At 70.8% G+C, this 111346-nt stretch carries 117 protein-coding genes and 4 tRNA genes (2 of these 121 only partly in view); 72 read left to right on the top strand and 49 right to left on the bottom strand.

Annotation, left to right across the window (positions count from 1 at the left end; translation table 11 throughout):
* The 5 genes in view from MWM08_RS20940 to MWM08_RS20920 are tightly spaced (at most 10 nt apart) and all read left to right on the top strand, a layout consistent with a single transcriptional unit that may run on beyond the window.
* Nucleotides 1–143 carry the 3' portion of an ABC transporter permease gene (locus MWM08_RS20940; RefSeq protein ID WP_244408447.1) on the top strand. Its footprint begins 700 nt before the window's first position, so only the last 143 of its 843 coding nucleotides appear in the window; its start codon lies off the left edge, out of view; the stop codon is at nt 141–143.
* Nucleotides 140–1096 (top strand): ABC transporter ATP-binding protein, encoded by a 957-nt coding sequence (locus MWM08_RS20935; protein WP_244408446.1) that lies wholly within the window; start codon nt 140–142, stop codon nt 1094–1096. The genes MWM08_RS20940 and MWM08_RS20935 overlap by 4 nt, the downstream gene beginning before the upstream one ends.
* On the top strand, nt 1089–2081 hold the full coding sequence (locus MWM08_RS20930) for an oligopeptide/dipeptide ABC transporter ATP-binding protein (protein ID WP_244408445.1): 993 nt from the start codon (nt 1089–1091) through the stop codon (nt 2079–2081). The genes MWM08_RS20935 and MWM08_RS20930 overlap by 8 nt, the downstream gene beginning before the upstream one ends.
* A 10-nt stretch (nt 2082–2091) precedes the next feature.
* On the top strand, nt 2092–3852 hold the full coding sequence (locus MWM08_RS20925; RefSeq protein ID WP_244408444.1) for a hydantoinase B/oxoprolinase family protein: 1761 nt from the start codon (nt 2092–2094) through the stop codon (nt 3850–3852).
* Complete coding sequence (locus MWM08_RS20920; protein WP_244408443.1) at nt 3839–5884, top strand: hydantoinase/oxoprolinase family protein; 2046 nt, start codon at nt 3839–3841, stop codon at nt 5882–5884. Before MWM08_RS20925 ends, MWM08_RS20920 begins: the two co-directional genes overlap by 14 nt.
* Nucleotides 5885–5899: 15 nt before the next feature.
* On the opposite strand, the gene MWM08_RS20915 is transcribed toward MWM08_RS20920, so the two are convergent.
* Nucleotides 5900–6181, bottom strand: coding sequence for a helix-turn-helix domain-containing protein (locus MWM08_RS20915; protein ID WP_244408442.1), 282 nt, complete (start codon nt 6179–6181; stop codon nt 5900–5902).
* Nucleotides 6182–6403: 222 nt separating this feature from the next.
* On the opposite strand from MWM08_RS20915, the gene MWM08_RS20910 reads away from it, so the two are divergent.
* The 7 genes from MWM08_RS20910 to mnhG are packed head-to-tail and all read left to right on the top strand — an operon-like array spanning nt 6404 to nt 12889.
* Nucleotides 6404–6868: a PTS sugar transporter subunit IIA gene (locus tag MWM08_RS20910; RefSeq protein ID WP_244408441.1), complete on the top strand. Its 465-nt coding sequence runs from the start codon at nt 6404–6406 to the stop codon at nt 6866–6868.
* Between the two features lie 47 nt (nt 6869–6915).
* Nucleotides 6916–9819, top strand: coding sequence for a monovalent cation/H+ antiporter subunit A (locus MWM08_RS20905; protein WP_244408440.1), 2904 nt, complete (start codon nt 6916–6918; stop codon nt 9817–9819).
* On the top strand, nt 9819–10163 hold the full coding sequence (locus MWM08_RS20900; RefSeq protein WP_244408439.1) for a Na+/H+ antiporter subunit C: 345 nt from the start codon (nt 9819–9821) through the stop codon (nt 10161–10163). Before MWM08_RS20905 ends, MWM08_RS20900 begins: the two co-directional genes overlap by 1 nt.
* On the top strand, nt 10160–11755 hold the full coding sequence (locus MWM08_RS20895) for a monovalent cation/H+ antiporter subunit D (protein ID WP_244408438.1): 1596 nt from the start codon (nt 10160–10162) through the stop codon (nt 11753–11755). The genes MWM08_RS20900 and MWM08_RS20895 overlap by 4 nt, the downstream gene beginning before the upstream one ends.
* Nucleotides 11752–12243, top strand: coding sequence for a Na+/H+ antiporter subunit E (locus tag MWM08_RS20890; RefSeq protein ID WP_244408437.1), 492 nt, complete (start codon nt 11752–11754; stop codon nt 12241–12243). Before MWM08_RS20895 ends, MWM08_RS20890 begins: the two co-directional genes overlap by 4 nt.
* The gene (locus MWM08_RS20885; RefSeq protein ID WP_244408436.1) at nt 12240–12521 is read left to right on the top strand and encodes a K+/H+ antiporter subunit F; all 282 of its coding nucleotides are present in this window, start codon (nt 12240–12242) and stop codon (nt 12519–12521) included. The genes MWM08_RS20890 and MWM08_RS20885 overlap by 4 nt, the downstream gene beginning before the upstream one ends.
* Nucleotides 12518–12889 carry a monovalent cation/H(+) antiporter subunit G gene (mnhG, locus tag MWM08_RS20880; protein WP_244408435.1) on the top strand — a complete coding sequence of 124 codons (372 nt, stop codon included), beginning with the start codon at nt 12518–12520 and terminating at the stop codon, nt 12887–12889. Before MWM08_RS20885 ends, mnhG begins: the two co-directional genes overlap by 4 nt.
* Here mnhG and MWM08_RS20875 read toward each other — a convergent pair.
* From MWM08_RS20875 to MWM08_RS20810, 14 genes are all read right to left on the bottom strand, one after another.
* Nucleotides 12864–13391 carry a GNAT family N-acetyltransferase gene (locus MWM08_RS20875; protein WP_244408434.1) on the bottom strand — a complete coding sequence of 176 codons (528 nt, stop codon included), beginning with the start codon at nt 13389–13391 and terminating at the stop codon, nt 12864–12866. The genes mnhG and MWM08_RS20875 overlap by 26 nt on opposite strands.
* 53 nt (nt 13392–13444) lie before the next feature.
* The gene (locus tag MWM08_RS20870; protein ID WP_244408433.1) at nt 13445–14860 is read right to left on the bottom strand and encodes an aldehyde dehydrogenase family protein; all 1416 of its coding nucleotides are present in this window, start codon (nt 14858–14860) and stop codon (nt 13445–13447) included.
* A 52-nt stretch (nt 14861–14912) separates the two neighbouring features.
* A complete protein-coding gene (locus MWM08_RS20865) occupies nt 14913–16172 on the bottom strand; it encodes a hydroxysqualene dehydroxylase (protein WP_244408432.1) in 1260 nt (419 codons plus the stop codon).
* 26 nt (nt 16173–16198) lie between these two features.
* The gene (locus MWM08_RS20860) at nt 16199–17842 is read right to left on the bottom strand and encodes a squalene/phytoene synthase family protein (protein WP_244408431.1); all 1644 of its coding nucleotides are present in this window, start codon (nt 17840–17842) and stop codon (nt 16199–16201) included.
* Nucleotides 17839–18942 carry a glycosyltransferase family 2 protein gene (locus MWM08_RS20855; RefSeq protein WP_279323214.1) on the bottom strand — a complete coding sequence of 368 codons (1104 nt, stop codon included), beginning with the start codon at nt 18940–18942 and terminating at the stop codon, nt 17839–17841. Before MWM08_RS20855 ends, MWM08_RS20860 begins: the two co-directional genes overlap by 4 nt.
* The gene (locus MWM08_RS20850; RefSeq protein ID WP_244408430.1) at nt 18939–19718 is read right to left on the bottom strand and encodes a lysophospholipid acyltransferase family protein; all 780 of its coding nucleotides are present in this window, start codon (nt 19716–19718) and stop codon (nt 18939–18941) included. The genes MWM08_RS20855 and MWM08_RS20850 overlap by 4 nt, the downstream gene beginning before the upstream one ends.
* Nucleotides 19719–19753: 35 nt before the next feature.
* Nucleotides 19754–21334, bottom strand: a complete 1581-nt coding sequence (locus MWM08_RS20845) for a phytoene desaturase family protein (protein WP_244408429.1) — start codon at nt 21332–21334, stop codon at nt 19754–19756.
* A 16-nt stretch (nt 21335–21350) separates the two neighbouring features.
* Nucleotides 21351–22931: a phytoene desaturase family protein gene (gene crtI / locus MWM08_RS20840; protein WP_244408428.1), complete on the bottom strand. Its 1581-nt coding sequence runs from the start codon at nt 22929–22931 to the stop codon at nt 21351–21353.
* 60 nt (nt 22932–22991) lie between these two features.
* Nucleotides 22992–24593: an acyl-CoA dehydrogenase family protein gene (locus MWM08_RS20835; RefSeq protein WP_244408427.1), complete on the bottom strand. Its 1602-nt coding sequence runs from the start codon at nt 24591–24593 to the stop codon at nt 22992–22994.
* A complete protein-coding gene (locus MWM08_RS20830) occupies nt 24590–25753 on the bottom strand; it encodes an FAD-dependent oxidoreductase (protein ID WP_244408426.1) in 1164 nt (387 codons plus the stop codon). Before MWM08_RS20830 ends, MWM08_RS20835 begins: the two co-directional genes overlap by 4 nt.
* A 9-nt stretch (nt 25754–25762) precedes the next feature.
* Nucleotides 25763–26620, bottom strand: coding sequence for an aldose epimerase family protein (locus tag MWM08_RS20825; protein WP_244408425.1), 858 nt, complete (start codon nt 26618–26620; stop codon nt 25763–25765).
* Nucleotides 26621–26730: 110 nt separating this feature from the next.
* Nucleotides 26731–27468: a sulfite exporter TauE/SafE family protein gene (locus tag MWM08_RS20820; protein WP_244408424.1), complete on the bottom strand. Its 738-nt coding sequence runs from the start codon at nt 27466–27468 to the stop codon at nt 26731–26733.
* 64 nt (nt 27469–27532) lie between these two features.
* Nucleotides 27533–28504 (bottom strand): Bug family tripartite tricarboxylate transporter substrate binding protein, encoded by a 972-nt coding sequence (locus tag MWM08_RS20815; RefSeq protein WP_244408422.1) that lies wholly within the window; start codon nt 28502–28504, stop codon nt 27533–27535.
* Between the two features lie 70 nt (nt 28505–28574).
* Nucleotides 28575–29195, bottom strand: a complete 621-nt coding sequence (locus MWM08_RS20810) for a glutathione S-transferase family protein (RefSeq protein ID WP_244408421.1) — start codon at nt 29193–29195, stop codon at nt 28575–28577.
* 50 nt (nt 29196–29245) lie between these two features.
* On the opposite strand from MWM08_RS20810, the gene MWM08_RS20805 reads away from it, so the two are divergent.
* Nucleotides 29246–30373, top strand: a complete 1128-nt coding sequence (locus MWM08_RS20805) for a M14 family metallopeptidase (protein ID WP_244408420.1) — start codon at nt 29246–29248, stop codon at nt 30371–30373.
* 36 nt (nt 30374–30409) lie between these two features.
* Here the strand turns inward: MWM08_RS20805 and MWM08_RS20800 are convergent, their stop codons facing one another.
* From MWM08_RS20800 to MWM08_RS20735, 14 genes are all read right to left on the bottom strand, one after another.
* A complete protein-coding gene (locus tag MWM08_RS20800; RefSeq protein ID WP_244408418.1) occupies nt 30410–31144 on the bottom strand; it encodes a maleate cis-trans isomerase family protein in 735 nt (244 codons plus the stop codon).
* A gap of 156 nt (nt 31145–31300) precedes the next feature.
* Nucleotides 31301–32947 carry a hypothetical protein gene (locus MWM08_RS20795; protein WP_244408417.1) on the bottom strand — a complete coding sequence of 549 codons (1647 nt, stop codon included), beginning with the start codon at nt 32945–32947 and terminating at the stop codon, nt 31301–31303.
* Entirely contained in the window at nt 32944–34302 is a 1359-nt protein-coding gene (locus tag MWM08_RS20790; protein WP_244408416.1) for a hypothetical protein, read from the bottom strand. Before MWM08_RS20790 ends, MWM08_RS20795 begins: the two co-directional genes overlap by 4 nt.
* On the bottom strand, nt 34302–34670 hold the full coding sequence (locus MWM08_RS20785; RefSeq protein WP_244408415.1) for a VOC family protein: 369 nt from the start codon (nt 34668–34670) through the stop codon (nt 34302–34304). Before MWM08_RS20785 ends, MWM08_RS20790 begins: the two co-directional genes overlap by 1 nt.
* Nucleotides 34667–35170, bottom strand: coding sequence for a molybdenum cofactor biosynthesis protein MoaE (locus MWM08_RS20780; protein ID WP_244408414.1), 504 nt, complete (start codon nt 35168–35170; stop codon nt 34667–34669). The genes MWM08_RS20785 and MWM08_RS20780 overlap by 4 nt, the downstream gene beginning before the upstream one ends.
* 1 nt (nt 35171) lies before the next feature.
* Entirely contained in the window at nt 35172–35423 is a 252-nt protein-coding gene (moaD, locus tag MWM08_RS20775) for a molybdopterin converting factor subunit 1 (protein ID WP_244408413.1), read from the bottom strand.
* Between the two features lie 5 nt (nt 35424–35428).
* Nucleotides 35429–36022 (bottom strand): hypothetical protein, encoded by a 594-nt coding sequence (locus tag MWM08_RS20770; RefSeq protein WP_244408412.1) that lies wholly within the window; start codon nt 36020–36022, stop codon nt 35429–35431.
* Nucleotides 36023–36086: 64 nt separating this feature from the next.
* The gene (gene pgsA, locus MWM08_RS20765) at nt 36087–36710 is read right to left on the bottom strand and encodes a CDP-diacylglycerol--glycerol-3-phosphate 3-phosphatidyltransferase (RefSeq protein WP_244408410.1); all 624 of its coding nucleotides are present in this window, start codon (nt 36708–36710) and stop codon (nt 36087–36089) included.
* A gap of 13 nt (nt 36711–36723) precedes the next feature.
* Nucleotides 36724–38664: an excinuclease ABC subunit UvrC gene (gene uvrC / locus MWM08_RS20760; protein ID WP_244408409.1), complete on the bottom strand. Its 1941-nt coding sequence runs from the start codon at nt 38662–38664 to the stop codon at nt 36724–36726.
* A gap of 275 nt (nt 38665–38939) precedes the next feature.
* Nucleotides 38940–39332, bottom strand: a complete 393-nt coding sequence (locus tag MWM08_RS20755) for a dihydroneopterin aldolase (RefSeq protein WP_244408408.1) — start codon at nt 39330–39332, stop codon at nt 38940–38942.
* The gene (locus MWM08_RS20750; protein WP_244408407.1) at nt 39329–40108 is read right to left on the bottom strand and encodes an SDR family oxidoreductase; all 780 of its coding nucleotides are present in this window, start codon (nt 40106–40108) and stop codon (nt 39329–39331) included. The genes MWM08_RS20755 and MWM08_RS20750 overlap by 4 nt, the downstream gene beginning before the upstream one ends.
* 46 nt (nt 40109–40154) lie before the next feature.
* The gene (locus MWM08_RS20745; protein ID WP_244408406.1) at nt 40155–40946 is read right to left on the bottom strand and encodes an ABC transporter ATP-binding protein; all 792 of its coding nucleotides are present in this window, start codon (nt 40944–40946) and stop codon (nt 40155–40157) included.
* Complete coding sequence (locus MWM08_RS20740) at nt 40943–41716, bottom strand: ABC transporter permease (RefSeq protein WP_244408404.1); 774 nt, start codon at nt 41714–41716, stop codon at nt 40943–40945. The genes MWM08_RS20745 and MWM08_RS20740 overlap by 4 nt, the downstream gene beginning before the upstream one ends.
* Nucleotides 41717–41747: 31 nt before the next feature.
* Nucleotides 41748–42698 carry an ABC transporter substrate-binding protein gene (locus MWM08_RS20735; RefSeq protein WP_244408403.1) on the bottom strand — a complete coding sequence of 317 codons (951 nt, stop codon included), beginning with the start codon at nt 42696–42698 and terminating at the stop codon, nt 41748–41750.
* A 588-nt stretch (nt 42699–43286) separates the two neighbouring features.
* Here MWM08_RS20735 and MWM08_RS20730 point away from each other — a divergent pair.
* Entirely contained in the window at nt 43287–43514 is a 228-nt protein-coding gene (locus tag MWM08_RS20730) for a hypothetical protein (RefSeq protein ID WP_244408402.1), read from the top strand.
* A gap of 21 nt (nt 43515–43535) precedes the next feature.
* Here MWM08_RS20730 and MWM08_RS20725 read toward each other — a convergent pair whose 3' ends face one another.
* Nucleotides 43536–44738 (bottom strand): energy transducer TonB, encoded by a 1203-nt coding sequence (locus tag MWM08_RS20725; RefSeq protein WP_244408401.1) that lies wholly within the window; start codon nt 44736–44738, stop codon nt 43536–43538.
* A 176-nt stretch (nt 44739–44914) separates the two neighbouring features.
* Here MWM08_RS20725 and MWM08_RS20720 point away from each other — a divergent pair.
* Nucleotides 44915–44989 (top strand) — tRNA-Thr (locus tag MWM08_RS20720).
* Between the two features lie 125 nt (nt 44990–45114).
* Here MWM08_RS20720 and MWM08_RS20715 read toward each other — a convergent pair.
* Nucleotides 45115–45471 (bottom strand): DUF4087 domain-containing protein, encoded by a 357-nt coding sequence (locus tag MWM08_RS20715; protein ID WP_244408400.1) that lies wholly within the window; start codon nt 45469–45471, stop codon nt 45115–45117.
* A 149-nt stretch (nt 45472–45620) separates the two neighbouring features.
* Here MWM08_RS20715 and MWM08_RS20710 point away from each other — a divergent pair, with 149 nt between their 5' ends.
* The 7 genes from MWM08_RS20710 to MWM08_RS20680 all read left to right on the top strand — a co-directional run bounded on the left by MWM08_RS20710 (nt 45621) and on the right by MWM08_RS20680 (nt 53379).
* Nucleotides 45621–46505: an alpha/beta hydrolase family protein gene (locus MWM08_RS20710; RefSeq protein ID WP_244408398.1), complete on the top strand. Its 885-nt coding sequence runs from the start codon at nt 45621–45623 to the stop codon at nt 46503–46505.
* A gap of 153 nt (nt 46506–46658) precedes the next feature.
* A complete protein-coding gene (locus MWM08_RS20705; RefSeq protein ID WP_244408397.1) occupies nt 46659–48455 on the top strand; it encodes a type VI secretion system Vgr family protein in 1797 nt (598 codons plus the stop codon).
* Nucleotides 48452–49018: a DUF6931 family protein gene (locus MWM08_RS20700; protein WP_244408396.1), complete on the top strand. Its 567-nt coding sequence runs from the start codon at nt 48452–48454 to the stop codon at nt 49016–49018. The genes MWM08_RS20705 and MWM08_RS20700 overlap by 4 nt, the downstream gene beginning before the upstream one ends.
* Nucleotides 49019–49034: 16 nt before the next feature.
* The gene (locus MWM08_RS20695; RefSeq protein ID WP_244408395.1) at nt 49035–49325 is read left to right on the top strand and encodes a PAAR domain-containing protein; all 291 of its coding nucleotides are present in this window, start codon (nt 49035–49037) and stop codon (nt 49323–49325) included.
* A 48-nt stretch (nt 49326–49373) separates the two neighbouring features.
* Entirely contained in the window at nt 49374–50810 is a 1437-nt protein-coding gene (locus tag MWM08_RS20690) for a class I adenylate-forming enzyme family protein (protein ID WP_244408394.1), read from the top strand.
* Nucleotides 50811–50851: 41 nt separating this feature from the next.
* Nucleotides 50852–53038, top strand: coding sequence for an excinuclease ABC subunit UvrB (uvrB, locus tag MWM08_RS20685; protein ID WP_279323213.1), 2187 nt, complete (start codon nt 50852–50854; stop codon nt 53036–53038).
* A gap of 104 nt (nt 53039–53142) precedes the next feature.
* Nucleotides 53143–53379, top strand: coding sequence for a hypothetical protein (locus MWM08_RS20680; RefSeq protein WP_244408393.1), 237 nt, complete (start codon nt 53143–53145; stop codon nt 53377–53379).
* Nucleotides 53380–53481: 102 nt separating this feature from the next.
* Here the strand turns inward: MWM08_RS20680 and MWM08_RS20675 are convergent, their stop codons facing one another.
* Both MWM08_RS20675 and MWM08_RS20670 read right to left on the bottom strand, forming a co-directional pair.
* Complete coding sequence (locus MWM08_RS20675; protein ID WP_244408392.1) at nt 53482–54381, bottom strand: class I SAM-dependent methyltransferase; 900 nt, start codon at nt 54379–54381, stop codon at nt 53482–53484.
* Nucleotides 54382–54523: 142 nt separating this feature from the next.
* Nucleotides 54524–55297: a 2-keto-4-pentenoate hydratase gene (locus MWM08_RS20670; RefSeq protein WP_244408391.1), complete on the bottom strand. Its 774-nt coding sequence runs from the start codon at nt 55295–55297 to the stop codon at nt 54524–54526.
* Nucleotides 55298–55469: 172 nt separating this feature from the next.
* On the opposite strand from MWM08_RS20670, the gene MWM08_RS20665 reads away from it, so the two are divergent.
* The gene (locus MWM08_RS20665; RefSeq protein WP_244408390.1) at nt 55470–56876 is read left to right on the top strand and encodes a class II fumarate hydratase; all 1407 of its coding nucleotides are present in this window, start codon (nt 55470–55472) and stop codon (nt 56874–56876) included.
* A 2-nt stretch (nt 56877–56878) separates the two neighbouring features.
* Nucleotides 56879–57670: an MIP/aquaporin family protein gene (locus MWM08_RS20660; protein WP_244408389.1), complete on the top strand. Its 792-nt coding sequence runs from the start codon at nt 56879–56881 to the stop codon at nt 57668–57670.
* Between the two features lie 240 nt (nt 57671–57910).
* Here the strand turns inward: MWM08_RS20660 and rlmB are convergent, their stop codons facing one another.
* On the bottom strand, nt 57911–58669 hold the full coding sequence (rlmB, locus tag MWM08_RS20655) for a 23S rRNA (guanosine(2251)-2'-O)-methyltransferase RlmB (protein ID WP_423816056.1): 759 nt from the start codon (nt 58667–58669) through the stop codon (nt 57911–57913).
* A gap of 673 nt (nt 58670–59342) precedes the next feature.
* On the opposite strand from rlmB, the gene MWM08_RS20650 reads away from it, so the two are divergent.
* From MWM08_RS20650 to tuf (MWM08_RS20635), 4 genes are all read left to right on the top strand, one after another.
* A complete protein-coding gene (locus tag MWM08_RS20650) occupies nt 59343–61439 on the top strand; it encodes a catalase (RefSeq protein ID WP_244408387.1) in 2097 nt (698 codons plus the stop codon).
* Between the two features lie 112 nt (nt 61440–61551).
* A tRNA-Tyr gene (locus tag MWM08_RS20645) sits at nt 61552–61634 on the top strand.
* Nucleotides 61635–61699: 65 nt separating this feature from the next.
* A tRNA-Gly gene (locus tag MWM08_RS20640) sits at nt 61700–61773 on the top strand.
* Between the two features lie 115 nt (nt 61774–61888).
* Entirely contained in the window at nt 61889–63076 is a 1188-nt protein-coding gene (tuf, locus tag MWM08_RS20635) for an elongation factor Tu (protein ID WP_244408372.1), read from the top strand.
* Nucleotides 63077–63137: 61 nt separating this feature from the next.
* Here tuf (MWM08_RS20635) and MWM08_RS20630 read toward each other — a convergent pair whose 3' ends face one another.
* Complete coding sequence (locus MWM08_RS20630; RefSeq protein WP_244408386.1) at nt 63138–64184, bottom strand: YihY/virulence factor BrkB family protein; 1047 nt, start codon at nt 64182–64184, stop codon at nt 63138–63140.
* A 129-nt stretch (nt 64185–64313) separates the two neighbouring features.
* Between MWM08_RS20630 and MWM08_RS20625 the strand changes: the two genes are divergently transcribed.
* The 3 genes from MWM08_RS20625 (at nt 64314) to nusG (ending at nt 65356) form a co-directional block, all read left to right on the top strand.
* Nucleotides 64314–64390 (top strand) — tRNA-Trp (locus MWM08_RS20625).
* A 78-nt stretch (nt 64391–64468) separates the two neighbouring features.
* Nucleotides 64469–64663, top strand: coding sequence for a preprotein translocase subunit SecE (secE, locus tag MWM08_RS20620; RefSeq protein ID WP_244408385.1), 195 nt, complete (start codon nt 64469–64471; stop codon nt 64661–64663).
* 156 nt (nt 64664–64819) lie between these two features.
* Entirely contained in the window at nt 64820–65356 is a 537-nt protein-coding gene (gene nusG / locus MWM08_RS20615) for a transcription termination/antitermination protein NusG (RefSeq protein ID WP_198373271.1), read from the top strand.
* Nucleotides 65357–65402: 46 nt separating this feature from the next.
* Here the strand turns inward: nusG and MWM08_RS20610 are convergent, their stop codons facing one another.
* The 3 genes from MWM08_RS20610 to MWM08_RS20600 all read right to left on the bottom strand — a co-directional run bounded on the left by MWM08_RS20610 (nt 65403) and on the right by MWM08_RS20600 (nt 68268).
* Nucleotides 65403–65624 carry a hypothetical protein gene (locus MWM08_RS20610; RefSeq protein WP_244408384.1) on the bottom strand — a complete coding sequence of 74 codons (222 nt, stop codon included), beginning with the start codon at nt 65622–65624 and terminating at the stop codon, nt 65403–65405.
* Between the two features lie 68 nt (nt 65625–65692).
* A complete protein-coding gene (locus tag MWM08_RS20605; RefSeq protein WP_244408383.1) occupies nt 65693–67294 on the bottom strand; it encodes a peroxidase family protein in 1602 nt (533 codons plus the stop codon).
* Between the two features lie 125 nt (nt 67295–67419).
* Nucleotides 67420–68268: a protein-methionine-sulfoxide reductase heme-binding subunit MsrQ gene (locus tag MWM08_RS20600; protein ID WP_244408382.1), complete on the bottom strand. Its 849-nt coding sequence runs from the start codon at nt 68266–68268 to the stop codon at nt 67420–67422.
* Nucleotides 68269–68508: 240 nt separating this feature from the next.
* Here MWM08_RS20600 and rplK point away from each other — a divergent pair, with 240 nt between their 5' ends.
* From rplK to rplQ, 37 genes are all read left to right on the top strand, one after another.
* Nucleotides 68509–68943, top strand: coding sequence for a 50S ribosomal protein L11 (rplK, locus tag MWM08_RS20595; protein ID WP_244408381.1), 435 nt, complete (start codon nt 68509–68511; stop codon nt 68941–68943).
* A gap of 4 nt (nt 68944–68947) precedes the next feature.
* On the top strand, nt 68948–69649 hold the full coding sequence (gene rplA, locus MWM08_RS20590; protein ID WP_244408380.1) for a 50S ribosomal protein L1: 702 nt from the start codon (nt 68948–68950) through the stop codon (nt 69647–69649).
* 328 nt (nt 69650–69977) lie between these two features.
* Nucleotides 69978–70502, top strand: coding sequence for a 50S ribosomal protein L10 (rplJ, locus tag MWM08_RS20585; RefSeq protein ID WP_244408379.1), 525 nt, complete (start codon nt 69978–69980; stop codon nt 70500–70502).
* A gap of 87 nt (nt 70503–70589) precedes the next feature.
* The gene (gene rplL / locus MWM08_RS20580; RefSeq protein WP_244408378.1) at nt 70590–70967 is read left to right on the top strand and encodes a 50S ribosomal protein L7/L12; all 378 of its coding nucleotides are present in this window, start codon (nt 70590–70592) and stop codon (nt 70965–70967) included.
* Nucleotides 70968–71148: 181 nt separating this feature from the next.
* Complete coding sequence (rpoB, locus tag MWM08_RS20575; RefSeq protein WP_244408377.1) at nt 71149–75336, top strand: DNA-directed RNA polymerase subunit beta; 4188 nt, start codon at nt 71149–71151, stop codon at nt 75334–75336.
* An 82-nt stretch (nt 75337–75418) separates the two neighbouring features.
* Nucleotides 75419–79591 carry a DNA-directed RNA polymerase subunit beta' gene (gene rpoC / locus MWM08_RS20570; protein WP_244408376.1) on the top strand — a complete coding sequence of 1391 codons (4173 nt, stop codon included), beginning with the start codon at nt 75419–75421 and terminating at the stop codon, nt 79589–79591.
* A gap of 74 nt (nt 79592–79665) precedes the next feature.
* Nucleotides 79666–79959 (top strand): hypothetical protein, encoded by a 294-nt coding sequence (locus MWM08_RS20565; RefSeq protein WP_244408375.1) that lies wholly within the window; start codon nt 79666–79668, stop codon nt 79957–79959.
* 262 nt (nt 79960–80221) lie between these two features.
* Nucleotides 80222–80593, top strand: a complete 372-nt coding sequence (gene rpsL / locus MWM08_RS20560) for a 30S ribosomal protein S12 (protein ID WP_244408374.1) — start codon at nt 80222–80224, stop codon at nt 80591–80593.
* Nucleotides 80594–80604: 11 nt separating this feature from the next.
* Complete coding sequence (gene rpsG / locus MWM08_RS20555; protein WP_244408373.1) at nt 80605–81081, top strand: 30S ribosomal protein S7; 477 nt, start codon at nt 80605–80607, stop codon at nt 81079–81081.
* Nucleotides 81082–81108: 27 nt separating this feature from the next.
* A complete protein-coding gene (tuf, locus tag MWM08_RS20550; RefSeq protein WP_244408372.1) occupies nt 81109–82296 on the top strand; it encodes an elongation factor Tu in 1188 nt (395 codons plus the stop codon).
* 25 nt (nt 82297–82321) lie between these two features.
* A complete protein-coding gene (rpsJ, locus tag MWM08_RS20545) occupies nt 82322–82630 on the top strand; it encodes a 30S ribosomal protein S10 (protein ID WP_137127378.1) in 309 nt (102 codons plus the stop codon).
* A 20-nt stretch (nt 82631–82650) separates the two neighbouring features.
* Nucleotides 82651–83337 (top strand): 50S ribosomal protein L3, encoded by a 687-nt coding sequence (rplC, locus tag MWM08_RS20540; protein WP_244408371.1) that lies wholly within the window; start codon nt 82651–82653, stop codon nt 83335–83337.
* Between the two features lie 11 nt (nt 83338–83348).
* A complete protein-coding gene (gene rplD / locus MWM08_RS20535) occupies nt 83349–83969 on the top strand; it encodes a 50S ribosomal protein L4 (protein WP_244408370.1) in 621 nt (206 codons plus the stop codon).
* A 29-nt stretch (nt 83970–83998) separates the two neighbouring features.
* A complete protein-coding gene (locus tag MWM08_RS20530; protein WP_244459998.1) occupies nt 83999–84295 on the top strand; it encodes a 50S ribosomal protein L23 in 297 nt (98 codons plus the stop codon).
* 3 nt (nt 84296–84298) lie between these two features.
* Entirely contained in the window at nt 84299–85135 is an 837-nt protein-coding gene (rplB, locus tag MWM08_RS20525) for a 50S ribosomal protein L2 (protein WP_244408369.1), read from the top strand.
* Between the two features lie 5 nt (nt 85136–85140).
* Complete coding sequence (rpsS, locus tag MWM08_RS20520) at nt 85141–85419, top strand: 30S ribosomal protein S19 (RefSeq protein ID WP_198370885.1); 279 nt, start codon at nt 85141–85143, stop codon at nt 85417–85419.
* A 1-nt stretch (nt 85420) separates the two neighbouring features.
* Nucleotides 85421–85822, top strand: a complete 402-nt coding sequence (rplV, locus tag MWM08_RS20515; RefSeq protein ID WP_244408368.1) for a 50S ribosomal protein L22 — start codon at nt 85421–85423, stop codon at nt 85820–85822.
* Nucleotide 85823: 1 nt separating this feature from the next.
* Nucleotides 85824–86501: a 30S ribosomal protein S3 gene (gene rpsC, locus MWM08_RS20510; protein ID WP_244408367.1), complete on the top strand. Its 678-nt coding sequence runs from the start codon at nt 85824–85826 to the stop codon at nt 86499–86501.
* Between the two features lie 12 nt (nt 86502–86513).
* On the top strand, nt 86514–86933 hold the full coding sequence (rplP, locus tag MWM08_RS20505; protein ID WP_230167485.1) for a 50S ribosomal protein L16: 420 nt from the start codon (nt 86514–86516) through the stop codon (nt 86931–86933).
* Nucleotide 86934: 1 nt separating this feature from the next.
* Nucleotides 86935–87150, top strand: coding sequence for a 50S ribosomal protein L29 (gene rpmC / locus MWM08_RS20500; RefSeq protein ID WP_255751362.1), 216 nt, complete (start codon nt 86935–86937; stop codon nt 87148–87150).
* Nucleotides 87151–87166: 16 nt separating this feature from the next.
* Nucleotides 87167–87445, top strand: a complete 279-nt coding sequence (gene rpsQ, locus MWM08_RS20495; RefSeq protein WP_244408366.1) for a 30S ribosomal protein S17 — start codon at nt 87167–87169, stop codon at nt 87443–87445.
* Between the two features lie 3 nt (nt 87446–87448).
* Nucleotides 87449–87817, top strand: coding sequence for a 50S ribosomal protein L14 (rplN, locus tag MWM08_RS20490; RefSeq protein WP_211860717.1), 369 nt, complete (start codon nt 87449–87451; stop codon nt 87815–87817).
* On the top strand, nt 87817–88137 hold the full coding sequence (gene rplX, locus MWM08_RS20485) for a 50S ribosomal protein L24 (protein ID WP_244408365.1): 321 nt from the start codon (nt 87817–87819) through the stop codon (nt 88135–88137). Before rplN ends, rplX begins: the two co-directional genes overlap by 1 nt.
* The gene (gene rplE, locus MWM08_RS20480) at nt 88134–88694 is read left to right on the top strand and encodes a 50S ribosomal protein L5 (protein ID WP_244408364.1); all 561 of its coding nucleotides are present in this window, start codon (nt 88134–88136) and stop codon (nt 88692–88694) included. The genes rplX and rplE overlap by 4 nt, the downstream gene beginning before the upstream one ends.
* 51 nt (nt 88695–88745) lie before the next feature.
* Nucleotides 88746–89051: a 30S ribosomal protein S14 gene (gene rpsN / locus MWM08_RS20475; RefSeq protein ID WP_244408363.1), complete on the top strand. Its 306-nt coding sequence runs from the start codon at nt 88746–88748 to the stop codon at nt 89049–89051.
* Nucleotides 89052–89064: 13 nt separating this feature from the next.
* Nucleotides 89065–89463: a 30S ribosomal protein S8 gene (rpsH, locus tag MWM08_RS20470; RefSeq protein ID WP_244408362.1), complete on the top strand. Its 399-nt coding sequence runs from the start codon at nt 89065–89067 to the stop codon at nt 89461–89463.
* 16 nt (nt 89464–89479) lie between these two features.
* Nucleotides 89480–90013: a 50S ribosomal protein L6 gene (gene rplF / locus MWM08_RS20465; protein WP_244408361.1), complete on the top strand. Its 534-nt coding sequence runs from the start codon at nt 89480–89482 to the stop codon at nt 90011–90013.
* Entirely contained in the window at nt 90013–90375 is a 363-nt protein-coding gene (gene rplR, locus MWM08_RS20460) for a 50S ribosomal protein L18 (RefSeq protein ID WP_244408360.1), read from the top strand. The genes rplF and rplR overlap by 1 nt, the downstream gene beginning before the upstream one ends.
* A 13-nt stretch (nt 90376–90388) precedes the next feature.
* Nucleotides 90389–91018: a 30S ribosomal protein S5 gene (rpsE, locus tag MWM08_RS20455; RefSeq protein ID WP_244408359.1), complete on the top strand. Its 630-nt coding sequence runs from the start codon at nt 90389–90391 to the stop codon at nt 91016–91018.
* Nucleotides 91011–91199, top strand: a complete 189-nt coding sequence (gene rpmD, locus MWM08_RS20450) for a 50S ribosomal protein L30 (RefSeq protein ID WP_244408358.1) — start codon at nt 91011–91013, stop codon at nt 91197–91199. Before rpsE ends, rpmD begins: the two co-directional genes overlap by 8 nt.
* A gap of 49 nt (nt 91200–91248) precedes the next feature.
* Nucleotides 91249–91737 carry a 50S ribosomal protein L15 gene (gene rplO, locus MWM08_RS20445; protein ID WP_244408357.1) on the top strand — a complete coding sequence of 163 codons (489 nt, stop codon included), beginning with the start codon at nt 91249–91251 and terminating at the stop codon, nt 91735–91737.
* Nucleotides 91738–91925: 188 nt separating this feature from the next.
* A complete protein-coding gene (secY, locus tag MWM08_RS20440) occupies nt 91926–93284 on the top strand; it encodes a preprotein translocase subunit SecY (protein WP_244408356.1) in 1359 nt (452 codons plus the stop codon).
* Nucleotides 93285–93405: 121 nt separating this feature from the next.
* Entirely contained in the window at nt 93406–94059 is a 654-nt protein-coding gene (locus MWM08_RS20435; RefSeq protein WP_244408355.1) for an adenylate kinase, read from the top strand.
* Between the two features lie 148 nt (nt 94060–94207).
* Nucleotides 94208–94585 (top strand): 30S ribosomal protein S13, encoded by a 378-nt coding sequence (rpsM, locus tag MWM08_RS20430; protein WP_244408354.1) that lies wholly within the window; start codon nt 94208–94210, stop codon nt 94583–94585.
* Between the two features lies 1 nt (nt 94586).
* The gene (gene rpsK, locus MWM08_RS20425) at nt 94587–94991 is read left to right on the top strand and encodes a 30S ribosomal protein S11 (RefSeq protein ID WP_244408353.1); all 405 of its coding nucleotides are present in this window, start codon (nt 94587–94589) and stop codon (nt 94989–94991) included.
* A gap of 93 nt (nt 94992–95084) precedes the next feature.
* Nucleotides 95085–96101 carry a DNA-directed RNA polymerase subunit alpha gene (locus MWM08_RS20420; protein WP_244459997.1) on the top strand — a complete coding sequence of 339 codons (1017 nt, stop codon included), beginning with the start codon at nt 95085–95087 and terminating at the stop codon, nt 96099–96101.
* A 29-nt stretch (nt 96102–96130) separates the two neighbouring features.
* Entirely contained in the window at nt 96131–96556 is a 426-nt protein-coding gene (gene rplQ / locus MWM08_RS20415; RefSeq protein ID WP_244408352.1) for a 50S ribosomal protein L17, read from the top strand.
* A 216-nt stretch (nt 96557–96772) separates the two neighbouring features.
* Here rplQ and MWM08_RS20410 read toward each other — a convergent pair whose 3' ends face one another.
* From MWM08_RS20410 to MWM08_RS20375, 8 genes are all read right to left on the bottom strand, one after another.
* Entirely contained in the window at nt 96773–98020 is a 1248-nt protein-coding gene (locus tag MWM08_RS20410) for a sensor domain-containing phosphodiesterase (RefSeq protein ID WP_244408351.1), read from the bottom strand.
* Nucleotides 98021–98235: 215 nt separating this feature from the next.
* Nucleotides 98236–98670 (bottom strand): hypothetical protein, encoded by a 435-nt coding sequence (locus tag MWM08_RS20405; protein WP_244408350.1) that lies wholly within the window; start codon nt 98668–98670, stop codon nt 98236–98238.
* A gap of 14 nt (nt 98671–98684) precedes the next feature.
* Nucleotides 98685–99377, bottom strand: a complete 693-nt coding sequence (locus tag MWM08_RS20400) for a hypothetical protein (RefSeq protein ID WP_244408349.1) — start codon at nt 99375–99377, stop codon at nt 98685–98687.
* Nucleotides 99377–100336: a Bug family tripartite tricarboxylate transporter substrate binding protein gene (locus tag MWM08_RS20395; RefSeq protein WP_244408348.1), complete on the bottom strand. Its 960-nt coding sequence runs from the start codon at nt 100334–100336 to the stop codon at nt 99377–99379. Before MWM08_RS20395 ends, MWM08_RS20400 begins: the two co-directional genes overlap by 1 nt.
* A 205-nt stretch (nt 100337–100541) precedes the next feature.
* Entirely contained in the window at nt 100542–100808 is a 267-nt protein-coding gene (locus tag MWM08_RS20390; protein ID WP_244408347.1) for an acylphosphatase, read from the bottom strand.
* On the bottom strand, nt 100805–101512 hold the full coding sequence (locus MWM08_RS20385; RefSeq protein WP_244408346.1) for an ATP12 family protein: 708 nt from the start codon (nt 101510–101512) through the stop codon (nt 100805–100807). Before MWM08_RS20385 ends, MWM08_RS20390 begins: the two co-directional genes overlap by 4 nt.
* Nucleotides 101513–101840: 328 nt before the next feature.
* Nucleotides 101841–104357 (bottom strand): AsmA family protein, encoded by a 2517-nt coding sequence (locus MWM08_RS20380; protein WP_244408345.1) that lies wholly within the window; start codon nt 104355–104357, stop codon nt 101841–101843.
* A 5-nt stretch (nt 104358–104362) separates the two neighbouring features.
* On the bottom strand, nt 104363–105337 hold the full coding sequence (locus tag MWM08_RS20375; RefSeq protein WP_244408344.1) for an RluA family pseudouridine synthase: 975 nt from the start codon (nt 105335–105337) through the stop codon (nt 104363–104365).
* A 242-nt stretch (nt 105338–105579) separates the two neighbouring features.
* Between MWM08_RS20375 and MWM08_RS20370 the strand changes: the two genes are divergently transcribed.
* Complete coding sequence (locus MWM08_RS20370; RefSeq protein ID WP_244408343.1) at nt 105580–106686, top strand: 4-oxalomesaconate tautomerase; 1107 nt, start codon at nt 105580–105582, stop codon at nt 106684–106686.
* A 12-nt stretch (nt 106687–106698) separates the two neighbouring features.
* Here MWM08_RS20370 and MWM08_RS20365 read toward each other — a convergent pair whose 3' ends face one another.
* Nucleotides 106699–107043 carry a fluoride efflux transporter FluC gene (locus MWM08_RS20365; protein ID WP_244408342.1) on the bottom strand — a complete coding sequence of 115 codons (345 nt, stop codon included), beginning with the start codon at nt 107041–107043 and terminating at the stop codon, nt 106699–106701.
* Between the two features lie 108 nt (nt 107044–107151).
* On the opposite strand from MWM08_RS20365, the gene MWM08_RS20360 reads away from it, so the two are divergent.
* The 3 genes from MWM08_RS20360 to MWM08_RS20350 all read left to right on the top strand — a co-directional run bounded on the left by MWM08_RS20360 (nt 107152) and on the right by MWM08_RS20350 (nt 109345).
* The gene (locus MWM08_RS20360) at nt 107152–107811 is read left to right on the top strand and encodes a YopT-type cysteine protease domain-containing protein (protein WP_244408341.1); all 660 of its coding nucleotides are present in this window, start codon (nt 107152–107154) and stop codon (nt 107809–107811) included.
* Nucleotides 107812–108192: 381 nt separating this feature from the next.
* Complete coding sequence (locus tag MWM08_RS20355; RefSeq protein ID WP_244408340.1) at nt 108193–108858, top strand: hypothetical protein; 666 nt, start codon at nt 108193–108195, stop codon at nt 108856–108858.
* Nucleotides 108859–109033: 175 nt separating this feature from the next.
* Nucleotides 109034–109345: a hypothetical protein gene (locus MWM08_RS20350; protein ID WP_244408339.1), complete on the top strand. Its 312-nt coding sequence runs from the start codon at nt 109034–109036 to the stop codon at nt 109343–109345.
* Nucleotides 109346–109396: 51 nt separating this feature from the next.
* On the opposite strand, the gene MWM08_RS20345 is transcribed toward MWM08_RS20350, so the two are convergent.
* Nucleotides 109397–109993, bottom strand: a complete 597-nt coding sequence (locus MWM08_RS20345; RefSeq protein ID WP_244408338.1) for a hypothetical protein — start codon at nt 109991–109993, stop codon at nt 109397–109399.
* A 226-nt stretch (nt 109994–110219) separates the two neighbouring features.
* On the bottom strand, nt 110220–111346 hold the 3' portion of the coding sequence (locus MWM08_RS20340) for a replication-associated recombination protein A (RefSeq protein WP_244408337.1). It continues 211 nt past the right edge of the window; the window shows 1127 of its 1338 coding nt (coding positions 212–1338); its start codon lies off the right edge, out of view; it ends in the stop codon at nt 110220–110222.

Below are 111346 nucleotides of genomic sequence, written 5' to 3'. Positions count from 1 at the left end.
AGGCACGGCAGCACCTGCCGGAAGCCTGGTGGTTCCCGACCTTCCCGGGCATGGCGATCCTGCTGCTGGTGCTGGGCTTCAACCTGCTCGGCGACGGGCTGCGCGACGCCGCCGATCCGCGCCTGCGGCGGTCACGCCGGTGAGCATACCCGTCCTGCAAGTCGAGGGCCTGGCCGTGCACCTCCGCGGGGAAGGCGGCGTCGCGCGTATCCTGGACGACGTCTCGCTGACCGTCCCGCGCGGCGGCACCGTTGGCGTGGTGGGCGAGAGCGGCTGCGGCAAGTCCACGCTGGTGCGCGCCATCCTCGGCATCCTGCCGCAGGGTGCCGAGACACCCACCGGTGCCATCCTGTTCGAAGGCCGCGACATCCTGACCGACCGCGCCGAATCCGCGCGCGGGCGGATCGGCTTCGTGCCGCAGGACCCGTACCTCTCACTCAACCCGGTGTTCCGCGCCGGCGACCAGATCCTCGAGATCATGCGCCGCCACGCGAAGGGTTCGCGCCGCGACCATCGCGACCGCCTGGTCGAGTTGTTCCGCGCCGTGCAACTGCCCGACCCGGAGGCGGCGCTGCGCAAGTACCCGCACCAGTTCTCCGGTGGCCAGCGTCAGCGGCTGCTGATCGCCGCGGCCCTCGCCTGCGATCCCGCGCTGGTGGTCGCCGACGAACCCACCACCGCGCTGGACGTCACAACCCAGCGGGAGATCCTGGGACTGCTGCGTGGCCTGGTGGCGGAGCGCGGCCTGTCGCTGCTGTTCGTCACGCATGATTTCGGCGTGCTGGCGTCCGTCTGCACGGACGTCACGGTGCTCTATGCCGGGCGCGTGGCGGAAGCGGGGCCGACGCGCGCGGTGCTCGATGCGCCCTGCCATCCCTACACGCGCATGCTGCTCGCCTGCCATCCCGATCGTGCGACCGACCTCGCCGGCATTCCCGGTACCGTCCCCGCCGCGACGGCGCAGCCGACGGGCTGCCGCTTCCATCCACGCTGCCCCATCGTGCATTCCGGCTGCGCCGTGGAAGCACCGCCGATGGTCGCACTCGGGGCGAACCGCGCGGTCGCCTGCCCTTGGCACGAGACCGCCCTTGCCTGAGATCCTGGGTGCCACCGGCCTGGTCGTGGAGCTCGGCGCCCGGCGCGGGCTGCTGCGGCACCGTGCCGGCATGCGCGCCGTGGATGGCGTCGATCTCTCGATCGCGCAGGGCGAGACCTTCGGCATCGTCGGTGAAAGCGGCTGCGGCAAGACCACGCTGGCGCGCGCGCTGCTCGGCCTGCAGCGTGAATCCTCGGGCGAGATCCGTCTCGAAGGCCGCACCGTCTCCGGCCTCGAACCACGCGCGGCGCGACGCGTGCGGGATGCGGTGCAGTATGTCCACCAGGACCCCGGCGCGGCGCTCGACCCCTGGTGGCGCGTCGGCGCGACGCTGGCCGAGGGGCTCGCCATCCATGGCGTCACCGACCGCGCCGAACAACGCGCGCGCATCGCCGAGACGCTCGCTGCCGTCGGCCTCGATGCGGCGATGACGGACCGCTACCCGCACGAACTCTCCGGCGGTCAGCAGCGGCGCATCGGGCTCGCGCGCATCCTGCTGCTGCGGCCCAAGGTGGTGATCCTGGATGAGCCCACGGCGGGGCTCGACCTGTCGGTGCAGGCGGCGGTACTGCGCCTGCTGCGCGACCTGCGCGCGCGCTTCGGGCTGACCTACGTGTTCATCTCGCACGACCTCTCGGTGGTACGGCGCGTCTGCGACCGTGTCGCGGTGATGTATCTCGGCCGCGTGGTGGAACACGGCAGCGCCGCGACGATCTTCGCCGAACCGCGCCATCCCTACACGCGCGCCCTGATCGCCGCCGCGCCGCACCTCGACGGGCGCGAGAGCGGGCCCTCCCTGCCCGGCGACCCGCCCAGCCTGCGCGCCATTCCGCCAGGCTGCCGCTTCCACCCGCGCTGCGCCGCAGCGGCCGAGACCTGCACCCGCCGCGAACCCGTGCTGGAGGAGGCCGGCCTGGCGCACGCCGTCGCCTGCCTGCGCTGGCGCGACCTCGCCCCCGAGACCCCCGGCCGCGACGCCGCATGAAGGCCCGCCGATGACACGCTGCGACCCCGTCACCCTCGAGATCATCCGCGGCGCCGCGCGCGCCGCGCAGGCGGAGATGGAGGCGCTGCTCGAACGCACCGCCATGTCCGCCTTCATTCGCGAGAAGAAGGATTTCTACACCGCGTTGTTCGACGCCGAAGGTGCCATGGCCGTGGGCAGCGACCTGCCCATCTTCGGCGACATCGTGGGCCCGGTCGCCGAACACTTCCCGATCGCGACGATGCGCGAGGGCGACCTGTACTGGTACAATGACTGCTACGGCAGCCGCGGCGCGGTTTCGCATTCCAACGACCAGGTCTTCCTCGCCCCCGCCTTCCACGAAGGCACGCGCATCGGCTTCGTGATGGGTTGGGCGCACTTCTCCGACATCGGCGGGCTGCGGCCCGGGTCGATCAGCCCCGACGCCACCGACCACTTCCAGGAAGGCATCATCATCCCGCCCGTGCGCCTGATGCGCGGCGGCGAGACGAACACCGACCTGCTGCGCACCTTCTGGCGCAACAGCCGCTTCCCCACGCAATCCCAGGGCGACACGCGCGCGCTGATGGCGGCCGTGCGCCTGGGCGAACGCCGCCTGGCGGACATGGCCGCACGCTTTGGGCCGCAGGTGCTGGCGGATGCCTTCGCGCAACTGCTCGCGCGCACCGAGGCAACCGTGCGCGCGCAGCTGAAGTCCATCTTCCCCATCGGCACCACCCGCTTCGCCGACACCATCGACAGCGACGGCCAGGGCAGCGCGCCGCTCACGCTGCGCCTCGCACTCACGCGCACGCCCGATGACCGCTTCATCTTCGACGCGACCGAGACCGACGACCAGGCCACCGGCCCGGTGAACCTGCTGATGCATCCCGACGTGCCCGGCATGGCGCTCGGCCTGTATGTGCTGCAGGACCATCCGGGCCAGGTGCTGAACGCCGGCGGCCCGCGCGGGATCGACGAGGTGCGCCTGCGCGAAGGCTCGCTGCTCGCGCCGCGCGCACCCGCGCCGCTCGGCCTGCGCGGATTGACCATGATGCGCCTGCTGGCCGCGCTGCACGGCCTGGTCGCGGTAGCACGCGACGGGAACGCGCCGGCCGCGCATTCCGCCTATGTCGTCATCGCGCTGCGTGGCACCGCCGGCGGTAAGCGCTTCCTGCTGAGCGACGGCATCGGCGTGGGCTACGGCGCGCGCCCCTTCGCGGATGGCACCGACGCTGTCTACTTCGTCGCGCAGGAGAACTACCCGGTCGAGTTCATGGAACTCACCTACCCGGTGCGGCTGCGCGCCTATGGGCTGAACCTCGATTCCGGCGGGCCGGGGCGCTTCCGCGGCGGCTGCGGTGTGGTGCGCGAATTCGAGGTACTGGCCGACGCAGCGATGGTCGCCATCCGCATCGACAGCGTGAAGAACCCACCCTGGGGCGTGGCCGGCGGAATGAATGGCGGATCCGGTCGTGCCGTGCTGAACCCCGGCACGCCGCGCGCGCGGATCCTCGCGCCGCTGTCGGACGGCACGATGCTGGCGAAGGGCGACGTGCTGCGCATCGAGACCGGCGGCGGCGGCGGCTGGGGCCATCCCTTCGACCGCCCCGTCGAGGATGTGATCGCCGACGTCCAGGGTGGCTTCGTCAGCAGCGACAGCGCCACGCGCGACTACGGCGTTGTGTTCCGCGACGGCACGCTGGACAGCACCGCCACCCAGGCGAGGCGCGCGCAACGCCCGCCCGCGGCACTGTTCCATCGCCGGGAGTACCGCGATGCCGTCGCCTGACGCCGCGCCCCTGATCGTCGCCGTTGATATCGGCGGCACCTTCACCGACGTCACGCTGCAGGACACCGCGACGGGCGAGGCCTGGACCGCTAAGACTCCCTCCACCCCGCGCGACCCGTCCGAGGCCTTCATCACAGGCGTGGATCTGGCCCTGGCGGCCGCCGGCCGGCAGGCAGCCGCGATCGGCCGCGTGCTGCACGGCACGACGGTGGCCACCAATTTGATCCTGGAGGGCAAGACCGCGCCGACCGCGCTGCTGACCACGGCGGGGTTCCGGCACGTGCTCGAGATCGGCCGCGCCGACCTGCCGCGCCGCGACAATCTCTGGGCCTGGGTGAAGCCGCGCCGACCCGTGCCCCCGTCCCTGGTGTTCGAAGCCGCGGGCCGCATCGCCGCCGACGGCAGCGAACTCGCACCGCTGGACGAGGATGCCGTGCGTACCACTGCACGTGCTGCGATCGCGGCCGGCGTCTCCGCCATTGCCGTCTGCCTGCTGCATGCCTTCGCCAACCCGTCGCATGAGCGCCGCGCGCTCGCGATCCTGGCGGAGGAAGCGCCCGGCGTGGCGCTGACCGCCTCGGTCGATGTGCTGCCCGTGGTGCGCGAATACGAACGCAGCATGGCGACCGTGCTCAACGCCGCCGTCATGCCGGCGATCTCCACCTATATCGCGCGCCTCGAGGCACGGCTGCAGGCCGCCGGGATCGCCGCTCCGCTGCTGCTGATGAAGTCGAATGGCGGCGTCGCCGGCGCGCGGGCGATCCGCCAGGCACCCGCCCAGACGGCGCTGTCCGGCCCTGCGGCCGGCGTGGTCGGCGCGCGCGCGGTCGCCGCCGCGGCGGGGGTTGCGAACATCATCACCGTGGATATCGGCGGCACCAGCGCCGATATCTGCCTGATCGCCAAGGGCGAGGTCGCCCTCACGCAGACCGGCCGCGTCGGTCCCTGGCCGCTCTCGCTGCCGATGGTGGACATGGTCACGATCGGCGCGGGTGGCGGGTCGCTCGCGCGTGTCGGCACCGATGGCGTGCTGACGGTCGGCCCGCAGAGCGCGGGCGCCGACCCGGGGCCCGCGAGCTACGGCCGCGGCGGGCAGGAGCCGACGGTGACCGACGCGCATGTGGTGTTGGGCCACCTGCCGCCGGCGCTACTCGGTGGGCGCATGGCGCTCGACCCCGCGCTGGCCGAGGCGGCGGTGCGGCGCGTGGCGGAACCGCTCGGCCTGAGCATCGCGGAGGCGGCGCGCGGCATCCTCGCCATCGCGGACAACACCATGGTCGGCGCGATCCGCGTGGTCTCGGTCGAACGCGGGCATGATCCGCGGGACTTCGTGCTTGTGCCCTTCGGCGGCGCTGGTCCGTTGCATGGCTGCGCCATCGCCGAACTGCTCGGCATCACGCGCGTGCTGGTGCCGCCCGCGCCCGGCGTGCTCTGCGCGCAAGGCCTGCTGGCCGCGGACCTCAAGGCCGAATTCGCGCGCAGCGTCGCCGAACCGCTGCACGGCGCCGACCTCGCGCGGCTTGAAGCCGTCTTCGCCAGCCTCGAACAGGACGCCGCCGCCTGGTTCACGCAGGAGGGCGTGGCCCCCGCGGACCGGCGCCTGCGGCGCGTGGCGCTCATGCGCTACGAGGAACAGGGGCACGAACTGCCTGTCGCCTGGCAGGCCGGCGATGACCCGGCCCGGCTGGGCGCAGCCTTCGCCGCCGCGCATCGCGGCCTGTACGGCTTCGACCTGCCGGAGGTCGCGGTCGAGGTGGTCACATTGCGCGTCGAGGCGGCCGGGCTGCTGCCGGCCCCGGCATGGCGCGCACCCGACGGCGGTGGCGCCGCGCAGGCCGAGATCGGCCACCAGCGCGTCCTGCTGCCCGGTGGCGCGGTCGAGGCCGCGGTGATCGACCGCGGCCGGCTGGGCGCCGGCGCAACCTTCGCCGGGCCGGCCATCGTCACGCAGCTCGATGCCACCACCCTGGTCGGGCCCGGCTGGACCGCGACGATGGAGGCCTCCGGCGCGTTGGTGCTGGTGCGCGGCTGATCGCGCGGGCCGCGCCTACTTCGCCGCCCCGGGTTCCAGGTGCCGCGGTGGCGCACGGTCCTCGGCCGTGACGAACCTGACCCCGGGACCGCCGCCGCCATCCGCCTCGACCAGCGCGACGCCGCCGGCTTCGAGGGCGCGGCGGATCGCGGCGGCGGTGGCGCGTTGCAGGGCGTGTTGCCCCGTTTCGAACCCCCGGATAGTGCCGCGGCTCACCTGCGCCCGCTCGGCCAGGTCGTCCTGGGTCCAGGCGAGCAAGGCGCGGGCAGCCCGGCATTGCGCGGGGGAAAGGGACATGGTCGCGCCGCCTTAGGCTTTTGCATCAATCCAGGCAAGATTAATCAAAATGGTTGATGTGGCTTGCGGGCATCACCACATCGGGGCGAAGACGGGAGAAACACCATTGCCGGGCCACGCCTGCCGCGCCATCCAGCCTTCCCGACCGCGGCGGTCCGCCCTGGCCCGCCGCCCCGCCTGGCCGCGCGTGACCCTGCGCCGCAGCGTTGAAAGAATGGACTGATGGGCATCGCGGACCACCTCTCGCCGCAGGACGTCATCCTTGACCTCGGGGCCTCCAGCAAGGCTGCCGCCCTGCAGTCGCTCGCAGCCGTTGCCGCGCTCCGTCTGGATCGCCCCGAGGCCGAGATCCTGGACGCGCTGAATGCGCGCGAGCGGCTCGGTTCCACCGCGCTCGGCCGCGGCGTCGCGCTGCCCCATGCACGGATCGACGGCGACGCGCATCCCGTGGTGACCTTCGCGCGCCTGCACCGCCCCATCGACTTCGAGGCCCGTGACGAGGAACCGGTCGACCTGGTCATCCAGGTGCTCTGGCCCGAGGCCGCGGCCGAGGGCTTCCTGCCCATGCTGGCCGAGACCTGCCGCGCGCTGCGCGACCCGAACACCCTGCGGCGGCTGCGCACGGCGGCAACGCCGGACGAGGTGCTGGCCGCGCTCGCCAGCCCCGCCGCCGCGGGGCCGGCGTGATGCCGCGCGGTCCCGGCACCACCCGTCGCGCGGGCTGACGCGCGACCATGCCGGATGCCGTCCTTCTCCTCAGCCTGGTGGTCCTGCCGTTCCTCGGCGCCATCACGGCGGGGCTGCTGCCGAGCCAGGCGCGCAATGCGGCCGCCATCCTCGCCGGCGCGATCGCGCTGATCGGCCTCGCGCTGATCTGGGTGGCCTATCCGACGGTCGCGGCCGGCAGCGTGCTGCGTGCGGAATTCGCCTGGATGCCGGCGCTCGGGCTGAACCTCTCGCTGCGCATGGATGGCTTCGCCTGGCTGTTCGCCGGCCTGATCACCGGGATCGGCGCCTTGGTCGTGCTCTATGCCCGCTACTACATCAGCGAGGACGACCCGGTGCCGCGCTTCTTCGCCTTCCTGCTCGCCTTCATGGGGGCGATGACGGGGGTGGTGGTGTCGGGGAACCTGATCCAGCTCGCCTTCTTCTGGGAGCTGACCAGCCTGCTGTCCTTCCTGCTGATCGGCTACTGGCACCACGTGGCGGCGGCGCGCGAGGGCGCGCGCATGTCCCTCACCATCACCGCCGCGGGTGGGCTGGCGCTGTTCGCCGGCGTGCTGGTGCTCGGCCACATCGCGGGCAGCTACGACCTCGATTCCGTGCTGGCCGCGGGCGATCGGATCCGCGCGCATCCGCTGTATTTGCCCGCGCTGGTGCTGATCCTGCTGGGGGCGCTGACGAAGAGCGCGCAGTTCCCGTTCCACTTCTGGCTACCGCATGCGATGGCGGCGCCTACGCCGGTCTCGGCGTACCTGCATTCGGCCACTCTGGTGAAGGCGGGGGTGTTCCTGATGGCGCGGCTGTGGCCGGTGCTGTCGGGCACCGATGCCTGGTTCCTGATCGTTGGTTCGGCCGGGCTGATCACGCTGCTGGTCGGCGCCTACATCGCCATCTTCCAGAACGACCTGAAGGGGCTGCTGGCCTATTCCACCATCAGCCACCTGGGGCTGATCACGCTGCTGCTCGGGCTGAACAGCGAACTCGCGCTGGTCGCGGCGGTGTTCCACATCGTCAACCATGCGGCGTTCAAGTGCTCGCTGTTCATGGCGGCCGGCATCATCGACCACGAGACCGGCACGCGCGATATCCGCCGCCTGTCGGGGCTCAACCGATCCATGCCCTTCACCGCGCGGCTCGCGCTGGTGGCGGCAGCGGCTATGGCGGGCGTGCCGCTGCTGAACGGCTTCATCTCCAAGGAGATGTTCTTCGCCGAGGCGCTGACGGCGGAATCGCCGATGGGCCTGATGAACATCCTGCCCTTCGCTGCCATGCTCGCCTCCGCCTTCGCCGTGGCGTATTCGCTGCGCTTCATCCACGGCGCCTTCTTCGGCCCCGAGCCGACCGACCTGCCGCGCACGCCGCACGAACCCGCCAACTGGATGCGCCTGCCGGTCGAACTGCTGGTGCTGGTGTGCATTATGGTCGGCGTGCTGCCGGCGGCGACGGTGGGGCCCTTCCTCGCCATCGCCGTACGGTCGGTGCTGGGCGAACAGGTGCCCTACTACAGCCTCGCGATCTGGCACGGCGTCAACCTGCCGCTGGCGATGAGCATGGCCGCCATGGCCGCGGGCATCGTGCTGTACCTGCTGCTGCACCGGAAGCTGCGCGTCGGGCTCGAACGCCCGCCGCTGCTCGGCCGGCTCGAGGGCCAGCGCATCTTCGAACGCTCCATGGTCTTCCTGTCCTGGCGGCTCGCGCGGCGCGTCGAACGCCTGGCCGGCACGCGCCGGTTGCAGCCCCAGCTGCGCCTGATCGTGGGCATCGCCATCATGGGGGGCGCCGCCGCGGTCTGGCTACGCGGCGTGGGGCCAGGCAACCTGCCGAGCACGGGGTTCGACCCGGTGCTGGCGCTGGTCTGGTGCGTGGGCGGCGCCTGCGCGATCGGCGCGGCCTGGATGGCCAAGTTCCATCGCCTGGCGGCGCTGATCCTGCTCGGCGGTTCGGGCCTTGCCGTCGTGCTCACCTTCGTGTGGTTCTCCGCGCCCGACCTCGCGCTCACGCAGCTGACGGTCGAGGTCGTGACCACCGTGCTGCTGCTGCTTGGCCTGCGCTGGCTGCCCAAGCGCGTGCAACTGCCCGGCGACAGCGGGCCGGAAGTGCTGACCCGCACGCGCCGCCTGCGCGACCTGGCGCTCGCGCTCGGCGCCGGCTGCGGCCTCGCGGCGCTGTCCTATGCGGTGATGACGCGCGTGCCGCCCGAACTGCTGGCGCAGCACTTCCTGCAGCGCGCCTATACCGAAGGCGGCGGCACCAACGCCGTGAACGTCATCCTGGTTGACTTCCGCGGCTTCGACACGCTCGGCGAGATCTTCGTCGTCGCCGCCGTGGCGCTGACCGCCTATGCGCTGCTGCGCCGCTTCCGCCCCGCGGCCGACAGCGTGGCACTGCCCGACCAGCAGGCCGGCGCCGATGGCACGACCGCCGGCACCGCCATGACGGCGCGCGGCGAGGTCGCGGCCGGCGGCGACTGGCTGCTGGTGCCCTTCATGCTCACGCGGCTGATCTTCCCGGCCATGCTGGTGGTCGCGGTCTTTCTGCTGCTGCGCGGGCACGACCTGCCGGGCGGCGGCTTTTCGGCCGGCATGGTGGTCGCGATCGCGATCATCCTGCAGTACATGATCGGCGGCACCGACTGGACCGAGGACCGGCTGCGGCTGCGCCCGCAGCTGTGGGTCGGCGCCGGGCTGCTGGTGGCGGCCGGCACCGCGCTGGCGGCGCTGGCCTTCGGCAGGCCGTTCCTGACCACCTATTTCGCCTATGCCGACCTGCCGCTGTTCGGACGCGTGCCGACCGCCAGCGCGCTCATCTTCGACATCGGCATCTTCGCGCTGGTGGTGGGATCGACACTGCTGATGCTGGTGGCGCTGGCGCACCAGTCGGTGCGCGCGCATCGCGCCGTGGCCGGAGAGCGCTGATGGAGATCGTCGTCGCCCTCGCCATCGGCGTGCTGTCCGGCTCGGGCGTGTGGCTGCTGCTGCGCCCGCGCACCTTCCAGGTCATCATCGGCCTGGGGCTGCTGTCCTATGCGGTGAACCTGTTCATCTTCTCGACCGGGGGCTTGCGCACCGGCGCGGCCGCCATCCTGGCGCAGGGGCAGGAGGGCACGCTCGGCCAGTTCACCGACCCGCTGCCGCAGGCGCTCGTGCTGACCGCGATCGTCATCGGCTTCGCGACCACCGCGCTGCTGCTCGTGGTGCTGCTGGCGGCGCGCGGCCTGACCGGCACCGACCACGTGGACGGGCGGGAGCGCGACCGGTGACCGCCTGGACCGACCACCTGGTCGTCGCGCCGATCATCGTGCCGATGCTGGCCGGCGCCGCCATGATCCTGGCCGGCGACCGCTGGCGCGGGGCGGTGGCGGCACTCGGCCTGCTGTCCACCGTCACGCTGGTCGGGCTCGCCATCGCGCTGGTCGGCATGGCGGATACGCCGCAGCTGCGCATCTACCGGCTGGGCGACTGGCCGGCGGTGTTCGGCATCGTGCTGGTGCTCGACCGGCTCTCGGCGCTGATGCTGGCGCTGGTGGCGGTACTGGGGCTCGCCGCCTTCGTCTCCTCCCTCGCGCGGTGGGACCGGGCGGGGGCGTATTTCCACCCGCTGTTCCAGTTCCAGCTGATGGGGCTGAACGGCGCCTTCCTCACCGGCGACCTGTTCAACCTGTTCGTCTTCTTCGAGGTGATGCTGGCCGCCTCCTACGGTCTGGCGCTGCACGGTTCGGGCACGGCGCGGGTGCGCGCGGGGCTGCACTACATCGTCATCAACCTGGTCGCCTCGCTGCTGTTCCTGATCGGCGTCAGCGTGATCTACGGCATCTCGGGCACGCTCGGCATGGCCGACCTGGCGGCCCGCCTGCGCGAGGTGGCGGCAGGCGACCGCGCCCTGCTCGAGGCCGGGCTCGCGGTCATGGGCGTGGCGTTCCTCATCAAGACGGCGGCCTGGCCGCTCGGCTTCTGGCTGCCGGGCACCTACGCCGCGGCCAGCGCGCCGGCGGCGGCGATCCTGTCCATCCTGAGCAAGGTCGGCGTCTATGCCGTGCTGCGCGTGTGGCTGCTGCTGTTCGGCGCCGAGGGTGGAGATTCCGCAGGCTTCGGCGCGAACGTGCTGCTGGCCGGCGGGCTGCTCACCATCGCCTTCGGCGCCATCGCGGTGCTCGCCGCGCAGGACCTGCCGCGGCTCGCGGGCGCGAGCGTGCTGGTTTCCTCCGGCACCCTGCTGGCCGCGCTCGGGGCGGGCCAGGCGGCGGTCACCGGTGGCGCGCTGCTGTACCTCGCGACATCGGTGCTCGCGCTCGGGGCATTCTTCCTGCTGATCGAACTGATCGAACGCGGGCGCGATGTCGGCGCCGATGTCCTCGCCGTCACGCGCGAGGCCTTCGGCACCGGCGAGGAAGACGACGACTTGCGCGAGCCCGAGGCGGTGGGCGTCGCCATCCCCGCCATCGTCGTGATCCTCGGCCTTGGCTTCGGCACCTGTGCGCTGCTGCTGGCGGGGCTGCCGCCGCTGCCCGGCTTCCTCGCGAAATTCGCCATTATGGCGCCGCTGCTCGGCCCACCGGAGGCCGCGGTGCCGGTCTCAAGCTGGCTGCTGGTCGCCGCGCTGCTGCTGTCGGGCCTGGCGACGGTGGTGGCCATGCTGCGCACCGGCATCGACATCTTCTGGGCCTCGCCGCCCTCGACGGTGCCGCGCGTCAGCCTGCTCGAGGTCGCGCCGATTGCCGGGCTGCTGCTGCTGTGCGCCGGGCTCGCCGTCGCGGCAGGGCCGGCGATGGACTACATGCTCGCCACCGCGGCGGGGCTGCATGCGCCCGGCACCTACCTCGACGCCGTTCTCGGCACGGCGGTGCGACCATGACGCGGCTACTGCCCCATCCGCTGCTGGCCACGGCCTTCCTGCTGTTGTGGCTGCTCCTGCAGGAGAGCGTGTCGACCGGTGCCATCGTCTTCGGCGTGCTGCTGGCGGTGACCGGGTCGGGCGTGCTGACGGCGCTGGGCGTGCCGCGCGGGCGGGTCGGCCGGCTGAAGCCGCTGCCCGGCCTGCTGCTGGACGTGCTGGTCGAGGTCGTGCGGTCGAACAACGCCGTCGCGCGCATCATCCTGCAGCCGCGCGCACCCGGCGAGCGGAGGTCGGGCTTCGTCCATGTCCCGCTCGACATGCGCAGCCCCTATGGGCTGTCGGCGCTGGCCTGCATCCTGACCGCCACGCCGGGCACCGTCTGGGTGGACTACGATGCGCGCGGCGGCACCATGCTGCTGCACGTTCTCGACCTGGTCGACGAGGAAACCTGGGTCCGCACCATCAAGGACAAGTGGGAGCGCCGGCTGATGGAAATCTTCGAATGACCGCCGCGTTGCTCGGCGCCGCGCTGCTGCTCGCGCAGCTCATGCTGGCGGTCGCGATGGGCTGCGCCGCATTGCGCGCGCTGGTCGGCCCGCGAGCGCAGGACCGCGTCCTGGCGCTCGACACGCTGTACGTGAACGCGGCGATGCTGCTGCTGGTCTTCGGCATCCGCACCGGCACCACCCACTACTTCGAGGCCGCGCTGCTTGTCACGCTGCTGGGCTTCGTCGCCACCGCCGCCTTGTCGAAGTTCCTGATGCGCGGCGAGGTGATCGAATGACCGGCGCGGCGGAGATCCCATTCTGGGCGGCGCTGCCGGTGGCGGTGTTGGTGCTGTTCGGCGCGGGGCTGGGACTGACGGGTTCGATCGGGCTGCTGCGCCTGCGTGGCTTCTACGAACGCGTCCATGCGCCGACGCTGGGCACCACGCTCGGTATCGGCAGCATCCTGATCGCGTCGATGTTGTTCTTCTCGGTGCTGCAGACGCGCCCGGTGCTGCACGAACTGCTCATTGCCGCTTTCATCGTGGTGACGACGCCGGTCACGCTCATGCTGCTGGCGCGCGCCGCGCTGCATCGCGACAGGGCGGAGAGCGACCCGTCGGTGCCCGCCCCTGCGGCGCCTACGGCTCCGCCGCCTCCCGCGTGATCTCGAACCACAGGCAGGCTTCGTCGCGCCCGCGCGCGGGGCACCAGATGCGGCCCTCGCCCAGCGGCACCATGCCGAGCAACTGCACCACCGCGAGCGACGCCGCATTGTCCGCCTGTACCGCCGCGCGAACCCGCGCGATGTCCATGCTGCGGAAGGCCTCGGCCAGCGCGGCGGGGGCCGCCTCGCGCATCAGCCCCTGGCCCTGGAACCCGTCGCCCAGCCAATAGGTGATCAGCGCCGTCGCTCCATCCCCTGGCGCGCGCGAGATGCTGATCCACCCCACCACCGCGCCATCCGCACGCCGTTCGATGACCAGCGGCAGGGACCGTCGTTCGGCCGCGGCCATCCGCACGCCGGCAATCCGGTCCGCCGCCATCAGCGGCGTATAGGGCACCGGCCAGGACGCCAGGCGGCGGCTGATCGCGGCATTCATCATGGCGGCGAGGGCGGCGGCATCGCCCGGTTCGGCGCAGCGAAGGCGCAGGCGTGGTGTTTCCACGGCGACAAGGACGGGCGCTTCCACAACCATAGCGGGAGCATAGCGTGGAACGGTTAACGCAACAGCCGTTTCGTGATGCGTTCGGCCATCGAACCGCGCGGCGGGTCGAACATTCTCGCGAGCGAGAAGCGGCCATGCCGCACCCGCGCGCGCAGGTTCGACAGGGCACGGAAGCCTTCCTCCCCATGCGTGCGCCCCTGGCCGGAGGCGCCGATCCCGCCGAAGGCGAGGTCCGAGAAGCCGACATGCTCGACGCAGCGCCCCAGCACGATGGCGCCCGAACGCGTGCCGGCGGCGACCGCCGCTTCGTCCTGCGCCGTCGCGCCGAACAGATAGATGGCGAGCGCTGGCGGGCGCGCCGCGATCCAGGCGATCGCCTCAGCCAGGTCGGCGCAGGCGCGCAGCGGCAGGACCGGGCCGAACACCTCCTGCGTCATCAGCGGCGCGTCGTCGGGCGCTGTCGCGAGCACGATGGTGCGCCGCCGGCCCGGCCCATCCTGCGCCAGCGGGATCAGCGCCGCGCCCTCCGCCAGGCGATCGAGCCGCGCGGCCTGCGCATCGTTCAGCACGGCGGTTTCGGGCAGCGCGATGCCGGCGGCGCGGCAGGCCGCGGCGAAGGCATCGATGCCATGCCCGACCAGCAGCACCGTGTCGGGTGCGACACAGGTCTGCCCGGCGTTCAGCGCCTTGCCCACCAGAATCTCCCGCGCTGCCTGCACCAGGTCGGCCCCCGGCAGCACCACCGCCGCGCACTTGCCGCCCAGTTCCAGCGTGATGGGCACGAGATTCGCCGCCGCCGCGAGCGCGACCCGCCGCCCGGTCGCGGTGCCGCCGGTGAACACCAGGTGGTCCCAGGGCTGCGCGGCGAAATCGGCGGCCACGGCACCGTCGCCCTGGACACAGCGCGCCATGTCGGGGCCGAGGGCGGCGTCCAGCACCCGCGCGATCATCTCCGCGCAGCGCGGCGCATGCTCGGACGGCTTCACCACGATCCGGTTGCCCGCCGCAATCGCATCCACCGCCGGCGCTAGCGCCAGCTGCACCGGATAGTTCCACGGCGCCATGATGCCCACCACGCCCTTCGGCACGGGTTCGAGCACCGCGCGCGCCGGCCAGAACGGGTAGGGCACGCCGGCGCGCTTCGGCCGTGCCCAGCGCGGCAGCTTCCGGCGCGCATGCAGCGCGAAATCCGCCACCAGCAGCACGTCGGCGAGCAGCGTTTCGAGGCGCGACCGCGCGCCGAAATCGGCGGCGGCCGCGGTGGCGATGTCCTCCCCGCGGCGCTTCAACTCGGCGGCGAGGCGCGCGAGCAGGTCGCGCCTCCGCGCAAGGTCGGGTGCACCGTCGCGCGCTTCGGCAGCGCGCAGCGCTGCCAGCGCCTGTGCCGCAGCTGACGCGTGGTCGGCCGCGGCATCATGCGCGCGGGCCTCGGAGACGGGTGCTGCCGCGCGCGGATCGGTCGGGTTCATGGCTTAGCGCACCTGTCGGCGAGAGACGGCGCGCGCCTTCGGCGATGCCCGGTCATGCTCCGGCCCTGCCCAGCGCGACCGGCCGCGGCAGCCGTGCCGCGATGGCCTTCGCCGCCGCCTCGCCCGACCGCGCCGCGGCTTCGATGGTCGCGGGCAGGCCGGTCCAGGTCCAATCGCCGGCGAGTGCCAGGTTGCGCATCACCAGCCGCGGCGCGATGGGCGCGATGCCGACCGCATGGCGCGGCGTGGCGCGGCGTTCCTTCACGGCCCGACAGGGTGGCGGTGCGTCCGGCCAGTCGCCGGGCAGCGCGAAGGCCGCCGCGGCGCGCCGGATCTCGGCCCAGGCGCGCGGGGCGAGGTCCTCGACACGCTCCTCGGTCTCGGCATCCGCGGCACTGACCGTCACGCTGATGCCCGCCGGGCGCACCAGCACCCATTGCGTGAGGCCGCCGACCACGCCGATGAAGCGCACCGCCGGCGCGCCGGGATGCGCGAAATGCAGGTTGAGGATCGGTGCGTGACGGTCCGGCACGCGCAGCCCGGGGATCAGCCGCGCTGCCTCCCAGGGTGGCAGCGCCAGTACCACCGCATCGGCGGCGCCGAGCGCGACGGACTCCTCCGCCAGGTGCAGCGCCATGGCGCGATCCTCCGCGCTGGTCAGCGCGCGCAGGCGACTGCCGAACCGGATCTCGGCCCCCGCGGCGCGCAGCGCGGCCAGCGCAGGCGCGATCAGGTCAGGCCCCAGCCCGTCCCGCGCCACCAGCAGCCGCGCATCGGCGGCCGAGCGCACCCGCCGCAGCACCTGGCCGAGCCGCGCGGAGGATGCCTCGGCCACCGGCGTGTTCAGGGCCGCGACGGCGAGCGGTTCGACGAAGCCGCGCAGCAGGGCAGGGTGCCTGGCCAGCGCCGCGGCCACGGGCTTGTCGGTGAAGGGCAGCGCCATGCCCAGCAATGCCAGCATACCGCCCGCGGTCAACCCCGGCGGCCGCCGCGCCGGGTCGCGCCAGGCGAGCGGCGCGGCCGCGATGCGCCGCGCGCTGCCATCCGCCAGGTCGAGCATCGGCAGCCCGTCGGGTTCCGGTTCCACCCAGCCCGCGCGCGCACCGATGGCATCGAGGAAGCGCAACGCCGCATGGTTCGCCCCCATCAGCGCATGGGTGCCGTTGTCGGTGCCGTCGGGCAGCGCGCGGCAGCGGCCACCGGCGACGGGCGCGGCCTCGTGCAGCGTCACGGCATGGCCACCGCGCGCCAGTGCGAGTGCCGCCACCAGCCCCGCCACGCCGGCGCCGACCACGTGCACGTGCGCCGGCATCTGGCCGCCGTCGCGCGCTACCGCCATCACCGTGCGGCGACCGGCGCGAGGCGCAGCGCGAAGGCCGCCATGCGCGCCTTCTCGCCCGCGGTCAGGCGCGGGCGCGCACGCGGCGGGCCGAAGCCGCGTGCGACAAGGCGGTCGAAGATACGACGGTAGCCCCACATCATGATGCGCGCGGGCAGCAGCGCGGGGGTGTCGAAGCCCTGGAGTTCGGCCTCGGCGCGCGCGAAGCCGGCCTCGGCCTGCACCGCCAGCGCGTTGGCTGCCGCCGCCACGCCCGGCTGTGCCATCATGGCAATGGCATCGCCATCCATCACGCCATGGGCGGCGAGCAGGTCGGCCGGCAGGTAGACGCGGTCGCGCGCCGCGTCCTCGTCCATGTCGCGCAGGATGTTCACAAGCTGCAGCGTGCGCCCCAGCGCCAGTCCAAATCCGGCCGCCTGCGGCGCGCCGAAGATGCGCACCGCCATCGCGCCCACGCTGCCCGCCACGCGCCGGCAATACAGGTCCAGCGCGTCGGCATCGGCGATGCGCAGGCGCGGCGCGGCGTCGGTCTCCATGCCGGCGATCATCGCCTCGCACTCCTCGATCGGCAGCGCATAGGCCTCGCGCGCGCGCGCCAACTCGCGCGACAGCGCGCAGTCAGGTCGCGCCAGTTTCGCGCGCCAATCGGCCAGGAAGCGGCGCTTCTCGGCCTCCGGCATCGCGCCGTCGGCGATGTCGTCCACCGCGCGGCAGAAAGCGTACACGGCCCAGAGCGCGCGGCGCCGGTCGCCGCGCAGCGCCGACATGCCCTTGGCGAAGGACGACCCGGCGGCTGCGACGCGCGCGCGCACCAGCGCGGCATCCGACGGCCCGCGGAAGGGGCTGGTGGCGAAGGCGCGCGCGAAGTCGGGCTTGCCCAGGGCGACGCGCGCGAGCACCGGGTCGGCCGCGCGAAGCCGCCCGAGCAACCGCCGCGCCAGCGCGATGGTGACGGTCGCTTCCATCGCCAGCCGCCACGACCCGATCAGGCGCGGCAGCCCGGCCGCGGCATCGAGCCGTTCCTCCACCCGGTCCAGTGCCGCATCCAGGACGGCACGGCGCGCGGCGGTGTTCGCGGCATCGAAGAAGGCGTCCTCGCCCCCCGCCAGCGCGATCCAGGACACCGGCAGGTAAACTCGGTCCAGCGCATCGCGGTCCGGCACCAGATCCTGCAGGTGGTTGAGGATCTGCAGCGCCGTGCACAGCGCATCCGACGCGCCGGCCGCACCTGGCGCGTCCACGCCATGCAGGCGCAGCAGCATCCGCCCGACCGGGTTTGCCGAGGCAGCGCAATAGGCTTCCAGGTCCGCCCAGTCGGCATAGCGCCGCTGCGTCGCGTCCTGGCGAAACGCGGCCAGCATGGCGCGCGCCTCGGGCGTCCCGCTGCCCGCCATGTGCAACAATGTCGCCGCGGGCTCGGTGGTGGCGGGATCATCCAGCGCGCGTTCCAGCGCATCGAGCCGCGCAAGCTTTTCCGAGGGTTCAAGGACCGCACTGTCGGCGATGTCGTCCGCCGTCCGCACGAAGCGGTAGAAGCCCATCACCTTCGGCCGCAGCGCGCGCGACAGCAGCAGCGAGGCGACAGGGAAGTTCTCGCCGTCGGCGTCGCGCGTGGGCGGGCCGACCGCGACGCTCCGGCTCACGGCGCCTCGGGCGCCGCGTAGGCGCGGCCCTTCCAGCCTTCCTTGCGCCCCATCAGGAAGCGCGCCAGCGCGGTCCATTGGATGGCGAGCGCGACGATGACGGCGGCCGGGTGCAGCACGATCGTCCAGGCCGGTTCCCCGCTGCGCAACGTGATCGCGGCACGCAGCGCGAAGACAAGTGCCAGCGCCATCACCGCCTGCATGTCGGGCAGCAGGAAGAAGGGCCACAGATGCGCCCCCGCCAGCACCACCGACCAGACTGGCAGGCCGACCGGCGTCGCCATGCCCTCGCGCGCATTCTTGAGGAAGCCGCGCCAGGATTCCGCGAAGCCGCGATACATCCGGCAGGTCGCCACTTCGGCGCCGGCGACGATCTCGGTGCGGAAGCCGTGCACGCGCAGCAGCCGTGTCAGCTTCAGCCCGTCATGTAGCGTGGTGCGCACCGCTCCATGCCCGCCCGAGGTTTCGTAGGCGCCGCGTTCGAGCATCATCAGCTGCCCGCAGCCGGCCGCGAAGCCCGGGTGCCGCGTGAACGCGCGCCCGCCGCCCGGCAGGTAGCCCACCAGCAGCAGGTTGATCATGGGCACGGTCAGCCCTTCGCCCAGCGTGCCGATGTGCTGGCGCGGCACGGTGCTGACCAGCCCCAGCTGTCGTCGCACCGCATGGCCCGCCAACCCCGCCGCTGCGCCCGGCAGCAGGCGCACATCGGCGTCGATGAACAGGAAATGCGTGCCGCGCGCGGCCTCGGCCAGGCGCGCGCAGGCGTGCATCTTGCCCGACCAGCCCTCGGGCAGCGGGGGTGCGCTCACCAGCCGCACGCGCGGGTCGCGGGCGGCGATGCGGCGGACGATGTCCGGCGTGCCGTCGGTGGAGCCATCATCCATGACCACCACTTCGATCGCGACACCGGTCTGCGCCAGCGCCGCCTCGATGCAGTCGGCGATGTTCGCCGCCTCGTCGCGCGCGGGCACCAGGATGGACACCAGCGTGCCGGCCGGCACGGGCCCGGTGGGCGCGCGCAGCAGGAACAGGTTGATCACGCCGTTCACAGCCGGAAACACGGCGAGCAGCAGCGCGATCCAGGCGGGGTCGAAAGTCACGGCGCGCGCTCCGGCTGGTTGTCGTGGCGGGGGTCGAAGCGCTGGCCGCGCAGCAGGGCGCCCAGGCGCCGCCACATCTGGTAGACGCCGCCCATGCCCTCGCGCCCCTGCACCAGGGTGTCGAAGCGCTCGGGGTCTCGGCTGATGGCATCCGCGACCAGCCGGTCATGCGTGGCTTCCAGGGCGGCGGCCAGGCGCGCGGCGCGGGCATCCCGATCTAGCGCGAGCAGTTCCGCGGCGGGGATGGGTGCACCGAAGGCGACGAGCATCTCGGCCTTGCGCTCCCCCCAAAAGGGGTAGTCGAGCGCGAGGGGCACGAAGTTCGCGCCAGGCGCCATCTCCGCCAGCCGTGTCATGCCCGGCGCTATCGGGATGGGCCTCTCGCGCGGGTCGGCGAAGCGCCCCGGCGCGTTGATCCACAGGATGTGCGACGGGTCCTTCAGCACATGTTCGGCCGTGCGCAGGAACGCGACCGTCCCGCGCGACGATCCGGTCTCGATCCCGAACACGCCCAGGCGCCGCATGAAGGCGTATTTGTTCAGCGCCCATTCGGCCATCGGCGTGAACAGCGGGCGGTCCTTCAGCAGCCGGCGGTACAGCAGCATGAAGGCCACACCGTCCCACCAGGACGGGTGGTTCGCGAAGATCACCGCCGGCGCGCCGCGCGGGACCTCGGGCAGGCCCCAGCGCGCGATGCGCACGGCGCGCATGTGCTTGCGCGTGAAGCGCGTGAACATGAAGTTGAAGAAGTCCAGGTGGCGCTCCGAACGGAGCACCACCGGATCCCGCCCTGGCGTCCCGGCCCGGCTGGTCATTCGGCGGCGAGGAGCGCGTCCCTGAGCCCCGCGCGTTCGGCCGCCTCCGACATGCCGCGCCCGCCCGCGTCGCGGTCCATCGCATCCGCCGCGATCCAGCCCGACATCATCACCATCGGCATGCCCGGGCCCGGATGCGCGGCACCGCCGCACAGGTACAGTCCCTTGATCGCCTTCGACCGGTTGGACGGCTTGAAGGCACCCAGGAACGCGCCGTGCGACGCCAGCCCGTAGATCGCGCCGTCCAGCACCTTGTAGCGTTCGTGGATGTCCTGCGGCGTGAGCGCGCGCTCCACCACGATGCGGCTCTCGATGTCCTCGAGCCCTGCGGTGCGCTTCAGCTTGTCGAGGATGGTCTGCCGGTAGGGCGCGAACATCTTCGACCAATCCTGCCCCGGGCGCAGGTGCGGCGTGTGCACCAGCACGTACAGTGCCTCGCCGCCCTCGGGCGCAGTCGTCGGGTCGGAGCACGACGTCGCCGCGAGATACGCGGTGGGGTCCGGCGCCGGTACGCCCTTCTTGTAGATCGCGTCGAACTCCTCCTCTGCGTCGCGGGAGAAGACGAAGCAGTGGTGTGCGAGGTGGTCGTAGCGCTTGTTCAGGCCGAGGTAGAGCACGACGCCCGAGCACGCCGGCTCGAACCCCTTCTTCTCGATCTTGCGCGCCGCATCGCCCTTCACGAGTTCCGTGTAGGTGCGCACCGCATCCATGTTCGAGATCAGCGCGTCGCAAGCGATGCGCTCGCCATTCGCGGTGACCGAACGCACCGCGCCGTTTTCGATTTCGATCGCCGTGACCTCGGAATCTGTCCGCAGGTCGGCACCAAGGTCGGTCGCGAGCTTCGCCAGCCCTTCCGCCACCGCGCGCGTGCCGCCCTCGGGGTACCACACGCCCTCGCTCGCCTGCATGTCGCCGATGCCGCACAGCACCGCCGGCGCCAGATACGGGTTCGACCCGACATACTGCGTGAAGTGGTCCAGCATCTGCGCGAGCCGTTCGTCCGGCACATTGCCGCGGATCACCTTCGCGACAGTGCGGCCCATGCGCAGCGCCAGCACGTCGCGCAGCACCTCGGTGTTGAAGCTCGTGCTGAAGTCCAGCGTGTCGCCGATCCCTTCGACCGGCTTCCAGAAAAAGAACTTCTCGCTGACCTCATGCAGGTGGCGCGAGATGTCCTGGAACTTCCGGTAGCCCGCACCCACGCCCTTGCCCGGCGCGAAGCGGTCCATGGCCTGCGCCATGGTGTCCACATTCGCCATCAGGTCGATGCGCGTGTTGTCGTCGAAGAAGCAGCGCCACTGCGGGTCCAGGCGGATCAGCGGCAACTCGGTCGCCTGGTCGCGCCCGGCCTCGGCGAAGATGCGGCGCAGCACGCGCGGCACGGTCAGGATGGTCGGGCCCATGTCGAAGCGGAAGCGCCCCGACCCGTCCGGCGCGTCGAGATGCAGCACGGCGGCCTTGCCGCCCAGCCAGGGATTGCGTTCCAGCAGCGTGACCTGGTGCCCGCGCGCCTGCGCGACCGCGGCCGCGGCAAGGCCACCAAGGCCACTGCCGATGACGACGACTTTCGAACCCATCTCAACGTCCTCCCGGTCAGTCGCCGAGCGCAGGCTGCGCGGCACCGACCCTGTCATTCGCCTCAGTGCTCGGCTGCATGCCGAGGTCGTCCATCAGCAGGCGCGAGCTGATGCGCGCGCCTTCGTAGATCACCGGCAGCCCGCTGCCCGGATGCGTGCCGCCGCCCACCAGGTACACGCCCTCGGCCTTGCCGAAGCGGTTGCGCGGGCGGAAGTGCATCATCTGCCGCACATTATGCGCCAGGTTGAACGTGGCGCCGTAGCCCACCGAATACTCGTCCTGCCAATCCTGCGGCGTGACGATGCGTTCGTAGCGGATGCGCGATTGCAAGTCGTGCAGACCCAGCGCCTTCAGCCGATCCAGCGCGATGCGGCGGTAGCGCTGCGTCTCCGCCGCCCAGTCCTGCCCGCCATGCAGGTTCGGCACCGGCACCAGCATGTACAGTGTGGAATGGCCCTCGGGCGCCAGGGACGGATCGGTGCCCGCCGCCGCCTGCACGTACAGCGACGGGTTCTCGGGAATGATCCCGCCCTCGATCTGCTGCAGGTTGCGCTCGTAATCCTCGGCCAGCAGCACCGAATGGTGCGCGAGGTCGAGCTTCCCCTCGATGCCGAGGTACAGCATGAAGGTCGAACAGGAGTACCGCGCCTTCTCGATCTTCGCGTCGGGCCATTGCGGGCGCAGCGCCTCGGGCATCAGCCCCGGGATGGCGTGCGCGAAATCGGCGTTCACCACCACCGCATCGGCCGCGTGGCGCTTGCCGCCGACCTCGACACCCGAGGCGCGCGTCCCTTCGAAGGACAGCCGATCGACCTTGGCGTCGAAGTGGAATTCCACACCGAGGCGCTCGGCCACGCGGGCCATCGCCTCGCTGACGGCGCCGCAGCCGCCGCGCGGGTGGAAGATGCCGTGCTCGTATTCCAGGAAGGACAGGATCGAGAACATCGACGGGCAGCGGAACGGGCTCATGCCCAGGTATTTCGACTGGAAGGTGAAGGCCAGGCGCGTGCGCGGATCGGCGAAATGCCGCTTCAGGTCGTCATCCAGCGACAACCACGGCCGCAGGTACCGCAGCCCCTTCATCACCTCGGGCGCGAGATACGTCATCACCCCGTGGAAGGGCCGTTCCAGCACCGGGCGGAAGGCTTCGAGCTTCACCCGGTTGTCCGACATGAAGGACCGGAAGCCCTTGGCATCAGCCGGGTTCAGCTTGGCGATCTCGGCTTCCATCCGCGCCATGTCGGGCGAGGCATCGAGCGTGACCGGGTTCGATCCTTCGAACACCAGCCGGTACTGCGGGTCGAGGCGGATGAGGTCGACCTCGCGGTCGAAATCCGCGCCGCACTGGGCGAAGATCTCGCGCAGAATGCGCGGATACAGGAAGAAGGTCGGCCCGATGTCGAAGCGGTAGCCACCCGGCGCGGTGACGGTGCGCGTGCGCCCGCCCACCACCGAATCGCGTTCGAACACGGTCACCCGGGCGCCATTGGCGGCCAGGATCATGGCGGCGGCCAAGCCACCAGGTCCCGCACCCACGATGGCGACGCGCGGGCGGGAGCGGGAGAGGGCGGGCAGCGAGGCGTTCATCCGGCTCATTCGTATCAGGTTAAGGACTGTGCAGATTGCGCTGCCGGGCAGCCATGCAAGGGCATGGGCTCATGCCGCCAGCGCCCCGGCGATCTCGGCGACCCGCCCACCGGCCCGCGGCAGCAGGCGGCGCAGGTAGAAATCGGCGATCGGACCGTAGGTGGAAGAATCCTCCGCTGCGGCGCGGGCGACCATCCAGCCACCCAGCACCCAGCCCGCCGCTTCCAGATAGGCCACCGCCACCGACTGCGCGGCATCGGCGTCGCGGCCCTGCGCCTCCAGCACCGCGGTGGTGGCGTGTTCCAGCGTCTCGACCGCGACGCGCAGGCGCACATCGGGGATGCGCTTCACCTCGGCCAGCAGGGCGCGCATCGCGGCGCCGCCATCCTTGGCCAGCTTGCGCACCAGCAGGTCGATGGCCTGGATGCCGTTGGTGCCCTCGTAGATCGGCGCGATCCGCGCATCCCGCAGCACCTGCGCGGCCCCGGCATCCTCGACGAAGCCCATGCCGCCATGCACCTGGATTCCGGTGGAGGCCGTCTCGACACCGCGGTCGGTGCACCAGGCCTTCAGGATGGGTGTCAGCAGCGCCAGGCGTTCCAGCGCCGCCGCATCGCCGGTCATGGCGTGCCGGTCCACACACAAGGCGGTCTCGAGCGCCAGCAGCCGCCCCGCCAGCGTGGTGGCGCGCATCTCCATCAGCATCCGCGCCACATCCGGGTGGCGCGCGATCGGGCGTCCGCCCTGCACGCGCTGCTCGGCATAGGCTTCCGCAAGCCGCAGCGCCGCCGCGCCATGCGCGACCCCCTGCGTGCCGACACCCAGGCGCGCATTGTTCATCATCGCGAACATCGCCGGCAGGCCGCGATGGGGTTCGCCCACCAGCTCGGCCTCGGTTCCTTCGAACAGCATGACGCAGGTCGGGCTGGCATGGATGCCCAGCTTGCGCTCGATGCCCCCCGCGCGCAGCGCGTTGCGCGACCCGTCCGCCCGCCACTTGGTGCAGACGAACAACGAGATCCCCTTCGACCCCGGCGGCGCATCCGGCAGTCGCGCCAGCACCAGGTAGACGATGTTCTCCGAGCAATCCTGCTCGCCCCAGGTAATGTAGATCTTCTCGCCATGCAGCGCGAAGCGCCCGTCGCCGAGCGGCTCGGCGCGGGTGCGCAGCACGCCCAGGTCGCTGCCCGCGCCCGGCTCGGTCAGGCACATCGCACCCGACCATGCGCCCGACACCATCTTCGGCAGCAGCCGCGCCGCCTGGTCGGGCGTCGCGTGGTGCAACAGGCAGTCGATCGCGCCGGCGGTCAGCAGCGGCCCCAGCATGAACGACGTATCCGCCGCCATGCCGAGCTCGGTCATCGCGGTCCACAGCGCCGCGGGCAGCCCTTGGCCGCCATGCTCGACCGGGGCCGCGAGCGACTGCCACCCGCCCTCCACCCATTTCGCGTAGGTCTCGCGATACGGCGTGGTGACCACGCCATTGGCATAGACGGCGCCTGCACGGTCGGCGGCCTGGGCGCCGGGCAGCAGCACCTCGGCGCAGAAGCGGTCGGCCTCTGTGACGATCTGCGCGATGTCCTCGGCCGACAGCGTCGCCCCCGTCAGCGCCGGCAGCCCGACCACGCGCGTGAGGCCGAAGATCAGGTCGGTGGCCGCGGTCGAACTCATGCGGGAACGCCCTCCAGGGCAGCGAGCAATCCGGGCGCCGGCGCCGCCACCCCGGCGGCCCACGGGGCGAGGGCCGGCAGCAGCGCCTGGTCCGCCGCCGCGGCCGCCAGGCCCAGCCCCAGCAGCGGCGCGAACTTGAAGCCGTGGCCCGAGAAGCCCGACATCACCAGGCAGCGCGGCGCGATCGGTTCCACCACGAAGCGCTCCCCATCCTCGACATCATAGTAGCAGGCGCGCGCGCCGATCACGCGATAGCCCGCCATGTCGCGCAGGCGCGGCCGCGCGAAGGCCAGGATCTCCTCGGCCTCGGCGGTGGTGGCCTCGCGCGCGTCCGTCTCGGCGTCGCCGATGCGCGAGAAGCGGTGGTCGCCGATCTTCAGCGGTGTGCCCGCCACCGGCGGCACCGCGTAGAAGCCGCCATCCTCCGCGAGGTCCAGCAGCATCGGCGCGCGCGCCCAGCCTTCGCGGTGCTGCGCGGGCGGTTCCAGCAGCACCAGGATCTGGCGCGACGGAACCACCCGCGGCGCCAGCGCCTGCGGCAGCAACCGCGGCGCCCAGGGGCCGGCCGCCACCACCAGCAGGTCGGCCGATCGCTCCGCGCCATCCGCAAGGCGCAGCGCGCCGCGCGCCGGGTCCAGGCCTGCGGCGCGGGCGCGTTCAAACACCACGCCGCGCGCCGCCAGGTGCCGTGCCAGCCCTGCGACGATTCGTTCGGCCAGCAGCACCCCGCCCGCGTCCATGTGGAAGGCGGCGCCGATGCCGGACTCGGTGAAGATCGGAAAGCGCCGCGCCACCTCGGCCGCGGTCAGGTCGGCGAAGGGCAGGCGGTCGGCGGCCAGTGTCGCACGGCTGTCGCCCAGCCAGCCATCGGCGCTGCCCGAGACCGCCAGCACGCCCGTGCCCAGGTGCAGCACCTCGCCGATATCCCGCCAGACCTGGTCCCAGGCGGCATAGGCCGGGTCCACCATCCGCATGTAGCCGGCCTGGGCGCCATAGGCGTGGCGGATCAGCCGGTGATGGTCCACCGAGGCGCCACGCGGGTTCGGCACCGGGTCCTGCTCGACCACCCGCACCGCGAAGCCACGCCGCGACAGGCCCCAGGCAGCGCTGAGGCCCATGATGCCGGCGCCGAGCACCAGGGCGGTGGAGGAAGAAGCCATGCCCCCATCCTATGCCCCGCCCTTGGGCAAGTGTGAACACTCCGCGGACAGGATGATGCGCCCGGTCAAGATTTCCCCCGGTGCCAGCACCCGCATCGGACCATGCCTGGCCGGCCCCGGCCGGTTCGGCGCGTCCGGCACGTGGGAGGATGGCTCGACGCAAAGCACAGCCCGTTCCGCTGGCGCATAGACCTGGAGGTTGGTTGCCAGCGCGCCCTCGGCGGCCAGTGTCAGGCCGATTCCCGGCCATGCCATCCGCGCCACTCCGTCCCAGCCGGCGAAATGGGTGTCGAGGCCGAGGAAGGCCGCCTCGTCGCCATCGAGCCCGGTGCAGGGCGCGGCGGCCACCGGCAGGCAGCGCGCATCATGGGTGAAGCGCATGGCGGCCCGGAAGGACAGCCACGTACCCGGTGGGCGCACGAACCACGGGTGCCAGCCGGCGCCGAAGGGCAGGGGGGCCTCGCCGGTATTGGTCACCGCCAGGTCCAGCGCGAAGCCCTCGCCGGTCGCGCCATGTTCCAGACGTGCCGCGTAGCGATACGGCCCCGCCACGATCGACTGCGCCAGCACGGCGCGGTCCGGCGTCGCGTGTTCCACCTGCCATGGCCGGTCGCGTGACAGTCCATGGATGGCCGTGCCGTCGGCCACCCGGTTCACCGGCAGCCGATGCGCCCCGAGCCGCCCGCCATCCAGCCGGTTCGCCCACGGGATCATCCAGAAGGCGCCGAAGGGCCCGCCCAGCCGTTCGCCCGCCGGTGTCGGCACCAGAATGTCCTGCCCCCGGAAGCGCAGCGCGGTCAGGCCGCCGCCATCCTGCGGTGCCAGCACCGCATCCCACCCGCCTGCATCGATCCTGACCATATCCATGCCGCCATTGCAGCGCGGCGGCACGCCGTTGACGAGGTGCAATCCTCCGGCCCGCGATGCCGTTCTGGCGCGGTCCCCGCCTTCGGTCGGCCAGGACGACATCCCCCGCCCTACCCGAAGGCGCGCACCACCAGCCAGGCGCCGAGTACCCCCAGCGCCACCTGCACCACGCGCCGGAAGGCCGCCTCGTCCAGCCGCGACCGCAGCCACCGCCCGGCCTCCATCCCGGCAAAGGCCGGCAGCACCCCGGCCACCGAGGCCAATCCCACCCCCGCCGGCAGCATCCCGCCCCCGGCCAGGGCCGCCGCCAGCGCGCCATGCGCCGCCACCACGCCCAGGCCGAAGCCCTGCACGAACTGCTCGCGCGGCAGCCGGATCGCCTGCAGCCATTGCGCCGCCGGCACCAGGAAGCTGCCGGTCAGCCCCGCAATGGCGCCCGAGGCAAGGCCCATCACCGGCCCCAGCCAGCGCTCGGTGCGCGGCGCCGGCACTGGCAGCCCCGGTGCCGCCAGCGCCAGCGCCGCCGAGGCCACCAGCACCACCCCCAGCAGGCCCGAGAGCACCAGCGCATCGGCCCGCGCCAGCACCCCCGCCGCCGCGAAGGTCGCCACCGCCGCGCAGGCCAGGAACAGCCCCAGGCGCGGCGCCACCACCCGCAACTGCCCGCCGGCAAAGGCCTGCCACAGGTTGGTGGCGATCGACGGCACCAGCATCAGCGCCATCGCCTCGGGCAGCGGCCGCACCAGCGCGAGCAGCGCGATCGACACGGTGGGCAGGCCGAAGCCGGCCACGCCCTTCACGAGCCCTGCCAGCAGGAAGATCGGCAGGATGATCATCAGGTCGGTCATGGCGCCATGCTGGCGCAAGCCACGCAGCGGTGCTGCGGCCCGCGCCGAAGCATCGCCCGTCCGCCTACCCGCCCGAGAAGCGCCCGATCCGGATCGCCCGCGCGATGCGCTCGTGCTCGACGTAGCTCTCGGCCATCAGGGTGCGCATCTCGGCCGGGCGCATCGGCGTGGGCACGATCGCGACCGATCGCATCGCCTGCTGGAAGACCGGCGCCGACATGCCTTCGAGCAGCGCTTCGGTCCAGCGCGCGGCAATCGGATCCGGCAGGCCGGGCGGGCCACCCATGCCGAGCCACGGCCGAATGCCCCAGGAATATCCCAGTTCCGGCAACGTCGGGACGTCGGGGAATTCCTCGCTCTTGATCGTGTTCAGGATCGCGATCAGCCGCAGCGTGCCGTCGCGCACAGCGGGCAGCACCTCGCCCGCCACCACCGCGCACATGACATGCCCGCCGAGCAGCGCCGTCGTCGCTGGCGCGCCGCCGGGGAAGGGCACGAAGGTGACGTCGATGTTCTCCTCTGCCGCCAGCCGCGCCATGTTCAGGTGGCTGTTGGCACCGATGCCGGCGACGCCGATGGTCAGCTTGCCGGGCTCGCGCCGCGCGAACTGCACCATCTCCCGCAGCGATCCGAACGGCGAATTGCGCGCCACCGCGATGAAGCCGAGGAAGATCCCGTAGAGCATCAGCGGCGTGAAGTCGGTCACCGGGTTGAAGGGCACCTGCACCAGCTGCGGCGCCACCGCATTGGTGTTGACCGACAGCAGCCCGAGCGTCTGCCCGTCCGGCCGCGCCCGCTGCAGTTCCGACAGCATGATGGTGCCCGCCGCGCCGGTGCGGTTCACGATGGCGATCGGCTGGCCCATCGCGGGTTCGACCGCGCGGGCGAGCGCGCGCTGCGTCACGTCGAAGGCGCCGCCGGCCGAGAAGGGTGCGAGGAAACTGACCGGCCGGTCGGGAGACCACCGCGTCTGGGATCGGGCGACCGAGGGCAGGACGAGGGCGGTGGCGAGCAGGCTGCGGCGCGCGAGGGTCATGAAGCGGCTCCCATCCGATCGTGCAGTGCAGCATGGTGCATCGCGCACAGGCGCGAAAGGGTGCGCGGCGTCAGCGCACGATCGGCAGGATGGCCGCCACCTCGGGCCGGGCGGCGATGCGTTCCGCCCAGGCCGCCAGGTACGGATGCCGCGTCGCCACCTCGGCATCGCGCCAGCGATGCGCCACCACCGGATAGAGCGCGAGGTCAGCGATGGAAAGTTCGCCTGCTAGGTGGTCGCGCGTGGCGAGCACGCGGTCCGCATCGCCGAGGAAGCGCGCGAGCCGTGCATCCAGGAAGCCCTGCACCTCCGCCCCGGCACCCGGGATGATGCCGTGGCGCGCCATGAACACCAGCGACGCGGCGGCATTGGCATCCGTCAGCGCCTGCATCAGCCACTGGAAGGTCAGCGCGCGCGCCGCGCCCTCGTGCGGCAGCAGCCGGCCGGATTTCTCCGCGAGGTAGATGAGGATCGCACCCGACTGCGCCAGCACCACCGGCGCGGGCAGCGCGGGATCGCGGTCGATGATCGCCGGCACCGCGGCCGCCGGATTGATGGCGAGGAACGCCTCCGACCGCTGCTCGCCCGCCGCGCGGTCGACCGCCACCACGCGATGCGGCAGGCCGAGCACTGCAAGCGCGATGGTCACCCTCTGGCAGTTCGCGGTGGGCGATGCGTAGACTTCGATCATGGTGCGGTCCCGTCTGCGGCGATCGTGCGAGCGCAGCACAGGATATCCGCGTGATCCAGCCCGACCCCGCCATCGGCGACGCCTTCACCGACCTCGCCGTCGGCGAGTTTTGCACCGACTACGCCACGGCGCGCGAACGCTTCGTCGCCGCCGCCACCGCGGCCGGCGCGAAGCTGCGCAGCTACGCCCATCCGCTGGCCGGCCCGCGCGGCGAGATCCTGTCCTGCGACACCGCCTGGGTCGGCCCGCCCGATGCGCCGCGCGTGCTGGTGCTGATCAGCGGATCGCATGGCGTCGAGGGCTTCGCCGGCGCCGGCCCGCAGATCGACTGGCTGAAGCGCGCCGGCGCGCACGGCCTGCCTGATGGCTGCGCCTGCCTGCTGGTGCACGGCATCAATCCGCATGGCTTCGCCTGGTGGCGCCGCACCACCGAGGAAGGCGTGGACCTCAACCGCAACTTCGTGGACTTCGCCGCGGGCGTGCCCGCCAACCCCGGCTACGGCGAACTGGCCGACGCCTTCGTCACGCCCGACCTCGAGGAAGCGACGCTGGTCGCGGCGGAGGATCGCATGGCGGCCTATCGCGAACGCCATGGCGAGGCGGCGTATCTCACGGCGCGCGGCAGCGGCCAGTACACGCATCCGGGCGGGCTGTTCTATGGCGGGCTGGCGCCGAGCTGGGCGCGCGCCACCAGCGAACGCATCATCGCCGACTGGACGCTGGCCGGGCGCGCGGTGGCGGTGGTGGATTTCCACACCGGCCTCGGCCCCTATGCCTATGGCGAGCTGATCGCCGGCGCCGACCCGCACGAGCCCGCGGCGGCGCGGCTGCGCGCCTGGTACGGCCCGACGCTGACCGAACCGCTGCGCGGCGGGTCGATCATCGTGCCGCAATACGGCATGGCGCATCTGGGCTGGGGCCGGCTGGTGGGGCCGGGGCTGACCTTCGCCTACCTCGAATTCGGCACGCGCAGCCCGAAGGTGATGCAGCGCGCGCTCTGCGCCGACCACTGGCTGCATGCGCAGGGCACGCCGGACTGGGATGCGCCGCTGACGCGCGGGATCAAGGCACAGATGATGGACGCCTACCTGCCCGCGCGCGACGATTGGAAGGAGATGGTCATCGCCCGCTGCCGGCAGGTGGTGCGGCAGGCGCTGGTGGGGCTCTGCGGGCAGTAGCGCGGCGCCGGCCCAGCGGCCGTATCCTTGCCGACATCAGTCCAGCCCCTCGCAGCCTGGCACCACGTCCTGGATCCCGGCCAGCCGCAACGCGTGGCGATAGAGCAGCGCATTCACCGCGAAGCAGGGGCGGTCGAGCCAGCGCCGCGCCTCGGCCGCGAGGTCGAGGAAGGCGAGGTTGGTGCCCAGTTGCAGCAGCACCTCGCACCCGTCCTCCGCCAGGCTGCGCATCGCGCCGATCATCGCCGACGCCTCGGCATGCGCGATGGCGAGGTTGGACGCCGCCTCGGTCGACCGGAACGCCACGCTTTCGCAGCCGGCCTCGCGCAGGAAGGCGGCGATGCGTTCATTCGCCACCGGCTGGAACGGCGTGAGCACGCCGATGCGCCGCGCCGGCAGCCGGGCGAGCAGGTCGAGGCAGGCGGCATCGGCCGTCGCGACCGGCACCCCCGCCGCCGCCTCGAGCCGGCCGCGCAGGGCCGCGCCGCCGGCGGTGCCGGCCCAGAAGCACGGCACCGAGATGCCCAGCACCACCGCGCCCGGGCGCACCTTCATCACCCGCGCCAGCGCGCCGAACAGGTCGGCGCCGAGGCTCTCGACCACGGCCACCTGGTCGGCATCCGCCGCCAGATTGCGGTCGGGCATGTCGATGCGCGCGACATGGTTGGTGACGCCGGGCGGGCGGAGCGATTCCATCTCCGGCTGCGCCGTCGCGTTGAAGGCCGGCACGAGGATGCCGAGCTTGAGCCGTACCGCCAATCGATCCGCCATGCGCCGGCGCCTCCTGCGGTCCTGCCGCTCAGTGTCGTTTGGACAAGTACGGCACTGACCCCGGCCACCCAGCTGCGTCTCTTGGAACGAGTGGCCGGGTGCGGGCCGGTGCCGGACGTCGCGATGGCGCCAATGGGCGCATTCTCACACGGGCACTCAATCCTTCGATCCGGCGGGCGCCGGCTGCAGCGCCGCCATGCGCGCGCGCACCCGTTCGTTGTCGGTCAGCGCGCCCGCGAAGCGTGGCGCCAGGCCCAGCACCGCCGCCAGCGGCAGCAGCCACACGATGCGCGCGCCATACCGATCGACCGGCGCCGAGAGCGCGCCGGTCGCGAAGGCATTCACCGCCACAGCCAGCAGCAGCCCCCCCACCAGCGCGAAGCGCACCCGGTCGCGCCGCGCCAACGCCAGCACCAGCGCGGCCAGCAGCAGCGCCAGGCTCGCCAGCAGCACGGCGCGATGCGGCACCAGATAGGGCGCGGCCAGCGCGGGCAGCGCGCCGCGCATCTGCGCCCCTGCGTCGAATGCGGCGAGTTCCGACGGCGGCAGCACCGCGATGGCCCGCCGCGCCGAGGCCGCCAAATGACGGTTCCCCAGCGTATCCCCGACCTCGACCATGCCGGCCTGCGCCAGCGTGTTGCGCGCCATCGCGGCGGCGACCTCGCCCGGGCGCTCGCGCAGCGTCCGGCCGAGGATCTCCGCCGCCTCGGGCGCGAGACGCATCGCGCCCATCCGGATCGGCGTGCCATTCGGCTGGCGGTTGGGTGGGCCTTCGGGGCTCCAGAGGAAATGGTCGCTATCCATCGGCATGCGCGCCGCGAAGCCGCACAGGTGCCAGCCCGACCGCGGGCAGGCGAAGCGGATGGTGCGTGCGGCCGGGCCATCGGCCTGCAGCCGCGCCAGCAAGAACACCGCGCCGTGCGGTGACAGGGTGGGCTTGCCGAAGGCCCAGGCGTTCGCACCCACCAGCGCGCCGACGGCAATCGCGATGGGCAGCGCCGCGCGCAGTGGCGCCATCACGCTGCGCATCGCCACCGCGACGAACACGACCAGCGCCAGCGCCGTCGGCAGGTGCGACAGGTGCGCGGCCACCGCCACGGCGCCGAGCAGCGTCAGCCAGGCGGCCTCCCCGCGCGACAGCCTCTCCCGCGCCAGCCCCAGCAGCAGCAGGCACAGCGGCGCGACGCCGGCGAAGACATCGGGCATCAGGGTCGCGGCGAACCACGGCAGCGTCGTCAGCGCCGCCATCCCGGCGCACAGCGCCACATGCGCGAAAGGCGTGATACCGCCCCGCGCGGCGCGCTGCGCCACCCACAGCAGGTGCGACAGGATCAGCGCCTGCCCCGCCAGCGCCGGCCAGAGCGACCAGCCCCAGTGGAACCCGTGCAGCAAGGCGCCATAGGCCGGCGTCTTGTCCCACGGCCACTCCGGAAACAGCGTCTGGCCGAGGTAGGAGACGCTGTCGATGAACACCAGCGGATAGCCGTTCAGCACCGCCGGCCAAGCGAGCATCGCCGCGCCGAGCAGGATCGCCGCGATCGACAGCGCGCCGCGCAACGGGGCCGGCAGCCGCCACGCGCGTGCCGATGGCGACGGGCCGGCAGGGTTCGGCAGCCGTTCACCCGGCGCCCTCGCCTCGGCCTCGGCGATGCGCGCGCGCTCCTCGGCAGCCTTGCGGGCGGCCTCCGCGGCTTCCGCGTCGCGGCGCGACAGGTCCGCCAGGCTGGGCGGCAGGCCGGTGGCAGAGGCCACACGCCGCCGCCCCGGGCTGGCGGGGTCCGGGCCGCCGCCGCCCCCGATCACGCGCCGGCCTCCCGCCCCGCCGGGCGCTGCGGCAGCAGCAGCAGCAGCAGCGCGACCACCGGCAGCAGCCAGGCGATCCGGGCCTGGTAGCGCGGGAAGACGCCCGACAGCCCGCCCGTCGCCGCGGCATTGCCGACAACGCCCACCAGCACCGCCGCCAGCAGGCCGACACGCACCGCATCGCCCGCCCGCCAGGTGCGCCATCCCGCCGCCAGCAGCACCGGCAGCGTGGCCAGCAGCACCAGCGCATGCAGCAGCGCCAGCGGTGCCACCGCCGCGCGCAACTCCCCGCGCATCTGCAGCGAGGCCTCGAAGGCCGCGGTTTCGCGCGCGGGGAAGCCTTCCGCGATACGCGGGTGCAGCGCGGCGGCCAGGTTCTCCGGTCCGAGCGTATCCCCGATCCCGGCGGTGAGAAGTTGCATGACCGTATTGTGCAGTACCGCGCGCGCCACGGCGATGGGCTCCGCGCGCAGTGTCTCGCCCACGATCACGCCGGCTTCCGGGGACAGCATGGCGCCGCCGAGGAAGCGCGGCGTGCCGTCCGGCGCGCGGTTCACCGGACTGTCGGCCTCCCACAGGAAGTCGTTGGCATCCATCGGCAGCCGGTCGGCGAAGGCACACAGGTACCACCCGGCATCCGGGCAGCGCGCCTGGATCACCCGCGCCGCCGGGCCATCCGCCTGCAGCCGCGCCAGCAGGAAGGTCGCGCCATGCGGCGAGAGCGCGGCGCGCCCATGCCCCACCGCGTTCGTGCCCACCACCAGCGCCACGCCCAGCACCAGCGGCAGCCCCGCCAGCAGCGCGCCGCGCACGCGCAGCGCCAGCAGCGGCAGCAGCGCGAGCGCGAGGCCGATCGGCACATGCGACAGATGCGCCGCGATGCCGAGCGTCGCGACCAGCACCAGCCAGGCGGCCTCGCGACCCGACAGCCTCTCCCGCGCGAAACCCAGCAGCCCCAACGCCAGCACCATCGGCGCGGTCAGGACATCCGGCATCAGCAGCGCGACGGTGAACGGCGCGGTGGTTAGCGTTGCCGCGACGACGCACACCGCCAGGTGCGCCCCAGGCGTCGCCGCGCCCGCGTGTCCCGGCGCGCCGCGCAGCACGCGCTGCACCAGCCACAGCATCGCCGAGACCAGCAGCGCCTGGCCCGCCAGCGGCAGCCACAGCGTCGCGCGCCAGTGGAAGGCATGCAGCAGCGGCCCATAGACCCACGGCTTGTCCCACAGCATCAGCGGGCCGAGCGTCTGGTGCAGAAAGCCACCGGTGTCGCTGAACACCAGCGGGTAGCCGTTCAGCAGCGCCGGCCAGGCGAGCAGCAGCGCGCCGGCCACCACCGCCAGTGCGGCCGCCATCAGGGCGCAGCCAGGGCCAGCACGTTGCCCTCGGGGTCGGCCACCAGAAGGTCCATGCCGCCGCCCGGGCGTGCCGCGGGGCCGTCCAGTACCGCGACCTGCGCCATCAGCAGCCGGCGATGCCAGCGTTCGAGTTCGTCGCGGGTCGTCAGGCGGAAGGACAGCATCACGCCGGGCGTGCCCTCGCGTGGGAACAGCGCGTCGCCGCGCATGCGCAGCACCAGCGCGATGGCACCCAGGTCGAAGCGCACCAGCCCGGCGCGGGCGTCGGCCGGCGGGCGTTCCAGGATGCGTTCGTAGAAGGCGCGCTGGCGGATTACGTCGCGGCAGGGGATGACCACCTCCGCGAGGGCGAGAGCGGGCGTCACGCCTTGGCCTGGCGCGCGGGGGTATCCTGCCCGCGGCGTGCGCTCGCCATGTCGCGCTCCCAGCGCGCCGTCGCGGCGTCGTCCTCGGCGCGTGCCGCGACCCAGCGCTCAGCACCGCCGTCGAATTCCTCGCGCTTCCAGAACGGCGCGCGGGTCTTCAGCCAGTCGATCAGGAAGGCGCAGGATTCGAGTGCGGCGGCCCGATGCGCCGAGGCGGTCAGCACCAGCACGATCCCTTCGCCGGGCAGGATGCGCCCCACGCGATGGATCACGGTGCAGGCGGTCAGCGGCCAGCGCGCCTCGGCCTCGTCGACGATGCGCTTGATCGCGCGCTCGGTCATGCCCGGATAGTGTTCCAGCACCAGCGCCGACAGCCCGTCATCGGCGCGGCACAGCCCGACGAACGACCCGACGCCGCCGACATCCGTCCGCCCCGCCGTCAGCGCCGCGGTCTCGGCGGCGATGTCGAAGGGGGCGTCCTGCACCAGGACCCGGGCCATGTCAGCCGCCGGTGACGGGGGGGAAGAAGGCGACCTCGTCATTCGCCGCGACCGGGTGGTCGGGGGTGGCGAAATCCTGGTTCACCGCGGCGCGCACCTGCTTGCGGTCGGCGAACGCGGCGGCGTGGCCCGGCGTGCGGGCGGCCAGCCAGGCGACCAGGCTGGCCACGTCGCGGACGTCGGCCGGCGGTGCCACCTCCTCCTCGGCGATCCCGACCTTCTGCCGCACCCAGGCGAAATACAGCACGCGCATGGTGGTCAGCGCGGCGTCGGCACGGTGGTCACGCGCCCGCCCGGCTGGATGATGGTGGTGGTGCCGCCATCCTGGATCGCCACGCTACCGGCGGGATTGCCCGGCTGGGTATAGGTCTGGATGCGCCCGGTGCCGGAGACGGTGCCCGTCGGTTCACCCGGAATGGTCACCGGCCGCGTCGTCTCGCGCACCGGCGGGGTGGCCGGGCGCACCGGCGGCAGCGGGGCGGACACCCGCGCACGCTCGGGCTCCGGGATGGGCGCGACGATCGACGGCGGGGTGGAACTGCCCACCCGCGGCGGCGGCGTTCCAGTGGCGGCGTCCACGGCGGGCCGCGCGACCGGAGCATAGTCCGGGATCCCGCGCATCGCCGCCTCGGGCGAGGTGGGCCGGGAACTCAGCAGCGCGCTCGCCGTCTCGCGCAGCCGGGCCGGGTCCTCGCTGCGCAGCGTGGTGAATTCCGGGTCGCCGCCGGTGACGCGCTGAATGGTCAGGCTGTCGCCCTCGACCGCCGGGCGGCTCGACATGTTCCAGGACGGCCCGGGGTCGGGACCGCAGGCGGCCAGTGCCACCGCCAGTCCCAGGGTTCCGCCCGCCATTGCGCGTCGCATCGCTGTCCGCCCCGTCGTTATGGGTTGAAGATGATCCTGCACCGCGCGCGGCTCAAGGCCGCAGGGCCGTCTCGCGCGCATCCGCCGCGGCGGATGCCGCCGCGTCGGCGCGCCCGGCATGGCTCAGCCCGGCCTGCAGGTAGTCCCAGCCTGTCGCGAGCGTCAGCGCAGCCGCGATCCACAGCCCGACCTCCCCGATCAGCGACACCGGCAGGAAACCCAGGCCAATCGTGCCCGCGCCGGTATCCCCCGCCAGCAGCGTGCCGACCGCGCCCATCTGGAAGCCGGTCTTCCACTTGGCCAGCTTGGTCACCGGCAGGCCGACGCGCAGCTCCGCCAGGTATTCCCGCAGGCCCGAGACGGCGATCTCGCGCAGCATGATCACGATGGCGGGATACAGCGCCGCATGCGACAGCCGGTCGAGCCCGACCAGCATCATCAGCGCCGCGCCTACCAGCAGCTTGTCTGCGATCGGGTCCAGCATCCGCCCGAAGGAGGAGGTGACACCGCGGTCGCGCGCGATCTTGCCGTCGAAGTAATCGGTGATGCCGGCGGCGGCGAAGATCACGCAGGCCGCCATGTCGGCCCAGGGCGCGGCGACCGCGGCCAGCGCCACCAGCACCGGGATGGCGGCGATCCGGGAGACGGTCAGCAGGTTGGGCAGGTCGGTCGGCATGGCGCCCGCCTGCTTAGCCGGTCCCGTCGCGCGGGGCCACCGTCACGGGGCGGGTTGGCGCGGGGGCGGCGTTACGCGGAGGGCTGGCGGCGCCGGGGTGGAAGTGGTCGTGCACCCGCCGCGCCACCGCTGGGCCGATCCCGGGGCAGGCCTCGAGATCCGCTAGCCCCGCCTGGCGCACCCCGCGGGCCGACCCGAAATGGTTGAGCAGCCTGCGTTTGATGGCGGTGCCAACGCCTGGGATGTCGTCCAGTTCGGACTTCGTCAGCGCCTTCGACCGCCCGGCCCGGTGCGCCGATATGGCGAAGCGGTGCGCCTCGTCGCGCAGCCGCTGCAGGTAGTACAGCACCGGGTCGCGCGGGGGCAGCTGCACCGGGTCGCGCCCGGCCATGTGGAACCATTCCCGCCCGGCATCGCGGTCCGGGCCCTTGGCCACCGCCACCAGCGGCACGTCCTCGACACCCAGTTCGGCCATCACGGACTGCGCCGCCGAGAGCTGCCCGGCACCGCCATCGATCAACACCAGGTCGGGCCAGGCCTCGCCTTCGCGGCCCGGATCCTCGCGCAGCGCGCGCCCGAAGCGGCGTTCGAAGACCTCGCGCATCATGGCGAAGTCGTCATTGCCCTGTGCGGATTTGATCGAGAACTTGCGGTAGGCCTGCTTCATGAAGCCGGACGGGCCAGCCACCACCATCACGCCATAGGGGTTCGCACCCTGGATATGGCTGTTGTCGTAGATCTCGATCCGCTCGGGCGCGGCCGGCAGGCCGAACATGGTGCCCACGCCATCGAGCAGCTGCGCCTGCGCGGTGCCTTCCGCGAGCCGGCGTTCCAGCGCCTCGCGCGCATTGGTCGCGGCGTGCTCGACCACCGACTTCTTGTCGCCGCGCTGCGGGCGATGGAGTTCGACGCGCCGGCCGGCCTTGAGCGTCAGCGCCTCGGCGATCAGCGCCGCCTCGGCCGGTTCGTGGCTGAGCAGCACCAACGGCGGCGGCGGCAGGTCGTCGTAGAGCTGCGCGAGGAAGGTCGCCATAACCTCCTCGGGCGTCTGCTCCTGCTTCGCGGTCGACAGGAAGTAGGGCCGGTTGCCGTTGTTGCGCCCGCCGCGGAAGAAGAAGACCTGCACGCAGGCCTGGCCCGCCGCCTGGTGCAGCGCCACCACATCTGCATCGCCGACGCCATCGAGGTTCACGCGGTCATGGCCCTGCACATGCGTCAGGCCGCGGATGCGGTCCCGCAGCGCGGCCGCGCGCTCGAACTCCAGGTTCTCGGCGGCGGTTTCCATTTCCGTCGCCAGGCGCTTCTGGATGGATGGCGTGCCGCCCGACAGGAACTCCTTCGCCTCGCGCACCAGGTCGCGATAGCCCTCCTGGCTGATGCGCTCGACGCAGGGCGCGGAACAGCGCTTGATCTGGAACAGCAGGCAGGGCCGCGTGCGCTGGTCGAACACCGTGTCGCGGCAGGACCGCAGCAGGAACACGCGCTGCAACGCCGTGATGGTCTGGTTCACCGCCCAGACCGACGCGAAGGGCCCGTAGTAGGTCGCGCCCTTGCGACGTTCGCCGCGATGCTTGGCGATCTGCGGATAGGGATGGTCGTCCGACAGCATCAGCCACGGGTAGGATTTGTCGTCGCGCAGCACGATGTTGAAGCGCGGCCGCAGGCGCTTGATGAAGTTCGCCTCGAGCAGCAGCGCCTCGGCCTCGCTCGCGGTCGTCACCACCTCGAGGCTGCGCGTCTCGAACACCATCCGCCGCAGCCGTTCCGACAGCCGCGCAACCTGCGTATAGGAGGTGACGCGCTTCTTCAGCGAGCGCGCCTTGCCCACGTAGAGTGCATCGCCTTTCGCATCGAGCATCCGGTACACGCCCGGCGCGAGCGGCAGCGTGGCCAGCGCGGCTTCGATGACCGCCAGGCCGTCGGTCGGTGCGGGATCGGCGTCGGTTGCAATCATGCGCCGGGCCGAACGCCGATCTTGTCCACGAAGCTTGTGGATAAGTCTGTGGGGGAAGTTCCGCGCATTGGGGCCGAGCCCTTGTTACACGACGGTTTCAACGACTTGCCACTGATTTGGGCGATCCAGGCTGATTCTGACAACATACTGATTTCGTTGAGGAAACTTGGCCTGCGCCGGGGCCTGGAATGGGTCAAGACGGATTCTGCCCTTGACGCCGCCTCCCGCAAGTGGGCGGCCCAGGCGCAGTGGACAAACCGCGCCGGGCGCGCGTTTCAAAATCGCGTCCTTTCAACGACAACGCCGACGCTGGTCACATCCGGGAGGATTTCCGGCTTCTCCACGGATACCCTCACACGTTGCACGCGCGCATCGCCCAGCAGCGCCACGGCGATGCGTTCGGCCAGTGTTTCGCACAGCCGCACATGCCCCGCCGCGGCGATGTTGCGCGCGGTCGCGGCAACGGCGCCGTAGTCGACCACGCGCGAAAGCGTGTCCGGGCCTTCGCCCGACGGCGCCGCATCGTCCAGCACCGCGAGATCGATGCCGATGACTACACGCTGGGGCTGCGCGATCTCGTGCGCATGCACGCCAAGCAGCGCCTGCAGCGTCAGCCCACGCACGAAGACATGGCGCAGGCCGCGCGCGGCATCGGGGGCGAAGCTCATTCCTCGGGCACTCCGGCATGGTGCGGCGCCCACTGCATGTGCTGCCCGCCATCAAGCGCGATCATCTGCCCCGTCATGGATGGCAGCGCCAGGATCGCCATCAGCGCGCGCGCCACTTCGTCGGGCGAGGTGCCGCGCTGCAGCGGCACCGATGCGCATTGCCGATCGAATTGTTCGCGCGACTGCCGCGGGCTCGGCAAGGCGGGGCCCGGGCCGATCCCGTTCACACGGATGCGGGGTGCGAGGGCCAGCGCCAGCGACTGCGTCAGCGCCCACAACCCGGCCTTCGACACCGTGTAGGATACGAAATGCGGCGTCAGCGACCACACGCGCTGATCGAGCAGGTTGACCACGACGCCCTCGGCCTGCCCCGGCAGGGCCCGAGCGAAGCCCTGCGCCAGCACGAAGGGCGCGCGCAGGTTGGGTTCGACATGCATGTCCCAGGAGTCGCGCGTGGCGTCGTGCCATTCGTCGCGTTCGAAGGTCGAGGCGTTGTTCACCAGCACGCCGATCGGCCCGAGCGCGGCGGTGGCGGCGGGCATCAGGGCGGTGACCTCGGCCTCGCGCGCCAGGTCGGCGCGCAGCGCGACGGCCCGGCGGCCCAGCGCCACGATCTCGGCCACGGTGCCCTCGGCCTCCGTGGCGCTCGTGCCGTAGTGGATCGCGACATCGAAGCCGGCTTCGGCGAGCGCCAGGGCCATGGCACGGCCAAGGCGCTTGGCGCCGCCGGTGACCAGGGCAGCGCGGGGAATCGTGGAAGGAACGGCGTCGTGCATTCCGGGCCATGTAGGCCCGTGGCGCGCCAGCGTCACCCCGCGCGCGTCATGCCGCCGCGGCGGCGCGGCGTACCTCGTCTCGGATCTCGCCCATCAGGCGCGCCTTGAGCGCGGCGAAGTCCGGGCTGGTCTTCATGGTCCAGTCGCGCGGGTGGGGCAGCGGCACCGCGACCTCGGCCTTGATGCGGCCGGGGCGTGCCGACATCACCACGACGCGGTTGGCCAGGAAGATCGCCTCGTCGATGTCGTGGGTGACGAACAGGACGGTCTTGCGATCCGCTTCCCAGATTTCCAGCAGCAGTTCCTGCATCAATTCGCGCGTCTGGTGGTCCAGCGCGCCGAAGGGTTCGTCCAGCAGCAGGATCTCGGGGTCGTTGGCCAGGGCGCGGGCCAGCGCGCAGCGCTGCTGCATCCCGCCAGACAGTTGCCGCGGCCAGTGGTTCTCGAAGCCGCTCAGGCCGGTGCGCGCGATGAAGCGCGCAGCGATGTCGCGCTGCTCCGCCTCGGGCAGGCCGCGCTCGGCCAGGCCGAAGCGGATGTTCTGCGCGACAGTCAGCCACGGGAACAGGGTGTAGGACTGGAACACCATGCCGCGGTCGGGACCGGGTGCCGTGACCGGCGCGCCATCCAGCGTGACCGTGCCGGCGCTGGGTTGGTCGAGCCCCGCGACGATGCGCAGCAGCGTCGACTTGCCGCAGCCCGAGGGGCCGAGGATGGCGACGAATTCGCCAGGGGTCACGACCAGGTCGGTCGGCTGCAGCGCGAGCGTGGGCGCGGTGCGGCCCTGGCCGGGGAAGGTGCGCGTCACGCCTGCGATGCGCAGGGTCTTGGCGCTCACAGTGCCGCCCAGGGGAACAGCCGGCGATTCAGCGCCTTGAACAGGAAATCCGTCACCAGCCCGATCACCCCGATGACCACGATGCCGAAGATCATCTGCCCCGTGTCCAGCAGCCGTTGGCTGTCCATGATCATGTGGCCGATGCCGCTCGTCGCGCCGATCAGTTCCGCCACGATCACGTAGGTCCAGGCCCAGCCGAGCACGAGCCGCAGCGTCTCCATCACCTGCGGCGCGGCCGACGGGATGATCACCCGCCGCACGATCCCGCGCGATCGCGCCCCCAGCGTGTAGGCGGCTTCCACCAGGTCCATGCGCGTGGCACCCGCGATCACCGCCACCATGATGACCACCTGGAAGAAGGACCCGATGAAGATCACCGACAGCTTCTGCGCCTCACCCACCCCCGCCCACAGGATCAGCAGCGGGATGAAAGCGGAAGCGGGCAGGTAGCGCGCGAAGGAAATGAAGGGCTCGAAGAAGGCCTCGACCGGCTTGAACGCCCCCATCATGAGCCCGAGCGGCACCCCCAGCGCGGCGGCGATCGCGAAGCCGCCGAACACCCGCCAGATGGTGATGGCGATATCCCCCGCGAAGCCGAATTCGGTCAGCAGCGACCATCCGGCGCGCAGCGTCTTCTCCGGGCTCGCGAGGAACAGCGGCGGCACCCAGCCGGACCAGGTCGCCGCCCCCCAGGCCAGCACGAACAGCACGAAGAAGGCCGCGCCCAGCAGCACCCGGGCGCGGGCCGTGACGGCCACGAGCGGCTTCACCCCTGCGCGGCCCCCCGCGCCCCTGTGCGCGTCACGCCAGGAAGGTCGTGTTCAGCAGCGCGCCCAGGTTCACGTCCTGCCGCACCACGCCGGTCTCGCGCTGAACGGTGTGCGCCTTCTGCATGAACTGCGGCAGCCCGTTCGCGACGTAGTCGCGGTTCTTCGCCTGGTCGAGCCATTCGATGTACTGCGCGCTGGCGGCGAATTGCGCGGCGGTCTGGTTGACCCGCCGGCCCATGATCTCGTTCGACCGATCGGGTTCGCGCGCGATCATCGCCAGCGCATCCCACCAGGTCTTGACCACGCGGCGCACCGCCTCCGGGTTCGCCTGGATGAAGGCTGGCTGGAATGCGAGGGTATCGACCACGCAGGGGTGGTCCAGCGTGGTCGCCAGGATCTTCCCGCGATCCGCCCCCATCGCGCGCACCTGCGACAGATACGGCTCGTAGGTCGAGCAGCCGTCGAACTGCCCCGCCACGAAGGCCTGCGCCGCGGGCTGCGGCGCCAGCGTCGCGGCGGTCACGTCGCGGATGCTCATGCCGTTCTCGCGCATCATGTAGGCCAGCACGAAATACGGCGTGGTGCCGGCACCATCCACCGCGATGGTCTTGCCGCGCAGGTCGGCCCAGGCATTGATCGCCGGGCGCACCGCGATGCCATCGCCGCCGCGCGAACGGTCCAGCACCAGCACCTGCACCAGCGGCGCGGCACTCGCCCACAGGATCATGGTGTCGACCGTGGTCACCACGCAGTTCAGCGCGCCGCCCACCAGGGCCAGGTTGCGCTCGCGCTGCGGCACGAAGCGTGTCTCGACATCCAGGCCATTGGCGCGGAACAGCCCGGCCTGTTCGGCCAGCGTCAGCGGCGCGAAGCCGGTCCAGCCGGACATGCCGATGGTGATCTTGGGGAAGGCCTGGGCGCGCAGCGCGGCCGGGGCGGCCAGCAGGCCGGCGGCGGCGCCGAGGAGAAGGCGGCGGTCCATCTGTGTCGCTCCGGTAGGGGTCGCCCGAACCTAGCGAAGGCCGGTGCGCGCGCAAGCGCCGCGTCGGTGCCCCGGCCCGCCGCGCCGGCGACGCTGCCCGGCATTCCGGCAACACACACGCCTCGCTGCGCAGCGCGCGGGCAATGCCCCCTTGCGCCACGCGCCCGCCGCGCCGTAGCATCCGTCCCATGATGCAGCACCGCATCCCGACCGCTCGATTTTGGTACCGCTGGTATCCTCCGGCGGCCTAGGGAAACGCGTCAGCATCGTTCCACCCGAAAAGCCGCCAGGACCTGGCGGCTTTCGTGTTTCGGGGCCCTTCGCACCCCGCCCCGCGCAAAGGCACCAGGCTCCCGCCGGCACCCGCCACAGGAGGCCCGCCATGCAGCGCACCGACTACGATTTCGACGTCATCTCCGGCCCGTCCACGCCGCCGCGCCCGCCGCGGCCCGGTCCGGCCGCCGCCGACAAGCCCCCCGCGCCGCCCGCCAAGTGACGCGGTGTTAACCCAGCCCTGCCATCCTCCGTCGCGTGGCCCCCCGAGCCGCGAACCGCGCCAGGACGGCGGAAGATACGGATGGAAACACCGTGCGGCCTGCCGAGTGGAATCTCTTGTCCGACGACCAGCAGCTGGTCCTGTCCCGCGAGGCGCTGCGCCGCGCCGCCGAAACCCTGGCCGACCACGCCGAGATCCTGGCGCAGGAAATGGAGCACGGCGCGCTGCTCGACCGCGGCGGGCCGGATGCGCTGCGCCTGTTCGCCGCAGTGGTCCGCACCACGAATCGCGAGGCCTTCGGCGAGGTCGGGCACGCCTGACCAGCCGCTCCCGGCGGCCGCTCAGCGGCGGTACAGCACGTAGTTGATCGTGAGGTCGATGGTGACCTCCTCCTCCGCCGTGCCGGGCGGGAAGGGGGGCAGCGTCGCGCCGCGGAACACCGCCTGCGAATAGTGGTTCAGGAAGACCGACCTCGCACCCTGGCGCAGCTCCACGCTGCGCACGCGGCCATCGGCGCCGGTCGTGATGCGCACCATGACCGGCCCCTGCTCGCCCAGTTCGGCCGCTTCGCGGGGGTAGCGCAGGGTACGGTCCAGCCATTGCCGGAAGGCGTTGCGCCAGTCCGGCCCGGCCTGGGCGCCGCGCACGCGCAGGTTCTCGACATCGCCCGGCCCCGGCAGGCTCGCGCCCGGCCGCAGGTCAAGCCCGCGCTGCGGCGCGGATGGCTGCCCCAGCCGGATCGGCGGGCGGTTCGTCAGGTCGAGCGGCTCGCGCTGCGGCGCCACCTCGACCGGCGGGGGCGGTGGCGGCGCGGGCGGCGGCAGGGGCAGCGCCGCGATCTGCGGTGGGGTGGGCTGGGCCGGGCGCTCCGGCGCGGCGGCCGGCGGCGTGGCCGGCACCGGGCGCGGCGTGGGCGGCGCGGCGGGCGGCGGCGGGGGCGGGGCACTGGCCACCGGGGGCGGCGCGGCGGCGGCAGGTGGCGGGGGCGCGCCCGCCGGCGGGGGCGGGGGCGGCGCCGGGGCCGGCTGGCCGGGCGGCGGGGCGGGCTGCGGCAGGGGGCTCGCGCTGGGTGCGGGCACGGGTTCGGCCGGCGGCGCGGGGGCCGGCGCCGGTGGCGGCGGGATCTCGGCCAGGCGCGTCGGCGCGGGCGGTGCTGGCGGCGGCGGCGCGGGCGGCGGCGTGGCCTGGGCCGGTGCGGGTGGCGGCGGCAGGGGCGTGGGCGCCACCGGGCTCGGCGTGGGTGGCGGCGCGGCCGCGACCGGCGGTTGCGCCGGCGCCGGCGGTGCGGGCGGTGGCGGGGGCGGCGGGGGCAGCGCGCCGACATCCGGCACCGGCCCTTCCTCCGGTGCCTCGGCGCCGCGCGGCGCCTGGTCCGACCCGCCCTGGAACACCACGGCGAAAGTCGGCGCCGGCAGTTCCTCCGGCCCGCGTCGGCTGCGTGGGTCGAGGTCGAACACCAGCGCCGCCACCACCAGCGCATGCAGCAGCACCGAGACCAGCGCGGGCACGCCCATGTCGTGCCGGCGGCGGCGGCGCGTCGCCATCGGGCCCCAGGGTGGGGGCATCGACGCGGCGGCCGGGGCCGGCGGTGGGTGGCGGTCTCGGGGCGAAAGGCGCATCGATGGGTCCGGGGAGCCCTCGGGAGATGGGGGCGGCCCTGCCGAATCGAAGCGATCATCGGGTTGCCGCGGAAGGTCGCTCTGCTACACCAAAGCGCAGGGCCGGGTTAGCACAGTGGTAGTGCAGCTGATTTGTAATCAGAAGGTCGGGGGTTCAAATCCCTCACCCGGCACCATCCCCGCCGTCCGCGCGCCCCTTGCGGGCATCGCCGTGCGGCGTGCCGCCGGGCGTGCGGGCCGAGCACATGGTCCCCAGCCATGCACGGCGCGGCCCTCAGACCGCGCCGGCCCGGCGCGCGTGTCAGGGGCGCGGCAGCGACCGGTCGTTCCGGCAGCGCGCCAGCGGCAACTGCTCGGCCGAATGGATGCGCACCGCTTCGCGGTTGGCATCCGCGTCCATCACCACGCAGGCGCAGCCATACCCATAGTAGCCGTGCGTGCGGACCCATTCGCGCTCGGTCATGCCCCGCACGCGTTCCATGCCCGGGGTCGCGCGCGCGCCCTGCGTCGACATGATCCACTCGCCCTGCCGGTCAGTCAGCCAGTAATTGCCGGGGGAGGGGTTGTGCAGCCAGCCGCAGCGGCGTTCGGCCGCCTGCAGCGGGGCGATCGGCAGCGCCAGCAGGCACAGGGTCAGGATCAGGCAGGCGGAACGCATCAATCACCTCGGGATTCGGCCAATGATCCTGGCACGCTTGCGCCCGGGCCGCGACAAGGCGACACACTCCCCGACATGATGCTGCCAGTGCCCCGTCTGGTCCGCCCGCGCCCGCTCCGTGCCCCCGGCCACGCCGGCGCCGTCGCGCCATGACCGAGGTCGAGGCCCTCGCCCGCGCCTTCGCCGCGCCGGGTCGCATCAGCGTCCCGGTCCTGGACGCGATCCACGACGCGCAGCACCCCGTCTGGCTGCATGCCTACCGCCCGGCCGGCTACACGCCCGACCGGCCGGTCGTGTTCTCGATGCACGGCATGGCGCGCAACGGGGAGGAATACCGGGAGCACTGGATCGACACCGCCGACCGCCACTGCGTACTGGTGCTGGCCCCCGCCTTCCCGCACGAAACCCATCCCGGCGAGCGCGCCTACGATGACGGCGGCGTGGTGAATGCGGCGGGAGACGTCACGCCGTCGCGCCGCTGGGCCTACCAGGTGCCGGCGCGGATGCTGGCGCTGCTGCAGCGCGCCGGCGTCACGAAGCGCCGCCAGGCCTTCCTGTTCGGCCATTCCGCCGGCGCCGAATTCGCCCAGCGCATGGCATTGCTGACCGACCGTTCGCCCTTCTGCGCCGTGGTGGCGGCGAATGCCGGCTGGTACACGCTGCCCACGCTGCTGCGCCCCTTCCCCGAGGGCCTCGGCGGGCTCGGCCTGACCGATGCGGATCTCGAGGCGCGGCTTGCCTGGCCGCTCACGATCCTGGTCGGCGAGGCGGACCTCGATACCACCGGCCCGTCGGTCCCGTCCCTGCCGGCCGCGCTGGCGCAAGGCGCGCACCGCTTCGCCCGCGCGAAGCACCTGCTGGCCTTCGCGCGCGCCGAGGCCGTGCGCCGCGGCACCGCCTGCCACTGGCGGCTCGAGACTGCGCCAGGCATCGCCCATGACGGCCACGCCATGGCGCAGGTCTGCGCGGCGCTGTGGTTTGAAGGGCAGGTGCCAGATGCCGCCCGCATGGCCGCGCTTGCGGGCAAGGGCTGAGGCCCGACGGGTCGGCCCCGCAAGTAGTTTCGGCCGAAGCCGGAATGAAGCATTTATTACATTTTGTTTAGCTGCCGGCGGCCGGTATCGTTGCCTCAGACATGGTCGCCCGCCTGCGGGTCGCACAACCGACCAGCGGTCCCAGGGGGCAGAATGGTGTACGACCCGACGACGCGTTCGTACGTCCAGTCGAACCGTCTCCTGAAGATCACCACCGATCTCGGCGTCGACATGGTCATGCTGACCGAGCTCGACGGGGTGGACGAGCTGTCCCGGCCCTTCCTGTTCAAGATCCGGATGGTCACCGACAGGCCGATGGAAGACGTGAAGGCGTTGCTGTCGACGGCGGTGACCCTGGAATTCGGTGCCGCGGGCACGGAGGATGGGCGGCGGCCGTTCCGCGGCTACCTCCGCCGGCTGGTGCGCACCGAGCTCACGAACGCGACGCGCGACGAATGGCAATGGGAGGCCGAGGTCGTGCCGCGGCTGTGGTTCCTGTCGCTGCGCACCAACATGCGCATCCACAAGGACATCACGTTCCAGCAGATCGTCATGAAGATGGCTGGCGAATACGGCATCCCCACGCCGGTCATGCGCGCCACAAGCTTCGGGTCGACGAAGCTCGATTTCTGCGTCCAGTACCGCGAGAGCGACCTCGCCTTCCTGTCGCGCATCATGGAGCGCTACGGCTGGTTCTACTTCCACCAGCACGACAAGCACCAGACGAACCTGATCGTCGCTGACGCCAACCTTCATGCCGACCAGCGCACCGTTCTCGACGACTCCAACCTCATATCGGTCGAGGAGGATTTCTCGGTGCAATCGGGCCAGTGGTCCCTTCGCGAGTTCGATCCCTTCAGCTTCGTCGCCTCGGCGGAGCGGCGCCCGACCAAGATCAGCGGCAAGGCGCTCAATACCGCGCATGAACGCTACGACTATGTCGGGGCCTTCATCGAGAAGTCGGGCCAGTCGGGCGTGATGGGCCTGGTGCCTGTCGGGCGCGACCTGACCGACGTCGCGATGGAGCGCGAGGAGGCGCGCCACCACCTGTGCCGCGGTGCCAGCATCAACGCGCACCTCGACGCCGGGCGGAGGGCCACGGTCGCCGGGTCCGACGTGCTGGTCACCGCCGTCACGCACCGCGCCCGCGACTACAGCCATTGGACCGACGCAGACTGGGGCGCGCAGGAGCGGACCGCACCCTTCTACGAGAACGCCTTCACCTGCATCCCGTTCGCCGTGCCCTTCCGGCCCGAGGCGATCACCCCGCGCCCGGTGGTGGACGGCCCGCAGACCGCCAAGGTCACGTTCGGCGGCGACAATCCCCAGATCGACAAGTTCGGCCGCGTCAAGCTGGACTTCCACTGGGACCGGGAGCACAGCGGGTCGGCCTGGGTGCGCGTCTCCCAAGGCTGGGCCGGCAAAGGCCATGGCCAGATGCATATCCCGCAGACCGGCGACGAGGTGATCGTCGAGTTCCTAGAAGGCGATCCCGACCGGCCGATCGTCACCGGGCGCGTCTACAACGGCAAGAACACGGTTCCCTTCCCGCTGCCGGGCGAGCACACGCGATCCGGCATCAAGACCGTCCGCGACAATCAGCTCCGCTTCGACGACGCGAACGGCAAGGAGGAGGTCTATATCCGCGCGGCGAAGACCCTGCTGACCGAGGTGGTGGACACCGAGACGCACAAGGTGGGCCTGGGCGGCACGGGCGACCGCATCACCGAGATCGCCAACAGCGATACGCTGACCCTCAAGCAGGGCAACCTCAAGATCAAGGCGACGATGGGCGGGGTCGAGATCGAGGCGGCGCAGCAGATCGTCCTCAAGGTCGGTGCCAGCAAGCTCACGGTCAACCAGGGGGGCGTGACCATCGAGGGCACGATGATCGAGTTGAAGGCCGTCGCCCTGGTCAAGATCAATGGCGCGACCATCACGATCGGATGACCCAGCCGCTCCGGAAGTTGACGATGGCGCTGCCGGAGGTGCTGGCGCGCATCGAGGTCGACCCGCCCAGCCGAACGCTGGTCGAAGGCCTCGCCACCGTGCCCGAGGCGCTCGCCGCGCTGGAGCAGCATGGCCACTGGATCGCCGCCATCCGCATCCTCGGCCAGGCGCTGCCCGTGCGCGAGGCGGTCTGGTGGGCCTGCGTGTGCGCCCGCCGCGCGCCCGACCCGGCGGCGACGCCTGCCGACCTGGCCGCACTGCAGGCCACCGATGCCTGGGTCCGGCGGCCGTCCGAGGAGCTCCGCCGCGCTGCGATGGCCGCCGCGCAAGCGGCCGGCGCGCGCAGCCCCGAGGCCTGGGCCGCGATCGGCGCGTTCTGGTCGGGCGGCAGCGTCGGCCCGGCGGACGCCCCGGAGATCCCGCCCGCGCCGCAGATGTGCGGCGTGGCGGTCGCCTCGGCGGTGCTGCTGGCCGCGCTGCGCCCCGACCCCGAACAGGCCGCCGGGCGCCACCCCGCCTTCGTCGCGAGCGCGCGCAACATCGCCGACGGCGGTGGCGGATGACCGGGAGCGCCGCGCCATGATGCCCGCCGCCCGCATGTCGGACATGCATGTCTGTCCCATGGTCGAACCCGGCCCCGTGCCGCATGTCGGCGGGCCGATCGTGGGCCCCTGCGCGCCGACCGTGCTGATCGGCGGCCTGCCGGCCGCGCGCATGGGCGACACATGCATCTGCACCGGCCCGCCGGACACGATCGCGACCGGCAGCGCCAAGGTGACGATCGGCGGCAAGCCCGCCGCACGGATGGGCGATGCGACCGCGCATGGCGGCACCATCGTGGCGGGCTGCCCCACCGTGCTGATCGGCTGACCGGCGACTGCTGGGACAGCGGGCCGGCGGGGCGGCTATGTTCGGCGCATGACGCCCGGCCCGCTCCTCGCCGCCCTTGCCGACTGGGCAGCGCGCGAACCTGCCCGCGCCGCCTTCATCGACCGCGGTGTGCCGGTCGCCTTCGGGGCGCTGGACCGCCGCGTGGCCACCGCCGCCGCCTGGCTGGGGGGCCAGGGGGTCCGTGCCGGCGACATGGTCGGCATCACCCTGCGCGAGGACATGGCGCACATCGTCGCGGCGCTGGCGCTGCTCCTCCTGGGCTGCGACCAGGTCACGCTGGCGTCGCACGATCCGCCCGCGATGCGCCTGGCGCTCGCGCGGCGGCTGGGCGTGGCGGTGCTGCTGGCGGCGGACGACGCCGATGCGCTGCCGGGCCTGCCGCTGCTGCGCTTCGCGCCGCAGGATGCTGCCGCCCCGCCGCCGGTCCCGCCGGGGCGCATCGGGCGGGTCGTGCTCGCCAGCTCGGGCACCACCGGCCAGCCCAAGCTGATCCCGCTCGCGGAAGCCGACCTCGCGGCGCAGATGGCGCGCCGCGCCGGCGAGGGGCGGGTCTTCTTCCGGTCCATCCCGGTCGAGCACAACAACGCGAAGAAGTACCACCTGGGCCTTCTCGCGCTGGGGGCCACGACGGTGCTGGCGAACTGCGCCGCGCTGCCCGACCTCGCGGAGGCCTGCGCAAGGTGGGGCATCGACCGCGTGACGCTGCCGCCCGAACGCGCCGCCGCGCTGGCCGACCTGCAGGCACGCCCCGGGGCGCATCCCTGGCCCTCCGGCACTTCGATCGCGGTGTTCGGCGCCGCCGCCACGCCGGCGCTGCGGCGGCGCGTGATGGACGCCGTCACGCCGAACCTGGTGGTCAACTATTCCACCACCGAGATCGGTACCGCGACCATCGCCTGGCCTGCCGACCATGCGCGGCATCCCGACGGCGTCGGCCGCCCGATCGACGGGGTGCACCTGCGCATCGTGGACGAGGCCGGGCGCGACCTGCCGCCGGGCGGGACCGGGTTGGTCCGCGTGCGGGCGCCGGGCATGGCGCAAGGCTACCTGGACGATCCCGAGGCGCAGGCCCGCGCCTTCCACGATGGCTGGTTCCAGCCCGGCGACCGTGGCCGCATCGAAGCCGACGGCACGCTGGTCTTCGTGGGCCGCGATGCCGAGATGATGATGCTGGGCACCATCAACATCTTCCCTGCCGAGATCGAGCGTGCCGCGCAGGGTTTTCCGGGAGTGGCGGATTGCGCGGCCTTCGCGATGCGGTCGGCGTCGCTCGGCGACATCCCGGCCCTGGCCGTGGTGGAGACCGCGCCGGGTGCGGTGGACGTGGCGGCGCTGGCGGCTTCCTGCCGGGCAAGGCTCGGCCTGCGTGCTCCGCGCCGCGTGGTGGTGGTGCCCGCCCTGCCGCGCACCGTCACCGGCAAGGTTCAGCGGGACCGCCTGGCGGCGCTGACCGAGGGCGGCTGACCCCGCTGGCGCGCGGCGCCCCGCCGCCCCATCTTGGCGCCATGAACCTGATCGCCCCCGGCCCCGTCCTGTTCATGCCGCAGAAGCGGCCCGCCCCGCCCTCCGAGCATCGGCTGAAGGTGGTCTCCCCCTTCGAGCCGAACGGCGACCAGCCGGCTGCGATCCGTGAGCTGACGGCGGGGCTTCTGCAGGGCGAGCGCGACCAGGTGCTGCTGGGTGTGACCGGTTCCGGCAAGACCTTCACCATGGCCAAGGTCATCGAGGAACTGCAGCGCCCCGCCCTGGTGCTGGCGCCGAACAAGACGCTGGCCGCGCAGCTGTACGGTGAGATGAAGTCATTCTTCCCCGAGAACGCGGTGGAATACTTCGTCAGCTATTACGACTACTTCCAGCCGGAAGCCTACGTCCCGCGCACCGACACCTACATCGAGAAGGATTCGCAGATCAACGAGCAGATCGACCGCATGCGCCATTCGGCGACGCAGGCGCTGCTCGAACGCAACGACGTGGTGATCGTGGCGTCGGTGTCGTGCATCTACGGCATCGGGTCGGTCGAAACCTACAGCCGCATGGTCGTGAAGCTCGAACGCGGCGGGCGGATCGACCGTGACGCACTGGTGAAGGGTCTGGTCGAACAGCAGTACCGCCGCAACGACAGCTTCTTCGCGCGCGGCACCTTCCGCGTGCGCGGCGAGAGCGTGGACATCTGGCCATCGCACCTCGATGATCGCGCCTGGCGCATCTCCCTGTTCGGCGACGAGATCGACGGCATCCGCGAATTCGACCCGCTGACCGGCGAGGTCACCTCGGAGATGGAACGCGTCGCGATCTACGCCAACAGCCACTACGTCACGCCGCGCCCGACGCTGACCCAGGCGATCTCCCGCATCAAGGAGGAGCTGAAGGAACGGCTCGCGCAGCTCGAGGTCGAGGGCAAGCTGCTGGAACGCCAGCGCCTGGAACAGCGCACCATCTTCGATATCGAGATGATGGAGACGACCGGCTCCTGCAAAGGGATCGAGAATTATTCCCGCTACCTGACCGGCCGCAACCCGGGCGAGCCGCCGCCGACGCTGTTCGAATACCTGCCCGACAACGCCGTGCTGATCGTGGACGAGAGCCACGTGACGGTGCCGCAGATCGGCGGCATGTATCGCGGCGACTTCGCGCGCAAGGCGATCCTGAGCGAATTCGGCTTCCGCCTGCCCTCGTGCACCGACAACCGTCCGCTGAAGTTCGAGGAATGGGACGCCTATCGCCCGCAGACGGTGTTCGTGAGCGCCACGCCCGGCCCGTGGGAAATGGAACGCACCGGCGGCGCCTTTGCCGAACAGGTGATCCGCCCGACCGGCCTGGTCGATCCGGTCTGCGAAATCCGCCCTGTCGAAGGCCAGGTGGACGACCTGCTGGCCGAATGCCGCACCGTGTCGCAGGCGGGCGGGCGCGTGCTGGTGACAACGCTCACCAAGCGCATGGCCGAGGACCTGACCGAATACATGACGGAAGCGGGCATCCGCGTCCGCTACCTGCACAGCGATGTCGATACGCTGGAGCGCATCGAGATCATCCGCGATCTTCGAAAAGGCGTGTTCGACGTGCTGGTCGGCATCAACCTGCTGCGCGAGGGCCTCGACATTCCCGAATGCGCGCTGGTCGCGATCCTCGATGCCGACAAGGAAGGCTTCCTGCGCTCCGCCACCGCGCTGATCCAGACCATCGGCCGCGCCGCGCGCAATGTGGAAGGCCGCGTGGTGCTCTATGCCGACACCATGACCAACAGCCTCAAGCGCGCGCTGGAGGAGACCGAGCGCCGCCGCACCAAGCAGACCGCCTGGAACACCGAGCACGGCATCACCCCCACCACCATCAAGCGCGAGATCGCCGACGTGCTGCGCGATGTCAGCCAGGGCGACTACGTGACGGTGGAGGCGGTCGAGGACGACAGCGCCGCGAACTTCGTCGGCAAGGACCTGCGCGCCTCGATCGCGGAGCTGGAACGCAGGATGCGCGCCGCCGCGGCGGACCTGGAGTTCGAGACCGCCGCACGACTGCGCGACGAGATCAAGCGGCTCGAGGCGCTCGACCTCGGCCTGGAACCGAACCTGGCCGGACGGTCGCTGCGCGAGGCCACGCCCAAGGCCGACTGGAAACCGAAGCCGCTCGGCCCCGGTGGCGGCGGCTACGATCCGAAGAAGATGAAGGGCGGCCGGAAGAAGAAGGCCGGCTGAAGCGTTCGTGATTCCAGGGGCAGGTCTTGCCCCGCTTTCGCCCGATGCCCGCCACACGCCCCGGTTGTGCTGCGCGCATCGGACTCAGCAGAAGGGAATTGCGCATGTCCTGGACTTCCATTCGCGTCGCCGCCGTCGCACTGCTCGGCCTTGGTGTCGCGGCCTGTTCCGACCCCGTGGGCCAGCGCGCGCTGGTGGGCGGTGGCCTCGGTGCGGCGGGTGGCGCGGGCATCGCCGCGCTCACCGGCGGGTCGCCGCTGGCGGGGGCCGCGATCGGTGGCGCCGGCGGTGCCGCGGTCGGCGCGCTGACCGCGCCGCGCCAGCGCCGCGGCTACTACTGATACCGTCGGCCCGAAAGGGCCGACCGACATGCGTGCAACGTCGGCACGGCGACTGCGCGCGACATCAACGCCAGGCGAGCGGCCGCGCGACCGATCCACGAATCACGTCGCGCGGCCGTCGGCAAAAGGCTTGCGCGCCGTCGCGAGCACGTAGTCGAGGCCGGCGTAGATGGCGCCGGCCTCGAAGCGCAGCAGCGGCCGGTACGCGATCCGCGCCGAGGCCGGCAGCCGCGCGAAGAAGGCGGCGTCCTCCCGCAGCGCCTGGTGGAAGCCTGGGAAGACCTCCGCGCCGATCGACCGCACTTCCACCGCGTCGAAGCCGGCGGCGGCGAAGCGCGCGGCATAGGTCTGCTGTGTGTCGGCATTGGCATCGGAGATCGACAGCGCCCGCGCGAGCGCGCGCCAGGACGCGGCCTGCCAGCGCCGCCGCAGCGCGCCGCCCGCTTGTGCCGCGGGAATGATGTCGGCCAGCGCGATGCGTCCGCCCGGCCGCAGCACGCGGAAGGCCTCCGCCAGGAAATCCGCGCGCGTGTCGAAGTGGAAGGCGCATTCCAGCGCGGTCACCACGTCGCAGGACTCATCGGGCAGCGGCATCGCAGTCGCCGATCCCTCACGCAGGTCGATGGTGTCGCCAAGCCCCGCGCGCCGCACCCGCACCCGCCCCAGCCGCACATGCAGCGGCGTCACGTTCAGCCCGGTGATGCGGCGCGGCGCGAAACGCTTCGCCCAGAGCATGTCCTGGTCCGCGAAGCCGAAGCCGACATCGACGACGGTATCGTCGGGTCCGATCGCCGCGGCCTCGGCCAGCAGCAGCGCCAGCGCGGGGCACGCCTCCTCGATGCTGCGCGCCTCGCGCCAATGGCCGAGGTTCAGCCAAAGCCCCTGCGCCGTGAAGGCGCGCGTGCCGAGCATCCCGTACAGCGCATCCACCGCCGGCGGCCGCAGTATGGCCCAGGCCTGTGCCAGCAAGCCACCGCCCTGGATCCTCGCGCCATCGGTCATGTCACGCAGATGGGCGTCCGCCGCCATGCGGGAAGTGCGGCCCCGATCACGACGCAGGCAGCCTCGCTGGCCACGCGACACTGCCGGCGAACCAGGTTGATGCGCGCGCCGGGGCGCCACGCATCCGCCGGTGCGGCGCGCTTCAGGTGAACTCCAGCTCCACCCGCCCAAGCGTGTCGAAGTCCACCGCCGTGCGGCAGGGCCTGTCGATCCAGATCGGCGGCGTCACCGACCCCAGGAACACCACCTGTCCGGCGCGCAGCCCGCCGAACGCCGCCGCACAGCCCGACCCCGCCAGCCAGGCCAGCGCGGCGAAGGGATGCCCGAGCAGATCCGCCCCCACGCCCTCGCCACGCACCTCGCCGTCCACGCTGATCCGCCCGCGTGTCGCCGCCAGGTCGAGCCCGAGCGCCCGCCACCCCGCCACCGGCGGCCCCAGCACGCCGCCCGCATGGAAGACCTGGTCGGCGATGAGCGTCGGCGTGCCGAGCACCGCGAGGTCGCCATAGCGGCGATCGACGATCTCCATGGCGGCGAAAACCTCGCCGACCGCATCCGCCGCCTCATCCGCCGTGCAGGGCCCGGCCGGGATGTCACGCGCAAGCCGGAGCCCGACCTCGCACTCGATGCCCGGATCGACGTAGTCGGCATGGCGCACACTGGCCGGCGTGCGCTTCAGCCCAGCCTTCGGCACGAAGCCCCCCGCCGGCCCGGACAGCCCCAGATAGGCCTGCATTTGCTTCGTCGTCGCACCGATCTTGAAGCCCGCCGGCGGCAGGCCGCCCAGGCGCAGCGCGACCTCACGCTGCAGCGCGTAGCCGGCCTCCGGCGTCGCGGGCGCGATCCTGCCGAGTGGTGCCAGGATCCGGCGGCTGCGCCGCGCCTCGATGATGGCTTCGGCGGCGTCGGAGGCCATTGGCGGTTCCTTCCCTGGGCGATGTCACGGTGGTCGGGCAGGGCCCGGTCCGGGACACAGGCTCGCGCAGCGGGCGGCGCGGATCAATGCGACCCCGCCGGTTGGCACGACTCACTGGTATCGTTCCGGCGGCGACGATACGCTCGGCCCCTCCCCGGAAGGAGCATCACGCATGGTCGCAACGCGCCAGGAAACCGACAGCCTCGGGGTGGTCGAGGTGCCCGCCGACAAGCTTTGGGGCGCCCAGACGCAACGCTCGCTCGAGCACTTCTCGATCGCGCGCGACCTGATCCCGCGCGAGATGATCACCTCCTACGCCATCCTCAAGAAGGGCGCGGCGATCGCGAACCACGAGGACAAGCGGCTCGCGGATGAACAGTTCAAGCTCATCGTCGCGACCTGCGACGAGATCCTGGCCGGCCAGCACCACGACATGTTTCCGCTGCATGTCTGGATGACGGGGTCCGGCACGCAGTTCAACATGAACGTCAACGAGGTGATCTCGAACCGCTGCTGCCAGATGGCCGGCACGCCGCTCGGGTCGCACGCGCCGGTGCACCCCAATGACCACGTCAACATGGCGCAGTCGTCGAACGATTCCTTCCCCTCGGCCATGTACATCGCGACCGCGTTGGGCGCGAAGCAGCGGCTGCTGCCGGCGCTGCAGGCGCTGCACGATTCCATCGCGAAGAAGGCCGAAGCGTGGGCCGACATTGTCAAGATCGGCCGCACCCACATGCAGGACGCGACGCCGCTCACGCTCGGCCAGGAATGGTCCGGCTATGCCGGGCTGCTGGCGGACGGCATCGCGCGGATCGAGGCCGCGCTCAGCGATGTCTACAAGCTGGCACTGGGCGGCACGGCCGTCGGCACCGGCATCAACTCCGCCCCGGGCTTCGACACCGCGGCGGCGGCGCAGATCGCCAAGCTCACCGGCCTGCCCTTCGTCACCGCACCCAACAAGTTCACCGTGCAGGGCAGCCACGACGCGCTGGTGCAGTTCTCCGGCTGCCTGCGCACGCTGGCGGTCTCGCTGTACAAGATCGGCAACGACATCCGCCTGCTGTCCTGCGGGCCGCGCGCCGGCTTCGCGGAACTGAACGTCCCCGCGAACGAACCTGGCTCCTCGATCATGCCTGGCAAGGTGAACCCCACCCAGGCGGAGGCGCTGACCATGGCCGCTGTCCAGGTCATGGCGAACGACATGGCGGTCGGCTTCGGCGGCGCTGGCGGCTATCTCGAGATGAACGTCTACAAGCCGCTGATCATCTACAATGTCACGCATTCCATCACGCTGCTGACCGACAGCATGACCAACTTCCGCACGTTCCTGGTGGAAGGCACCACGCCGAACCTCAAGAAGATCGGCGAATACGTCGAACGCTCGCTCATGCTGGTCACGGCGCTGTCGCCGGTGATCGGCTACGACAAGGCATCGAAGATCGCGCATTACGCCATGGACAACGACCTCACGCTGAAGGCCGCCGCACTCAAGCTCGGCTACGTCGATGAAGCGACCTTCGACCGCGTGGTCGACCCGGCGAAGATGGTGAAGCCGTACGTCGCGGCGGAGGGCTGAGCGTGGCGCCCTACGGACAGGCTGCGCTGTCGCAGCAGATCGGCCCCGATCGCTTCAACGCCGACTGGAAGAACCCCCAGCACCGCGCCCGCCGCCTGGTGTCCGAGTTCATCGGCACGGCGGGCCTCACCTTCGTGCTGTCAGGCGGTGCGGCCATCCTCGCGCTCTACGCCGGTGCGCCGGTGCATCCCTTCCAGGCGGCCTTCATCCTCTCCGCCGTCTCAGCGCTGTGGCTGGTCGCGGCGGTCTACTTCCTCGGCGACATCAGCGCGCACTTCAACCCGGCCATGACCTTCGCCTTCACGCTGCGCGGCGACATGGGCTGGCCGATGTGCGCGACCTACGTGGTCGTACAACTCATTGCCGGCGTGGCCGGATCGATGCTGGCCCGCGGGTTCTTCGGCATCGAAGGCAACCTGGCCGCAACGCAGCCCCCACCCGGCCTGGCGTTGCATGCCGCCGCCTTCGAGGCCGTACTCACCTTCGGCATGGTGCTGATGGTGCTGTCCATGGCGAACGGCCCGAAGCTGAACGGGCAATTCATCCCGATCGCGGTCGGCGCCTATGTCATGTCGCTCGGCACTATGGGCGGCCCTTTCCAAGGCGCCGCCATGAATCCTGCCCGCGCCTTCGGCCCCGACGTGGCGCGCGGCGACCTCTCGACCTGGTGGGTCTACGTCGTGGGCCCCCTGAGCGGTGCCCTGATCGCCGTTCTGGTCGCCCGCTTCCTGCGCGGCCCGGCCAAGGCCCAGGAAGCCCAGGCCGCGATGGGCACGCCGCTGGGGCGGGAATGACGCTGGCGGGGGAGGGCTTTGCCCTCCCCCAAACCCCCGCCCACCAAGGCCTTAAGGCCCTTGGAACCCTCGACCTGATCGGGGGAATTGGGGAGGGGCATGACGCACCCGTCGCGTCGGTGGTTCCGACGACGCCCCTCCCCAATACCCCCGATGAAAGCTCCGCGGTCCAGGGGGCCGTAGCCCCCTGGTGGGGGAGGTCCGGAGGGGGCAAAGCCCCCTCCGCGCGCGTTCACCCCTTCAGCGCCGTACGATCTCGTACAGCGCCACCGCCGCGGCTGAGGCGACGTTCAGGCTTTCGACGCCCTCGGCCATGGGCAGGCGCACCAGTTCGTCGACGGTTTCGCGTTGCAGGCGGCGCAGGCCGGCTTCCTCGGCGCCCATGACCAGGGCGACGCGGCGGTCGCGCGGGGCGGCCTCGGCCAGCGTGCGCTTGCCTTCGCCGGCCAGGCCCAGCACCCAGAAGCCGGCGCGCTGCAGGGCGGCGATGGCGCGCGAGAGGTTCACTTCCCGCACCACCGGCACGATGTCGAGCGCGCCGGAGGCGGCGCGGGCGAGCGTGCCTGTCTCGTGCGGTGCGTGGCGGTCCTGCAGTACCACGCAGGCGGCGCCGAAGGCGGCGGCGGCGCGCAGCGCGGCGCCGACGTTGCGCGGGTCGGTCACCTGGTCGAGCAGCAGGACCGGGCCATCGGCGGCTGCGATCGCGTCCTCGAGCTGCACGGGTTCCAGCGGTTCCGCCAGCAGCGCAATGCCCTGGTGGACCGCGTCCTCGGTCAGGAAGGTGGCGAAGCGGGCGCGGTCGGCGCGTTCGGGGGTGACGCGCCAGCGGCCGTCATAGGCGTCGCGCAGCGTGAGCTCGGCATCGGTGGTGGTCAGCAGCCGGCGTGGCTTGCGACGCGGGTTGGACAGCGCGGCGAGCACGGCGTGGTGGCCGTAGATCCAATAGGCGCCGGAGCCCGCGCCGGCGCCGGGGCGCGGCGGGGGCGGGGTGTCGTCGATCGCGGCGGCGGGGGGCTCGGCCTGGACGCGCGCGGGCCTGCCGCGGGCGGTGCGCGCTGCATCGCCGCGTGGCGCGCGGAACGCATCGTCTCGCGATGCGCCGAAGTCGTCGCCGCGCCGCGCGCGGGGGGCGTCGTCGCGAAACCCTTCGCTGCGCGAACCGCGGGGCTTGTCGCCGCGGCCGGGCAGGGATGCGCCGCCGCGTGCGCCGCGCGGTGACTCCCCCCGAGCCGCATATGGCTTGTCGCCGCGGGCGGCGCCGGGATTTGCGCCTCGGGCAGCCCGGGGCTTGTCGCCTCGCGCGGCGCGCGGCTCGTCCTCGCGCGGCGCGCGCGGCGGTCCGCCCGGGTCGGGGCGATACACCGCCTTCGGCCCACCCTCCCGCCCGCGCCGCGGCGGGCGTTCAGGCTTTCCGGCCTCGCCACGGGTGGCGGCTGCCGAAGCACCGCGGCTGGCCGGCGGCAGGTCGGCATCGTCGCGGCGGGGCTTGCGGCCGGTCGGGCGCTGGGCGCCCGTGGGGCGGGTGGGGGTGCGGCCTTCCGGCCGCCTCGGGGGGCGTGGCATGGCCCCATCCAGCGTTTCGCGACGCCTTTGTCCAGCCTTCGCAGCGCAACTCGCCCCCGGGCGGGACGTTCATGGTCCTCACAATCCCCGCACGCGGAGGCAGGAAACCATGGCCAAGTCTGACGGACGGGGTCGCGCCCAGGGCTTCAAGGCAACGCACCCCGACGGGGTGCTGCACCAGACCGCCGGCACGCCCGACGCGCGTATCACCACCAATCACGGCGTGCCGGTCAGCGACAACCAGAACTCGCTGAAGGCCGGTGCCCGCGGCCCGACCCTGCTCGAGGACTTCGTGCTGCGCGAGAAGATCCAGCACTTCGACCACGAACGCATCCCCGAGCGCATCGTGCATGCCCGAGGGTCCGCCGCGCATGGCTATTTCGAACTGACCGACAGCCTGGCCGACGTCACCACCGCGCGCATCCTGACCGAAACCGGTAAGCGGACGGAGGTCTTCGTGCGCTTTTCGACCGTCGCCGGCGGCGCCGGTTCGGTCGATACGCCGCGCGACGTGCGCGGCTTCGCGGTGAAGTTCTACACCGCCGAGGGCAATTGGGACCTGGTCGGCAACAACATCCCGGTCTTCTTCATCCAGGACGCGATCAAGTTCCCCGACCTGATCCATGCCGTGAAGATGGAGGCCGACCGCGGCTATCCGCAGGCGGCCAGCGCGCACGACACCTTCTGGGACTTCATCGGCCTGATGCCGGAATCGACCCACATGGTCATGTGGGCCATGTCGGACCGCACAATCCCGCGATCGCTGCGCATGATCGAGGGCTTCGGCGTTAACACGTTCCGCCTGGTCGACGCGGCGGGCGAGGCCACCTTCGTGAAGTTCCACTGGCGACCGAAGCTCGGCACCCAGTCGACCTGCTGGGACGAGGCCGTGAAGATTGCCGGCGCCGATCCCGACTACCATCGCCGCGACCTGTACGAAGCCATCGCCGCCGGTGATTTCCCGGAATGGGACTTCGCCGTGCAGCTGCTGACCCAGGCCGAGGCCGATGCGCTGCCCTTCGACATCCTCGATGCCACCAAGCTGATCCCGGAGGAGGTGCACCCGCTGCGCGTCATCGGGCGCATGGTGCTCGACCGCAACCCGGACAATTTCTTCGCTGAGACCGAGCAGGTCGCCTTCCTGCCGACCAACATGCCGCCAGGCATCGACGTGTCGGAGGACCCGCTGCTGCAGGGGCGGCTGTTCTCCTACCAGGACACCCAGCTGTCCCGGCTGGGCACGGTGAACTTCCACCAGATCCCGATCAACCGCGCCAAGGGCTGCCCGTTCCAGAACTTCCAGCGCGACGGCCAGATGCAGACCCAGGTGTTCCATGGCCGGGCGAACTACGAACCCAACAGCCTCGCGGAAGCGGACGAGAATGGCGGCCCGCGCGAGGACCCCAAGAGCGGCTTCCGCAGCTACCGCCAGCCAATGGAGGGTCCCAAGCAGCGCCTTCGGCCGGAAAGCTTCGCCGACCACTACAGTCAGGCGCGACTGTTCTTCCGGTCCCAGTCGGCGGTCGAACAGGCCCATCTGGCGAGCGCCCTGGTGTTCGAATTGTCGAAGGTCACGCTGGAGCATGTCCGCACCCGCGTGCTGGCGAACCTGGTCAATGTGGATCCGGCGCTGGCCGCGCGTGTCGCCGATGGCTTGAATGCCCCGCTGCCCGAGGCGAACCCGACCGCCGCGCCGGTGCGCGACATGGAACCGTCGGCCGCGCTGCGGATCATCGGGAAGTATCCCGAGACGCTGGAGGGCCGCGCGATCGGCGTGCTGGTGACCGACGGCGCGGATGGCGCGGTGGTGGATGCCGTGGTGGCAGCCGCCAAGGCGGCGGGGGCCACGGTGAAGATCGTCGCGCCGCGGATCGGCGGCGTGAAGCTCAAGGGCAACAGGCTGCTGAAGGCCGATGGGCAGCTCGCGGGGACCCCGTCGGTGCTGTTCGATGCGGTGGCGCTGGTCGTCTCGGCCAAGGGCGTGGAAGCGCTGCTGGCCGAGGCCGCGGCGGTCGACTTCGTCGCGGCCGCCTTCGCCCACCTGAAGGCGATCGGCTTCACGGCGGCGGCGCGCCCGCTGCTGGACAAGGCGAATGTCCGCGACGACGAGCGCATCGTCGCGATCGACGAGGCCGACGACGCGTTCATCCGCCTGGCCGCCGGGCGGCAGTGGGACCGCGAGCCGGGCCTGCGCATGCTGGCGTGACGACGCGGCGGGCGCCGCGGTAGGGTCCGCCGCCGCGCCGATCGTTGACAGCGCGCGTCCCATGCGGTTAACCCCGCGCGCTCCCGCCGGCCCGAAGGGGTCATGCGGCTGCGGAGGGGTGCCCGAGTGGCTAAAGGGGACGGACTGTAAATCCGTTGGCTTGCGCCTACGTTGGTTCGAATCCAACCCCCTCCATACCGCCTGCCGGGATCTCCATATACCGGTGCAGGAGCAGGGACTTTGGGTCTGCGCCTCGCGGCGCGGGTGTAGCTCAATGGTAGAGCCCCAGCCTTCCAAGCTGGTTGTGCGGGTTCGATTCCCGTCACCCGCTCCAGCGAAGCGCGGGTCTTTTCCGCCCCGCCCCGGGGCACAGGATTTCCGGGTTCCGTCCGCGCGGCGGCGCCCCTCAGTTTGGCAGACACCGTTCGGACACGAGGACGCGGGACACCATGGCGAAGGCGAAATTCGAGCGTAACAAGCCGCATGTGAACATCGGCACGATCGGGCATGTGGACCATGGCAAGACGTCGCTGACGGCGGCGATCACCAAGGTGCTTGCGAAGGCGGGCGGTGCGACGTTCACGGCGTACGACCAGATCGACAAGGCTCCTGAGGAGCGTGCGCGTGGCATCACGATCTCGACGGCGCATGTCGAGTACGAGACCGCGAACCGGCACTACGCGCACGTGGATTGCCCCGGCCACGCCGACTACGTGAAGAACATGATCACGGGTGCGGCGCAGATGGACGGCGCGATCCTGGTCGTGTCGGCGGCCGACGGCCCGATGCCGCAGACGCGCGAGCACATCCTGCTGGCGCGCCAGGTTGGCGTGCCTGCGCTGGTGGTGTTCCTGAACAAGTGCGACATGGCGGACCCCGACCTGCTCGAGCTGGTCGAGATGGAAGTGCGCGAGCTGCTGAGCAGCTACCAGTTCCCGGGCGACGACATCCCGATCATCAAGGGCTCGGCGCTGATGGCGCTCGAGGACAAGTCGCCGGAGCTGGGCGAGAACGCGATCATGGAGCTGATGGCGGCGGTGGATGCCTACATCCCGCAGCCGACGCGCGAGGTCGACAAGCCGTTCCTGATGCCGGTGGAAGACGTGTTCTCGATCTCGGGCCGCGGCACGGTGGTGACGGGTCGCGTCGAGCGCGGGATCATCAAGGTGGGTGAGGAAGTCGAGATCGTGGGCCTGAAGGCCACGGTGAAGACGACGGTCACGGGCGTGGAGATGTTCCGCAAGCTGCTGGACCAGGGCCAGGCGGGCGACAACATCGGCGCGCTGCTGCGCGGCACGAAGCGCGAGGATGTGGAGCGCGGGCAGGTGCTGGCGGCGCCGGGTTCGATCACGCCGCACACGAAGTTCAAGGCCGAGGCGTATGTGCTGACGAAGGAAGAAGGCGGCCGTCACACGCCGTTCTTCACGAACTATCGTCCGCAGTTCTACTTCCGCACGACGGACGTGACCGGCGTTGTCTCGCTGCCCGAGGGTGTCGAGATGGTGATGCCGGGCGACAACGTGTCTATGGACGTGGAGCTGATCGCGCCGATCGCGATGGACGAGGGTCTGCGGTTCGCCATCCGCGAGGGTGGCCGGACGGTCGGCGCCGGCGTCGTCGCGAAGATCACGGCGTAATCGGCAGGAACGCGGGCTTGCAGGGGCGGCGTCCGGGGAACCGGGCGCCGCCCTTTGCGTTTCAGCGTCGCCGGTCGCGGATGACGCAAGCGATGGTCGCCGCCGCCAGCGCGGGAATCACCGTAGTCCAGGCAGGTGCTGCCGCGGGGCGCAACAGGCGCGCCTGCCGCACAGGCCGCGCGGGGGCCACCTGGTCGACCGCGGCAACCAGCCGCGCCGTCATGCCCTGCGGCGCCAGGCGGGCCTGCGCGGGCACCGGCGCGGCCTGCTGCGACCCTTCCAGCCCGGCCCAGGCGCGGGTGAACTGCGCCCCGAGCAGGAAGATCACCGCGGAGTAATAGATCCACACCAGCACCGCCGCGAGCGCGCCCGCCGCCCCGTAGGCGCTCGCGATGCCCCCGCCGCCCACATAGGCGCCGATCGCCGACTTGCCGATGGTGAACAGCACGGCGGTCACGAAGGCGCCGACGCCCACATCCCGCCACGCGATCCGCCGGTCCGGCAGCACGCGGTAGATGGCCGCGAACAGCGCGGTGATCATCGCCAGCGACACCACGATATTGACCACCCGCAGCATGACCTCGGTGCCCGGCAGCAGCGCGCCGATCCACCCACCCAGCACGGCGATGGCGGTGCTGGCGATCAGCGAGGTCAACAGCAGGAAGCCGGTCGCCGCGACCAGCCCGATCGCCGCAGCCTTGGCGCGCAGCAGGCGCGAGATCGACACCTCGGGCGGCGTCGCGGTCTTCCAGATGGCGTTCAGGGCTGCCTGCAATTCGCCGAAGGTGCCGCTTGCGGTCAGCAGCAGCATCCCGATGCCGATCATGCCGGCCAGCGTGCCCGCCCCGATATTCCCCGCGTTGGCGATGGCGGCCTCGATCGTGCGGGCGGCATCGGCGCCGAACAGCCCTTGCAGCTGGGACTGGACCGCGCCGCGCGCGGCGTCCTCGCCGAAGGCGAGCCCGGCGATCGCCATCGCCACGATCAGCAGCGGGCCGAGCGAGAATAGCGTGAAATACGCAATCGACGCCGCGCGGCTGAGGCATTCGTCGGCGAAGAAGCCCTTGACCGTGTCGATGGCCAGAAGGCGGATGCGATCCAAGGTCATGCACGCTCCGGCGGCGTCTGTTGCGCCTGCGGTAACGCGGGCCGGGCCTGTGCGGTTGCGCCGTCCGGCAAGCCTCGACAGGCTCCGGCCGCCGCATTATAGGACGGCCCCTCTGCCGCACGCGCGTCGAGGGGCGTAGCTCAATTGGCTAGAGCGCCGGTCTCCAAAACCGGAGGTTGGGGGTTCGAGACCCTCCGCCCCTGCCACGGCGCGCCGGTGGGCACCATATTGGTGGCGGGTCCGGCGGGGTCCGTCGCCCGCCGCCATTCCAGAGGGTATCGCAGTTGGCCAAGCTCGATCCGGCGCAGTTCGTCCGGGAAGTCCGCCAGGAGGTCTCCAGGGTCACCTGGCCTTCGCGCAAGGAAACGCTCGTCACCACCGGTCTGGTGCTGGCGCTCTCGGCGCTGGCCGCGGTCTTCTTCCTGGTGGTGGACCAGCTGATCCAGCTGGCCATGCGATTCGTGTTCGGAATCGGCTAGTATCTGCGGCATCGGTTCTTCACCGATTGCCGAGGCCGCGAATGCGGCCCGCCGGTGGTCCGGCGAAGCCAAGCCGCGCGGATGCGCGGCGCCCGGCGTCTGAGGGGCGGCTGATGCTCTCGCATCTGCCGCCGTGGAAATGAGAGGAACGGCACCGTGGCCGACAAGAAGTGGTACGTTGTCCATGTCTACTCGGGCTTCGAGAAGAAGATCGCCGAGCAGATCAAGCAGCAGGCCGCCCAGAAGGGCCTGGCCGACAAGTTCGACGACGTGCTGGTGCCGACCGAGCAGATCACCGAGGTCCGCCGCGGCCAGAAGGTCGACACCGACCGCAAGTACTTCCCCGGCTACGTGCTGGTGAAGATGGAAATGACCGACGACGCCTGGCACCTGGTCAAGGACACGCCGAAGGTCACCGGCTTCCTGGGTGCGCGCAACAAGCCCCAGCCGGTTCCGGCATCCGAGGCCGAACGCCTGCTCAAGCAGGTGCAGGAAGGGGTCGAGAAGCCGCGCAAGCCCGCCATCCTGTTCGAGGTGGGCGAACAGATCCGCGTCGCCGACGGCCCCTTCACGTCGTTCAACGGCGTGGTCGAGGAAGTCGACGAGGAGAAGGGGCGCGTGAAGGTGTCCGTCTCGATCTTCGGGCGATCCACGCCGGTCGACCTCGAATACGGGCAGGTCGAGAAGCTCTGAACGCACCCGGGGGCGCTGCCCCCGGACCCCCGCCGGGGTAGCAGCACTACCCCGGACCCCGCCGGGACCTTAGCGCTGCCACACCAGCGGGGGTGGCCGACACGAAGCCGTCGCGCAACGACACCAAACCCGCATCCACGGCATCCTCCCACACGGTCAGGCGCGGGCAGTTTGTCCGCCAGGCATCCATGACCTCGGCATAGGGGCGGGGGCCGTCAGCCACATGCGCGACCAGGTCCAGCATCAGGGGGCGCACCGTCTCAGACATCAGGGGTCCTCCTGCAGGGGCCGGCACCGCAGCATGGCCTGCCGCGGCACCGGCGTCACGCCGCCTGGCTACGGGATGTTGGTCGGGTCGTCCACCGGGCTCAGCTGTTCCTTCGTGCGCCCGCCGGCACCCACCGCGACCAGGTCGGCGAAGGTGAAGGACAAGTCCGCCCCGGGCAGAACCAGCCCCGGGATCGGCTGGCCGAAGCGCCAGGACGGGTTGCGGCCGAGGATGCTCTCCGGGTCGCCTTGCAGCAGCCCCACGAAGGTCTCGGCCACGATCAGGCTGCCGAGCGGCCCCAGCCGCGCGCCACCCTGCGTGAGCTCAGCCTCCTTCAGGATGTAGTACCAGAGCGGCGTGCGCTCATGCAGGCCGTGCTTCTTCGCGATGGCGCCGTCCGGCCCGGCCGCGGCGATGGCTGCGGGCGACAGCACCTCGACCCCCATGAAGGCGGCAAGGTCCTGCGCGGCGGGCAGCTTCATCTTGACGCCGCGGCGCAGGTTCATCACCGCGAGGCTGGTGTCGGCACTGGGCACGCGCCCGGCCGGCGGGCCCGGCGGCACGCCGAGAAGGTGCAACTCCTCTGCCAGGTATGGGTCGATCGTGCGGGTCAGGTTCAACTCGAACCCGTCGGAGGTGTCGGTGGTCTGGAAATCGAGGAAGCGGCGCCAGTCGATGATCCAGTCGGCGGGCAGCGTCGGCCGGTTCGCCGGGCCCGCGCCTGGAGCGTCGGCGGGCTTGCCGATGTTCCCCGACTTCGCCGTGAACAGGAACAGCAGGTCGAAGCTGCCGGACGGGAAGGGCGGGTTGTTCGGCCGGAAGATGCGATTGTGGCTGTAGATGTTGCGCACCATGGAATGCCCCAGCCGATAGGCCGCGACCGAGAACTCGATCGGCATGTAGGGCTGGCCGAAGGCGCCGAACTGCTCGAAGCGGAAGAAGCGACGCTGGCTGACCGCGGCCGCGATGTCGTTCACGTCGCACAGCCTAGACAGGAAGTCGCGCAGGATCATCGCCTGGTACAGGTCCACGGTCGCGCGCCGGGCGGCGGCGAACAGGTCCCGGTCCGGCACCGTGCCGGCCAACTGGTCCACGATGGCGTTGTGGAAGCGCAGGAAGGACAGGTGGGTCTGCGCGACCAGCAGGTTCTCGTCGTTGCGTTCGTCGCCGATGATAGCGAAGCCCTGCGCATTGCGCGGCAGGTCGTGCCCGCGCACGGCCTTCACACGGTCGTCGGCGGCGGTGTTGTCGCCCAGCAGCAGCTTCGCCCGCCCGGTGCTGTTGCGGTCGTACAGGGATGGCTGCGCCCGCGGGCCGAAGCCGTAGACGCTGTCGAGGTCGAAGCGCGGCGTGCGGAAATTCTCGATCGCCGTGGGGTCCTGCGCCACCTCGGCGAGGGTCGTGGTGTCGAGCGTGATGTCGTGGTCCACGAACTGGCCGAGATAGGTGAAGCCCGCCGCGATATTGGGGTTGTCGGCGGAAGGCTTGCCGCCGGCCCCCTCGGTCATCGCGAGGCCGAGTTCCACGATCGCCGCATCCGGCGGTTCGAGCGGTGTCGCGAGTTCGGGCACCATGCGCCCGAAGCGGCCCGCCTTGAAGGCGATGCCGCGGGGGGGAATCACGTCGCTGCGCTGGCCGTAGCCATGGCTGCCGTTCCTGGGGCCGGACATCGGGGGATCCTCCTGCGTTGGGGGGGGTAGTCGCCCAACGGTTGAGCCTTCGACCGGCGGCTCGCAGTGAGGAATGTCACGGAGTCGGAACTGCACGCCGCGCGCGATGTCCGCGCGCCGCCATGTCAATCGGCGCGAACCGCCAGCGCGGTTGCGCGCGGCCGCCGGAGGGCGGGCGCCACCAACCGCAGCACCGCGGCGCCGGCCCCGGTCACGCCCACCCAGAGCGCGGGGCGCAATCCGAAGGTGACATCGAGGTTGGCGGCGAGCACGCGCCAGGGGTCGATGCCGGTCGCCAGCGCATACCAGGCGAACTCCACCGCCGCGGTGAACCCCGCGGCCGCCACGGCCAGCGCGACCAACGCCAGCACGCCCGGCGCGCCGCCGGCCGGCGCGATGGCGCGATACCCCATCAGCCAGGCGAACAGCCCGGCCATCAGCATGGGTTCCGTCACATCCGCCTTGGATTGCAGCGTGAAGTGCACCAGCGCCAGGCCGGCCAGCGGATAGACCAGCCAATGCAGTCGCCGCCACGCCGCGCCCCCCATCCGGCGCAACGCCGCATCGGTCGATGTCGACGCCAGAACCGCCAGTCCCGCCAGCGCCACGAAGCCTATGGTGAGGTAGATGCGCTTGATGATCTCGGAGCCGACCTTCACGAGGTCGAAGGCGTTGTCCCCGGCATAGAGGCCGAGATGCAGCAGCGCATAGGCGAAGCAGGCCACCCCCACCATGCGCCGGACCTCGGCGATGCGGGCCTGGCGCAGCACCTGCCGCGCGGGCGTGACCAGCAGCGACAGCAGGAGCAGGCGGATCGCCCAGGTGCCGGTGTCGTGCGTGGCGGCCTGCCAAGGCTTGGGGCCGAGCGCATTCTCCCCCGCCGACTGCGCCAGGATCAGCGCCGGGACGAACAGGGCCACGAAGACGGTGGCCTTGAAGGGCGAGAAGGCGCCGGTGCGGTCGCGCCAGGGCATGGGCAATCTCCAGTCGGTGCTGGATATACGGAGCGAAGCGGCGATTGGTTAGCCTGCGGGCGCTGACCCGCGCGGGCGATTCAGCCACTGGACAGGGGCCGCGCTGCCGCCTATACGCCGGCCCTCGCCGACCAACCGGGGTCTCTCGCCCCGGTCTTCGGCGTTCCAGGGAACGCGGGAGAATGCCTTCGGGCATTCGCATGGACCGCGGGCCTCTGACAGCAACAGAGGACTGCCACAGTGGCGAAGAAGATCGCAGGCTACATCAAGCTGCAGATCCCGGCCGGGAAGGCCAATCCCTCCCCGCCGGTGGGGCCCGCGCTCGGTCAGCGCGGCCTGAACATCATGCAGTTCGTGAAGGACTTCAATGCGGCGACGCAGCAGATGGAGCCGGGCACGCCGACGCCCGTGGTCATCACCGCGTATACCGACCGCACCTTCTCCTTCATCACCAAGACGCCGCCGAACACTTACTTCCTGCTCAAGGCCGCGAAGCTCGACAAGGGCTCGACCGCGCCGGGCAAGGCGGGTCCGGTCGGGCGCGTGACCAAGTCGCAGCTGGCCGAGATCGCCAAGACCAAGATGCAGCACATGAACGCGAATGACGTCGACGCGGCCGTGCGCATGCTCGCGGGCTCCGCGCGCTCCATGGGCCTCACCGTGGTGGAGGGCTGATCCGATGGCCAAGCAGGGAAAGCGCCTCAAGGCCGTCTATGCCGGCTTTGACCGCGAGACGGCGGTCGCGCTGGAGGAGGCGGTGAAGATCGCCAAGACCAACGCGAAGGCGAAGTTCGACGAGACGATCGAGATCTCGATGAACCTCGGCATCGACCCGCGCCATGCCGACCAGATGGTCCGCGGCGTGGTCGGCCTGCCGCATGGCACCGGCAAGACCGTGCGCGTGGGCGTGTTCGCCCGTGGTGCGAAGGCCGAGGAAGCCAAGGCCGCCGGCGCCGACGTGGTGGGCGCGGACGACCTCGCCGCCCTGGTGCAGGACGGCAAGATCGAATTCGACCGCTGCATCGCCACGCCTGACATGATGGGCCTGGTGGGCCGCCTGGGTAAGGTGCTCGGCCCGCGTGGCCTGATGCCGAACCCGAAGCTCGGCACCGTCACCATGGACGTGAAGGGCGCGGTCACCGCCGCCAAGGCCGGCCAGGTCGAGTTCCGCGCCGAGAAGGCGGGCATCGTCCATGCCGGCATCGGCAAGGCCTCGTTCGGCGAGGACCAGCTGCTGGCCAATGCCCGTGCCTTCGTGGACGCAATCCAGCGCGCCAAGCCGACCGGGGCGAAGGGCACCTACCTGAAGAAGGTGGCCGTGTCCTCGACCATGGGGCCTGGCGTGAAGGTGGATGTCGCCAGCCTCTCGGCCGGCGGCTGACAAACCAGGCCGCGGGCGCCCGCAGGGGCGCGGCGGCATGACGAGATACGCCTGGTCCCTCGGGGCCGGGCGGGCAGGGCAGGGGTTCGCCCCCGCCCGAAACCTGTCGGAGACCTCCTGTGGCCCCCCGGGGCCTTGATGCGGCGAAAGCCACGCAGGGGAGAGACGGTGTGCCGAAGTTTCGACCGGTCCGCGCGCAGGCGCGGCCTGGCTTGACGAGGTGTTCCGGCCTGACAGGCGAACCGGGGCGTGGGGCAGGTGCCCCCCGCCCCCGAGTGAACCGGCCGGAGCCCTTCCACAAGGCCCCGGCCACCGACGGAGACGTGGAGTGGACCGTACGGAGAAGCGTGAGTTCGTCGCTTCGCTGGCGACCGTCTTCGCAGAGACCTCCTTCGTGCTCGTGGCCCAGAACAAGGGGCTGACGGTCGCGGATGTGAGCGAACTGCGTCGCCGGATGCGCGCGGCGGGTGCGACGTACAAGGTCGCGAAGAACCGCCTGGCCACCCTCGCCCTCGAAGGCACCCGTTTCGACGGCGTCAAGCCGCTGCTGAAGGGTCCGACCGCGCTCGCGTGGTCGACGGATCCTGTGGCGGTGGCGAAGACCGCGGTCGAGTTCGCCAAGACGAACGACAAGTTCGTTGTCCTGGGCGGCGCGCTCGGAACCCAGACGCTTGATGCCTCCGGCGTCAAGGCTCTGGCCGAGCTGCCGTCCCTGGAGACGCTGCGGGCGCAGCTGCTGGGTCTGATCCAGACCCCGGCGACGCGCATCGCGGGCATCCTCCAGGCCCCCGGTGGGCAGGTGGCGCGGGTCCTGGCGGCATACGCCAAGAAGGACGAGGCCCAGGCGGCCTGAGGGCCGAAGGAACCGCTCCCCCAGCCATTCCGGCACGGGGGAGTTGCACAACCGATGTCAAGCCATTAGATCGAGGAGCATTCACACATGGCCGATCTCGCAAAGCTGGTCGACGAGCTGTCGTCGCTGACCGTCCTGGAGGCCGCCGAGCTCTCCAAGATGCTCGAGGAGAAGTGGGGCGTCTCCGCCGCCGCGCCGGTGGCGGTTGCCGCTGCCGCGCCGGCGGCTGCTGCCGCCCCGGCGGCGGAAGCCCAGACCGAGTTCACCGTGATCCTTGCCGCCGCCGGCGACAAGAAGATCAACGTGATCAAGGAGATCCGCACCATCACCGGCCTCGGCCTCAAGGAAGCCAAGGACCTGGTCGAGGGTGCGCCCAAGACCGTGAAGGAAGCGGTTTCGAAGGACGAAGCCGACAAGATCAAGAAGGTGCTGGAAGAAAACGGCGCCAAGGTCGAGATCAAGTGATTTCGACCCCCGGCGCCACCCGGCAACGGGCGGGGCTGGGGACAGGAACGAGAGGGTGCGGGTGGTGCTGCCGGAAGGGTCCGGCCGCGCCGCCCCATCCTGCGTTGTCCAGTCAGGGCAGCGCGAAACGACCCCGCCGGCTGGGGCGTATGGGCCGGGCAAGAAGGGAAGCAGAGCAGGCATGAACGCTATCACGAAGTCGTTCACGGGGCGCAAGCGGATCCGCAAGTCGTTCGGGCGTCTGCCCGAAGTGGCGCCGATGCCGAACCTCATCGACGTGCAGCGCGCCTCCTACGAGGCCTTCCTGCAGATGGAGGTGAGCCCGGACAGCCGGACCCATACCGGCCTCCAGGAGGTCTTCAAATCTGTCTTCCCGATCGACGACTTCGCCGGGCGCGGCCGCCTGGAGTTCGTGCAGTACGAACTCGAAGAGCCGAAGTATGACGTCGAGGAATGCATCCAGCGCGGCCTGACCTTCGCCGCCCCGCTCAAGGTGCGCCTGCGCCTGATCGTGTGGGACGTGGATGAGGACACGGGCAGCCGGTCCGTCCGCGACATCAAGGAGCAGGATGTCTACATGGGCGACATGCCGCTCATGACGGACAACGGCACCTTCATCATCAACGGCACCGAGCGCGTCATCGTCTCGCAGATGCACCGCAGCCCGGGCGTGTTCTTCGACCACGACAAGGGCAAGACGCACAGCAGCGGCAAGTACCTGTTCGCCGCGCGCGTGATCCCGTATCGCGGGTCGTGGCTCGACTTCGAATTCGACGCCAAGGACATCTGCTACGTCCGCATCGACCGCAAGCGCAAGCTGCCGACCACCACGCTGCTGCTGGCGCTCGACAGCACCCGCACCGAGGGGCTGCGCGCCGAGGCGGCGGCCGCCGGCCGTGAGCTGGAGCCCAGCGAGATCCGCGGCATGGATGCCGAGGAAATCCTGAACGCCTTCTACGGCCAGGTGGTCTTCTCGCGCGGCCCCAAGGGCTGGTCGCGCGCCTTCGACCCGGAGGCCTTCCGCGGCGTGAAGCTGATGGAACCCCTGATCGACGCGCGCACCGGCCTGGTCGTCGCCGACAAGGAAGCCAAGCTGACGCCGCGCACTGCGCGCAAGATCGCCGAGGCCGGCACCACGGAAGTGCTGGTCGGCCGCGCCGACCTGCTCGGTCGCTTCGTGGCCGAGGACCTGGTCGACACGGCGACCGGTGAGATCTGGGCCGAGGCCGGTGACGAGCTCACGGAACCGAAGCTGGCCGCGATCGAGGCCGCGGGCCTGGACCGCCTGCCAACCCTCGCCGTCGACCAGTCGGTCGGTCCCTGGATGCGCAACACGCTGGCGGTCGACAAGAACGCCAATCGCGACGAAGCGCTGATGGACATCTACCGGGTCATGCGACCCGGCGAGCCGCCGACGCCCGATACCGCCGAGGCGCTGTTCAAGGGCCTGTTCTTCGATCCCGAGCGCTACGACCTGAGCGCCGTCGGTCGCGTGAAGATGAACATGCGCCTGGGCTTCAGCATCGAGGAAGTGCCGGACCACGTCCGCACGCTGCGCAAGCACGACATCGTCGCCACGCTGCGCGTGCTGATGGACCTGAAGGACGGCCGCGGCCAGATCGACGACATCGACAATCTCGGCAATCGCCGCGTGCGCTCGGTCGGCGAGCTGATGGAGAACCAGTACCGCGTCGGCCTGCTGCGCATGGAGCGCGCGATCAAGGAGCGCATGGGGTCGGTCGATATCGACACCGTCATGCCGCATGACCTGATCAACGCGAAGCCGGCCGCAGCCGCGGTGCGCGAGTTCTTCGGTTCGTCGCAGCTGTCGCAGTTCATGGACCAGACCAACCCGCTGTCCGAGGTGACGCACAAGCGCCGCCTCTCGGCGCTTGGCCCGGGCGGTCTGACGCGCGAGCGCGCCGGCTTCGAGGTGCGCGACGTGCACCCGACGCATTACGGCCGCATCTGCCCGATCGAGACGCCGGAAGGCCCGAACATCGGCCTGATCAACTCGCTCGCGACCTTCGCCAAGGTGAACAAGTACGGCTTCATCGAGACGCCGTATCGGCTCGTGAAGGATGGCCGTATCGTCGGTAACCCGCGCTACCTCTCCGCCATGGAGGAGGAGCGCCTGGTCGTCGCGCAGGCCGATGCCGAGGTCGATGCCGAGACCGGCGAGTTCAAGTCCGAGCTGGTCAGCGTGCGCCAGGGCGGCGACTTCCGCCTGGTGAAGCCCGAGGAAGTGACGGCGATCGACGTCTCGCCGAAGCAGCTCGTCTCGGTCGCCGCGGCGCTGATCCCGTTCCTCGAGAACGACGACGCGAACCGCGCGCTGATGGGCTCGAACATGCAGCGCCAGGCGGTGCCGCTGATCCGTGCCGATGCGCCGCTGGTGGGCACCGGCATGGAAGCGGCGGTGGCGCGCGACTCGGGTGCCACCATCGTGGCGAAGCGCGACGGCGTGATCGACAGCATCGACGGTGCGCGCATCGTGGTGCGTGCGTCGGGCGAGGACGGCACCACGCGCGGTGTCGATATCTATCGCCTGCGCAAGTTCATGCGGTCGAACCAGTCCACCTGCATCAACCAGCGCCCGCTGGTGCGCGTGGGCGACAAGGTGCTGGCCGGCGACATTATCGCCGACGGCCCGTCGACCGAACTCGGCGAGCTGGCGCTGGGGCGCAACGTGCTCGTCGCGTTCATGCCCTGGAACGGCTACAACTTCGAGGACAGCATCCTCATCAGCGAGCGCATCGCCAAGGACGACGTCTTCACCTCGATCCATATCGAGGAATTCGAAGTCATGGCCCGCGACACCAAGCTGGGCCAGGAAGAAATCACCCGCGACATTCCCAACGTGGGTGAGGAAGCGCTGCGCAACCTCGACGAAGCCGGCATCGTCTATGTCGGCGCCGAGGTGAACCCGGGCGACATCCTGGTCGGCAAGGTGACGCCGAAGGGCGAGAGCCCGATGACGCCCGAGGAGAAGCTGCTCCGCGCCATCTTCGGCGAGAAGGCGTCGGATGTCCGCGACACCTCGCTGAAGCTGCCGCCGGGTGTCACCGGGACCATCGTGGATGTGCGCGTCTTCTCCCGCCGCGGCGTGGACAAGGACGAGCGCGCCATGGCGATCGACCGCGCCGAAATCGAACGCCTGGCCAAGGACCGCGACGACGAGAAGGCGATCCAGGAGCGGTCCTTCTACGGCCGGCTGCGCGAACGCCTGCTCAACCGGAAGGCGTCGGGCGGCTTCAAGGGCGTGAAGGCCGGCACGGTGATCGACGATGCCGTGCTCGACCAGTTCGCGAAGGCGACCTGGCGGCAGATCGGCGTGGTGGATGATGCCGCCATGGCCGAGATCGAGGCGCTGAAGCGCGAATTCGACGCCGCGGTCGAGCGCCTGCAGAAGCGCTTCGAGAGCAAGGTCGAGAAGCTGCAGCGCGGCGATGAACTCCCGCCCGGCGTGATGAAGATGGTCAAGGTCTTCGTCGCGGTGAAGCGCAAGCTGCAGCCCGGCGACAAGATGGCCGGCCGGCACGGCAACAAGGGCGTGGTCTCCCGCGTCGTGCCGATCGAGGACATGCCGTTCCTCGAGGACGGGTCCCATGTCGATCTGGTGCTGAACCCGCTCGGCGTGCCCTCGCGCATGAACGTGGGGCAGATCCTGGAGACGCATCTGGGCTGGGCCTGCGCCTCGCTCGGCAAGCAGGTCGGCGATCTGGTGGAGGAGTACCGCCATCGCGGCGGCCGCCGGTCCGAACTGGAGGCCAAGCTCAAGGAAGTCTATGGCGACGAGATCTTCGCCAACGACATCGCGCCGATGTCCGACGCGCAGCTGGTCGAACTGGGCGAGAACCTGAAGAAGGGCATCCCGATCGCGACACCGGTCTTCGACGGCGCGCGCATGGCGGATATCGAGGGCATGCTGACGCAGGCCGGCCTCGATACCTCCGGCCAGGTGTGGCTGCACGATGGCCGCACGGGCGAGAAGTTCGAACGCAAGGTGACGGTCGGCTACATCTACATGCTGAAGCTGCATCACCTGGTGGACGACAAGATCCACGCGCGCTCGATCGGCCCCTATTCGCTGGTCACGCAGCAGCCGCTGGGTGGCAAGGCGCAGTTCGGCGGTCAGCGCTTCGGCGAAATGGAGGTCTGGGCGCTCGAAGCCTATGGCGCCGCCTATACGCTGCAGGAGATGCTGACGGTGAAGTCGGACGACGTGTCGGGCCGCACCAAGGTCTACGAGGCGATCGTCCGCGACCAGGACAATTTCGAGGCGGGCATTCCGGAATCCTTCAACGTGCTCGTGAAGGAGCTGAAGTCGCTCGGCCTCAACGTCGATCTGGAGAACCGCCCGACGTGATGCGTCGGCGTTCCCCGCACCCTTTCGAAACGCTCAGCCGCCGTGGGTCGTCCACGGCGGCGGCCTCATCCACGAGGACCGCATGAACGAGCTGATGAAGATCCTGGGCCAAACCGGCCAGGCGATGACCTTCGACCAGATCCGGATCACGATCGCTTCCCCCGAGCAGATCCGGTCCTGGTCGTACGGCGAGATCAAGAAGCCCGAGACCATCAACTACCGCACCTTCAAGCCGGAGCGGGACGGGCTGTTCTGCGCCCGCATCTTCGGGCCGATCAAGGACTACGAGTGCCTGTGCGGCAAGTACAAGCGCATGAAGTTCCGCGGCATCATCTGCGAGAAGTGCGGCGTCGAGGTCACGCTGGCCAAGGTGCGCCGTGAGCGGATGGGGCACATCGAACTGGCCTCCCCGGTCGCGCATATTTGGTTCCTGAAGTCGCTGCCGAGCCGTGTCGGCCTCATGGTCGACATGACCCTGAAGGAGCTGGAGAAGGTCCTGTACTTCGAGAGCTACGTGGTGCTCGAACCCGGCCTGACGGACCTCAAGCTCCATCAGCTGCTGAACGAGGACCAATACCAGCAGAAGATGGACGAGTTCGGTGAGGACGCGTTCAGCGTCGGCATCGGCGCGGAAGCCGTGAAGCAGATGCTGGGCGGGATCGACCTGCAGGCCGAGGGCGTGAAGCTGCGCGCCGACCTGAAGGAGACGACGTCCGAGGCCAAGCGCAAGAAGCTGGTGAAGCGGCTGAAGCTGATCGAGAGCTTCGGCGAATCCGGCGCGCATCCGCAGTGGATGATCCTGGACGTGATCCCGGTGATTCCGCCGGAACTGCGCCCGCTGGTGCCGCTCGATGGCGGCCGCTTCGCGACGTCGGACCTGAACGACCTCTATCGTCGCGTGATCAACCGCAACAACCGCCTGAAGCGGCTGATCGAACTGCGCGCGCCCGACATCATCGTGCGCAACGAGAAGCGCATGCTGCAGGAAGCCGTCGACGCGCTGTTCGACAACGGCCGCCGCGGCCGCGCCATCACGGGGGCAAACAAGCGCCCGCTGAAGTCGCTGTCCGACATGTTGAAGGGCAAGCAGGGGCGCTTCCGCCAGAACCTGCTCGGCAAGCGCGTGGACTATTCCGGTCGTTCGGTGATCGTGGTGGGCCCCGAGCTGAAGCTGCACCAGTGCGGCCTGCCGAAGAAGATGGCGCTCGAGCTGTTCAAGCCGTTCATCTACTCGAAGCTCGAAAAGTACGGCCATGCCACCACCATCAAGGCCGCGAAGCGGATGGTGGAGAAGGAGCGTCCCGAGGTGTGGGACATCCTCGAGGAGGTGATCCGCGAGCACCCGGTCATGCTGAACCGGGCGCCGACGCTGCACCGCCTCGGCATCCAGGCCTTCGAGCCCGTGCTGATCGAAGGCAAGGCGATCCAGCTGCACCCGCTGGTCTGCACCGCCTTCAACGCGGACTTCGACGGCGACCAGATGGCCGTGCACGTCCCGCTGAGCCTCGAGGCGCAGCTGGAAGCGCGCGTGCTGATGATGTCGACCAACAACATCCTCAGCCCCGCGAACGGCAAGCCGATCATCGTGCCGTCGCAGGACATCGTGCTCGGCCTGTACTACCTGTCGCTGGAGACGCCTGAGTTCCTGGCGACCGAGGAGAAGGACACACCGTCCTTCGCATCGGTCGGCGAGATCGAGCTGGCGCTGGAAGCGCAGACCATCACGCTGCACAGCAAGATACGCGCGCGTCGCCAGACCATGAACGCCGATGGCGAGGTGGTGACCGAGCGTGTGGTGACCACCGCGGGCCGCATGATGATCGGCGCGCTGCTGCCGCTGCATCCCCAGCTGACCTACTCGCTGGTCAACCGGATGCTGACCAAGAAGAACGTGTCGGACGTGATCGACGCGGTGTACCGCCATTGCGGCCAGAAGGAATCGGTGATCTTCGCCGACCGGATGATGGCGCTCGGCTTCCGCCAGGCGGCCAAGGCCGGCATTTCGTTCGGCAAGAACGACATGGTGGTGCCCGACAGCAAGGTCGCGTCCATCGCCAAGACCAAGGCGGAGGTGAAGGAGTTCGAGCAGCAGTACCTTGACGGCCTGATCACGGCCGGCGAGCGCTACAACAAGGTGGTCGACGCCTGGTCGCGCTGCACCGACGAAGTGGCCGGCGCGATGATGAAGGAGATCCAGAAGCAGGAGGTCGGCCGCCCGACCAACTCCGTCTGGATGATGTCGCATTCCGGTGCGCGTGGGTCGCCGGCGCAGATGCGCCAGCTGGCCGGCATGCGCGGCCTGATGGCCAAGCCGTCCGGCGAGATCATCGAGCAGCCGATCATCGCCAACTTCAAGGAAGGCCTGTCGGTTCTCGAGTACTTCAACTCCACCCACGGCGCCCGCAAGGGCCTCGCGGATACGGCGCTGAAGACCGCGAATTCGGGCTATCTGACGCGCCGTCTGGTCGACGTGGCGCAGGACTGCATCATCGTCGAGCAGGATTGCGGCACCGAGCGCGGCCTCACGGTCGCGGCCGTGATGGATGGTGCGGAGGTCGTCTCCTCTCTGTCCGAACGCATCCTTGGGCGTACGTCGCAGGAAGACGTGTTCGACCCTGCGACGGGCGAGGCGATCGTGAAGCGCCTCGACCTCATCGACGAGGTCGCGGCCGAGCGCATCGAGAAGTCCGGCGTGGAGCAGGTGAAGATCCGGTCCGTGCTGACCTGCGATGCGCGCCAGGGCGTGTGCGGCCGCTGCTATGGCCGCGACCTCGCGCGCGGCACGCCGGTGAACATCGGCGAGGCTGTCGGCGTCATCGCCGCGCAGTCCATCGGTGAACCCGGCACGCAGCTGACCATGCGCACCTTCCACATAGGTGGTGCGGCGCAGCGTGGTGCCGAACAGTCGGCGGTCGAGGCCTCGGGCGACGGCACCATCAAGGTGCTGAACCGCGTGGTGGTCACGAACAGCCAGAACCACCCGATCGTGATGTCGCGCAACTGCGAGATCATCCTGATCGACGCGCAGGGCCGCGAGCGTGCCCGTCAGCGCGTGCCCTACGGCGCGCGCCTGCTGACCGAGGACGAGGCGACGGTGACCCGCGGCCAGAAGCTGGCCGAATGGGACCCCTTCACCCTGCCGATCATCACCGAGCGCGCCGGCAAGCTCGAATTCGTCGACCTGATCGAGAACGTCACCCTGGTCGATCGCCAGGACGACGTGACCGGTCTGTCCTTCAAGGAGGTCGTCGAATACAAGGCGCCGGGCAAGGCGGTCGACCTGCGCCCCCGCCTGATCCTGCGCGACGAGAAGAACAGCGTCGTGAAGCGCGAGAACGGGACCGAGGCGATCTACTTCCTCACCCCCGGCACGATTCTCTCGATCGACAACGGGGCGGCCGTTGCCGCCGGCGACGTGCTCGCCCGCCTGCCGCGCGAATCGTCCAAGACTCGCGACATCACGGGCGGCCTGCCGCGCGTGGCGGAGCTGTTCGAGGCGCGGCGCCCGAAGGACCACGCGATCATCAGCGAGATCGACGGCCGCGTGGAATTCGGCAAGGACTACAAGGCGAAGCGCCGCATCCTGGTGGTGCCCGAGGCGGTCGGCGACGAGCAGCCCGCCCCGCGCGAATACCTGGTGCCCAAGGGCAAGCACGTGTCCGTGCAGGAAGGCGACTACGTAAAGCGCGGCGACCCGCTGGTCGACGGGCCGCGCGTGCCGCACGACATCCTGCGCGTGCTGGGCGTGGAGAAGCTGGCCGACTACCTGGTCGAGCAGATCCAGGAGGTCTATCGGCTCCAGGGCGTGAAGATCAACGACAAGCACATCGAGGTGATCGTTCGCCAGATGCTGCAGAAGGTCGAGGTCACCGACCCGGGCGATACCACCTACCTGATCGGCGAGACGGTCGACCGCATCGAGTTCGAGATCGAGAACGAGAAGCGGATCGAAGCCAAGGAACGCCCCGCGGTGGCAGAACCGGTCCTGCAGGGCATCACGAAGGCGTCGCTGCAGACGACCTCGTTCATCTCGGCGGCGTCGTTCCAGGAGACGACCCGCGTGCTGACCGAGGCCGCGACGGCGGGCAAGGTCGACTACCTGGCCGGCCTGAAGGAGAACGTGATCGTGGGTCGCCTGATCCCGGCGGGCACGGGCTCGGTGATGAACCGGCTGCGCGCCCTGGCGGCGCAGCGCGACAAGGGGCGCCTGCCGTCTTCGGCACCGGCGCTGCCGGAACCCCGCGCGGCCGAGTGACCACGGCGCGCGGCATCAGACTCGGGGGGCCGGCATCCGCAAGGGTGCCGGCCCTTTTCCGCTTGATGGCCTGCATGCCGGTGTTGGCCGGGCTTGTCTTCGCGACCGGCGCCGCGGCGCAGGACTGGCCGGCCGAGAAATGCCGCCGCTACACGCAGGCCTGGAGCGCCGCCACGCAGCGCCTGGGTACCGAGGGGATGTCCCCGGCCTTTCTCGCGGCGCATGCCGCCTTCATAGCCTCCGGCTGCCGCGATCGCGCCGCTTGCCCACGCAGCCCGGCCGAGATCGCGATGGCCGACACCATGACGCTGCTGGCGCTGAACGCCGGCATGTCGGGCACCTTCCTGCCCTTCATCTGTCGGCCATGACGCTGTTGCATCGCAGCGCGCGTGAATCGGGCATTGATGCGCTTGACTCACCCCGGACCCACGCGTAGATAGCGCCCCCTCGGCAGGGCACCGGCGACGGCGCCCTGTCAGGTTTTGGTCCACAACGCTGCGCAGCCGGCGCCGCCCCCTTCGGGGCTGAGGCCGGCCGCGGAAGGCACACCCCGGGTGGCGCGTTCGCGCGCATGCCCGGCAATGCTGCTTTCGGCGCCGTGTGCGGACACGAAGGTCACGAAGGGGCGTCATGCCGACGATCAACCAGCTCATCGCCAAGGGGCGTGAGACGAAGCCGACCCGGAACAAGGTTCCGGCGCTGAAGGGCAGCCCCCAGAAGCGCGGTGTCTGCACGCGCGTCTACACGACCACGCCGAAGAAGCCGAACTCGGCGCTTCGCAAGGTCGCCAAGGTGCGTCTCACCAACGGCTTCGAAGTCGTGAGCTACATCCCGGGCGAAGGCCACAACCTGCAGGAACACTCGGTGGTCCTGATCCGTGGCGGCCGCGTGAAGGACTTGCCGGGCGTGCGCTACCACATCCTGCGTGGCGTGCTGGATACGCAGGGCCTGCCGAAGCGGCGCAAGCGGCGCTCGCTCTACGGCGCCAAGCGGCCGAAGTGAGGGGCTGAGAGATGTCGCGTCGTCACCGCGCAGAAAAGCGCGAAGTCCTGCCGGATCCGAAGTTCGGCGATATCGTGCTTAGCCGTTTCATGAACGTGCTCATGTACGACGGCAAGAAGTCGACCGCCGAGCATATCGTCTATGCCGCGATGGACACGCTGAAGAAGCGCTCCGGCCCGAACGGCGACCCGCTGCGCCTGTTCCACGAGGCGATGGACAATGTGAAGCCCGCCGTCGAGGTGCGTTCGCGCCGCGTCGGCGGCGCCACCTACCAGGTGCCGGTGGAAGTTCGCCCGGAGCGCCGCCAGGCGCTGGCGATCCGCTGGCTCATCGAATCGGCGCGCAAGCGCGGCGAGCACACGATGGAAGAACGCCTTTCGGGCGAGCTGATGGACGCGGCGAACAACCGCGGCTCGGCCGTCAAGAAGCGCGAAGACACGCACCGGATGGCAGAGGCCAACAAGGCCTTCAGCCACTACCGCTGGTAAATTCGAACCCGATCGGGAATCACGGACATGGCGAAGGCGAAATTCGAGCGTAACAAGCCGCATGTGAACATCGGCACGATCGGGCATGTGGACCATGGCAAGACGTCGCTGACGGCGGCGATCACCAAGGTGCTTGCGAAGGCGGGCGGTGCGACGTTCACGGCGTACGACCAGATCGACAAGGCTCCTGAGGAGCGTGCGCGTGGCATCACGATCTCGACGGCGCATGTCGAGTACGAGACCGCGAACCGGCACTACGCGCATGTGGATTGCCCCGGCCACGCCGACTACGTGAAGAACATGATCACGGGTGCGGCGCAGATGGACGGCGCGATCCTGGTCGTGTCGGCGGCCGACGGCCCGATGCCGCAGACGCGCGAGCACATCCTGCTGGCGCGCCAGGTTGGCGTGCCTGCGCTGGTGGTGTTCCTGAACAAGTGCGACATGGCGGACCCCGACCTGCTCGAGCTGGTCGAGATGGAAGTGCGCGAGCTGCTGAGCAGCTACCAGTTCCCGGGCGACGACATCCCGATCATCAAGGGCTCGGCGCTGATGGCGCTCGAGGACAAGTCGCCGGAGCTGGGCGAGAACGCGATCATGGAGCTGATGGCGGCGGTGGATGCCTACATCCCGCAGCCGACGCGCGAGGTCGACAAGCCGTTCCTGATGCCGGTGGAAGACGTGTTCTCGATCTCGGGCCGCGGCACGGTGGTGACGGGTCGCGTCGAGCGCGGGATCATCAAGGTGGGTGAGGAAGTCGAGATCGTGGGCCTGAAGGCCACGGTGAAGACGACGGTCACGGGCGTGGAGATGTTCCGCAAGCTGCTGGACCAGGGCCAGGCGGGCGACAACATCGGCGCGCTGCTGCGCGGCACGAAGCGCGAGGATGTGGAGCGCGGGCAGGTGCTGGCGGCGCCGGGTTCGATCACGCCGCACACGAAGTTCAAGGCCGAGGCGTATGTGCTGACGAAGGAAGAAGGCGGCCGTCACACGCCGTTCTTCACGAACTATCGTCCGCAGTTCTACTTCCGCACGACGGACGTGACCGGCGTTGTCTCGCTGCCCGAGGGTGTCGAGATGGTGATGCCGGGCGACAACGTGTCTATGGACGTGGAGCTGATCGCGCCGATCGCGATGGACGAGGGTCTGCGGTTCGCCATCCGCGAGGGTGGCCGGACGGTCGGCGCCGGCGTCGTCGCGAAGATCACGGCGTAATCGGCAGGAACGCGGGTCCCACACCATGGACAACCAGAACATCCGCATCCGCCTCAAGGCGTTCGATCACCGCGTGCTCGATGGCAGCACGCGGGAGATCGTGAACACCGCGAAGCGGACCGGTGCGCGCGTGCGGGGCCCGATCCCTCTGCCGACGCATATCGAGCGTTTCACCGTGAACCGCTCTCCGCACGTCGACAAGAAGTCGCGCGAGCAGTTCGAGATCCGGACTCATCGCCGCCTTCTCGACATTGTCGATCCGACCCCGCAGACGGTGGACGCGCTGATGAAGCTCGACCTCGCCGCCGGCGTGGACGTCGAGATCAAGATCTAAGGCCAGAGGGAAATAGAGCCATGGCCGCGAAGAAGGGCCGTACCGGCCTGATCGCGAAAAAGCTGGGCATGTCCCGGCTGTTCAACGAGGACGGTTCGACCGTTCCCGTGACTCTGCTGCACGTGGACCAGGTCCGCGTGATCGCGACCCGCACCGCGGAGAAGGATGGCTACGAAGCCGTCCAGCTCGGCATCGGCGTGGCGAAGCCCAAGAACGTCTCCAAGGCGAACAAGGGCCATTTCGCGAAGGCCGGTGTCGAGGCGCCGCAGAAGGTCGTCGAATTCCGCGTCGGCTCCGATGCGGTGATCGAACCCGGCACGGTGCTTAGCCCCGCGCATTTCGTGAAGGGCCAGAAGGTCGACGTCACGGGTGTGACGGTCGGCAAGGGCTTCGCCGGTGCGATGAAGCGCTGGAACTTCGCGGGTCTCGAGGCGTCGCACGGCGTTTCGGTCAGCCACCGTTCGCATGGTTCGACCGGCAACCGCCAGGACCCGGGTAAGACCTTCAAGAACAAGAAGATGGCCGGCCATCTCGGCACCGAACGCGTGACCACCCAGAACCTGGAGGTCGCGCTGGTCGATGCGGAGAAGGGGCTGCTGCTGATCAAGGGCGCGGTGCCCGGTTCGAAGGGCGGCTACGTCATGATCCGCGACGCCGAGAAGCGTGCGCGACATGGCGATGCGCCCTTCCCGACGGCCGCTGCCTGAGGGACATGGTCATGAAGCTTCCTGTCATTTCCCTCGACAACGCCGCCGCCGGCGAGATCGACCTGCCGGATGAAGTGTTCGGCGCCGCGCCGCGCGCCGACATCATGGCGCGCGTCGTGCACTGGCAGCTGGCCAAGCGCCGCGCCGGCACGCACAAGGCCAAGGGCATGGGCGAGGTCTCCGGCACGACCAAGAAGCCGTATCGGCAGAAGGGCACCGGCAATGCGCGCCAGGGCTCGCTGCGCTCCCCGCAGTTCCGCAAGGGCGGCGTGGTGCATGGCCCGGTGGTGCGTGACCACGGCTACAGCCTCAACAAGAAGGTGCGTCGCCTGGGTCTGATCTCGGCGCTCAGCCAAAAGGCGGCCGAGGGCAAGCTCGTGGTGCTCGAGAGCGCCGCGCTGCCCGCCGATGCCAAGACCGGCGCGGTGGCGAAGCAGCTGAAGGCCCTGGGGTGGACCAGCGCGCTGGTGGTGGACGCCGCGGCGGACGACAATTTCGCCCGCGTGATCCGCAACCTGCCGAAGGTGCAGGTGCTGCCGACGGTCGGCGCCAATGTGTACGACATCCTGAAGCACGACGTGCTCGCGGTGACGCGCGCCGGCGTGGAAGCGCTGAAGGAGCGGCTGGCATGAGCGACGCCCCGAAGGCGAAGCGCCCGGTGATCAGCCGCGAGCGCATGTACCAGGCCATCCTGTCGCCGCTGGTGACGGAGAAGGCGACGCTGCTGAGCGAGCGCGGCCAGGTGACCTTCAAGGTCGCCCCGGACGCCACCAAGCCGCAGATCAAGGCGGCGGTGGAAGGTCTGTTCGGCGTGAAGGTCCTCGGCGTGAACACGCTGGTGGTGAAGGGCAAGGCGAAGCGCTTCCGGAACCGTCCGGGCCAGCGCTCCGACTGGAAGAAGGCGATGGTGCGCCTGGCCGAGGGCCAGAGCATCGACCTGACGACGGGGCTCGCGTAAGTCATGGCGCTCAAGAATTTCAATCCCGTCACGCCCTCGCTGCGCGGCACGATCCTCATCGATCGGTCCGAGCTCTGGAAGGGCGCGCCGGTCAAGGGTCTGACGGAGGGGAAGCACTCCACCGGCGGGCGTAACCAGCATGGCCGCATCACCGTCCGTTTCCGTGGCGGCGGACACAAGCGCGCCTATCGCCTGGTGGACTTCAAGCGCCGCGCCAAGTTCGGCGTGCCTGCGATCGTCGAGCGGCTCGAATACGACCCGAACCGCACCGCGTTTATCGCCCTGCTGAAGTACCAGGACAACGAGCTCGCCTACATCATCGCGCCGCAGCGCCTGAAGGTGGGCGACACTGTGATCTCGGCCGAGAAGGCCGACATCAAGCCGGGCAACGCGATGCCGATGGCGGCCATTCCGGTCGGCACCATCATCCACAACATCGAGCTGAAGCCCGGTGCGGGTGGCAAGCTCGCGCGCTCGGCGGGCACGTTTGCGCAGCTGGTCGGCAAGGACCAGGGCTATGCGCAGGTGAAGCTGCAGTCGGGCGAACTGCGCGTGATCCGGTCCGAGTGCATGGCCTCGATCGGCGCTGTCTCGAACCCCGACAACTCCAACCAGCAGCTCGGCAAGGCCGGGCGCTCTCGCTGGCTGGGCCGCATGCCGCACAACCGCGGCGTGGTGATGAACCCGGTTGACCACCCGCATGGCGGTGGTGAAGGCCGTACCTCGGGTGGCCGGCATCCGGTCACCCCGTGGGGCAAGCCCACGAAGGGTGCGAAGACCCGCAACAACAAGCGGACCGACGGGCAGATTGTCCGCCGCCGCAACGCGACGAAGGGCTGATCGCGATGTCGCGCAGCGTCTGGAAGGGGCCGTTCGTCGACGGCTACCTGCTCAACAAGGCGGAGGCCGCCCGTGCGTCCACGCGCAACGAGATCATCAAGATCTGGTCGCGCCGGAGCACGATCCTGCCGCAGTTCGTCGGCCTCACCTTCGGTGTCTACAACGGCAAGAAGTTCCTGCCGGTGCAGGTGACCGAGAACATGGTGGGCCACAAGTTCGGCGAATTCTCGCCGACGCGTACCTTCACCGGCCATGCGGCCGACAAGAAGGCGAAGCGGGGCTGACATGAGCAAGCCGAAGCACGCCCGCACGCTCGCGGAGACCGAGGCGCAGGCCGTGACGTGGAACATCCGCGTCTCGCCTCGCAAGCTGAACCTGGTTGCCGGCCTGATCCGCGGCAAGAAGGCGCAGGACGCGGTCGCGCAGCTGACCTTCTCCAAGCGCCGCATCGCGGTGACGGTGAAGAAGACGCTGGAATCCGCGATCGCCAACGCCGAGAACAACCACAGCCTCGATGTCGACCGCCTGGTCGTCGCGAAGGCCGAGGTGGGCCGCGCGATGGTGATGAAGCGCTTCCACGCGCGCGGCCGCGGCCGCGCGTCCACCATCGAGAAGTGGTTCAGCCACCTCAAGATCGTGGTGGCGGAACAGCAGCTGGCCGCTCAGGCCGAGCAGGAGGCCGCGTAAGATGGGCCATAAAGTCAATCCGATCGGGCTGCGCCTGGGCATCAACCGCACCTGGGACAGCCGCTGGTACGCCGGCGACGACTACGCGAAGCTCCTTCACGAGGACTTCAAGCTGCGCGAGACGCTGATCAAGCGCCTCAAGGGTGCGGGCGTGTCGCGCGTGGTGATCGAGCGTCCGGCCAAGAAGCCGCGCGTGACCATCCATGCCGCGCGGCCTGGCGTTGTCATCGGCAAGAAGGGCGCGGACATCGAGGTGCTGCGCAAGGACCTCATGAAGATGGCCGGCGCGGAAGTCGCGCTGAACATCGTCGAGATCCGCAAGCCCGAGATCGACGCGACGCTGGTGGCCGAGAACATCGCCCAGCAGCTGGAGCGTCGCGTGGCCTTCCGCCGTGCGATGAAGCGCGCGGTGCAGTCCGCCATGCGCCTGGGCGCCGGCGGCATTCGCATCAACTGCTCTGGTCGCCTGGGCGGGGCCGAGATCGCGCGCATGGAATGGTATCGCGAGGGCCGCGTGCCCCTGCATACGCTGCGCGCCGATATCGACTACGGCGTGGCGACCGCGAAGACCACCTATGGCACCTGCGGTGTGAAGGTGTGGATCTTCAAGGGCGAGATCATGGGGCACGATCCGATGGCGCAGGACAAGCGCGCCGCGGAACAGGCGCCTCAGCGCTGAGAGTGATGGATCATGCTGCAGCCTAAGCGCACCAAGTTCCGAAAGGCCCACAAGGGCCGCATCCATGGCCTGGCGAAGGGCGGCTTCACGCTGTCCTTCGGTGGCTTTGGCCTGAAGGCCCTCGAACCGGAGCGCGTCACCGCGCGCCAGATCGAGGCCGCCCGTCGCGCCATCACCCGCGCGATGAAGCGCCAGGGCCGCGTGTGGATCCGCATCTTCCCGGATGTGCCGGTCTCCACCAAGCCGGCGGAAGTCCGCATGGGGTCCGGCAAGGGCGCGCCCGAATACTGGGTGTGCCGCGTGAAGCCGGGCCGCGTCATGTTCGAGATCGACGGCGTGCCTGCCGACACTGCGCGCGAAGCGCTGTCGCTCGGTGCGGCGAAGCTGCCGATCAAGACCAAGTTCGTCACCCGCCTGGGTGCGGAGGCCTGAGATGGCAGCGACCAAGATCGGCGACATCCGCGCGAAGTCCGCGGACGAGCTCAACGCCATGCTGCTCGACCTGCGCAAGGAGCAGTTCAACCTGCGCTTCCAGCGAGCGACCGGCCAGCTCGAGGCGCTTTCGCGCATCAAGCAGGTCCGCCGCGACATCGCGCGGGTGAAGACCATCATCGGCGAGCGCAGCCGCGCCGCCGCAACCGCAGCCTGAGAGGAGACCGACGGCCATGCCGAAGCGCGTCCTCACCGGGCGGGTCACCAGCGACAAGACGGACAAGACCATCACGGTCCTGGTCGAGCGTCGCGTGATGCATCCGCTCTACAAGAAGTTCATCCGGCGCTCGAAGAAGTACGCTGCGCATGACGATGCCAACCTGTGCAAGGAAGGCGACGTGGTGCAGATCGAGGAATGCCGCCCGATCAGCAAGTCGAAGTCCTGGGTCGTGATCGAGCGCAACGGCGCCTCGGTCGATCGCCCGGCCTTCCTCGCGACCGCGGAGGCGTAAGCCGTGATCCAGGTCGAATCCAACCTCGAGGTCGCCGACAATTCCGGTGCGCGCCGCGTGCAGTGCATCAAGGTGCTCGGTGGCTCGAAGCGCAAGACCGCGGGCGTGGGCGACATCATCGTCGTCTCCGTCAAGGAAGCGATTCCGCGCGGCAAGGTGAAGAAGGGCACGGTCGAGCGCGCGGTGATCGTGCGCACGGCCTTCCCGGTGCGCCGGCAGGACGGCACGGTGATCCGCTTCGACCGCAACGCGGCCGTGCTGATCAACAAGCAGAACGAACCCATCGGCACCCGCATCTTCGGGCCGGTGGTCCGCGAGCTGCGCGCCAAGAAGTTCATGAAGATCATCTCCCTCGCGCCGGAGGTGCTGTGATGGCTGCGAAGATCCGCAAGGGCGATCGCGTCCAGGTCCTGACGGGCAAGGACAAGGGTCGCCAGGGTGAGGTGATCCGGGTGAACCCGACCGAGGGCCGCGCCTTCGTGCAGGGCGTGAACCTGGCGAAGCATCATCAGAAGCCGCAGGGCATGGGCCGGCCGGGTGGCATCGTCGAGAAGGAGGCGTCGATCGACCTCTCCAACTTGGCGCTGCTCGACCCGAAGTCGGGCAAGCCGACCCGCGTGGGCTTCAAGACGCTGGAAGACGGCAAGAAGGTCCGGGTGGCGAAGGCCTCCGGCGAAGTGATCGACGCATGAGCGAAGCACGCGAACAGCCCCGGCTGCGCAAGCACTACGACGAGGTGGTCCGCAAGGCCCTCTCGGAGGAGTTCGGGTACAAGAACCCGATGGAAGTGCCGAAGCTGCAGAAGATCGTCATCAACATGGGCGTCGGCGAAGCCGCCGGCGACCAGAAGAAGCTCGACGCCGCTGTCGCCGAGCTGACGGCGATCGCCGGCCAGAAGCCGGTCAAGACCAAGGCGAAGAAGGCCATCGCGGGCTTCAAGATCCGCGAGGGCATGGCGATCGGCACGAAGGTGACGCTCCGCCAGCAGCGTATGTACGAGTTCCTCGACCGGCTCGTGACCATTGCGCTGCCGCGCCTGCGCGACTTCCGTGGCCTGCCGGGCAACAAGGGCTTCGACGGTCGGGGGAATTTCTCCCTTGGCCTCAAGGAGCAGATCGTGTTCCCCGAGATCAGCTACGACAAGGTCGACGCGATCCGCGGCATGGACATCGTCTTCGTCACCACGGCGAAGACCGACAAGGAAGCGAAGGCGCTGCTCACGGCGTTCCAGCTTCCCTTTCAGAAGTGATTTTGGAAAACCGCCGGGGTCGCCCGGCAGGTTCCGGAGGATATTGACGGCATGGCCAAGACCTCGTCTGTCGAGAAGAACAAGCGTCGCGAGAAGCTGTCCAAGCTTCATGCGCCGAAGCGCGCCGCCCTGAAGGCCGTGATCATGGATCGCGAGCTGCCGGTGGAGGAGCGCTTCGAAGCGACGCTGAAGCTCGCACAGTTCCCACGCAACGGTGCCAAGAACCGCGTGCGCCTGCGCTGCGAAGTGACCGGGCGCCCGCGCGGCAACTACCGCAAGTTCAAGCTCTGCCGGAACCAGCTCCGGGAATTGGCCTCGAAGGGCCAGATCCCCGGTGTGGTCAAGGCGAGCTGGTAAGGAAGGACCGGCCATGTCGATGTCCGATCCGCTGGGTGACATGCTCACCCGCATCCGCAATGCGCAGTCCTCGCGCCAGTCGCGCTGCAAGGCGCCGGCGTCCAAGCTGCGCGAGAACGTGCTCGAAGCACTCAAGCGCGAGGGCTACATCCGCGCCTGGCGCACCGAGGAGCTGCGCCCCGGCGTGCGCTTCATCGAGATCGAGCTGAAGTACTCGGAGGGCGAGCCCGCCATCAAGGAGATCACCCGCGTCTCCAAGCCTGGCCGGCGCGTCTATTCCAAGATCGCGGAGCTGCCGAAGTACTACAACGGCCTGGGCACCTCGATCCTGTCGACGCCGCGTGGCGTGATGAGCGAGAACGAGGCCCGCGCTGCCAATGTTGGCGGCGAAGTCCTCTGCCGCGTGTTCTGACGGGAGGCGCACAGACATGTCTCGCGTTGGAAAATACCCCGTGCCGGTGCCCGCAGGCGTCACGCTTGCGCTGGCCGGCCGCACGCTGACCGCCAAGGGCAAGCTCGGCGAACTGAAGCTCGACCTGACCGACGACGTCGATGTCGAGATCAAGGCGTCGGAAGTCGCGGTCTCCCCGCGGCGCACCGATCGTCGGGCCCGCACCATGTGGGGCACGACGCGCAGCCTGATCAATTCGATGGTCACGGGTGTGTCGACCGGCTTCGTGAAGTCGATGGAGATCAACGGCACCGGCTACCGCGCCGCCGTCCAGGGCAGTGACCTGGTGCTGGCGCTGGGCTACAGCCACGAGATCCGCTACCCGATCCCGGCCGGCATCAAGATCACCTGCGAGAAGCCGACCGCCATTAAGGTGGAGGGGTCGGACAAGCGCCAGGTGGGCCAGGTGGCTGCCGAGATCCGCGCGTATCGCGGCCCCGAGCCCTACAAGGGCAAGGGCGTCAAGTACGAGAACGAGCAGATCCTCCGCAAGGAGGGCAAGAAGAAGTAATGGCCAGCAAGCTCGACCTCGAGGCCCGCCGCCGGCGTCGCCTCCGCTTCCAGCTCCGGCAGAAGTCCGGCGGGCGCGTGCGCCTGTCGGTGTTCCGCTCGGGCAAGCACATCTACGCGCAGGTCATCGACGACAAGGCGGGGCGCACGCTCGCGGCCGCCTCGTCGCTCGAAAAGCCGATGCGCGAAGGCCTGAAGACCGGCGCCGACAAGGACGCCGCGACGGCGGTCGGCAAGCTGGTGGCCGAACGTGCGCTCGCGGCCGGGGTGACGGAAGTCGTCTTCGACCGCGGACCCTATCTCTATCACGGGCGCGTCAAGGCGCTCGCGGACGGCGCCCGCGAGGGCGGGCTGTCGTTCTGAGAGGCTGACAGACATGGCATATGCACCGAGGTCCGGCGGCGAGGGTGGTGGCGAGGGTGGTCGCGAACGCCGCGGCCGCCGTCGCGACGGCAACGAGAATCGCCAGGAACGCCAGGATGGCGACGAGCTGAAGGACAAGCTCGTCACCATCAACCGCGTCGCCAAGGTGGTGAAGGGCGGCCGTCGCTTCTCCTTCGCCGCGCTGGTCGTGGTGGGCGATGAGAAGGGCCGCGTCGGCTGGGGAGCCGGCAAGGCGCGCGAAGTGCCGGAAGCCATCCGCAAGGCGACGGAGCGTGCCAAGCGCACGATGATCCGCGTGCCGATGCGCGAGGGCCGCACCCTGCACCACGACGTGATCGGCGAATTCGGCGCCGGCCGCGTGATCCTGCGCGCCGCTCCGGCGGGCACGGGCATCATCGCGGGCGGTCCGATGCGCGCGGTGTTCGAATCGCTGGGCATGGGCGACGTGGTCGCGAAGTGCACGGGTTCGGCCAACCCGCACAACATGGTGAAGGCCACCTTCGCGGCGCTGTCGCGCTGCACCTCGCCGCGCGCCGTTGCCGCGCGTCGCAGCAAGAAGGTCGCCGACATCCTGGGCCAGAAGAAGGACGCCGCCGAGGCGACGGAGGCCGCAAGTGTCTGACGCAAAGAAGACCGTGAAGGTGACCCAGCTGGGGTCGCCGATCGGCCGCAAGCCCGGCCAGCGCGAGACGCTGATCGGCCTCGGCCTGAACAAGCGCCACCGGACGCGCGAACTCGAGGACACGCCCGCGGTGCGCGGCATGATCCGCAAGGTCGCGCACCTGGTGAAGGTCGAGGACTGACACGGCCAGGCTGCGCCCAGGCGCGGCCGGTCGGTCTGGAGAATGTGACATGAAGCTCAACGAAATCCGCGACAACGACGGCGCGCGCCCGAAGTTCAAGCGCATCGGCCGCGGCATCGGCTCGGGCAAGGGCAAGACATCTGGCCGTGGCGTGAAGGGCCAGAAGGCGCGCACCGGCGTGTCCCTCAACGGCTTCGAGGGCGGCCAGCTGCCGATCTATCGCCGCGTGCCCAAGCGCGGCTTCGTGAACGTGTTCCGCAAGGACTACGCCGTGCTGAACATCGGCACGCTCGAGGCCGCGCTGGCCGATGGCCGGCTGCCTGCCGGCCAGCCGGTCGACGAGGCGGGGCTGAAGGCCGCCGGCCTGGTGCGCACCTCGGCCAAGCTTGCGGGCGTTCGCCTGCTGGCGAAGGGTGAGATCAAGCAGGCCGTGACCATCACCGTCTCCGGCGCCTCGGCGGCCGCGATTGCGGCGGTGGAAGCCGCGGGCGGTTCGGTCACGCTCACGGGCGCGCCGGCGGAAGCCGCGTCCGAGTGACCCTTGTGCCCGGCCGGCCGCATGGCTAGGTCAGGGACCGGTGTTCGGCGCGGCGCGCGGGGTGACCCGGGCGCCGCTGCCGCTTAAGGGCCGTATCCGCAGCCCCTCGGGGGCGCGGGTCACTGGCCGGGTGCGTGGTTCACGAGCATGGGTCCCGCCTCCGGCGACCGTGCTCCAGGAGGAAGTGCATGGCGTCGGCGGCCGAACAGGCGATGTCCAGCCTCAATTTCGGGGTGCTGGCGAAGGCGACGGAACTCAAGAAGCGCATCTGGTTCACCCTGGGCGCGCTGATCGTCTATCGCTTTGGCACCTATGTCCCTGTGCCCGGCGTGGACGCGGCCGTGATGGGCGAGATCCTCGCCCAGCATGGCGGCGGCATCCTCGGCATGTTCGACATGTTCACCGGCGGTGCGCTCGGGCGCATGACGGTGTTCGCGCTGAACATCATGCCCTACATCAGCGCCTCGATCATCGTTCAGCTGATGACCGCGGCGATCCCGTCCTGGGAGGCGCTGAAGAAGGAAGGCGAGGCGGGGCGCAAGAAGCTGAACCAGTATACCCGCTACCTCACGGTGGTGATCGCCATCGCGCAGGCCTGGGGCATCGCAGTGGGGCTGGAGGGCATGCGCGGGCAGTTCGGCGCCGCGGTCTATGATCCGGGCTGGTTCTTCCGCTTCTCCTGCGTCATCACGCTGGTCGGCGGCACCATGTTCCTGATGTGGCTGGGTGAGCAGATCACCGCGCGCGGCGTCGGCAATGGCATCAGCCTGATCATCTTCGCCGGCATCGTGGCGAACCTGCCTTCCGCGCTGGTCGGCACGCTCGAGCTCGGCCGCACCGGCGCGCTGTCGACCTTCTTCATCATCTTCTTTTTGATCGCAGCCCTCGCGATCATCGCCTTCGTGGTCTTCATCGAGCGTGCGCAGCGGCGCATCCCGGTGCAGTACCCCAAGCGCCAGGTCGGCAACCGCATGTTCAGCGGGGAAGCCACGCACCTGCCCCTGAAGCTGAACACCGCGGGCGTGATCCCGCCGATCTTTGCCTCCTCGCTACTGCTGCTGCCGGCGACTGTCGCGGGCTTCTCGACCGACCCGACGCAGGAATCCTGGCTGCAGACCATCACGGCCGCGCTGGCGCACGGACAGCCCATGTACATGATCCTGTACATGGCGATGATCATCTTCTTCGCCTTCTTCTACACCGCCGTCGTGTTCAACCCGACCGAGACGGCCGACAACCTCAAGAAGTATGGCGGCTTCGTCCCCGGCATCCGCCCGGGACAGAACACCGCCGACTACCTCGACCGGGTGCTGACGCGTCTGACCGTGGTGGGGGCGATCTACCTGTGCATCGTCTGCATCATCCCCGAGATCCTGATCAGCCAGTACGGCGTGCCCTTCTATTTCGGCGGCACGTCCCTGCTGATCATCGTCTCGGTGACCATGGACACGGTGGCGCAGGTGCAGTCACATCTGTTCGCGCACCAGTATGAAGGCCTGATCAAGAAGGCCAGGCTCGGCGGGCGCGGCATGCCGCGGCCGCGCTAGTGCCGGCGCCGTTCGCCATGGCGCGCGGCAACGTCTCTGGCTGTCTGGTTTGGCGAACATCTTCACGCGCGCTGCAGCATCGGGCAGCGTGCGATCTGCTCTACGGGGGAACGTCACGGGAATGAACCTGATCCTGTTGGGTCCGCCTGGCGCGGGGAAGGGCACGCAGGCCAAGCGGCTCGAGGAACGGCACGGCATCGCGCAGATCTCGACCGGCGACATGCTGCGCGCCGAAGTGAAGTCGGGTAGCGATATCGGCCTCAAGGCGAAGGCGATCATGGAGCGCGGCGACCTGGTGCCGGACGAGGTCATCACCGCCATGCTGGCCGCACGCGTCGCGCGCCCGGATTGCGCGAAGGGCTTCATCCTGGACGGCTTTCCCCGCACCGCGCCCCAGGCGCAGGCGCTCGACCGCATGCTGTCGGACAACGGCCTCAGGCTCGACCACGTGATCGAGCTCAAGGTCGACGACGCCGCGCTGGTCGACCGAATCGCCGGGCGCTTCACCTGCGCCACCTGCGGGACCGGCTACCACGACAGTTTCAAGCCGCCCGCGAAGGCCGGCGTCTGCGACAGCTGCGGCGGCACCGAATTCACCCGCCGCGCCGACGACAAGGCCGAGACGGTGGCCGCGCGGCTCGATGCCTACCACCGCCAGACGGCGCCGCTGCTGCCCTACTACGCGGCGCAGGGGAAGCTCTCGCAGGTGGATGGCATGGCATCGATGGACGAGGTCGGGCGCCAGATCGGCGCAATCCTGTCCGGGAAGGCTTGACTCCATGGGGGGCGGGGGCTAGATCGCCCGCTCCCGCGGCAGGGGGTCTCCCCGGCCGCCGATCATCGTTGCATGGACTTGTTCACTGCGCCGGAGGGGCATTCGCCTCGTACGGCGGTTTTCGGGGCTCGGCCCCAGGAGAGGCACTGTGGCGCGCATCGCCGGCGTGAACATCCCGACCAACAAGCGGGTGCTCATCTCGCTTCGCTACATCTTCGGCATCGGGCCGCAGAATGCGAAGGAAATCTGCGGCAAGCTCGGAATCCCCGACGATCGCCGGGTCAACCAGCTGACCGATGACGAAGTCCTGCGCATCCGCGAGATGATCGACCGCGACTATCGCGTCGAGGGCGACCTGCGCCGCGAGCAGGCGATGAACATCAAGCGCCTGATGGACCTCGGCTGCTACCGCGGCCTGCGCCACCGCAAGGGCCTGCCGGTCCGCGGCCAGCGCACGCACACCAATGCGCGCACGCGCAAGGGCAAGGCGGTCGCGATCGCCGGCAAGAAGAAGGTGACGAAGTAAGATGGCCCGCGAACCCCGCGGCGGCGCCCGTGGCCCCGTCAAGCGCAAGGAACGGAAGAACATCACCTCGGGCGTCGCCCATGTGCTGGCTTCCTTCAACAACACCATCGTGACCATCACGGACGCGCAGGGCAACGCCATCGCCTGGTCGTCCTCCGGCTCCCAGGGCTTCAAGGGCAGCCGCAAGTCCACCCCGTACGCGGCGCAGGTCGCCGCGGAAGACGCCGGCCGCAAGGCGCGCGAGCACGGGATGGAAACGCTCGAGATCATGGTGTCCGGCCCCGGTTCGGGCCGCGAATCGGCGCTGCGCGCCCTGCAGACGGTCGGCTTCTACGTGACCGCCATCAAGGACGTGACGCCCATCCCGCACAATGGCTGCCGCCCCCGGAAGCGCCGTCGCGTCTGAAGACGCGTCCAGGGCGCCGCGTCCCATCGACGCGGTGCCTGGCGCGCGCACCCGCGCGCCGCTTCGCCTGTGGCTTGCCGAAAGGAGAGTGTGATCGTGCTCGAGAGGAATTGGCGCTCGCTGATCGAGACGCAGAAGTCCGTCGAAATGGGGGCGGACCCGCTGCGCACGGCGACCGTCGTGCTGGAACCCCTGGAGCGCGGCTTCGGCATGACGCTGGGCAACGCGCTGCGGCGCGTGCTGCTCTCCTCGCTGCAGGGCGCGTCCGTGACCGCCATCCGCATCGACGGCGTACTGCATGAATTCAGCAGCATCCAGGGCGTGCGCGAGGACGTGACGGACATCGTCCTCAACGTGAAGCAGCTCGCCATTCGGATGCAGGGTGACGGGCCGAAGCGCCTGGCGCTGACCGCCACGGGTCCCGGCGAAGTCACCGCCGGCCAGATCCAGACCACCGGCGACATGGAAATCGCGAACCCCGACCTCGTGCTTTGCACGCTGGACGACGGCGCGAAGCTGTCCATGGAACTGACTGTGGACATCGGCAAAGGTTACGTCCCGGCCAGCGAGAACCGCCCGGAAGACGCGCCGATCGGCCTGATCCCGATCGATGCCATCTATTCCCCGGTGCGCCGCGTGGCCTACCGCGTGGAACCGACCCGCGTCGGCCAGCGCACCGACTTCGACAAGCTGATCCTGACGGTCGAGACCGACGGCACGCTCGCCCCGGAAGATGCCGTCGGCGTCGCCGCCCGCATCCTGCAGGAACAGCTGCAGATCCTGATCAACTTCGATGAGCCGCGTGCGCGCGTCGAGGAAGAGATCCGCGACGACCTGCCGTTCAACCGCAACCTGCTGCGCAAGGTCGACGAGCTCGAACTGTCGGTGCGTTCGGCGAACTGCCTGAAGAACGACAACATCGTCTACATCGGCGACCTGGTTCAGAAGACCGAGCAGGAAATGCTCCGCACCCCGAATTTCGGGCGCAAGTCGCTGAACGAGATCAAGGAAGTGCTCGCCTCGATGGGCCTGGGCCTCGGCATCACCGTCACTGGCTGGCCGCCCGAGAACATCGAGGAACTCGCGAAGAAGGTCGAAGAGCCGTTCTGACGAACGGCTCTCACGAAGGATAGATCACCATGCGTCACGGAATGGCCGGGCGTAAGCTCAGCGTCACCTCGTCCCACCGCCTCGCCATGTTCCGCAACATGGCGACGTCGCTGATCAAGCACGAGCAGATCACCACCACCCTGCCCAAGGCAAAGGAGCTGCGCCCGTATGTCGAGCGCATCATCACCCTGGGCAAGCGCGGCGGCCTGCATGCGCGCCGCCAAGCGCTCGCGCAGATCCGCGACGAGAAGGTGGTGACCAAGCTCTTCAGCGAGATCGCCGACCGCTACAAGACCCGCTCGGGCGGCTACACCCGCGTGCTGCGCGCCGGCGTGCGCTACGGCGATGCCGCCACCATGGCGGTGATCGAACTGGTCGACCGCAACCCGGCCGCCAAGGGCTTGGACAGCGGCCCGAAGCCGGAAGCGGTCGAGGACGACGCGACCGAGAACTGACGCCCGGCGTCAGCGCGCCACGTCACGGGACAGGGGAAGGCCGCGCGCCTTCCCCTTTCGCGTTTCCGGCCGGCGGCAGCGGCGCCTGGCAGGGCGGCCGGCGTCTCCGCCGCCAGCATCCGGCGCGCGTGACGCGCAGCGGTCACGCCGTCTCCCGTCGAAGCGGGCAAGTCAGGACCCTGCGCGCGGCTACGCCCGGCCGCGTCGCCTGCCGCATCACGCCAGCAGCAACCCATCCGGCACCGGAAACAGCTCCAACATCGCCGCGCGCGCCATCGGCCGACCCAGCAGATAGCCCTGCGCCCGGTCGATCCCGAGGCTGCGCAGCGTCTCGAGCTCCTGCGGCGTCTCCACCCCCTCGGCAATGATCCGGCTGTCGGTGTCGTAGGCGAAGGCCACCAGGGCCGCCGCCAGCGCCTGCCGCGCCGGGTCGGAATCGATGTCGCGCGTCAGCGCCATGTCCAGTTTGATGAGGTCCGGGCGCAGCTGCAGGATGTGGTGCAGCCCGGAATACCCCGCCCCGGCATCGTCCACCGCCAGGCGCACGCCGCGCCCGCGCAGCGCCGCCAGGCGTTCCACCAGCCCGTCATAGCAGGCGACCGAGGCATGCTCGGTCACCTCCAGCACCACCTGGCGCGGCGGCACGTCCGCGAAGGTCGCCAGGAAGTCAGGCGCCATCACCGTCTCGGGGGAGGCATTGACCGCCAGGTAGATGTCGCTCGGCAATCCGGCCAGGGCCTTCAGCCCCAGCCGGATCGCCGCGATCTCCAGCGCCGGCCCGCGGCCGACCTCGGCCGCTTCCGCGAACCATTCATTGGGCGGGCGGTTCGGGCTGCCGCTGAACCGCGCCAGGCATTCGAAGCCGACCACCCGGCGCGGGGCCAGGCTCCAGATCGGCTGGTAGGCGATGGTGAGTTCGCCCCGGTCGATCACCGCCTGGATGCGCGCCTCCCGCGCACGGGTGTCGCGCGCCTGGGCCACCTGGTCGTCGATCTCGTGCGCGGCCAGTTCGGCGAAGGCCTTCATCATCTGCAGGTCGCGCCCGTTCAGCGACGGGTTGGGCTGGAAGCCGATGCAGCAGAACATGCCATAGACGGTGCCGTCGGGCAGCCGGATCGGCACCGACAGATGCGAACCGATCGGCAGCGCGGCGGTGATCGGCTTGGCCAGCGCGATGGGTTCGGCCGCCGTATCAGGGATGAGTTCGGGCAGCCGCCCGGCCAGGATGTCGCGGCAATACACTGCATCGAGCGGGAAGGCCGCGCCCTTGTGCGCCATCTGCTCGAGCCCCGGCGCATCGACCTCCCGCAGCACCATGGTGTCGCCCACGAATTCCGAGGCGTAGGCGACATCGAGGCCGAGATGCGTGCGGATCGCGCGCACCGCGCGTTCCAGCGTGCCGGCCGCGCCGAAGCGCGCGCCGCGGAGAATGATGCTGTTGAGGTCGTGCTGGGCTGCGCTCATCGGGGGTCCTCCGGCTGGCGCCAGAAAACCATGCCGCAGGACACCGAATGATGAACGCGCGCGCTGCGGTCCGGTCGGGCGAATGGGTCGCGACGGCCGGCAGCGGCCCGCACACCCACATCCGGCGGCCCATGCAGGACTCCTGGAACGGGTGGCCTCGCGGGCGGGCGAGCATCTTCACCCGGCTCCGTGACGACACGGGACCGGGCGCGGCCCTATCGCGGCCCCATAGCCTCGCCCAGCGCCGGCACGAAGTCCCGCAGCCCCGGCCGCAGCGCCTCGGGCCAGGCGCGCGGGTCCGGCGGCACCGACAGCCGCACCGCGCCCGCCTCGGTCAGCAGCAGGTACATCCGGTCGTCCTGCGTGTCGAAGGCCAGGAAGGCGCCGCCGTCGCGGCAGCCCTGCGGCAGGCAGCCGAAGCCGAACAACCAACGATCCTGGGCCAGCGCCACCGGCGGTCCGGGGTCGCGCAGCCGCGCGGCCAGCGCGCTGCGGTGCCCGCCGCTGTTGAAGCGCAGCCCGGTGGTCAGTTCGGCACGCTGCGCCAGCACCAGAACGGGCTGGCCGATGACGCTGCGGATATCCTCCTGCGCGGCGGCCGGCGTCACGGCGAACAGCAGCGCTGCCAGTGCGCCCCGCCCCTGCCTCATCATCCTGCGCATTGTCACAGTCGCAGCATGTGCCCGATCCCGGCCGCCGCCGCCAGAGCGGCCAGGACGCGGCCGGGCGGCACCCAGCGCGCCGGGAGCCGCACCAGGATCGCCAGCGCCCACCCCGCCGCTAGCAGCACGATCACCCCGGCCGCGAAGCCTGCCAGGATATTGGCGGCGACCAGGACGGCATCGCGCAGCGTCGGCTCGAACAGGATCGGCACCAGCGCCTGGCCGAAGCCGCCGATGCGCGTGGTGGCGACGCAGGCCGCGACCAGCGGCCCGGCCCATGGCCCGGCCCCGCCGCGCCATGCCAGGCCCGCTACCGCCAACCACCACGCGGCTTCGAACGCGCGCTCCGCCGGCCGATGGTCCTCGGCGGGCAGCCACCCGTCAGTGCCGAGCCCCCCCAGGCCTGCCCGCAGCGCGACCGCGCCCGCTGCCCCCAGCAGCACCCAGCCGGCGGCCGGCCCAAGTGCGCGCGCTCCGGCGCCCAGCGTGCCTTCTGACCTGTCGGCATCGGCACCGGCCCACTCCCCGCTGATCGGAAAGCGCGTCAGCACCAGAACCGCGACAAGCCCGAGCACCGCCGGCACGCCACGCACCTCGCCGGCGCCCAGCATGGCGCCGAACATCGCGCCGAACACGCCGAAGACCAGCAGCGCCGCCAGCGCCGCGAGGCCCGCCGCCAGCAGCGCGGTGCGCATCACTCGATCCGGATATTCGCCTCGCGCACCAGCGTCGCCATGGCGGCGCGGCCTTGCGTCACGAAGCGCGCGAAATCGGCGGGCGCATTGCCCACCGGCACGGCGCCCAGGCGTTCGAGCCGCGCACGCACCTCGGCTTCCGCCAGCGTTTCGGCGAGCGCGGCGTGCAGGCGCGCCGTCGCCTCGGCTGGCGTGCCGGCGGGCGCGAACAGCCCGACCCATTCGCTGACGTCGAAGCCGGGCATGCCGGATTCCGCCAGGGTCGGCACGCCGGGCAGCCCCGCCTGGCGTTGCGCCGTTGCCACCGCCAGGAAGCGTGCCCGCCCGCTCTCGACCACCGGGCGTGCCGACAGCGCCGTGATGAACACCCCGTCCAGGTTCCCCGCCGCGAGATCCCGCGCCGCATCCGCGCCACCGCGATAGGGTACGTGCGTCACCTCGATGCCGGCTTCACGCGCGAAGCGCGCCAGCCCCAGGTGCCCGGCCGTGGCATTGCCCTGCGTGCCCATGTTGATGGTATTGGGCCGCGCCTTGGCCGCCGCGATGAAGGCGGCGATGTCGGCGGCCGGGAAATCGGCCTTCACCGCCACCACCTGCGGGAAGGTGCAGACTTGGCTGATCGCCGTGAAGGCGGTGGTGTAGTCGAAGGTCAGCCCGCGCAGCAGCGCGTGGTTCACGATGTGCGAGGACGCATCCCACAGCAGCGTGGTGCCGTCGGGTGCGGCGCGCGCCACCTCGCCCCCGCCGATCGACCCGCCCGCGCCGGTGCGATTCTCCACCACGAAGGTGATGGACAGCCGTTCGCCCATCCGCGGCAGGATGGTGCGCGCGGCGGAATCGGCCGCGCCGCCGGCGGCGAAGGGGACCACCACGCGCACCGGGCGGGCCTGGGCGCGGGCGATGGCACTGAAGGGCAGGGCGGCGGCGACACCCAGCAGGGCGCGGCGGGCAAGCGTCATGGATGCAATCCTTCCGGCGTTGGGCCGTCGTGTGGTCACGCCGCGGCCGATCGTCAAGCCAACCGGGCGATGGCGGCCATACTGCACGGTCGGACGGGCGCCAGCGGCGCAGCGCCGCTGGAGCGGCTGCACGCCGTGGCGGCGCTGCCCGCGATCCCGCTCGGCGCCGCGCCGTCCATGCCGCCCAAGCGCGCCGCGCGGTGCTCTACCGCCGCACGAATCCCGGCCCCTCCGGTGGCTCCGCGAATTCCTCCGTGATGTCGTCCACCCGGGCCAGCATCGGCCCGCGCCGGCAGGCCGAGAGCAGCGCCTGCACCGCCGCCTCCTCGCCATCCACCAGCGCCTCGACCGCGCCATCCACGCGGTTGCGCACCCAGCCCTGCACGCCCAGCCGCCCGGCCTCGCGCACCATCCAGTCGCGGTAGCCCACGCCCTGCACCCGGCCGCGGATCACCACCAGCCGCGCCCTCATGACCGGACCAGCGCCAGGAAGCGCCCCGCCAGCGCGACGTCCGCCGCGGCCCGCGCGCGCCGCGCGGTGGCTTCGCCGTCCAGGCCCCAGCGCTCCTCCTGCCAGGTCTCGTCCAGCACCGACAGCGCATGGGCGCGCTCTGCCGTCACCTCGCCGGCCGACAGGGCCAGCCCCAGCACCAGGCTGCCCAGCGCCGGCACTGCGACACCGAGCGCGGCCAGTTCCTCCGCCCCATGCGCCGCCACCGCGCCGCGCAGCGCGGCCAGGCTCTCGGGCGGCTGCGCCACCGGCATCAGCCCGGCGGTCACGCCCAGCGGCGCCCCATGCACCCGCGCCGCCCAGTCGAGCCAGGGCTGCCAGTCGCGTGCCTGGAGTTCGGCCAGCGCCGTGTCCTCGGCGCGATAGCACAGCAGGTCGGTCTCGCCGTATTTCGCCAGCCCCGCGACCATGGCCGCGGGATCGGCCGCGACCCGGTCCTGCGCGCTGCCCAGCAGGCGCGTGAGCGGCACCGCCTCCAGCGTCATCTCGCCGCCCTTCGCCCCGCCGGCGGCCTGCCATTCCTCGGCGATCGCCCCGGCCAGCGCGGCGGAGGCCGTGGCCAGCGGCGCGCCGCCCGGTAGCCGCAGCGGCTTGCCATCGAGCAGCACGGCATGCCCGCCCTCCGGCCGCCGCACCGCGACCGCATGCTCCCAGAACCGCTTCAATGCTCTGCTCCCGCCGCGAATCCCATCGGCGCGGTGCCCGTCGCGCCCGTAGGCCGCACGCGACCCCGCCCGCGCGCGACCTGCACGCAATCCCAGCCGCGCGCGACCCGCGCGCAATGCCGCCCGCGCGCGTCCCGCGAGCCATTCGACCCGCGCGCGTTGCGCGAGCCACTCCGCCCGCGCGCGTCCCGCGCGACACTCCACCCGCGCGCGTCCCGCGCGACACTCCACCCGCGCGCGTCCCGCGCGACACCCCGCCCGCCGCTGCGCGCCGCCACCCCATCCAGTCGCCGCGCCGCGCGCAACCGCGGCGTGCCGCGTCGCTGCCTCACCGCCGGCCACCGCCGAGCAGCCCACCAACCGCCCCGCCCAGTGCACCGCCGATCCCGCCCAGGCCGCGCAGCACATCCTGTGTGGCGCCCTGCAACTCCCGCGGCACGCCCGGCACGAAGCGCTCCGCCGGCGGCACCGGCCCGTCTGCGCCCATCCGCGCCAGGCGCAGCTGTGCCGCGCAATCCCCGGCCGGCGACCCGCCCGGCAACTGCCCGCGCAGCCATTCCACCGTCGGGTCGCGCCACAGCCGGTTCGCCACCGTGTCCTCGATAACCTGGCCCAGCGCGCGGCCGGGCTCCACGCCCACGCGGGGCGCCGCCAGCGTGCCGCCGATGCCCACCGGCGCGCGCACCCGGATGCCCAGCAGCGTGACGTCCGGCAGCAGCCGCGCCGCCAGCGCCTCGGTGCGCAGGTTCACCGCCACCACGCCCTCGATCCGCCCGGCCGAGGTCTCCGCCAGCAGCGCCTGGCTGCGCGCCATGCCGTCCTGCGCCGACATGCGCAGCGCGAGGCACCGCAGCTCGATCCCCTCGCGCGGGGCGCCTGGCAGCAGCAGGCCGAGCAGGTCCGGCCCCAGCCGCAACATGCCGGCATGGGCGATCCGCCCCTCCACGATCGCGATGCCGAGTTCCCCGGACAGCGTTCCGGCCACCGCGCGCGTGGTCGCGCCGCGGCCATGCACGTCCAGCTCCACCTCGGCGCGACCCTCGATGCCGGTCGCCTCGCCCCGCGCGCGGCGCAGCGCCGCGAGGTCGATCCCGCGCCCGGTGCTGCGCAGCGCCAGCGCCAGGCGTGGCGGGTCGGACGCGCCATCCAGCGTCGCCTCCCCCTGCACCGGCCCGCCGGGCGTGACCGCGGCGAAGGGCCGCAGCCGCGCCGTGCCGTCCTGGATCGCGAGCGTGCCGCGCACCTGGCGCCAATCCGTGCCACCCAGCAGCAGATGGTCGGCGGTGAAGGCGACCTGCCCGCGATAGGCGCGCGCCACCGCGAAAGGCAGCGGCAGGTCGGGAATCAGCAGCCCCTGCGCGGCCGGCGCGGGGCGCGGGCCGGGCGGGGCGGGGGCCGCGCCGCTGGGGGCGGGGGCGGGCGTCGCCGCCACGCGCGCCGCCAGCGTATCCGCATCGATGCGCACCGCGGCGACGCGCCCGTTGATCCCGAGCGGCCGGCCCGGCGTCACCACCACGTCGCCCTCCGCCTGCAGCGCCGGCGAATCGATCCGGAAGGACGGGATGCGCAGCGTATCCGGCGCGACCTCGACCCGCGCGACCACCGTGACATCGGTCAGCGGCGCCGGCGGCGCGGGCAACAACGGTTCCAGCGCCGCCAACGACGGTATGGCGATGCGCAGGTCGAACGCGGCGCCGGCCAGGCTGCGCGGCTCCGCCAGCGTGCCCTCCGCCCGAAGCGTGGCGCCCGCGGCCTCGGCCTCGATGGTAACCTGCGCCGGCTCCACCGGGTGCCAGGGCAGCAGCGCGGCCAGCGGCTCCACCCGCGCCGTGCCGCGCAGCGCGACCCCCGCGCGCGTCGCCTCCGCGGTGATCTCCACCGCCGCGTCCGCGGCCGGCGCGCGCGCCACCAGGCGTGTCAGCACCAGCCCGGGCATCGCCGCATCCAGCGCCAGCGGGCCGATCGTCACCGCCAGGTCCGACAGCGCCAACCCGGGCCCGACCCGCGCCGCGGCCTCGAGCGCGGGCAGCGAGGCCGGCAGGGCCACGCCCGGGGCCGCCGCCTGGGCCAGCGGGCGCAGCGCGGCGGGGTCCGGCACGGTGGCCGACACCGCGACCGCCTCGCCGGGCCGGGCTTCGGCTGCGATCCGGTTTGGCCCCACGGCCAGCGCCGCGCGCCACGGCGTTTCGGGCGTGACCGGCACTGCGCCGGCCTCGGCGGTCAGCTGCGCGGGCACGCCGTGCAGCACCACCTCGCCCTCGAGCGCCGCCGGCCCGCCTCCCACCACGCCCGTCAGCCGCGCCCGGACCACGCCGAGCGTGCCCAGCCGCGGGTCGGGCAGCACGACCTGGCTGTCGGTGATGGTCAGCCCCGCGATCGCCAGGCTGCGCCGGGCGGCCGCCGGCGCCGGTCCCGGGCCGGGCGCGGCGGGCGCCGCCTCGGGCCTCGGGGCGGGGCGCAGCACCCAGTTCGGCCCCTCCGGCGTGCGTTCCAGCAGGATGTCCGCACCTTCGATGGCGATGGCGCGGATATCCACCGCGCCGCGCAGCAGCGGCAGCAGCGCCACCTGTACCTCAAGGCGACGGATGCGCGCCATCTCGGGCCTGGTGCCGCCGGGCAGATTGGCCAGCGTCGCGTCGCGCGCCTCGATCCGCGGCACGAGGCCCGGGCGCAGCGCGACGGCGCCGAGGCTCACCGCGCGGCCCGTGGCGGCCTCGATGGCAGACGTGATGCGCGGGGTCAGGCTCCCGGCATCCACCGCCGCGACCAGCGCCACGACGCCCCCGCCCGCCAGCAGGGCCACCCCCGCCAGCCCCCCCAGGGCCCATGCGGCGCCGCGGCGCATCGCGGTCAGGCCACCCGCCGGCAGGCGGGCGTGCGTGGCTTGTCGAAGCCGAGGAACGTGAAGGTCTCCCGCATGTGGGGCGGCAGCGGCGCGGCCAGTTCCAGCACGCCGCCATCGGGGTGCGGCAGGCGCAGTGCACGGGCATGCAGGTGCAGCGTGCGGTCGCCGAAGCCGTCCGGATGCGCGGCCGCCCCGCCATACTTGCCATCGCCCAGGATCGGGCAGGACAGCGCGGCGGCGCAGTGCACGCGCAACTGGTGGGTGCGCCCGGTCAGCGGTGTCAGTTCCAGCAGCGCGGCGCGCTTCTGCGCGGAATCCATCACGCGATACAGCGTGACGGCGCGCGTCGCGTCCCGCGCATCCGAGGGCACGGTGCGTTCGCCATGCGCCCCGCCCTGCTTGGCCAGCGCCATATCGATGCGCCCTTCCAGCGGGTGCGGTCGGCCGACCACCACAGCCCAGTAGGTCTTCTGCGCATCGCGGCCGCGGAAGGCCCGCGCCAGCGCCGAGGCCGCCGCGGGCGTGCGCGCCAGCACCAGCACGCCGGTGGTGTCGCGATCCAGCCGATGCACCAGGCGCGGGCGTTCGTCCGAGCCGAAGCGCAGCGCATCCAGCAGCCCATCGACATGCTTGGCGATGCCGGGGCCGCCCTGCACCGGAAGGCCCTGCGGCTTGTCGATCGCGATCACCGCATCGTCGCGGTAGATCACCATGCGCTGCATCTCGGACGCGTCGTGCTCGTTCACCGGCTTGGGGTCGGCCTTGGGGGCCTGGCCCTCGGGCATGGGCGGGATGCGCACCTGCTGGCCGCCCAGCAGGCGGGTATTGGCCTCCACGCGCTTGCCATCCACGCGGATCTGGCCGGTGCGCAGCATCTTCTGTAGCGCGCCCTGCGTCAGTTGGGGGAAGTGGCGATGGAACCAGCGGTCGAGGCGCGTATCGCGCTCGGAGGCCCAGACGGTACGGGTGGTGACAGGCATGGCGGAGATATCGCCCCGCCGGCCGGCGAAGCCAAGCGCGATGTCCGCCCGTGCGCCGCCCGGAGCACATCCCGATCCGAACGGAATCGCCCGATCGGGTCTGGATGCTCGCGACGGCAGGCGCCGGCGCGGTCGCCGCGCGCCAAGGCGAATGGCAGGGGGCTCCGGGTGCGCCGCGGGGTGCAGACGCATCCGGCGCCGCGCCCTATCCTGTCGCGCGACGTTGACCCGGACCCGATCCCATGACCCGCCAGACCGCCATCCCCTGCACCTTCATGCGCGGCGGCACCAGCCGCGGCCCTTATTTCCTGGCCGCCGACCTGCCGCCGACGCGCGAGGAGATCTCGCAGGTGTTGCTGGCGGCGATGGGTTCGCCCGATGCGCGGCAGATCGACGGGCTGGGTGGCGCCACCACGCTGACCAGCAAGGTCTGCATCGTCTCCCCGGCAGCGGCGGGCGAGGCGCAGCAGGTCGACTACCTGTTCGCGCAGGTCTCGGTGGACAAGGCCTTCGTCGATTTCGGGCCGACCTGCGGCAACATGCTGTCGGGCATCGGTCCCTTCGCGATCGAGAAGGGCCTGGTGCCGTCGCATGATGGCGAGACCTCCGTGCTGATCCGCGCCGTCAACACCGGTGCGCTGATCGAGGCCGTGGTGCAGACCCCGGGCGGCGAGGTGGCCTATGATGGCGACACTGCGATCGCCGGCGTGCCCGGCACCGCCGCCCCCGTGGTGCTGAACTTCGCCGATGCGGTGGGTGGTGCGACCGGGTCGCTGATGCCCACCGGCCACGCGCAGGATGTCATCGATGGCGTGGCCGTCACCTGCCTCGATGTCGCGATGCCCGTGGTGATCGCGCGCGCGGCCGATCTCGGCAAGACGGCGCGCGAGACCGCGAAGGAACTCGACGCCGACCGCGACTTCATGGCGCGCATCGAAGCGATCCGCCGCGCCGCCGGCGTCGCGATGGGGATGGGCGACGTGGCCGGCAAGGTAATGCCAAAGTTCGCCATGGTGGCCGAACCGGCGGGCGGGCAGGGCATCGCCGCGCGCTACTTCACGCCGCTGGCGTGCCACGAGGCGATGGCGGTGACGGGCGGCATCTGCATCGCCACCGCCGCGATGCTGCCGGGCACGGTCGCGCACCCGCTCGCGCGCATCGGGCCGAACGAACGCGAGACGGTGGTGATCGAACACCCGACCGGGCAGATGGAGGCCGTAATCAGCACGCGGCGCACCGGCAACGACGGCGTGGAGGTGCTGGGCGGCGGCACGCTGCGCACCGCGCGCAAGATCATGCAGGGCGAGGTGTTCATCCCCGCGCGGATCTGGTCCGGGCGCGGCGCCTGACGCGGCGGCACGCTACCGCCGGAACAGCCAGAACCCCGCGGCGCAGGCGCCGATGCCCAGCCCGACGCTCAGCACCACATAGGCTGCCGCGAGCAGCGGCGAGCGGTCCCACAGGAACCCCGCCTCGAGCGAAAAGGCCGAGAAGGTGGTGAAGCCGCCGAGCACGCCGGGCACCAGCAGCGCGCGCATGTTGCCGTCGATGCCATGCCCCGCGAGCGCACCGATCGCGCCGCTGCCGATGATGTTCACCGCCAGCGTGCCCCAGGGAAACGCCGCGCCGAACAGCGCCAGCCCGGCCAGGGAGACCACGTAGCGCAGCACCGATCCGATCGCGCCGCCAGCGGCGACAAGGAGCACCGCTGATGCTGTGAAACCTTGCATGGACACCCTGTCGTGCCGTTTGCCGATCATTGCCCGTGAGGAGCGGCGCGGCTAGCCTGCCGCCGGGCAGGGAGACGCACGAACATGGAAGTCGCCGGCTACTCGAAGACCTTCGCGTTGGACCAGGGCCAGTTCCTCGGCAACGACCAGATCTTCCAGGCGCTGTACAATTCGCCGACCAGCGATCCGAAGCGGCAGGGCATCTGTACCGGACTGTCGATGATCTGGCTGGCGCGGCGGATGATGTTCCACGACGAGACCGCCCAGCAGCGCGCGAACGCGCTGTTCACCAATGCAGCCTTCATCTGGGGCGGCAGGACGCAGGACATCCACCTGGCGGCCGGCGGAGCCAGCGGTGACACCTACTCCGCCATGTCCGCCATGTATGGCGACGCCCTGCGCGCCTTCGCACTGCGGGTCGGGACGAACTGCAAGTCGGTCTTCAGCGGCGATTTCCGCAAGCTTTCGGACACCGCGACCGATGTCGTGGACGAGACCGGGACCTACGCGCTCTGGAGCATCGGGCTGTCGACGACCACCGGCGATGCCGGCCACATGGTCGCGAGCTATTCGTCGCACGGCTCGATGCTCGGCGGGAAGCATTTCTACTTTTTCGACCCGAACATGGGCGAGTACCGCATCAGCGCGAAGGACTCCTTCGATTTCACCTGGAACATGTTCGAGGCCTACGACAAACAGTTCCTCGGCCTCAGATACGTGGCCGCCTTCGAGGTGGTGCGCTGACGAAGCGCGCCGGCGCGCACGGGCGCAGGACCGCCAGCGGCGGCGCTGCTGCGCGTGGCGCGCCGTCCTCTCAGCGTTCAGGCCTCCGCTCCGCGTTCGGCCCGGCGGTCGCGGGCCGGCTGCTGCATCCCTCGGTCCACCGGTGCCGCGACCACATGGCGCGGCAGATCCCGCCGGGTTCACTGGCCCGCGCTCGGCAGGCCCTGACGCGGATCGGGCAAGGGTCGGAGGCCGCTTGACGCCGCGGCCGCATGGCTCGCGTTCAGAACACCCTGATCCGCTCCGCGACCCCACCGCGGCGCTGAACGATCCACGCACCTGCAGGCGGATGCGTGGCGCCTTCCGACCAATACCCCTACGCACCAACAGGACGACAGCACCATGGACGTTGCCGGCTACACGAAAACCTTCTCGATGGACCAGGGCTCGATCCTGGGGAACGACCAGATCTTCCAGGCGCTGTATGACGCCCCGCTGACCGACGACAAGCGCGGCGGCATCTGCTTGGGCCTGTCGCTGACATGGCTGGCGCGGCGGATGATGTTCCACAACGAGACGCCCGAGCAGCGCGCGGCGACCCTGATCAGCGGCCCGGGCTTCAGGTGGGGCGGCCGGACACAGGACATCCACAATGTCAGCCCGGCGTCAGGCAGCGGGTGGAACGACTACCTGGATGCGATGCTGACCGACGCCTTGCGCGCCTACGTGCTGCGTATCAGGCCCTCGACCATTTCCGAGGGCGCGCATTCCGATGCCGCCGGCGACGCCGACCTGATGTGGGAACCCGCGGGCGAGGCGGGCGCCTATGTGCTGCACTACATCTGGCTGATCGACAGGGGTTCGTCGGTGGGGCACTGGACGGCGTCCTATGCCTCGCACGGCACCTTCGGCCGCAATCGCCATTTCTATCATTTCGATCCGAACATGGGCGAATATCGCGTGGGCACCGACCAGGGCCGCGCGTACCTGAAAGCGTGGAGCGAGGCCTACGGCCGCACGTTCGAGGCCATCAAGCACGTTTGCTCGGTCGAACTGGTCCAAGGATGACGCGGCGCGCGACGCAGCGCGCGGCCGATCGTCAACGCCGCTTCGGGCGCGACTGCGCCCGGCGCGCGAACTCTCATCGATCGCCGCCCGCGATGGCGGCACCGAGGAACTCTACCGTGGCTAGTTCGGGGGTGCCCTGGCGACCTATGTCCTGCGCATCATCCGCGGCACGGTGGTGGACAACCCGCGGCCCGCCTCGATCGACGCGCTGGTCCCCGGCGCCACGACGAACGGTGCCTATGGCCTCTACAACATGGGGTTGAGCACCACGACGGGCCGCGCCGCCCACATGATGGCGTCCTATTGCTCGCACGGCACCTTCGGGCTCGGCTTCAACCGGAGCTTCTATTTCTTCGACCCGAACATGGGCGAGTATCGCATCGGCACCGATGACGTGGTGCCCTTCCTGCGCGCCTTGAACACCGCCTATCAAGACGCGTTCCTCGGCGTCAACGATATCGACCAGTTCCAGGTCGAGCGCGGCTGATCCGCCGCGCGCCGGTCGCGGTCGCGAGGCGGCCGCGCCGTCCGCTGCCGGCTATTCGGTGTTGGTGCTGCGCGTCTGCGCCATGTTCGGCGCGCCGCCCGCCGACTTGTAGATGCCGGTCAGGTCCAGCAGGCGCCGCGGCGTGTAGATCGTGCCCAGGATCGCCTCGACGGCGTCCCAGTTGTCGATCTCGAACTCCGCGAGCGTGTAGCCGAACTGCGTGCACATCCGGTCGCTGTTCAGCAGCATCCCGCGTGAGCGCGCGTGTTCGAAGGCGCCGTTCATGGCGGCGTAGTCGCCACCCGATTCCACGGAATTCGTGATTGCGGCATCCCAGTAGTGCCGTTCGCCATAGCCTTCGAGCATGTCGAAGAAGCATTGCGTGTCGACATGCGGGTCCGGGACCTCGCCCCAGAACACCGTGCGGAAGCGCGGGCCATCGCCGCCGCCGCCGCCGCCGCCGCCACCACCCCCGCCACCACCTCCGCCGCCGGTGAAGGCGCCGCTGCTGCCTTCACTCCCGAAGGTATGTGTCCTTGGGTTTCGGAACCGTCCACCGGCCTCCGGCGAAGACGAAAAGCTGTCCCAGAATCGATAGACTGAATGCGCGTCCCGCGCCATTTTGCCGAATTGATAGGTTTTGTTCATGCCTCCGCCGAACCGCGAAAACGACATCTGGTCTTCTCCCAAACTGCGTCTGCGATGACTGGATAGAGGGCGTCGGTTTTCGGCCAGAGCCCCTTCGGCTGGCCGAGCGTAACATGAGCCGGGCAAACATCAACTGTTGGTGAACGCGACGCGGGACGTCAGCCGGCCCGTCCTGTGGGCACCGCAGCGCGCGCCCTGCGGCGTGCGGGGTCCCGGCGGCGGCCGGTCAGCCGCGGCCGCGCTTGCGCCGCAGCGCGTCCCACTGCGCCATCCGCTCCGCCACCGCCGCCTCCGCGCCGCGGTCGGTCGGGCGGTAGAAGGCCTGGCGCCGCATCCCGTCGGGGAAATAGTCCTGGCCCGAGAAGCCTTCCTCGGCATCGTGGTCGTACTGGTAGCCGGCGCCGTAGCCGATCTCCTGCATGAGCTTCGTCGGCGCGTTCAGGATATGCGCGGGCGGCATCAGCGACCCGGTCTCCTTCGCCGCGCGCATCGCCGCGCCGAAGGCGGCATAGACGGCATTGGACTTCGGCGCGGTCGCCAGGTGCACGACCAGCTGCGCCAGCGCGAGCTCCCCCTCGGGCGAACCGAGCCGTTCGTATGTCTCCCACGCCGCGATCGCGAGCGGCAGCGCGCGCGGATCCGCCATGCCGACATCCTCGGCGGCGAAGCGCGTCAGGCGGCGGGCGATGAAGCGCGGGTCCTCGCCACCCGTAAGCATCCGGGCGAACCAGTACAGCGCCGCATCCGGGTCCGACCCGCGCATCGATTTATGCAGCGCGGAAATCAGGTTGTAGTGCTCCTCCCGGTCCTTGTCGTAAAGCGCCGCACGCTTCGCCAGCAGCGTGGACAGCGCCGCGGTGTCCATCGGCGCCGTGCGCGGCGGCAGCGCGAACAGCTGCTCTGCCATGTTCAGCAGATAGCGCCCATCGCCATCGGCCATGGCGCGCAGCGTGCCGCGCGCCTCGGGCAGCAGCGGCAGGGCGCGCTCGGCCAGCGCCTCGGCGCGGTCCAGCAGCAGGTCCAGCGCGGCGTCGTCCAGGCGCTTGAGCACCATCACCTGGCAGCGCGACAACAGCGCGCCGTTCAGCGCGAAGGACGGGTTCTCGGTGGTCGCCCCCACCAGCGTGACGGTGCCGTCCTCGACCACCGGCAGGAAGCCGTCCTGCTGGGCGCGGTTGAAGCGATGGATCTCGTCCACGAACAGCAGCGTGCCCTGGCCGTTGGACTTGCGTGCGCGCGCCTCGTCGAAGGCGCGCTTCAAATCCGCCACGCCTGAGAACACGGCGGACAGTGCGGTGAAGCGCAGCCCGGCGGCCTCGGCCAGCAGCCGCGCGATGGTGGTCTTACCCACCC

The organism is Roseomonas fluvialis (assembly GCF_022846615.1).
Classification (GTDB): Bacteria; Pseudomonadota; Alphaproteobacteria; order Acetobacterales; family Acetobacteraceae; genus Neoroseomonas; species Neoroseomonas fluvialis.
The sequence above is the reverse complement of the archived record's forward strand: the minus strand, read 5'-3'. Positions and strand labels throughout refer to the sequence as shown.

Bases quoted from the DNA above. Each gene is read 5' to 3' on its own strand.
- rplL (WP_244408378.1), top strand. From the start codon at position 70,590: ATGGCCGATCTCGCAAAGCTGGTCGACGAGCTGTCGTCGCTGACCGTC.
- MWM08_RS20915 (WP_244408442.1), bottom strand. From the start codon at position 6,181: ATGTCCCTTTCCCCCGCGCAATGCCGGGCTGCCCGCGCCTTGCTCGCC.
- rpsH (WP_244408362.1), top strand. From the start codon at position 89,065: ATGTCGATGTCCGATCCGCTGGGTGACATGCTCACCCGCATCCGCAAT.
- MWM08_RS20395 (WP_244408348.1), bottom strand. From the start codon at position 100,336: ATGACGCTTGCCCGCCGCGCCCTGCTGGGTGTCGCCGCCGCCCTGCCC.
- rpsG (WP_244408373.1), top strand. From the start codon at position 80,605: ATGTCGCGTCGTCACCGCGCAGAAAAGCGCGAAGTCCTGCCGGATCCG.
- MWM08_RS20370 (WP_244408343.1), top strand. From the start codon at position 105,580: ATGACCCGCCAGACCGCCATCCCCTGCACCTTCATGCGCGGCGGCACC.
- rplA (WP_244408380.1), top strand. From the start codon at position 68,948: ATGGCCAAGCAGGGAAAGCGCCTCAAGGCCGTCTATGCCGGCTTTGAC.
- moaD (WP_244408413.1), bottom strand. From the start codon at position 35,423: ATGCGCGTGCTGTATTTCGCCTGGGTGCGGCAGAAGGTCGGGATCGCC.
- MWM08_RS20925 (WP_244408444.1), top strand. From the start codon at position 2,092: ATGACACGCTGCGACCCCGTCACCCTCGAGATCATCCGCGGCGCCGCG.
- tuf (WP_244408372.1), top strand. From the start codon at position 81,109: ATGGCGAAGGCGAAATTCGAGCGTAACAAGCCGCATGTGAACATCGGC.
- MWM08_RS20820 (WP_244408424.1), bottom strand. From the start codon at position 27,468: ATGACCGACCTGATGATCATCCTGCCGATCTTCCTGCTGGCAGGGCTC.
- rpsK (WP_244408353.1), top strand. From the start codon at position 94,587: ATGGCCCGCGAACCCCGCGGCGGCGCCCGTGGCCCCGTCAAGCGCAAG.
- secY (WP_244408356.1), top strand. From the start codon at position 91,926: ATGGCGTCGGCGGCCGAACAGGCGATGTCCAGCCTCAATTTCGGGGTG.
- rplR (WP_244408360.1), top strand. From the start codon at position 90,013: ATGGCCAGCAAGCTCGACCTCGAGGCCCGCCGCCGGCGTCGCCTCCGC.
- mnhG (WP_244408435.1), top strand. From the start codon at position 12,518: ATGACCGGCGCGGCGGAGATCCCATTCTGGGCGGCGCTGCCGGTGGCG.
- MWM08_RS20890 (WP_244408437.1), top strand. From the start codon at position 11,752: ATGACGCGGCTACTGCCCCATCCGCTGCTGGCCACGGCCTTCCTGCTG.
- rplB (WP_244408369.1), top strand. From the start codon at position 84,299: ATGGCGCTCAAGAATTTCAATCCCGTCACGCCCTCGCTGCGCGGCACG.
- MWM08_RS20755 (WP_244408408.1), bottom strand. From the start codon at position 39,332: ATGAGCTTCGCCCCCGATGCCGCGCGCGGCCTGCGCCATGTCTTCGTG.
- MWM08_RS20360 (WP_244408341.1), top strand. From the start codon at position 107,152: ATGGAAGTCGCCGGCTACTCGAAGACCTTCGCGTTGGACCAGGGCCAG.
- rpsC (WP_244408367.1), top strand. From the start codon at position 85,824: ATGGGCCATAAAGTCAATCCGATCGGGCTGCGCCTGGGCATCAACCGC.
- MWM08_RS20790 (WP_244408416.1), bottom strand. From the start codon at position 34,302: ATGGCGGCCGCACTGGCGGTGGTGGCCGGCGCGCTGCTGCTCGCCTGG.
- rpsS (WP_198370885.1), top strand. From the start codon at position 85,141: ATGTCGCGCAGCGTCTGGAAGGGGCCGTTCGTCGACGGCTACCTGCTC.
- MWM08_RS20815 (WP_244408422.1), bottom strand. From the start codon at position 28,504: ATGACCCTCGCGCGCCGCAGCCTGCTCGCCACCGCCCTCGTCCTGCCC.
- rplO (WP_244408357.1), top strand. From the start codon at position 91,249: ATGAAGCTCAACGAAATCCGCGACAACGACGGCGCGCGCCCGAAGTTC.
- MWM08_RS20800 (WP_244408418.1), bottom strand. From the start codon at position 31,144: ATGGCGGATCGATTGGCGGTACGGCTCAAGCTCGGCATCCTCGTGCCG.
- MWM08_RS20750 (WP_244408407.1), bottom strand. From the start codon at position 40,108: ATGCACGACGCCGTTCCTTCCACGATTCCCCGCGCTGCCCTGGTCACC.
- MWM08_RS20680 (WP_244408393.1), top strand. From the start codon at position 53,143: ATGTCCTGGACTTCCATTCGCGTCGCCGCCGTCGCACTGCTCGGCCTT.
- MWM08_RS20810 (WP_244408421.1), bottom strand. From the start codon at position 29,195: ATGATCGAAGTCTACGCATCGCCCACCGCGAACTGCCAGAGGGTGACC.
- rpoB (WP_244408377.1), top strand. From the start codon at position 71,149: ATGAACGCTATCACGAAGTCGTTCACGGGGCGCAAGCGGATCCGCAAG.
- MWM08_RS20835 (WP_244408427.1), bottom strand. From the start codon at position 24,593: ATGAGTTCGACCGCGGCCACCGACCTGATCTTCGGCCTCACGCGCGTG.
- rplF (WP_244408361.1), top strand. From the start codon at position 89,480: ATGTCTCGCGTTGGAAAATACCCCGTGCCGGTGCCCGCAGGCGTCACG.
- rpmC (WP_255751362.1), top strand. From the start codon at position 86,935: ATGGCAGCGACCAAGATCGGCGACATCCGCGCGAAGTCCGCGGACGAG.
- uvrB (WP_279323213.1), top strand. From the start codon at position 50,852: ATGAACCTGATCGCCCCCGGCCCCGTCCTGTTCATGCCGCAGAAGCGG.
- rpsL (WP_244408374.1), top strand. From the start codon at position 80,222: ATGCCGACGATCAACCAGCTCATCGCCAAGGGGCGTGAGACGAAGCCG.
- MWM08_RS20610 (WP_244408384.1), bottom strand. From the start codon at position 65,624: ATGTCTGAGACGGTGCGCCCCCTGATGCTGGACCTGGTCGCGCATGTG.
- rpoC (WP_244408376.1), top strand. From the start codon at position 75,419: ATGAACGAGCTGATGAAGATCCTGGGCCAAACCGGCCAGGCGATGACC.
- uvrC (WP_244408409.1), bottom strand. From the start codon at position 38,664: ATGATTGCAACCGACGCCGATCCCGCACCGACCGACGGCCTGGCGGTC.
- MWM08_RS20565 (WP_244408375.1), top strand. From the start codon at position 79,666: ATGCCGGTGTTGGCCGGGCTTGTCTTCGCGACCGGCGCCGCGGCGCAG.
- MWM08_RS20770 (WP_244408412.1), bottom strand. From the start codon at position 36,022: ATGGCGGGCGGAACCCTGGGACTGGCGGTGGCACTGGCCGCCTGCGGT.
- MWM08_RS20375 (WP_244408344.1), bottom strand. From the start codon at position 105,337: ATGCCTGTCACCACCCGTACCGTCTGGGCCTCCGAGCGCGATACGCGC.
- MWM08_RS20390 (WP_244408347.1), bottom strand. From the start codon at position 100,808: ATGAGGGCGCGGCTGGTGGTGATCCGCGGCCGGGTGCAGGGCGTGGGC.
- rplE (WP_244408364.1), top strand. From the start codon at position 88,134: ATGAGCGAAGCACGCGAACAGCCCCGGCTGCGCAAGCACTACGACGAG.
- rpsN (WP_244408363.1), top strand. From the start codon at position 88,746: ATGGCCAAGACCTCGTCTGTCGAGAAGAACAAGCGTCGCGAGAAGCTG.
- rpsQ (WP_244408366.1), top strand. From the start codon at position 87,167: ATGCCGAAGCGCGTCCTCACCGGGCGGGTCACCAGCGACAAGACGGAC.
- MWM08_RS20705 (WP_244408397.1), top strand. From the start codon at position 46,659: ATGGTGTACGACCCGACGACGCGTTCGTACGTCCAGTCGAACCGTCTC.
- MWM08_RS20605 (WP_244408383.1), bottom strand. From the start codon at position 67,294: ATGTCCGGCCCCAGGAACGGCAGCCATGGCTACGGCCAGCGCAGCGAC.
- MWM08_RS20905 (WP_244408440.1), top strand. From the start codon at position 6,916: ATGCCGGATGCCGTCCTTCTCCTCAGCCTGGTGGTCCTGCCGTTCCTC.
- MWM08_RS20670 (WP_244408391.1), bottom strand. From the start codon at position 55,297: ATGGCCTCCGACGCCGCCGAAGCCATCATCGAGGCGCGGCGCAGCCGC.
- MWM08_RS20725 (WP_244408401.1), bottom strand. From the start codon at position 44,738: ATGGCGACGCGCCGCCGCCGCCGGCACGACATGGGCGTGCCCGCGCTG.
- MWM08_RS20780 (WP_244408414.1), bottom strand. From the start codon at position 35,170: ATGGCCCGGGTCCTGGTGCAGGACGCCCCCTTCGACATCGCCGCCGAG.
- MWM08_RS20630 (WP_244408386.1), bottom strand. From the start codon at position 64,184: ATGACCTTGGATCGCATCCGCCTTCTGGCCATCGACACGGTCAAGGGC.
- pgsA (WP_244408410.1), bottom strand. From the start codon at position 36,710: ATGCCGACCGACCTGCCCAACCTGCTGACCGTCTCCCGGATCGCCGCC.
- rplV (WP_244408368.1), top strand. From the start codon at position 85,421: ATGAGCAAGCCGAAGCACGCCCGCACGCTCGCGGAGACCGAGGCGCAG.
- MWM08_RS20885 (WP_244408436.1), top strand. From the start codon at position 12,240: ATGACCGCCGCGTTGCTCGGCGCCGCGCTGCTGCTCGCGCAGCTCATG.
- crtI (WP_244408428.1), bottom strand. From the start codon at position 22,931: ATGAGCCGGATGAACGCCTCGCTGCCCGCCCTCTCCCGCTCCCGCCCG.
- MWM08_RS20700 (WP_244408396.1), top strand. From the start codon at position 48,452: ATGACCCAGCCGCTCCGGAAGTTGACGATGGCGCTGCCGGAGGTGCTG.
- MWM08_RS20845 (WP_244408429.1), bottom strand. From the start codon at position 21,334: ATGGGTTCGAAAGTCGTCGTCATCGGCAGTGGCCTTGGTGGCCTTGCC.
- MWM08_RS20380 (WP_244408345.1), bottom strand. From the start codon at position 104,357: ATGCGCCGCGGCGCCGCATGGGCCCTGGGGGGGCTGGCGGGGGTGGCC.
- MWM08_RS20435 (WP_244408355.1), top strand. From the start codon at position 93,406: ATGAACCTGATCCTGTTGGGTCCGCCTGGCGCGGGGAAGGGCACGCAG.
- MWM08_RS20600 (WP_244408382.1), bottom strand. From the start codon at position 68,268: ATGCCCTGGCGCGACCGCACCGGCGCCTTCTCGCCCTTCAAGGCCACC.
- MWM08_RS20910 (WP_244408441.1), top strand. From the start codon at position 6,404: ATGGGCATCGCGGACCACCTCTCGCCGCAGGACGTCATCCTTGACCTC.
- MWM08_RS20735 (WP_244408403.1), bottom strand. From the start codon at position 42,698: ATGGACCGCCGCCTTCTCCTCGGCGCCGCCGCCGGCCTGCTGGCCGCC.
- rpsE (WP_244408359.1), top strand. From the start codon at position 90,389: ATGGCATATGCACCGAGGTCCGGCGGCGAGGGTGGTGGCGAGGGTGGT.
- MWM08_RS20695 (WP_244408395.1), top strand. From the start codon at position 49,035: ATGATGCCCGCCGCCCGCATGTCGGACATGCATGTCTGTCCCATGGTC.
- MWM08_RS20825 (WP_244408425.1), bottom strand. From the start codon at position 26,620: ATGGATATGGTCAGGATCGATGCAGGCGGGTGGGATGCGGTGCTGGCA.
- MWM08_RS20345 (WP_244408338.1), bottom strand. From the start codon at position 109,993: ATGAACAAAACCTATCAATTCGGCAAAATGGCGCGGGACGCGCATTCA.
- rpsJ (WP_137127378.1), top strand. From the start codon at position 82,322: ATGGACAACCAGAACATCCGCATCCGCCTCAAGGCGTTCGATCACCGC.
- rplD (WP_244408370.1), top strand. From the start codon at position 83,349: ATGAAGCTTCCTGTCATTTCCCTCGACAACGCCGCCGCCGGCGAGATC.
- MWM08_RS20665 (WP_244408390.1), top strand. From the start codon at position 55,470: ATGGTCGCAACGCGCCAGGAAACCGACAGCCTCGGGGTGGTCGAGGTG.
- MWM08_RS20865 (WP_244408432.1), bottom strand. From the start codon at position 16,172: ATGCCGGCGCACGTGCACGTGGTCGGCGCCGGCGTGGCGGGGCTGGTG.
- rplC (WP_244408371.1), top strand. From the start codon at position 82,651: ATGGCCGCGAAGAAGGGCCGTACCGGCCTGATCGCGAAAAAGCTGGGC.
- MWM08_RS20355 (WP_244408340.1), top strand. From the start codon at position 108,193: ATGGACGTTGCCGGCTACACGAAAACCTTCTCGATGGACCAGGGCTCG.
- MWM08_RS20870 (WP_244408433.1), bottom strand. From the start codon at position 14,860: ATGAACCCGACCGATCCGCGCGCGGCAGCACCCGTCTCCGAGGCCCGC.
- rplP (WP_230167485.1), top strand. From the start codon at position 86,514: ATGCTGCAGCCTAAGCGCACCAAGTTCCGAAAGGCCCACAAGGGCCGC.
- MWM08_RS20920 (WP_244408443.1), top strand. From the start codon at position 3,839: ATGCCGTCGCCTGACGCCGCGCCCCTGATCGTCGCCGTTGATATCGGC.
- MWM08_RS20690 (WP_244408394.1), top strand. From the start codon at position 49,374: ATGACGCCCGGCCCGCTCCTCGCCGCCCTTGCCGACTGGGCAGCGCGC.
- MWM08_RS20715 (WP_244408400.1), bottom strand. From the start codon at position 45,471: ATGCGTTCCGCCTGCCTGATCCTGACCCTGTGCCTGCTGGCGCTGCCG.
- MWM08_RS20900 (WP_244408439.1), top strand. From the start codon at position 9,819: ATGGAGATCGTCGTCGCCCTCGCCATCGGCGTGCTGTCCGGCTCGGGC.
- MWM08_RS20675 (WP_244408392.1), bottom strand. From the start codon at position 54,381: ATGACCGATGGCGCGAGGATCCAGGGCGGTGGCTTGCTGGCACAGGCC.
- rplX (WP_244408365.1), top strand. From the start codon at position 87,817: ATGGCTGCGAAGATCCGCAAGGGCGATCGCGTCCAGGTCCTGACGGGC.
- MWM08_RS20650 (WP_244408387.1), top strand. From the start codon at position 59,343: ATGGCCAAGTCTGACGGACGGGGTCGCGCCCAGGGCTTCAAGGCAACG.
- rplQ (WP_244408352.1), top strand. From the start codon at position 96,131: ATGCGTCACGGAATGGCCGGGCGTAAGCTCAGCGTCACCTCGTCCCAC.
- MWM08_RS20400 (WP_244408349.1), bottom strand. From the start codon at position 99,377: ATGCGCACCGCGCTGCTGGCGGCGGGCCTCGCGGCGCTGGCGGCGCTG.
- tuf (WP_244408372.1), top strand. From the start codon at position 61,889: ATGGCGAAGGCGAAATTCGAGCGTAACAAGCCGCATGTGAACATCGGC.
- MWM08_RS20830 (WP_244408426.1), bottom strand. From the start codon at position 25,753: ATGGCTTCTTCCTCCACCGCCCTGGTGCTCGGCGCCGGCATCATGGGC.
- MWM08_RS20710 (WP_244408398.1), top strand. From the start codon at position 45,621: ATGACCGAGGTCGAGGCCCTCGCCCGCGCCTTCGCCGCGCCGGGTCGC.
- MWM08_RS20410 (WP_244408351.1), bottom strand. From the start codon at position 98,020: ATGAGCGCAGCCCAGCACGACCTCAACAGCATCATTCTCCGCGGCGCG.
- MWM08_RS20405 (WP_244408350.1), bottom strand. From the start codon at position 98,670: ATGAGGCAGGGGCGGGGCGCACTGGCAGCGCTGCTGTTCGCCGTGACG.